Source organism: Streptomyces mirabilis, from assembly GCF_039503195.1.
GTDB lineage: Bacteria > Actinomycetota > Actinomycetes > Streptomycetales > Streptomycetaceae > Streptomyces > Streptomyces mirabilis_D.
This window is the reverse complement of record NZ_JBCJKP010000001.1, coordinates 3595527-3710222: the sequence shown is the minus strand read 5'-3', so window position 1 is coordinate 3710222 and position 114696 is coordinate 3595527. Positions and strand designations below refer to the sequence as shown.

Here is a 114696-nt window from a genome sequence, read left to right as displayed (position 1 = left end):
GACCTCCGCCTCCGACAGCGGCACCTGCGGCTCCGCCGTGGCCGGGCAGGCGATGACGCCCCGCAGGTGCAGTGCCGCCTTGAACGCCCCGAGCGCCGACGAACCCCCGCCCATCCGGGCCGGGTCCCCCACCCCGACCATCCCGAACAGCCCGCACAGCCGCTCCTGTTCGGCCCGCGCCCGCTCCCAGTCGCCCCTTCGGCAGAACCGGTCGAGCCGTACGTACCCGTGCGGGTCGACGTTGGCCAGACCCGGCACGGCCCCGTCCGCCCCGAGAGCGAGCGCGGAGTCGACGACGAGTTCGGACCCGGTGAGAGTGGTGAAGCCGGTGATGTCGGGGTGGGCGCGGGCGCCCGTGACGACGGCGCGGAAGGCGGCGAGGTCGCCGCTGGAGTCCTTGAGGCCGCTCAGCACCCCCTCCGCGGCGAGGGGCAGGACCAGCTCCGCACCCAGCTTGGTGTGGACGGACACCGGGATGTCGTAGGCGAAGACGGGCACGGACGAACGGGCGGCGACCAGGCGGAAGTGGCGCGCGATCTCCGCCGGATGGGTGCGGGCGTAGAAGGGTGCGGTCGCCACGATCGCGTCCGCGCCCGCCGCCGTCACATACGCCACATGATCCAGCACCCTGGGCGTGGTCATGTCGATCACCCCGGCCAGCACGGGGAGCCGGCCGGCCGCACGGGCGACCACCGTCTCCACCACCAGCCGTCGTTGGGCGTCCGTCAGGAACGCCGCCTCCGAGGACGAGCCAAGGACGAACAGGCCGTCGACGCCGCCGTCCACCAGGTGCTCCACGAGACTGATGAGTGAGGGGACGTCCACCTCACGGTCCGGTGTCAGGGGCGTGCAGACGGGCGGAACGACACCGGTCAGCGGGGTGGGGATCGACATGAAGGCTCCCTCGGGACGATCAAGGCTGCTGCTGGGCGGGGATGTCGGCCACGGCGGGCGCCGCGGACACGGCCTGGGCCACCAGGTCGCGCGTCGACTGGTCCTCCTGCACAGGATGGTGGCACCGGAAGCGGTGGTCCGGCGTCGACGCGGCCGTGAAGTCCGGCATCACGCTCACGCAGTCCTCGTCGGCCTTCCAGCAGCGGGTGCGGAACGGGCAGCCGGTCGGCGGGTGCGTGGCCGACGGCACCGGTCCCACCAGCGGGATCGGGTCGATCGGGTCCAGAAGGCCGGGCGTGGCGGAGAAGAGGGCCCGGGTGTACGGGTGCCGGGCGCGGTCGGTGACCCGGGCGGCCGGGGACTCCTCCACGATCCGGCCCAGGTACATCGTGATCACCCGGTCGCTCATCCTCCGTACCGTCTGGATGTCGTGCGAGACGAAGACCAGGGCCAGGTCCAGGCGCTCCTTCAGGTCCAGCAGGAGGTTGAGGATCTGGGCGCGGACCGAGACGTCCAGCGCGCTCGTCGGTTCGTCCGCCACCACCAGGTCCGGGTCGAGGGCCAGGGCGCGCGCGATGGCCACCCGCTGGCGCTGACCGCCGGACAACTGGCCGGGCAGGGCGTCCGCCAGGGCACGAGGGAGGCCCACCAGAGACATCAGCTCCCGCACCCGGTCGTCCCGTTCCCGTGCCGAGCCGCGCCGGTGCACGTCGAGGGGGTCCCGCAGGATCCGGCGTACGGGCAGGCGGCGGTTCAGGGCCGTCGACGGGTCCTGGAAGACCATGCCCGTGCCGGCGCCGACGGACGCCCGTCGCTCGGCGGGCCGCATCGACCACAGGTCACGGTCGCGGAAGCGCACGGTGCCGGACGTCGGCCGCTGGACGCCCACCAGCACCTTCGCCAGCGTCGACTTCCCGCACCCGGACTCACCGACGACGCCGACCGTCTCGCCGGGCGCGATGGTGAGGTCGGCGCCGGTCAGGGCGTACACCCGGTCGCGGGTGAACAGGCCGCCGGAGCGGGCCTTGTGGACGACATGGGCGTCGGAGAGGGTGATCAGCGCGTTCACTGGACGGCCTCGCTCTCCGTGGTGATCAGATCGACCGCGGGGTGATGGCACGCGGCCGTGTGTGTCCGGCTGCCCAGCAGGTCGGGCGCCGTCGTCCGGCACACCTGGCTCGCCAGCGGACAGCGGTCGGCGAACCGGCAGCCCGCCGGGAAGTCGGCGGGGGCGGGCACGACCCCCTTGATCTGCGTCATCCGTTCGGCCGCCGACTCCAAGGACAGGACGCTGCCGAGCAGGCCGCGTGTGTAGTGGTGGGCCGGTGCCTCCACCAGGTCCGCCGTCACGCCCGTCTCCACGATCTGCCCGCCGTACATCACCACCACCCGGTCCGTGACGTCCGCGACGAGGGCCAGGTCGTGCGAGACGAGGATCAGCGCGAAGCCCAGCTCTTCCCGCAGCTTCAGCAGCAGGGTGATGATCTGCGCCTGGACCGTCACGTCCAGGGCCGTGGTCGGCTCGTCCGCCACGATCAGTTTCGGGCCCCGGGACAGGGCCATCGCGATCAGGACACGCTGGCGCTGACCGCCGGAGAGCTCGTGGGGGTAGCTGCGCAGGGTGCGTTCGGGGTCGAGACCGACCAGAGCGAGCAGCTCCGCGGGGGTCTGCCTCCCGCCCCGGCGCACCAGCTGCTTCAGCTGCGCCCTGATCGTCATCGCCGGGTTCAGGGACGACAGCGCGTCCTGGTAGACCATCGCCATCTCGTGGCCCAGCAGACGGCGTCGTACGCGCATCGGCTCGCCCACCAACTGACGCTGGTCGAAACGGACATGGCCCCGGACCCGGGCCCCCTTCGGTTCCAGGCCCATCACCGCGAGCGCCGTCAGCGACTTGCCGCAGCCCGACTCGCCGACCAGGCCCAGGACCTCACCGGGGTGCACGTCGAAGCCGATGCCGTCGACGATGTCCACCCCGCCGTGCCGGGCCTCGAAGCCGATGGCGAGGTTCTCCACGGAGAGGACGGCCCGGCCGGTGGGCAGGGGGCGGGCCCGGGAGCGCAGACGGGCGGCGGCCTCCGTCAGACCGGGGAGCTCGAGGACCTCTCCGCTGCCGGGCTCGGGAGCCTCCAGTCGGTCACCGGCGATCGCCTTCGCCGCCACCTCCCGCGCCACGGGCGCCGCCCACGCGTCCGAGACACCCTCGGAGAGGATGTTCAACGACAGTACGGTGATCAGCATCAGCAGACCCGGGAAGACCGTCGCCCACCAACCGCCGGTCAGCACCATGTTCTTGCCGTCCGCGATGACACTGCCCCAGGACGGGTCGGGCGGCCGGACGCCCGCGCCGATGAAGGACAGCGAGGCCTCGAAGACGATGGCCTCGGCGACCTGGACCGTGCAGAACACCAGCACGGGGGCGGCGCAGTTGACGGCCACGTGGCGCAGCACGATGTGCGGGGTGCGGGCGCCGATCACCCGTTCCGCCGTCACATAGTCCTCGCCGTACTGGTCGAGGACGTTCGCGCGGACGACTCTGGCCACCGACGGGGTGAACAGGAACGCGATCGCGCAGATCAGCACCGTGATGCCGCCGCCGAAGACCGCGACCAGGACGGCGGCCAGCGCGATGCCGGGGAACGCCATCACGACGTCCAGGCAGCGCATCAACGTCTCGTCGACGGCCCCCCGCGAGGTCGCGGCGATCGCGCCGAGGAGCGCGCCGACGACGAGGGCGAGCGCGGTTGCGCCCAGGCCGATCGCGAGGGACCAGCGGGCGCCGTACATCAGCCGGCTCAGGATGTCCCGGCCGAGGCTGTCCTGCCCCATCCAGTGACCGCCGGAGGGGGCGCCGGTGCCGTCGACCTGCGGTTGCTGGTCGAGCGGGTCGTGCGGGGCGAGCAGGGGCGCGAACACGGCCGACAGGACCACGAGCGTGAGGACGCCGAGGGCGATCCGCGAGAGGACGGGCAGGCGTCGCAGCCGGATGCCGGGCCGGGCGAGGCCCTCGGTGAGACGTCGGCGGGAGAGCGGGGGGATCGTCACGTGGCATCCCTCAGTCGCGGATTGACCAGCAGATACAGGATGTCGATGGCGAGGTTCACGACCACGAACCCGGTGGCCGTGGTCAGGACGACGCCCTGGACGACCGCCGGGTCGCCGTTCTTCACGGCGTCGATCATCAGCTTGCCCATGCCGGGGAGCGAGAAGATCGTCTCGATGACGACCGCGCCGCCGAGCAGATAGCCGACCCGCAGGCCGAGCACGGTCAGCGGGTTGATCAGCGCGTTGCGGAGCACATTGCGGCCGACCACGACCACCGGCGGCAGTCCGCTGCCGATCGCCGTCCGGACGTAGTCCTTGTCCAGTTCCTCGACCACGGCCGTGCGCACGATCCGGGTGAGCTGGGCGGCGACCGGGAGGGAGAGCGCGAAGGCGGGGAGCGCCATCGTCTTCAGCCAGCCGCTGAGCGAGTCATCGGGGTTGATGTATCCGCCGGTCGGGAACCAGCCCCGGTCCACGGCCAGGTACTGGATCATCAGCAGCGCCAGCCAGAAGCCGGGTGCCGCGACCCCGGTCAGCGACACGACGCGGATGACCTGGTCGGGCAGTCGGTCGCGGTGGATCGCGGCGGTGACACCACCGAGCAGCGCGAGCACCACCGCGATGGCGAGGCCGAGAAAGGTGAGCTGGAGGGTGAGCGGCAGCGCGGTGGTGACCTGGTCGACGACCGGCGCCCGGGTCAGCGCGCTGGTGCCCAGGTCGCCGTGGAGCAGATCGCCGATGAAGTGGACGTAACGCACCGGGAGGGGGTCGAGCAGGCCGTTCTGCTGCCGGAAGTCGTGCAGTTGCCGCGGAGTGGGGTTGGCGCCCTGGAAGAACGCGGACGCCGGGTCGACGTCCGAGAACCGCATCACCAGGAACACGAACAGCACGATGCCGAGCATCAGCGGCACGAGCAGGGCGACACGGCGGGCCAGGACGCGGACGATGGCCGCCATCTGCGTCAGGCCCACTTGGCCTGGAGGAGGTTGACGCCCGGATAGGGCTGGGCCCTGACGCCCGTGAGTTTCCTGGGGTCCCAGGCCGTCATCAGCTCGTTGTGCACGACCGGGTAGAGCACGGCCTGTTCGGCGACGACGTCGATGTAGTCCTGGATCATCGTCTTCTTCTTGTCGGCGTCCGGCTCCCGCGTCGCCCGGTCCATGTCCTTGAAGAGCTGTTGCGCGACCGGGTCGCCCGCCCACCGGGAGTACTGCATCCACAGGTTCTCGGGGCCGTAGTTGTAGTGCATGATCAGGTCGGCGTCGAGGCCGAACTGGTTGGGGTTCGAGGCGGCGGCCACCACCTGGTAGTCCTGTTTCTGGTCCAACTTCGTGAAGACGGCCGTCGTCTCCTGCGGTGAGAGCGTGGTCTCGACCCCGATCGCGTCCCAGGACGCCTTGATGGTCGGCAGGCAGTCGACGATCCAACTGACGTTCACGGACAGGATCTCGATCTTCAGCCCGGAGACCCCGGCGGCCTTCAGAAGCTGCTTGGCCTTCTGCGGGTCGTAGCCGTACACGGTCTTCGCCGGCCGGTAGGCCGGGTTCCCCTCGTTGAGGAACGAGCTCGACGGCCTGCCGTGTCCGTGGAGGGCGACCTCGACCATCTTGCCGGTGTCGATGGCGTAGTGCAGGGCCTGGCGCACCCGTACGTCGTCGAAGGGCTTGTGCTTGGTGTTGAACATCAGGAAGAGGTTGTTCATCCCCGCGCCGCCCTCGACGGTCATGCCGCCCTTCCTCAGCTGCTCGATGTTGGCGTACGGGATGTTGTCGGCGATCTGGGCCCCGGCGCTCGCGCCCGAGATCTTCGCGACGCGCGGCGCCGCGTCCACGATCGTCAGCCAGTTCATCTTCTTGAAGGCCGGCCCGCGCGGGCCGTTGTAGGCGGTGAACGCCTCGAAGGTGGTGTTCGACTTGGGGTGGTGGGCGGTCTGCCGGTACGGCCCCGAGCCCACCGCCTTCCCCTTGATCGCGTCGTCCCAGGCACCGGGCTGCGAGAACACGTGCTTGGGCATGATCTTCGCGAGGGTGAGTCGCGCGATGCCTTCCGGGAAGGGGAACTTCAGCACCAGTTCGACGTTCGACGCGTCGATCTTCCGGACCTCCTTCAGCCAGCTCGCGAAGAAGCCCTTGCCGAGGGTCTGCGTCTTCGGGTCGAGGATCCGGTCGAAGACGAAGACCACGTCGTCGGCGGTGACGGGCTTCCCGTCGTGGAAGGTGGCGCCGGCCCGCAGCGTGAACTTCCAGGACGTGCCGCTGAGATCGCCCGGCACCTGGGTCGCGAGCGCCGCGTACGGCTCGCGCGAGATCGGGTCCGTGTCCAACAGACCTTCGTAGATGTGGTTGTTGGCCGCCATGGCGAAGGCGGACGCGGTCTGCGTCGGGTCCCAGCTGCCGTCGTTCCCGTAGCCGATGACGGCGGTGAGCGTCGCGTCCTTGCCTCCCTTCCCGCCGCCGGTGTCATTGGTGGACTGCGGCCCGGACGAGCAGGCCGCCAGCGAGGAGGAGAGGGCCCCGGCCGCGGCGAGGGCGCTCGAGTACTTCAGGAAACGTCGGCGGTGCAGCACCGAGTGGTCGGTCACGTCGCGCACGGTTCCTCCAGAGAGAGGCGGGAGATACGACGTCCTATGTCATGGTGGGCAGCGTGACCATAAGAGGGCCCGTGAGGGCGGTCAAGGGATCGCACACGAATGGCGTATCTTCCAGAGGTGCGACCAATGAAGCCCTGAAACACGGGTAGTTGGTGCTGAATCCGCCCGGAGGTGGGACGTCGGATGTCCAGTGAGCGTACGATGCGGCGCATGTCTGAGGAGACCGGGAACCGGCGCGGGCCCGAGCGCAGGTCCGAGCGCCGGGTGAGCAGTCAGATCCAGCGCGAGGTCATGCAGCTGATCCTCGACCGCAGGCTCCAGGCGGGCGCCCCGCTGCCCACCGAGACCGAGCTGATGCAGGACCTCGGCGTCAGCCGCAACTCCGTCCGCGAGGCCCTCAAGGCCCTGCAGGCCCTCGACATAGTCGACATCCGGCACGGCTACGGCACCTACGTGGGCGAGGCCTCGCTGACCCCCTTCGTGGACGGCCTGACCTTCCGCACGCTCGCCCAGCCCGACGACAGGAACGAGACCGGGGCGCTGGCGGAGATCCTCCAGGTGCGGGAGGTGCTGGAGGAGGGGCTGATACGCCGGGTCGCGGCCGTGCTCACCGAGCCGGAGCTCGACCGCCTCGAGGCGGTCGTGGCCGAGATGGACGAGGCGGGCCGCTCAGGGCGCCCCTTCCCGGAACTCGACCGCGAGTTCCACGAGTTGCTGTACGCCTCGCTCGGCAACGCGCTCGTGCCGCAGCTCCTGGGCGCCTTCTGGACCGTCTTCAGCCGGGTCGCCGGCATACGCGGCTGGACCGACGACCCGTCCCCCGAAATGACCGTCCGCCGCCACCGCGACATCGTCACCGCCCTGCGCGCCCGAGACGTGGAGGCCGCCCAACGCGCGATGGCCGACCACTTCCGCGGCATCGAGGCGAGGGCGGCCCAGGAGTCCAGGGGAGTGGGCTGAGTAGGGGTCGTAGGGGGTCGTACGGATCCTTTCCGGCCCTGGGTCCTGTCCGCCTCTAGACGTCGGCCAGGCGCCACACCTGGAGTTCCTTCGTGTCCTCGGCGATCGTGTACCAGCTGCCGTCGCCCAGGGTGTTCGGCACGCCGGATGTCGGGAAGGGGTAGGTGACCTCGCCGAGCAGCCGCATGTCCCGCACGTCGACCAGCCAGTGCCGTCCCGTCCCGTACTCCTCGTCGGCCTCGGTGGTGCCCGCGATGACGGTGTGTTCGTCGAGGAAGCCGCCGTAGTAGTCCCAGTGCACCTCGGGCTCGTCGTCGTCCGGGTCCAGGGCGGGGTGTTCGGGTATGACCTCCTCCGCGTCCAGCTCCGACACCACCGAGCCGTCCTCGACCCGGTGCAGGGACAGGAGCTCCTGATAGTGCGTCACGGTCAGGAAGTGCTCGCCCGACGGGCTCACGGCGAGCAGACACCGGTCGTCGTCGATCCGTTCGACGGAGAGCCGCTCACCGTCCCAGCGGCCCCACAGCAGCGGCGCCCCGTCCTGCCCCTCGCCGACGCTCAGCCCCATCTGTCCGGGGTCCGGGTGCGACACGTGCCCGGAACCGGCGGCCACGGTCTGGGTGTCCGCCTGCCCGAGGACCGTCCCGTCCGTGGCGTCCAGCACCAGCCACTCCTCGATCACCTCCGGATCTCCGCCTCCCGCCGCGAGCGGCCCGCGCACATGGGCCCACACGAGCTTGCCGTCCGCGGAGAAGACCACCGAGCCGCTGTCGGCGTACAAGTGCCCCCGGCTGTCCGTGTTTTCGCCGTATTCGTCGAACGAGGCGTGCATCTCGCGGCAGCTCCCCTCCCAGCAGCCGTGCCGCACCTCCCACAGGGTGGCGCCCCGCCGGTCCACCGCCCGCACCGCGTGCACGCCCGCGAAGACGGCGACGTCCAGCCCCGGCGACACGGTGCACGTCCCGAAGCGGCGCGGCCACGGCAACGGGAAGCGGGCCACCGACGCCTCCCCGGCGAGCGCCGCGGCCAGGTCGTACGCGGCCAGCTGGGTGTCGTCGCTCTGGAGGATCAGCGTCCGGCCGGGCAGGCACCGCTCTCCTGGGAAACCGGCCGTGGCCGACTCCAGCGGGCCTGCGAGCGTGGTGACGAGACGGGCGCTCGCGGACATGGTTCCTCCAGTGCGCGTGATGCCGTGCGGCGTTGTGTGCGTGGGGTGCACAGTACGGCCGCCCACTGACAATCCCGTACGCGGCCGTCCCGTACGGCCTCTCACACGTCCCGGCGGTCCACCGCCACCACGACGATCGCCGCCGACACCACCGCCCACGCCCCCAGCACCACCCAACTGCCGGTCACCGTCGCCCCGTAGCGCGGGAGCCGGGTGAAGGGGTCGTGGCCGTAGGCGATGTCGGTGAGCCGCGTCCAGGCGTTGACGGGCATGGCGTGCCGCACGGTGGCCGTCCAGCGGTAGCGGTCCGTGATGAAGCTGGGGACGAGGAGCAGGACGGCGGTGACGGCGACCATCGTGCTCGCGCTGTGCCGGATCAGGGCTCCCAGTGCCATGCCCGCCAGCGCGCAGACCGGGGCGAGCAGCGCCGAGGCGACGACCACGCGCAGGGCACCGACGTGGGTGATCGACACGGCGGCGTCACGGGTGGTGAGGATCGCCTGCGTCGAGGCGAAGGAGGCACTCGCGACGAACACGCCGTACAGCGTCATGACCGCCGTCACCACCACGATCTTCGCCGCCATCAGGGCACGCCGGTCAGGGACGGCCGCGAGGGTCGTACGGATCAGGCCCGTCGAGTACTCCCCGACGACCGTGATCGCGCCGATGCTCGCCGCCGCGAGGACCAGGATCAGCGCCGATCCGTCGGTGAAGGCGTCACGCAAGGCCAACTCCCAAGCAAGGGAGCGCATGTGGGGGTTGTAGCGCGGATAGTCGTGCGCGTGCACCCGTGCCGCGTTGGCGTTGAAGCCGATGACGGCGAGGGCGCCCGCGCCGAGCGCCCAGTAGGTCGACCGCAGCGAACGGAGTTTGATCCACTCGGCGGCGAGGAGATCGGTGAACCGCGCGGCGGGGTGTGCGGGAGTCGGGGTGAGGGCGAGAGTGGTCATCGGGCGTCTCCGGCGAGGAACTCGGTGCTTTCGGCGGTCAGTTCCATGAAGGCGGCCTCCAGGGACGCGGTCTGCGGGGTCAGTTCCTCGAGCAGGATCCGGCGGTGGAAGGCGAGTTCACCGATGCGGGCCGCGCTCAGGCCCGTCACCTTGAGGGTCCGGTCGTCGTACGGCGCCACCGCCGCGCCCTCCTCGGACAGCGCGGCCGTGAGCTGCGCGAGGTCGGGCGTCCGCACGGTCACCGTCGGCCGGGTGCCGCGCTCCGCGAACGCGGTCACGCTCTCCGCGGCGATCAGCTCACCCCGGCCGATGACGATCAGCTCGTCCGCGGTGTGCTCCATCTCGGACATGAGATGGCTGGAGACGAAGACGGTACGTCCCTCGGCCGCGAGCCTGCGAAAGAGCTCCCGCACCCACAACACACCCTCCGGATCGAGCCCGTTGAGGGGTTCGTCGAAGAGCAGCACCGGAGGTTCGCCGAGCAGCGCGGTGGCGATGCCCAGCCGCTGCCGCATGCCCAGCGAGAACCCGTCTACCCGGCGCCGCGCCGCCGCCCCCGCGAGCCCCACCTCCTCCAGCACCTCGTCCACCCGGCTCCGCGGGATGCGATTGCTCCGGGCCAGCGCCTCCAGATGGGCCCGCGCGCTGCGTCCGCCGTGCACGTCGCCCGCGTCGAGCAGCGCGCCCACGTGCCGCAGCCCGCGCGGATGACGCCGGAACGGCTGCCCGTCGATCGTCGCGCTCCCGCCGGTCGGGCCGATCAGCCCGAGCAGCATGCGCAGCGTCGTCGTCTTGCCCGCGCCGTTCGGGCCGAGGAACCCGGTGACGCGCCCCGGGCGCACCCGGAACGTCAGATTCCGTACGGCGGTGGTGTCGCCGTACCGTTTGGTCAGTTCGTTGACTTCGATCACACGGACCACCGTCTCGTCGGCGCCCCGCCGCGCGGTATCGCCCGGTGGCCGACACTCTCCCCGGCCGGTGTCGACCAGGGGTGTACGTCCCCGGACCGATGCCCGTCCACGGCCCCCGTGCCTACGATCGCCGCATGCATGCCATGCCACTCCCGCCCCGCCTCAAACTCGTGCCGCCCGGTGTCTGGGTGGCCCTGGCCTGGAGCGCGAGCACGGCGTTCACCTTCCTCGCCCGCGTACGGCTCCCCGGTGAGGAGACGGCCAACGAGATCACCGCCGTACAGTTCTACCGCTGGGACGGCCTGCTGATCCTGACCATCGCCTGTGCCCTGGCGCTGCTCGGCAGCATGCGGTTGCGCCGACGGCCGCTGAGGGCCCTCGCCCTGCTCCTGACGGCCGCCGCCTTCCTCACCACCAACCTGGCCGTGGGAGCGATCCAACTGGCCCAGTTCCTCGCCGTCGACCTCGCCCTCTACTTCATCGCGGCCGGCCGCCCCCGCCGCACCGGAGTCACCGCCCTCTGCATGGCGCTCGCCGTCCTGGTGTGCTGGGAGTCCCTACGGCTGCTGCGCGGATGGGGCATCGGCACGCTGGAAGAGCTGACCGTGGCGCTGACGGCCGTCGTCGCCTGGCTCCTCGGCGACGCCTCCCACCGCACCCGCGAGTACGGCGAGACGCTTCGCGCCCGGGCCGCCACCCAGGCGGTCACCGAGGAACGCCTGCGCATCGCCCGCGAGATGCACGACATGGTCGCCCACAGCATCGGCATCATCGCCCTGCAGGCCGGGGCGGCGGCCCGCGTGGTCCACACCCAGCCGGATGCCGCGCGTGAGGCGATGACGGCGGTGGAGACGACCGGGCGGGAGACCCTGTCGGGGCTGCGCCGGATGCTGGTCGCCCTGCGCCATGCGGACCAGGGCGGGGACCGGGACCGCGCCGCGGCCTCGGTCGAGGCCGACCGGTTGCACCCGGCCGAGGGCCTTGCCGACCTCGACCGCCTGGCCGCCGCGACAACGGCGGCGGGCGTCCAGGTCGACGTCCACTGGAAGGGCGCGCGCCGCCAACTCCCCCCGGACATCGACCTCTCCGTCTTCCGGATCGTCCAGGAGTCGATCACGAACGTCGTACGCCACGCGGCGACGACCGCCTGCCGGGTGACGGTCGACTACCTGGAGGAGCACGTGGCCGTCGAGGTCACCGACGACGGCCGGGGCCGGAGCAGCACCACCGACACCGGCTTCGGCCTGGTCGGGATGCGCGAGCGCGTGGCCCTGCTGCACGGCGAGTTCACGGCGGGCCCCCGCCCCGAGGGCGGCTTCCGGGTGACGGCCCGCCTCCCGGTCCCGGCGACCGCGGCGACGGTGGCCGCGTGACGCCGATCCGTGTCGTCCTCGCCGACGACCAGCAGCTGATCCGCACGGCCCTGCGGATGGTCATCGCCGACATCGAGGACGTGGAGGTGGTGGGGGAGGCCGCGGACGGCGAGGAGGCGGTGACCCGCACCGAGGAACTCCGGCCCGACGTCGTGGTGATGGACATCCGCATGCCCGGCGTGGACGGCATAGAGGCGACCCGCCGGATCACGACGGGTGCGGGCGAGTCGAAAATCGTCGTCCTGACCACCTTCGACGACGACGACTACGTGTACGGGGCGCTGCGCGCGGGCGCGTCGGGGTTTCTGGTCAAGGACATGGCCCTGGACGACATCATCGGGGCCATACGGGTCGTGGCGGCCGGCGACGCCCTCATCGCCCCCAGCGTCACCCGCCGCCTGATCCAGGACTTCACCTCCGCGCGCTCCTCGGAGCCGGCGCGTCCACGCCGCGACCTGACCGCGATCACGGACCGCGAGCGCGAGGTCCTCACCCTGGTCGGCACGGGCCTGTCCAACACCGAGATAGCCGAGCGGCTCTTCATCAGCGTCGCCACGGCGAAGACGTATCTGACCCGCCTGCTGTCCAAGCTGGACGCCCGGGACCGGGTCCAGCTGGTCATCATCGCGTACGAGGCGGGGTTGGTGTCCGTGACCCGGTGAGCGGGCCCCGCGCCGGGCGGCTTGTCGAGGTCAGTGGCGCAACGCCGGCAGAAGACGGTCGTTGCCCGGCCCGAAGTAGCCCTCTCGGGCGCCCTGTTCGGCGAATCCCAGGGACCGGTAGAGGGCGATCGTGGCGGTGCTGGTCGGCTCCACGGTGAGCCACACCTCGTGCACTCCGTCGATGGGCAGCCTCCGAAGCGTCTCCTGCATGAGCCGTCGGGCCATTCCCTGCCCCCGCAGCTGCTTGGCGACGCCCAGGCCCAGGACCCAGCTTCTGCATCCGTCCGCGGAGGGTGCGCTCAGCGCGTAGCCGTGGAGGCAGGCGCCGTCGTCGAGCACGAGGAGATGGTCCGTGTACATGTCGAGGAACTGGCGCAGCGCGAAGTACGGGTACGCGAAGTCCGGGAACAGCTCCGTGTCCAGACGGACGAGCGCGGACAGGTCGTCCTCTGATGCCGGTCGTATGCGAAAGGGCCCAACGTCGGAAGGCGGCGAGAACGGACCGAAGGATGAGCGGACATCCGGTCGGCATCGCGTGGCGCGACACGTTCCCACGACTGGCTGATGACCCTCACCAAGTGCACCACCAAGACCATGGACGCCACCAGCGGCTTCGTGGAGCGTGACTACCGGGACAGCGAGCCCGTACTCCGCTATCTCCCGGCACAGGCGGAGGCCATCGCACAACGGGGTGTGAAGGTGCGGCGTCTGTTCATCGTGCGGCAGCCGGAGGGCGTCGACCCGGCCCTGCTCCGACTCTGCGAAGACCAGAGGGACATGGGCATCGGCACGCGCGTCGCAGCGCTGTCCGAGCTCCCGCCGAACGTCCGGCGCGGCACGAGGAACGACTTCGTCATCTTCGACGAGACACTCCGCTGCGAAGTCGAGCCGGACCTGTTGCACGAGAACGCCAAGACCACGCGCAACGCCCGCGAGGACCATCTCACGCAGCGGGTCAAGCGGTTCCGGGAGCTCCGGGACGTGGGCCTCAGCACTACGTGACACGACACGACGTGACGTCGCGTCGTGCGTCGCGTCAGTGGGTGGCCGCGGCCGGCTTCGGAGTGGCCCTGGGGCGGTCCGGACGTACGGAGAAGGCCGTGTCGCCCGCCACGGCCACGATCGCGTCCTTCACCAGCAGCAGGCTCGGGACCGTGGTCTCCGGCGAGTTCCCCGGGTTGTCCAGCTTGTCCGTGTGCCACCGCGCGGCGCCGGTCGCGCGGTCGAGCGCGAGCAGCCGGCCGTAGCGGTTGGCGAAGAAGAGGTCGTCGTACGTCGTCGACAGCGCCGGCTTCGACAGATTCTCGATCTGCGTCTCACGCTGCCAGAGCCGGGCGCCGTCGGTCACCCTGACCGCGGTGACGGTCCCGTCGGGCCGCACGAAGTACACGACGCCGTCGAGAAGAGTGGCCGAGCCGCGCGGGGGGCCCGCCAGCGGGATCCGGACGAGGGCACCGCTGGTCGGATTCATCCTCAGCAGGCTCGCGTACGGTGTGTCCGCGTCGTCGACGGACTCGTCCTCCGCCGCGTTCCGTGGCACCGCGAACAGCGGCTGCGCGCCCGTGGTGCCGAGCGGCACCACCCCGTGGGGCAGCGTGGCGAGGTCGTGCGCCGTGCCGTCGGCCGGGTCGAGGCGCACCAGGCCGGTCGAGCCCGTGTCGGAGTTCTGCTGCGTGCACAGGCCGTAGGGGACGCCGTCCAGGGCCAGCGGGGAGCAGGAGTTGGTCACCGACGACTTCGCCGGTGTCCGCCACAGGTCCTTGCCCGTCCGGGCGTCGAAGGCGACGAACTCCGTCCCGTCCTCGCCGTCGTCCGACTTCGCCAGGACGCCGCCGTCGAACAGGACGGCGGGCCAGACCTCGTTGATCGGGCGGTACCAGAGCCGTTTTCCGGTGTCGGCGGAGAGGGCGACCAGCCGCCAGGTCTCGCGCACGTTCAGGCCCGGCTTCTCGTAGGTGTACACGACGCCGTCCCGGACGCCGAGCGGCCGGGTGGTCTGCGGGGTGTGGCCGGCCCGCCACTCGACGCGGCCGGAGGCGGCGTCGAGCTTGGCGACCGTGAAGCCGGACCCCGCGCAGTACAGGGAGGAGCCGTCGGCCACGCAGCCGGATTCCGCGCCGCTGATGGAGATGTCCGCGTACGCCTTGTCCGGGGCCTGGGTGAGGTTCGCGCGCCAGGGTTTCCAGCCGGCAAGGAGCGCCGCGGTGGGGGAAGCGGCGGCGTGGGACGCGGTTGTCCGCCCGCCGGGCGTGCCCTCGGTGCTCTTGGGGCGCGCCACCAGGTAGGAGTACACCGACGCGGACACCGCCGTGACGGCCAGGGCGGCGCCGAGTGCGACGAGGAGGCGCACCCGGCGACCGCGCCGGCCGGAGCCGGTCGAGGTCGTCGTGTCACCGTGCCTCCGGGCGGCCCCGCGGCCTCCCACGACGGTCGAGGGGCCCGACGCGGCCGGGGCGGCCGGGGCGGTCGCCACGTCCGGCAGGTCCCTGAACAGCCGGTGCAGCTCGGTGAGGTCGGGCCGGGCGGTCGCGTCCTTGTCCAGGCAGCGCTCGGCGATGCCCCTGAGGGGCTCCGGTACGCCGTCCAGGACCGGCTGCTCGTGCACCACCTGATAGCCCGTCATGTACGGGCTGCCGCCGTCGAAGGGACGGTTGCCGGTGGCCGCGTACACCAGCAGCGAGCCCAGCGAGAACACGTCCGAGGCGGCGGTGACGTCCCGGGGCGAGGCGAACTGCTCCGGGGACATGAAGGGCGGGGTGCCGATCAGCCGCCCCGTCACGGTGAGGGCCTGGTTGTCGGCGGCGCGCGAGATACCGAAGTCGATGACGCGCGGACCGTCCTCGGCCAGCAGGACGTTGCTCGGCTTCAGATCCCGGTGCACCACACCGGCCTGGTGGATGTCGCGCAGCGCCTCGACGAGCCCCAACGCCAGTGTGCGCAGCGCGTGCCCGCTCAACGGGCCTTCCTTCGCCACGATTTCGGACAGCGTCCGGCTCGGCACGTACAGCGTCGCCATCCACGGCACCTCGGCGTCCGGATCGGCGTCCACCACGGGAGCGGTGAACGCTCCGCTCACCCGGCGGGCCGCCGAGATCTCCTGCCGGAAGCGGACGCGGAACTCCTCGTCCTGTGCGTACTGCGCGTGTACGACCTTGACCGCGACCTGCCGTCCCGAGGCGGAACGTCCCAGGTAGACGACGCCCATACCGCCGCTGCCGAGCCGGTCGACGAGCGTGTAGCCGCCTATCGACCCGATGGACTCCGATTCCCCGGTGCTCAGCGGCATGGCCGGTCACCTTTCCCAAATCCCCTGTGTCGCACGCCTGTTCTGCGGCATCACACTAGTGCCTGCGTCACTCGAACACGGGCGAGGCCGGCTGACCTGGGGTCGGGGAGCGTGGGGGGGCACGAGTCGGCAGTCCGGCGGTTTGCAGGAGCTCCGCATGGCCAAAACGCCCACGCCGCGCCGAACTCGCAGAGGACAGACTCCTGCCGAGTGTAGATGCGGAGCGTCACTTCGAGGATGCGAAGAGTGAAACTCGGAAAGTCGGGGGAGCAGCGTGAAGGCACAGCACGCGGCGCTCTGCGTCGAAGAGGCGGAGGTAACGGTGGAGGAATTGCGGGCGGCACTGGAGAGGGCCGGAATTTCGTTGCCCTCGCTCCGGATCGACCCGGCGAGTTCGGCGCGCGAGGCACCTTGTCCGTGTGTCGAAGGGGGCGGCTGCTCCATCGAGGTCGCGCCCCGGCTCGCGGCGGCACGGGGGTGAGGCCGCCGACGAAGCCGCCGATCGGCTCGTACGTCGTCGACACGCACACAGGGACGGTGGGCATGGTGATGGGACACGAGGGACCGTACGTACAGCTGAGACCGCTGGGTGGGGGCAAGGAGTGGGACTGCTCGCCGGACGCCGTCCGGCGGGCCACCGCGGCGGAGCGGCTCAGCGCGGCCACGGCGTGTGCGAACGCACGCCGCCGCGGTGAGGTCCCGTGAGCGGTGGTTCGGCCGACGTCGGTGCAACGGAGCGACCTCGGCACGCTTGCCGGCAGGGCCGAGCCGGTCCAGGAGGTGCTGGATGCCTCCGGGGTCCGACGTGACGATCACGGCACCGAGGTCCCGCGACGGTGCCGTCGACCGGGTCCGGCGTGGCGGCCTGTCCCAAGAGCGCCCCCACCTCCTGGCGAGTGCGTGAGCGAGTACGGGGACCTCGCAGCCGTTGAGGATCCGGGCCGACTGGGCCTGGCGGACGCCATCCCGCCAGGCCTGCGCCACGACCGGTGCGGGTGCCGGGGGCAGGCCGCCCGCGGTGGGGTAGGAGCGGTGGGCTCGCCGGAAAGCGGCGTGGTTCCGTTCCGCGGCGATCAGTGCCCCGGCGTCAGACCACGGGCCTGAGCACATTCACGCGGCACCCCGCGACTGCTCGGCCGTGTGCGTGGGCTGAGTGACGCGGTTCATGAAGTCGTCGACCCATGCCTGCCCGTCCGGCGTGGGTGGATCGACGTATGCCATGGCCTCGTCCGCCGCGGCCGGCCCGGCTTCGATCTTCGCCGCGTGTTCGGCGGCACGCGAAAGCCAGGCGGAGACACTCAGGCCTTCGCGCTCGGCGGCCGACTTGACCGCGTCGAGCGTCTCGCTCGGGATGGTGATGGTGACTCGCTCCAGGCTCGTACCGAGAGTCTCCCTGACGTGAGCGGTCGGCCGCCGGGCGGGTCGGTCATATTCACCGGCAAGAAGTGTCGGCCATATTCACCGACCAGAAGTACGGCAGCCGCCGGCGCATGCCCTTGCGTACGCGAGAATGGCCCCATGAGTCTGTTCCGCGACGACGGCATCGTGCTGCGCACCCAGAAGCTGGGTGAGGCGGACCGGATCATCACGCTGCTCACCCGCGGTCACGGCCGCGTACGGGCCGTGGCCCGTGGCGTGCGGCGGACCAAGTCGAAGTTCGGGGCGCGGCTCGAACCCTTCTCGCACGTGGACGTGCAGTTTTTCGCGCGGGGGAGCGAGCTCATCGGGCGCGGCCTGCCGCTGTGCACGCAGAGCGAGACGATCGCTCCGTACGGCGGCGGGATCGTGACGGACTACGCGCGCTACACCGCCGGTACGGCCATGCTCGAAACCGCTGAGCGGTTCACCGATCACGAGGGGGAGCCCGCCGTGCAGCAGTATCTGCTGCTCGTCGGCGGGCTGCGCACCCTCGCCCGGGGTGAGCACGAGCCGCACCTCGTCCTCGACGCCTTCCTGCTGCGCTCCCTCGCCGTGAACGGCTACGCGCCCAGCTTCAGCGCCTGCGCGAAGTGCGGGATGCCGGGACCGAATCGGTTCTTCTCGGTCGCGGCGGGAGGTTCCGTCTGCGTGGACTGCCGGGTGCCCGGCAGCGTCGTACCCTCGGCGGGGGCCCTCGAACTGCTCGGCGCGCTGCTGACGGGAGACTGGGAGACCGCGGACGCGTGCGAGCCGCGGTATGTCCGGGAGGGCAGCGGGCTGGTGTCGGCCTATCTGCACTGGCATCTGGAGCGCGGGCTGCGCTCACTCCGGTACGTGGAAAAGTAAGACTGAGGGAGACGAGAAGCACATGGTCGTACGCGGGATCCTGGGACGCCAGCGCCGCGAGTACAAGACGCCGGAACCGCACCCGTCCGGCGCCGTCGCGCCCAAGCTCCCCGGTGAGCTGATCCCGAACCACGTGGCGATCGTGATGGACGGGAACGGGCGCTGGGCGAAGGAGCGCGGGCTGCCGCGTACCGAGGGGCACAAGGTCGGCGCCGAGCGTGTCCTCGACGTGCTGCAGGGCGCGATCGAGATGGGGGTCGGCGCCATCTCGCTGTACGCGTTCTCCACCGAGAACTGGAAGCGCTCGCCCGACGAGGTGCGCTTCCTGATGAACTTCAACCGCGACTTCATCCGTAAGACCCGCGACCAGCTCGACGAACTCGGCATCCGGGTCCGCTGGGTGGGCCGGATGCCCAAGCTGTGGAAGTCGGTGGCCAAGGAGCTCCAGATCGCCCAGGAGCAGACCAAGGACAACAACCGGCTGACGCTGTACTTCTGCATGAACTACGGCGGTCGCGCCGAAATCACCGACGCCGCGCAGGCTTTGGCCGAGGACATCAAGGCCGGCCGGCTCGACCCGTCGAAGGTCACCGAGAAGACCTTCGCGAAGTACCTCTACTACCCGGACATGCCCGACGTGGACCTGTTCCTGCGGCCGAGCGGCGAGCAGCGCACCTCCAACTACCTGCTCTGGCAGAGCGCGTACGCAGAGATGGTCTTCCAGAACGTGCTGTGGCCGGACTTCGACCGGCGCGACCTGTGGCGGGCGTGCGTCGAGTTCGCCCAGCGCGACCGCCGCTTCGGCGGGGCTGTCCCGAACGAGCAACTGCTCGCGATGGAGCAGGGCATGCGGGGCCGCGCGGAATAGGTCCTGATGCGTGAGGGGGCGCTCCGTCAGGAGGCGCCCCCTTCAGGGTGCGGGGAACTGCGCGCCCGGCCCCCACCGGCCCGCGGCCAAGAACCGGGCCCCCGCTACCCCTTGGCGGCAGCGCACTCCGCGCAGGTACCGAAGATCTCCACGGTGTGCGCGACGTTCACATAGCCGTGCTCGACGGCGATCGCCTCCGCCCACTTCTCGACGGCCGGGCCCTCGACCTCGACCGCCTTGCCGCAGACGCGGCAGACGAGGTGGTGGTGGTGCTCGCCGGTGGAGCAGCGGCGGTAGACGGACTCGCCGTCGGAGGTACGCAGTACGTCGACCTCGCCGGCGTCGGCGAGGGACTGCAGCGTGCGGTACACGGTGGTGAGTCCGACGGAGTCACCCTTGTGCTTGAGCATGTCGTGGAGCTCCTGCGCACTGCGGAACTCGTCCACCTCGTCGAGCGCCGCCGCCACGGCGGCACGCTGCCGGGTGGAACGGCCCCGAACGGGCGATCCAGCGGTTGTCACCGTTGCCTCCTCACGTCTGCCCTTGCCCGGCCATTGTGCCAGCCCGGACTGTGCGTGGTCAGACGCCGACCTTGCGTTCCGGGCCGCGGGTGGCCGGAATCGCGCACTCCGCGGGGTCTGTGGCCCCCTGCGCGGCGGCCAGGGCCCGGGCACGGCGCCGGGCCAGCGGGGTCGCCAGCGCGGTGAGCACGATGAACGCGCCGATGGTCAGCAACACGATCGTCGCACCGGGCGGCACGTCCTGGTAGTACGACGTCACGGTGCCGCCGATCGTCACGCTCACCCCGATGGCCACCGCGATCGCGAAGGTGGCGGCGAAGCTGCGGCTGAGCTGCTGGGCCGCGGCCACCGGGACCACCATCAGCGCGCTGACCAGGAGCAGGCCGACCACCCGCATCGCGACCGTCACGGTGACGGCGGCGGTGACGGCGGTGAGCAGGTTCAGGGCGCGCACCGGCAGACCGGTCACCCGCGCGAACTCCTCGTCCTGGCTGACCGCGAACAGCTGTCGGCGCAGACCGAGAGTGACCAGGACGACGAAGGCCGCGAGCACGCAGATCGCCGTCACGTCGGACTCGGAGACCGTGGAGAGCGAGCCGAAGAGATACGAGGTCAGGTTGGCGTTGGACCCGCCCGGCGCGAGGTTGATGAACATCACGCCGCCCGCCATACCGCCGTAGAAGAGCATGGCGAGCGCGATGTCGCCGCGCGTCTTGCCGTACCAGCGGATCAGCTCCATGATCACGGCGCCGAGGACCGAGACGGCCGTCGCCATCCACACCGGGTTGGTGGAGAGCAGGAAGCCGAGGCCGACACCGGTCATCGCGACATGGCCGATGCCGTCGCCCATCAGGGCCTGTCGGCGCTGGACGAGGTAGATGCCGACGGCGGGCGCGGTGATGCCCACCAGGACGGCGGCGAGCAGCGCCCGCTGCATGAAGTCGTAGTTCAGGATGTCCATCAGCTCTGCGGTCCCATCAGCTCAGCAGTCCCGTCCGGATCGGTTCGGCGTCGTGAGCCGCGTGCGGGTGTACGTGGTCGTGGCCGGGCAGCGCGTGCTGGCCGACCGCTCGCGGGGGCGGGCCGTCGTGCAGGACGCAGCCGTCGCGCAGGACGACCGCGCGGTCGATCAGGGGCTCCAGGGGGCCCAGCTCGTGCAGGACGAGCAGGACGGTGGTGCCCGCCGCGACCTGCTCGCGCAGGGTCCGGGCCAGCACCTCCTGGCTCGCCAGGTCGACGCCCGCCATCGGCTCGTCCATGATCAGCAGCTCGGGTTCGGAGGCGAGGGCGCGGGCGATCAGGACGCGCTGGTGCTGGCCGCCCGACAGGGCGTTCACCGAGTCCTTGGCGCGGTCCGCCATGCCGACGAGCTCCAGGGCGTGCCGTACGGCCTCGTGGTCGGCCTTGCGCAGCACGCCGAAGCGGGCGCGGGAGAGCCGGCCGGAGGCGACGATCTCGGTCACCGTGGCGGGCACGCCGCCCGCGGCGGTCGTGCGCTGCGGCACGTACCCCACCCGCTTCCAGTCGCGGAAGCGCCGGCGCGGGGTGCCGAAGATCTCTATCTCGCCGCCGCTGACCGGGACCTGGCCGATGACGCTGCGGATGGCCGTCGACTTGCCGGAGCCGTTGGCGCCGAGCAGCGCGACGACCTCACCGCGGTGCACGGCGAGGTCGATGCCGCGCAGGACGGGGCGCGAACCCAGCTCGGCGGTCACGCCGCGCAGGGATATGACGGGCTCGCTCACGCTGTCCTCCTGGAACTCGGACTGGGTGTCACTTGGCGCCCAACGCCGTTCGCAGCGCCTTCAGGTTCGACTCCATGACCTGGAAGTAGTCGCTGCCCCTGGACTTGCCGGTGATGCCCTCGATCGGGTCGAGGACGTCCGTCTTCAGGTTCGCGTCGCCGGCGATGGTCTTGGCGGTCTTGTCGCTGACGAGCGTCTCGTAGAACACCGTCGAGACGCCGTCGGCCTTCGCCATCTTCTCAAGGTCCTTCACGCGGTTCGCGCTGGGCTCCGACTCCGGGTCCAGACCGTTGATGGCCTCCTCGGTGAGGCCGTAGCGCTCGGCGAGGTAGCCGAAGGCGGCGTGCGTGGTGATGAAGACCTTGGTCCTGGTGTTCACCAGCCCGGTCTTGTACCGGGTGTCGAGATCGGCGAACTTCTTCCGCAGCGCCGCCATGTTCTTGTCGTAGTCCGCGGCGTGCTTCGGGTCGGCCTTCTTGAGGGCCTTGGCGACCCCTTCGGCGACCTGGCCGTACTTCACCGGGTCGAGCCAGATGTGCGGGTCGGCGGAGCCGCTCTCCTCGCTCTTGGAGGTGTCGTGCGAGGCCGCGTGCCCGCCGACCTCGTTGCCGTGCTTCTCCAGGGTCGTCAGCGACGCGGCGTCGATCTTGGTCTTGACCTCGGACTGCGCCACGGCGTCGTCGACGGCCGGCTGCAGGTTCTTGAGGTAGACGACGGCGTCCGCCGACTGGAGCCGCGCCGTCTGCCGGGCGCTGATCTCCAGGTCGTGCGGCTCCTGACCGGGCTGGGTCAGGCTCGTGACCTGCACGTGCGTCCCGCCGATCTGCTCGGCGAGGTACTGCATGGGGTAGAACGACGCCACGATGTCGAGCTTCCCGTCGCTCCTGCCGCCGGCCGCCGTGGAGACCGAGCAGCCGGTGAGGGCGCCGAGGCCGACAGCGGTGGCTGTCAGGGCCGCGGACCCGGCCGTGCTTATTCGAGAAGCGGCGAGGCGCCGTCGTACGTTCATGACAGTCATTTTCAACAAACCTGGAAACGATTGTCAACAAGCCTTCGGTAAGCCCTCGGTAAACGGGGCGGCGAATGAGCCGGTAAGGGGCACGATGAGGCGAGGTGTCCCCGAACCGATTTGATACGAGGGTGGGCGGCGCCGGTAACCTGAATCATTCGCTGCCGTCCGTTCGTAATGAAGAGAGCACCGTGGCCGCCGACAAGATCGACACCATCGTCAGCCTGAGCAAGCGCCGTGGCTTCGTTTTCCCCAGTAGTGAGATCTACGGCGGACAGCGTGCCGCCTGGGACTACGGCCCGCTCGGCGTCGAGCTCAAGGAGAACATCAAGCGCCAGTGGTGGCGCTACATGGTCACCTCCCGCGAGGACGTCGTCGGTATCGACTCGTCGGTGATCCTGGCGACCGAGGTCTGGGTCGCGTCGGGACACGTCGCCACCTTCACCGACCCGCTCACCGAGTGCACCTCCTGCCACAAGCGCTACCGCGCCGACCACCTGGAGGAGGCCTACGAGGCGAAGCACGGCCGCCTCCCGGAGAACGGCCTCGCCGACCTCAACTGCCCCAACTGCGGCAACAAGGGCACGTTCACCGAGCCCAAGCAGTTCTCGGGCCTGCTCACCACCCACCTCGGCCCCACGCAGGACAGCGGCTCCGTCGCCTACCTGCGCCCCGAGACGGCCCAGGGCATCTTCACCAACTTCGCCCAGGTCCAGCAGACCTCGCGCCGCAAGCCGCCCTTCGGCATCGCGCAGATGGGCAAGTCCTTCCGCAACGAGATCACGCCCGGCAACTTCATCTTCCGCACCCGCGAGTTCGAGCAGATGGAGATGGAGTTCTTCGTCAAGCCGGGCGAGGACGAGAAGTGGCAGGAGTACTGGATGCAGGAGCGCTGGAACTGGTACACCGGCCTCGGTCTGCGCGAAGAGAACATGCGCTGGTTCGAGCACCCCAAGGAGAAGCTCTCCCACTACTCCAAGCGCACCGCCGACATCGAGTACCGCTTCAGCTTCGGCGGCAACGAGTGGGGTGAGCTGGAGGGCGTCGCCAACCGCACCGACTACGACCTCGGCGCGCACTCCAAGGCCTCCGGCCAGGACCTCTCGTACTTCGACCAGGAGGCCGGCGAGCGCTGGACTCCGTACGTCATCGAGCCCGCCGCCGGTGTCGGCCGCGCCATGCTGGCGTTCCTGCTGGACGCCTATGTCGAGGACGAGGCCCCCAACGCCAAGGGCAAGATGGAGAAGCGCACGGTGCTGCGCCTCGACCCGCGCCTCGCGCCGGTCAAGGTCGCCGTCCTCCCGCTCTCCCGCAACCCCGAGCTGTCCCCGAAGGCCAAGGGTCTCGCCACCGCCCTGCGCCAGCACTGGAACATCGACTTCGACGACGCGGGCGCCATCGGCCGCCGCTACCGTCGCCAGGACGAGATCGGCACCCCGTTCTGCGTCACGGTCGACTTCGACACCCTCGACGACAACGCCGTCACGGTGCGCGAGCGCGACTCGATGAAGCAGGAGCGCGTCTCCCTCGACCAGATCGAGGGCTACCTGGCCGCGCGCCTGATCGGCTGCTGACCTGGCTTGTCCGTGAAAAGCCCCCGGTTCCCGCGCTGCGGGAACCGGGGGCTTTTCGGATCGCCGGACATTCCGCGCGACCCCGGCCCCGGACTGATCCGAGAGACAGGCCCTGGCGGCCCGACACGTGGCGGCGCGATGAGAACTGCGACGGCGCGTTGGAGGCGACCTGTCCGGTGGACTGCTCCCCGAGCCGTCCTGGTTCTCAACGGCCCTGCAGCGCCTTGACGTTGTCGCCGAAGGTCCAGTTCTTCGAGCCGTCCCAGTTGATCGACCAGGTCATCAGGCCCTTGAGGCCGGTGCCGTAGTGCCGCCACGCCTGGGAGACCAGGCTCGGTGACATGTAGCCGCCACCGGCGCCCGACTGGGCGGGCAGACCCGGGACCTGCTTGTCGTAGGGCACCTTGATGGTGGTGCCCTGCACGACCAGCCCCTTGTTCAGGCAGTCGGTCTGCGCGGTGAAGCCCTGGACGGTGCCCGCGGAGTAGGAGTCGCCGGAGCATCCGTACATGCTGCCGTTGTAGTACTGCATGTTCAGCCACCACAGGCGCCCGTTGTCCGCGTACTTCTTGACGATCGGCAGATACGCGCCCCAGATCGAGCCGTACGTGATGCTGCCGCCCGTGACGTACGCGGTCTCCGGCGCCATGGTCAGCCCGAAGTTGGCCGGCATCTGCGACAGCACGCCGTCGATGATCCGGATCAGGTTGGCCTGGGACGTGGAGAGCTGACCGATGCTGCCACTGCCGACCAGGCCCGTCTCGATGTCGATGTCGATACCGTCGAAGTTGTACTTCTTCAGGATCGGCACGATCGTCGCGACGAACCTGTCGGCGACGGCGGAGGAACTGAGGTCGATGCCCGCCGCAGCCCCGCCGATCGACAGCAGGATCGTCTGCCCGGACGCCTTGGCCGCGCACATCTCCGCCGACGTCGCGACCTTCACACCGGTGTCCATCCCGTCCTCCCACAGCGCCGTGCCGTCGGAGCGGATGACCGGGAACGCCGCGTTGATCACGTTGTAGCCGTGCGCGGCGATACGGGAGTCGGTGATCGGAGTCCACCCGAACGGCGGGTGCACTCCGTTGGAAGAGCCGTCCCAGTTCTCCCAGTAGCCCTGGAGAACCTTCCCGGACGGGCGGGACTTCACGGCGCAGGTGTCGGCGGCGGATGCGGTGGGGGCGGTGGCGACCGACAGCGGGGCGAGGACGGCTGCGGTGAGTGCGAGGGCGAACAGGCGCAGCTTCCGACGGATCATGCGAGGCCTCCCGGTGGGGGGTGCGGTGAGGTGTCGTAGGCATGACAGTGCCTGCGGTCCAGACCTGTCGTCAATAGGTCTGGACCAAAGTGGGGTGGGGGTGGCGGGTGGCGGGTGGAAAGCGCCGGATGACCGATAACAGATGACGGCTGACAGGTGACAGCTGACAGCTGACAGATGACAGATATTGAAATCTGTCATCTGTCATGCCATCGTGAGAGGGCACCGATCCTTCAAGGGACACCAGGGAGTCCTCATGCATACCCGCCCCCTCGGAACCACCGGCCCCCAGGTCTCCGCCCTCGGCCTCGGTTGCATGGGCATGTCCGCGCTGTACGGCGAGGCGGACCGGGCCGAGTCCATCGCGACCATCCACGCCGCCCTCGAGGCAGGCGTGACGCTCCTCGACACCGGCGACTTCTACGCCATGGGCCACAACGAGATGCTGATCGGCGAGGCCCTGCGCGCGGCTCCGGCGGCCCTGCGCGAGCAGGCGCTGACCAGCGTCAAGTTCGGCGCCCTGCGCGACCCGGACGGCGGCTGGTCCGGATACGACGGCCGCCCCGCCGCGGTGCGGAACTTCGCCGCGTACTCGCTGCAGCGCCTGGGCGTCGATCACATCGACGTGTACCGGATCGCGCGGCTCGACCCGAACGTCCCGATCGAGGAGACGGTCGGCGCGATCGCCGAGCTCGTGGAGAAGGGGCACGTCAGGCACATCGGCCTGAGCGAGGTCGGCGCCGAAACCATCCGCCGGGCCGCCGCCACCGCCCCCATCTCCGACCTCCAGATCGAGTACTCGCTGATCTCGCGCGGCATCGAGGACGAGGTCCTGCCGACCACCCGTGAGCTGGGCATCGGGATCACCGCGTACGGCGTGCTGTCCCGCGGGCTGATCTCCGGCCACTTCACGGCCGACCGGCAACTGGCCCCGACCGACTTCCGTTCCATGAGCCCCCGCTTCCAGGGAGAGAACCTCCAGCACAACCTCTCCCTCGTCGAGGCGTTGCGGAAGATCGCGGAGCAGAAGGGCGTCAGCGTGGCGCAGATCGCGATCGCGTGGGTGTTGTCGAGGGGCGAGGACATCGTGCCGCTGGTCGGTGCGCGGACCCGGGAGCGGCTGGCGGAGGCGCTCGGTGCGCTGGACGTCACGCTCGACGACGCCGACCTCGCGGCGATCGAGCAGGCCGTGCCGGCGGACGCCGCCGCGGGCGACCGCTACCCGGCGGCGCAGATGTCACATCTCGGCACCGAACGCTGACAGTGCCGCCAGGTACGGTTTTCGACATGGCACCGACCACCGAAGCACTGACCGCCGAGCGCATCCTCGAGGCGACCGAGGAGGCGCTGCGCCGCCACGGCCCCGCGAAGGCCACCGTGGTGGACGTGGCCCGCGCGCTCGGCGTCAGCCACGGCAGCGTCTACCGTCACTTCCGTACGAAGGCGGCGCTGCGGGAGGCGGTCACGAAGCGCTGGCTGGACCGTACGTCGCAGATACTCGCGGAGATCGCCAGGCCGTCGTCCGCGCCACCCCCGGAGGCGCTCGAGCACTGGCTGTCGACGCTGTTCACCGCCAAGCGGCACAAGGCGGGCGACGATCCCGAGCTGTTCGCCACGTACTCGGTGCTGCTCGACGAGGCGAGCGCGGTGGTCGAGGAGCACGTCGCCGAGCTGGTCGACCAGCTGTCGGACATCATTCATCGCGGTGTGATGGAGGGCGACTTCATGACCGTGGACGGCGACTCCGTCGCGACGGCCCGCGCCGTCTTCCACGCCACGAACCGTTTCCACGACCCCGCCTACGCCCACGAGTGGGAAAAGCCGGGCATCGAGGCCGAGTTCTCGACGGTCGTCACCCTCGTCCTGCGCGGACTGCGCCGCCGAATCGACTGATTCCACGGCCCCGACGGACCGGTGCTCCCGACGGACCGGTGCTCCCGGCGGACCGGTGGTCCCGGCGAACCGGTGGTCCCGGCGGAGGGCTACCCCTCCGTCGGGTCCACCGTCGCCTGATGCGCCTCGGCGAGGTGCTCCTCCGCCTTCAGCCACGGCAGGAACTGCGCGCCCTTGCGCCAGCCGCAGGTGTCGCATCTGATCGTGCGCTGTACACCGGCGCGCTGGACATGGACGACGTGCTCGCGGCCGTGCTGGTCCCAGCGGCTGACCTTGCTCGTGTTGATCTGCAGCATGACACCTCCAGGTGTTACCGCTCCGCTTGCCCGGCAGGGCGTTGGCGGCAAGCCTTTCGCAGCAAGGAGTGTGCAGCATCGGGAAGATCAACGGGGGTTCTCGGGCCGCGAGTTCACCGCGTGGTCGTACGCGATCACGATCCGTTTCCGCCCGTCCACCCTCCGCACTGCCGTACCGCCCCCGATCTAGACTCCGCTCATGACGACCGGAACTCCCGCCATCGCCAAGGACCTCGCGCCCCACGGCACCCTGCGGGCCTCGATCAACCTGGGCAATCCCGTGCTGGCCCAGGGCACACCGACGGCCCCGGCGGGCATCACCGTCGACCTCGCACGGGAGATCGCCGCCCGCCTGGACGTCCCCGTGGAACTCCTCTGCTTCGACGCGGCCCGCACGTCGTACGAGGCGATGGCGGAGGGCCGTGCCGACCTCTGCTTCCTGGCCGTCGAGCCCGCGCGGGAGGCCGAGATCGCGTTCACGGCGCCGTACGTCGTGATCGAGGGCGTGTACGCCGTCCCCCGCGACTCGGACCTGACGACCGTGGCCGGGGTCGACCGTCCCGGCGTACGGATCGGAGTGAAGCGCGGGTCCGCCTACGACCTCTTCCTCTCCCGCACGCTTCGGCACGCGAGCGTGGTGCGCGGGGAGGACGGGGTCGAGGCGTTCCGGGCCGAGGGGCTGGAGGTCGCGGCCGGGATCCGGCAGCCGATGACCGAGTTCGTCGCGGCACACCCCGAACTCCGCCTCATCGAGGACCGGTTCATGCAGATCCGCCAAGCGGTCGGCACGACGAGGACCCGCCACGCCGAGACCGTCCGCTTCCTCCACGACCTCGTCGAGGAACTGAAGGCGAACGGTTTCGTCGCGAACGCCCTACGCCGCGCCCACCAGCCGGAGACCCTGGCCGCCCCACTGACCCGCCCTGGGAGCTGACCTAGGATCGGCGCGTGATCGCCGAACTGCAGTGCGTGGTGCTGGACTGTCCCGATCCGCTCCGACTCGCCGAGTTCTACGAAGACTTGCTCGGCGGCACCGTCAACCGGCCGGACCGGCGCTGGGCGCTCGACGAGGCCTGGTCGACGCTGCACACGCCGTCCGGTCTCGTCCTCGCCTTCCAGCGCGTTCCGACCACGGAGTACCGGCCTCCGCAGTGGCCCGATCCCGCCCACCCCCAGCAGTTCCACCTGGACTTCGGCGTCCCCGACCTGGACCGAGCGCGGGAACAGGTCCTGGCTCTGGGCGCGACGCCGCTCGACGTGTCCGACGGGCGGGGCTGGCACATCTACGCCGATCCGGCAGGACATCCCTTCTGCCTGGTCCGTCACTTCCGTCACTGAGGAGTCGTCTTGATGACGCGTGGGACAGCCGAGCTCGGGGAGCTGTTGCGGCGGGCCGGGCTGGAAGTCGTCGGCGAACGGCGGGTTCAGGAGGTGCCGTCGCCCCGGTTCGCGTGGCGTGCGACTGTTCCGGGTGACGCGGAGCGGGTGGTGCGCGTGGCCGGTGACCGGGCGGACCCGATCGGCGAGTTCAACGCGCAGTGGCACCGGCTGGCGGTCGCGGGCGGGATCCTCGACGAGGACGGTGTCTTCCTCATCGACATCGCCGACCACTGCACGGGCAGCGCGCCCTGGGACTGGACGCCGGTCCGGCTCACCGACCGGTGGGACCTCGCCGGAGTGCTGGGCGAGCGGCCCGGCGAGCCGAAGTTCGTCGCGCTCTCCACGGATGGCGACAGCCTGCTGGGTACGACATCCGAGGACGACGGGATCCGGCTCGTCGTCGTGGACCGGATGCGGGAGCGGCGGGAGGCGGCCGCGCGGGCGACGGCACGGGAGACACCTGAGGAGCGGGCCGTCGCCTGGGAGTCGGCGGTCGCGGGGCTGGACCCTTCGGGGAGGCTCCTCACGTCGTGGGCGAACGGGCTGGCGCTCAACCCGGCCACCCCCGATGACCTGCGCGCCGGTCTACAGGGCCGGTCCACCTACCTCAAGTACAGCGCGATGCCGACGGCGGTCGTGGAGGCCGCCATGGTGCACCCGGACTGGCAGATACGGGCGCAGTTGGCCGAGGCCCAGCCGAACATCACGGCCGATCAATGGATCCGTCTGATCCTCGCCGAGCGGAACGAGCGGCACCGGTGGATCCTCACCATGCTCGCGGCGGACCGGCGCGTCGAGCTCACCGGACCCGCCTGCGAGCGGCTCGCCGTGGATCCGTCCGCCCGGGTCCGTGCGGAGACCGCCCGACTGTCCGGGCTGTCCGCGCACCTGCTGACCGTGCTGGCCGCCGACCCCGAGTGGACGGTACGGGCCGCGGCCTGCCGACGGGCCTGGCCCCACCTCCCGAGCGGGACCCGGCACAAGCTGCTCGGGGACCCCAGCGGCAAGGTCCGTGCGCAGGCCCTGCTCCGGCACCACCAGGACCATCCGATGCCCCGGTCCGTCTTCCTCGCCCTCGCCACCGACTTCGCCTCCGACACCGCCGACGGGGGGTTCCAGGACCGTGCCGTGAAGACCTGCCGTCTGGAGCGCGAACTCGCAGAACACCTGGCCCACCACGGCGATCCCGCCCTGCGTCGTTCCCTCGCGGGCAGCCCGGGCCTCGACCCGGACCTGGTGGCCCTCCTCGGCCGGGACCAGGACGAGTCCGTCCGTTTCGCGGTCTCCACGCGACCCGACCTCACCGAGGAACAACGAGTCGGCATCGACATCGACTTCGATCCGCGTCTGCACCACTGTCCGCTCGACTGGGTCACGGACCTGCACGGCGACCCCGCCGCCCTGCGCCGCCTGGCCGCATCCGCCCACCCCCTCGTACGCCGCAGCGTCGCCCGCGTCAAGCGTCTTCCGCCGGACGTCGTGGAACTCCTCGCCCGGGACGAGGACCGCGTCGTGCAGCTCTTCCTCGCCGAGTCCTGCGACGACGCGCCCCCCGACATGCTGCTGCGGGTGTGGCAGTGGTGGACCGGGAGCCTCAGCGCCCCCGACCGCCCGCACGGCCACCCGAACTTCCCCCGCCACGACCTCCTCCGCCACGCCGACGACCCGAACCCGCGGATGCGCCAACTGGCCCTGGACGACCCGGAGTCGACGCCCGAACTGGTGGAGCGGTTCAGCCGGGACCCGGACGAGGAGGTCAGATACCGGGCCGCGAAGGACCCGCGGCTGACAGCGGCGTCGGCGGTACGGCTGCTGGACGACCCGCACGGCCACATACGCCATGCGGCCTTCTGGCACGCGCGGTTTCCCGCTCGGGTCGTCGTCCGGCTGCTGCGCGACCCCGACACCGCGGAGCCCGCGGCCCGGCACCCGTCCCTGCCCGTCCCCGTCATGCAGCGGATGCTCCAACTGCTGCAACTGCACCCACCGCTCAGCTGATCGTGCGCGGCAGTCGCAGGCTCAGGGCCGTCGTCAGGGCCACGCCCGCCAGTTGGACCAGGAGGGTGGTGACGAGGGCGTCCCGCATGCCCTCGCTCGCGGCGAGGGACAGGAAGAGGGTGCCCAGGGTGGCGACGCCGACCGCGAGGGCCGACTGCTGGGTGGTGGCCATGACGCCACTGCCGACGCCGGCCCGCGCGGACGGCACCTCGGAGAGGATGATCCGGATCAGGACGGGGAGTTGGAGCGCCTGGCCCGCGCCCGCGACGGCCGCGCCCGGCAGCAGTTGCCACACGCCCAGGTCGGGCCAGGACCGCCAGGCGGCCAGCGCGATGAGGCCCACGCCCACCGCCTGGATCAGCCCGCCCGCGGTGACGATCCGGGTGCCGTAGCGGGCGATCAGCCGGGGGCCGCAGAGGGAGACGACGAAGAAGACCGCGGCCATCGGTGCCAGGGCCAGGCCCGCCGGGACCGGGCCGAGGCCCGCACCCCGCTGCAGCGCCACCGCGATCACGAACATGAAACCGCTGAAGCCGATCGAGAACGGCACGATCATGATCAGGCCCCGGCGGAGCGAGGTCAGCGCGAACAGGCTCGGCGGCACCAGAGGCGTACGGCCCTGGCGGTCCTCCCGGCGCTCGACGAAGTAGAACGCCGCCGCCGCGAGGGGGAACAGCGCCAGCGACAGCCAGGTCCACAGGGGCCAGCCCGCCGCCCTGCCCTCGGTGAGGGGGGCGAGGAGCGCGAGAAGGGACACGGCGAGCAGCACCGTACCGGGGGTGTCGATCGGCTCCGGGTGCTGCGAGCGCGTCTCGGGGACGGCGCGCGTGGCCAGGATCAGGCCGAGGATCACGACGGGCACGTTCACGAGGAACACCGCGCGCCAGCCGGTGCCCGCGATGTCCGCCGCGACGAGGAGGCCGCCGAGTATCTGCCCGGCCACCATGGACAGACCGGCCGTGGCCCCGTACAGGCCCATGGCCTTGGCGCGGCGCGGGCCGGCCGTCGCCGCCTGGATGGTGGCGAGCACCTGCGGCAGCATCGCCGCGGACGCCGCGCCCTGCGCGACGCGCGCCGCCACCAGCGTCCAGGCGCTGGGCGCGAGCCCGCACGCCAGGGAGGTCAGGCCGAAGGCCGCCATGCCGCCGAGGAAGAGCCGGCGTCGACCGAAGAGATCGCCGAGGCGGCCGCCCAGGACGAGCAGGACGGCGTACGCGACTCCGTACCCGGCGACGACGAGTTCGAGGACGGCTTCGCTCGCGTTCAGGTCCCGGCCGATGGTCGGGAGGGCTACGTTGACGATGAAGAAGTCGATGAGGGGCAGTGCCGCCCCGAGCAGCACGGTGAAGAGGCCGAGGCCGCTGAGCACGGGTGCTGCGGAGGGCGAGCGGACTGGAGTCCTGAGGGTTCCGGTTTCGGTCACGTCCTCCAGACTTCTCCTGACCTCAGACTGGTACCAGAGTGTCCTTATCCTGGTAGAAGCACTACCTGGCAACAGGTTCCGGCGAACGGCAGGCTGGAGGCATGACGACGATGACGCAGGAGAGCACCGCTCCCCGGCCGGTGGAGGCCATCGACCCCGCTCAGCGGGCGGTGTCCGTGACTTCTCCCCGGCCGGTGGACCCCGAGCCGCACGGCTCCGTCGCCCCCCGCGGCAGCGAGATCCGGCGGCATGAGCTCGCCACCTTCCTGCGCAACCGCCGTGAGCGCATCACGCCGGAGCAGGTCGGACTGCCCCGCGGCCGTCGCCGGCGCACGCCGGGCCTGCGCCGCGAGGAGGTCGCGCAGCTCTCCGCCGTCGGCGTCACCTGGTACACCTGGCTCGAACAGGCCCGTGACATCCAGGTCTCCGAACAGGTCCTCGACGCGCTGGCCCGCACCCTGATGCTCGACTCCAGCGAGCGCGCCCACCTCTTCCGGCTGGCCGGAGCCGTCGACCCCACGCCCGCCGCGCCGTGCCCGACCCTCACCCCGGCCCTGCTCGAGGTGCTGTCCCAGTTGGAGCCGGTTCCGGCCTGCATCCAGAACAGCCGCTACGACATCCTGGCCTACAACCGCACGTACGCCCGGCTGATGATGCGCGACCTCGACGCCGTACCGCCCGAGGACCGCAACTGCATGATCCTCGCCTACACCCACCCGGAGTGGCGCGAGTCGATCGTGCTCCTCGACGAGACCATGCGCGTGATGGCCGCCAAGCTGCGCGGCTCGATGGCCGGCCACCTCGGCGAGCCCGCCTGGAAGCTGCTGGTCAAGCGACTGCGGACGGAGTCGGCGGAGTTCCGTGAGATCTGGGAGCGGTACGAGGTGTACGGCGGCTCGCGCAGCAAGACCAAGCAGTTCCTGAACCCGTACGTCGGGCTGCTCACCGTCGACCACACCGACCTGTGGCTCGCCCCCGACATGGGCGCCCGCATGGTGACGTACGCCCCCGTGGACGAGCAGAGCCGCGAACGCCTGAGGAAGCTGCACGAGATCGCGCTGACGGCGGAGACGGAAGCCGCCTAGGACACGCCTAGACCCGGACGGTCACCGAGTCCCGGACTTCCGCCGACTCCAGCTGCCGTGCCGTCCGCTCGGCCGTCCCGCGTGCCCAGCGTCCGCTGGTCAGCGCGCCCAGGACGAGCACGGCGAGACCGCAGCCGGCGAGGATCCACCAGCCGGGGCGGGCGGCCGACACGAACGTCTCCCGGTACGCCGAGGCCTGGATGCCGGAGGCCAGGACCGCGCCGACCACGGCGACACCGAGGGTGCCGCCGATCTGGCGGCTGGTGGAGGCGACGGCGGCAGCGACCCCGGCCTGGGTGCGGGGCATGCCGGAGACGGCGGTGTTGGTGATGGGGGCGTTCACGAAGCCGAAGCCGAGGCCGAAGAGGACGTACCCGATGACGAGCGTGACGTTCGACGTCTCGCCCTCGAACGCGGCGAAGAGGATCCCGCTCGCGGTCATCGAGACCCCCGCGATCAGCAGGGGCAGTCGCGGCCCCCGGTTGCCGACCAGCCGCCCCGACAGCGGCGCGCACACGAAGCACATGACCGCCATGGGCAGCATCCACAGGCCCGCGTGCAGCGCGTCCAGACCGCGCACGTTCTGCAGATAGAGCGTCGAGAGGAACAGGAACCCGCTGAGCGCGGCGAACGCGCTGATGGCGACGACCGTGGCCCCGCTGAACGGCGCCGAACGGAAGAAGCCCAGGTCGATGAGGGGTTCGGCGCGCCGGGGCTCGTACCACAGCAGGCCGAGCAGCGCGGCGACGGCGATCGCGCCGAAGGCGAGGGTCTGGGGAGCGCCGGAGCTGGGCGCCTCGATGATCGCGTACGTCAGGGAGCCGAGCAGCGCGATGACGAGAAGCTGCCCGACCGGGTCGGGGCGGCGGGCCTTGGGGGCGCGGGACTCGGGGACGTAACGCCAGGTGAGCAGGAGCGCGGCGAGGCCGACCGGGAGGTTGATCCAGAAGATCGACCGCCAGCCGACCGAGTCCACGAGCAGGCCGCCCACGATCGGCCCCGCGGCCATCGATATGCCGACCACACCACCCCAGACGCCGATCGCGCGGGCACGCTCGCGCGGGTCCGTGAAGGTGTTGGTGATGATCGACATCGCGACCGGGTTCAGCATCGAGCCGCCGACCGCCTGCACCATGCGGAAGGCGACGAGCGAGTCCAGGTTCGGAGCGACGGAGCACAGGACCGAACCGAGGGTGAAGATCACCAGGCCCGCCTTGAAGACCCGGCGGCGGCCGATGCGGTCGGCGGTCGAGCCCGCGAGCATCAACAGCGACGCCAGGACCAGCGTGTACGCGTCGATGGTCCACTGGAGGCCCGCCACGCTCGCGTGCAGTTCCTTCTGCATCGAGGGCAGGGCGACGTTCAGGACCGTGTTGTCGAGGCTCACGATCAGCAGGCTCATACAGCAGATCGCGAGGACGAGAAGACGGTGGCGAGGACTGAGCTCGGGCATTCCACCAGCCTACGCCCGTGTCGATAGTGCGTCTAACTAATGACCCTCTTCTGACTCTCCTCTGTTGCGCACCGCACTCATTCATGACAGTCACCACAGTCATCGCACCCGTCCGCGTACGCGACAATGGGGGAATGTCCACGACCGCCCTCGCCCCCGCCACCCCGCTGTCGATCGGCCCCCACACCGTCCAGCCGCCCGTCGTCCTCGCCCCCATGGCCGGGATCACGAACGCGCCGTTCCGCACGCTCTGCCGCGAGTTCAGCGGCGGAAAGGGCCTGTTCGTCAGCGAGATGATCACCACGCGGGCGCTGGTCGAGCGCAACGAGAAGACCATGCAGTTGATCCACTTCGACGCGACCGAGAAGCCGCGCTCGATCCAGCTGTACGGCGTGGACCCGGCGACCGTCGGCAAGGCCGTCCGCATGATCGCGGAGGAGGACCTCGCCGACCACATCGACCTGAACTTCGGCTGCCCGGTCCCGAAGGTCACCCGCAAGGGCGGCGGCTCCGCCCTCCCGTACAAGCGCAACCTCCTGCGGGCGATCCTGCGCGAGGCCGTCAGCGGGGCGGGCGACCTCCCGGTGACGATGAAGATGCGCAAGGGCATCGACGACGACCACATGACGTTCCTCGACGCCGGACGGATCGCCGTCGAGGAGGGCGTCACCGCCATCGCCCTGCACGGCCGCACCGCCGCCCAGCACTACGGCGGCACGGCCGACTGGGACGCCATCGCGCGGCTCAAGGAGCACGTGCCGGAGATCCCCGTCCTCGGCAACGGCGACATCTGGTCGGCGGAGGACGCGCTGCGAATGGTGCGCGAGACCGGCTGCGACGGGGTCGTGGTCGGGCGCGGCTGCCTCGGCAGGCCGTGGCTGTTCGGCGACCTGGTGGCCGCCTTCGAGGGGCGCCAGGACGCCTACGCCCGCCCGACCCTGCGCGAGGTCGCGGCCGTCATGGTCCGCCACGCCACCCTGCTCGGCGAGTGGATCGGCGACGAGGCGCGCGGTGTCATCGACTTCCGCAAGCACGTGGCCTGGTACCTGAAGGGCTTCGCGGTCGGCTCCGAAATGCGCAAGCGGCTCGCGATCACGTCGTCCCTCGCCGAACTCTCGGACGGCCTCGCCGAGTTGGACCTCGACCAGCCCTGGCCGGCGGGCGCGGACGGCCCGCGCGGCCGCACGTCCGGCAACAACCGCGTGGTCCTGCCGGACGGCTGGCTCAAGGACCCGTACGACTGCGCGGGCATCAGCGAGGACGCGGAGCTGGACACGTCCGGGGGCTGACTCTCCTGCCGGGGGGCCGGGGGCTCCCTCAAGCGCCCCCGACCGCCGTGAGCAACGCCAACGGCGCCGCCGCCGAACGGGACTCCCGTACGCACGCATGCGGATAGGGCACCGGCTCCCCGTGTGTCTCGCGGCCGTACCCGGCGAGGACCTCCGGCAGACGGTGGCCGGCGACCGTGGCGGCGTCGACGAGCGCGTGGGCGACCGAACGGGCCTCGTCGTGCAGGCCGTAGCGGGCCAGTCCCAGCGTGATCAGGGCGTTGTCGTGCGGCCAGACCGAACCGCGGTGGTACGACAACGGGTGGTACGCCGGCTGCCCGGCGGCCAGGGTGCGCACACCCCAGCCGGAGAAGAAGTCCGGCTCCAGCAGGCGGTGGCCGACCAGTTCGCCGTACTCCTTGTCGAGCAGCCCCGACCACAGCAGGTGCCCGGCGTCCGAGGCGAGGGCGTCGACCTGACGGCCGTCACCGTCCAACGCCAGCGCCGGGAAGGCGTGTTCACTCATCCAGAAGTCCCGCTGGAAACGGTCACGGAGGTCCGCAGCCGCCTGTTCGAGCAGGGCGGCGTAGACCTCGTCGCCCCAGACCGTACGGGACAGGTGGGCGGTGCGGCGCAGCGCGTCGTACGCGTATCCCTGCGCGCCCGCGGCCATCACCGGCCCACTGGGGCGGCTCCCGTCGGCGGAGCAGATCGCGCCGGGGGAGTCCTTCCAGTTCTGGTTGGCGAGGCCGCCGCCGTCCGCGCGGTAGACGAGATAGCCGACGGAGGTCAGACCGCCGTGGTCCAGCATCCAGCCGATCGCCGCCCGGGCGTTGGCCTCCAGCCGCCGGGCCAGGGCCGGGTCACCCGTCTGCTCTGTGTACGCGCCGAGCAGCACCAGGAACAGTGGCGTCGCGTCCACCGATCCGTAGTACCGCCCGTACGGCACCTGCCCGAAGTGCGCCAGCTCACCGTGGCGCACCTCGTGCACGATCTTGCCGGGCTGGGCCACCGCACCCGATCCCACCTCGACCGCCTGCGTCGCGGCGAGCGCGGGCAGCGTGGCGGCGGCGAGCTCGGGGCGGTAGGGGAGCGCGAACAGGGAGGTCAGCAGGGCGTCGCGGCCCAGGAGCGTGAGGAACCACGGCACTCCGGCCGCCGGCACCCGCAGCTCCTCGCCGTCCGGGCCCGTCGCCGGGACCTGGAGCACCGCGAGGTCGGACAGCCCGCGCGCACAGGCCGCGGCCAGCTCCGGCCAGCCGGTCGGGAAGGGCACGCCGTCCGCGAACTCGCCTTCCAGCGCCAGGAGTCGTTCATTCGCCGCGGAGGGTGAGGCGGGCACCTCCGGATCCTTCAGCGCCCCGTGCGGGCGGGCCGCCACGCGCAGCGCAAGCTCCGCCGAGGCGTGGGGTTCGAGGTCCAGGGTCCATACGAGGCGACGGGCGCCGGTGCCGGTCTCCTCGACCCCGTCCGGCGGGGGCTCGGAAGTGATCGTCGTGCAGGACCGCCACTCCCCGCGCTGGTAGCTGAACTCCACCCCGTCATCGAGGACCTGACGCCCTCGTACGGCGCCGATCTTGGCGTACGTACGGTAGTCGGAGCGCAGCTCGAACTGGTCCGTGAAGTCGGCGTCCACGGTGAGCGCGATGCGCACGGTCGTGGGCGACGGGCGGTTGCTGGTGACGCGCAGCGCCTCCACGAACGCGCCGTCGGTGACGGCCTGCTCACGGAAGAGCGTGTACGCGGGCGGTTCGTTGCGCCCGCCGCGCGGGACGAGTACACAGCGTGCCGTGTCGCCGTCCGCGACCGGCGTCAGCGCCTCGGGCACCGCGCCGTCGACGGTCAGCTGCCAGCGGCTGAGGTGCCGGGCGTCCCGTACGAATAACCCGTCCGGGGAGCTGCCGCTGCGCACCCCGCTGATGTCCCCGCCGTCGCCCACGGCGGCGAACGTCCCACCGTGCACGAGCAGATGATGCCGGTCCGTCATCCCCGGTCCCCTCCCTTGGCGCCCGTCTCGAATGAACTGTGTGGTGTGTGTGGCGTGTGTGATGCGCGCGATGCGTGTGGCGGCGTGCCCTGTGCCTTGTCGAACGCGCGGTGCCCCGGATGGGACACGACGTGCGTCGACTGATCCGCCCGATCCGCCCGATCCGCCCGATCGGCTTGGTCGGCTCGCGCGGGCTCGTGCAGCAGGTCCAGGGTCAGTGCGGCCGTCCAGCTGAAGCCGAGCGCGCCGCAGGCCTCGCCGGTGTACGGATCCACGTACTCCGCGAACCCGGACGTGTCCGCCGTCTCCAGCAGCGCCGCCCGCAACTCCTCCGCGCGCCCGTGCTCCCCGTGCAGTCGCAGCCCGCGCTCCAGCAGCCAGTTCGTGTTGAACCACGCGGGGCCGCGCCAGTAGCGGTGCGGGTCGAAGGCGTGCCCGGTCAGGTCGTAGCTCGGCGCCAGCCGGGCGACCCCGCCGACCCCGAAGTGCGGGCCGCCGACCGTGCGGACCAGGGTGGCGGCGATGTCGCGGGGGAGCGCGGGGAGGATGAGCGGGAGCAGCCCGGCCACGCTGCGCTCGGGGATGAGCGCCCCGGCGCGAGAGCGCTGCTCCGAAGCGAGAGCGCCGCTCTGGCGGGAGCGCCGCTCCGAAGCGTGAGCACTGCTCTCGGCGGAGTGCTGCTCCGGTGTGAGAGCCCGAGAGTCCCGCTCCGACCCGTGAGCACCGCTCTCGGAAGAGCGCCGCTCCGAGGCGTGAGCACCGCTCTCAGGAGAGCGCCGCCCCGAACTGAGAGCACCGCTCTCGCCCTCGTCGCACGCATCCCCGCCGTACGACTCCCCACCGCGCCCCTCCCCGCCATACACATCCCGGCAGAAGAACATCCCCTCCGCCGGGTCCCACAGGCGTTCCACCAGCGCCGCCGTCAACCGTTCCGCGCGGGCGTGCCGCGCCGTCCCCGCCGCGCCCAGCTCCCGCGCGATCGCGGCGAGCGCGTGCTCGGAGGCGATCAGCAGCGCGTTGAACGCCGGGTCCTCGACGGCGAACTCGCCGGCGCCGTCGGCGTACCCGCCGTCCCGGTAGTCCGTCGCGAGTCGCACGTACCGGCCGTAGTCGAGGTCCGTCGGCCGGTCCTCCGCGGACCCGTGGTCGAGGTCGGCGCGGCGGAAGGAGCGCGGCGCGGCCGGGGTGACACGGCTGAGCGGGGCGTCCCAGCACGGGCTGTTGTCCATGCCCTGCTCCCACGGGTGCACCACGGAGGCGAGCCCGCCGCCGCCCAGGTCCCGCCGGTGCAGCAGATAGCGGTGCCAGGCGGCCAGCCGGGGATACATCCGGGAGAGGAAGGAACGCGACCGGGACAGGCCCGGGTCGGCCTGGTGCACCAGCCAGGCGGCGAGCGCGTGCACCGGTGGCTGCACGATGCCCGACGTCTGTACGGTGCGCGGGGCGCCCGCAGCGCGCCCCGCGGTCGAGGAGCGCCAGAAGTCGGGGCTCGGGAAGTAGGCGTCGAGCGGGACGGAGGGGTTGAACACGATGTGCGGGATCCGGCCGTCACCCCACTGGGCGCCGAGCAGCGTCTCCAGTTCCGTCTGTGCCCTCAAGGGGGACAGGTGGCGCAGGCCGATCGCGATGAAAGCGGAGTCCCAGGACCACTGGTGCGGATACAGCCCGTGCGAGGGAACCGTGGACGTTCCCGTCCAGTTGCCTTCGAGTACCCGGGCGGCCCTGAGGTGCAGCGACCCGGCGAGCCGGTCGGGATCGTATACGTACGCGCCGGAGTGGGTGATCTCGTGCGAACCGGGCGGAGCGGGGGAACCCGAGGTGCGCGCGGGGGTGGTGGTCCCCGTGCGGTGGATGGTGAGTTGGGTTGTGCTGTCCACTCAGGTCTCCCCGAAGACGTCCGGCCGATCGGTTCGGCACTAGCTACCGTAGGGTTACGTCTATTTAACACGCAAAACTCAATATGTAATGCAGAGTTGGTGAACGCAAGGGGTTGGGCATGACAGGTATGGCGGGGACGGCGGGAAGGGCGGCGAAGGCCATGAGGGCCGGGCATCAGGCAAGCGCCGGGGAACTGCTCGAACTGGTGCGCAGCGGGCGTGCCACGACGCGCGGCGCGCTGCAGCAGGCCACCGGTCTGTCGCGGGCCACGGTCGGCCAGCGCCTCGACCGGCTCTTCCGCGCGGGCTGGCTGCGCGAGGGCGCGGGCGGCCCGGTGGACTCCCCCAGGGCGGCCGGCCCTCGATCACCCTCGAGTTCGACGACGAACACGCCGTCGTCCTGGCCGCCGACCTCGACACCCGGCACGGCCGGGCCGCCGTCGTCTCGCTGAGCGGCGAGATCCAGGCCGAGCACCACGGAAGCCTGCGCATCGAGGACGGCCCGGACGCCGTACTGGGCGAACTCGGCCGCTGGTTCGCCGAGCTGCTGGAGAAGGCCGGGCAGCGCGCGGACGCGGTGTGCGGGATCGGGATCGCGGTGCCGGGCCCGGTCGACACCGACACCGGCAAGGTGGTGCAACCGCCGATCATGCCCGGCTGGGACGGCTACGACATACGCGGGCGTCTGGGACGTGCCTTCGCCGAGCACGCCGGCATCGAGAGCGCCGGTGGTGCCGGCGGCACCACGGGCGCCGGGGTCATCAGGAGCGGCGCCCGCATCCCCGTACTCGTCGACAACGACGCCAACCTCATGGCGTACGGGGAACAGCGCACCGGATATCCGGACTGCTCGGCGTTCGCCCTGGTCAAGGTCTCCACCGGTATCGGCGCGGGGATGGTCGTCGGCGGCTCCATCTACCGGGGCGTCGACGGGGGTGCCGGGGACATCGGGCACATCCGGGTGGGCGCGGACGCGCTGTGCCGGTGCGGTTCGTACGGCTGTCTGGCCGCTGTCGCGAGTGGTGGCGCGGTGGCGCGCAGACTCGCCGAGTCCGGCGTCCCTGCCGCCTCCGGATCGGATGTGCGCGACCTGCTGACGGCCGGGCACCCGGAGGCGATGGCGCTCGCGCGGGAGGCGGGGCGTCAGGTCGGGGACGTACTCGCGACCGTGGTGACCCTGCTGAATCCCGGCGTGCTGATGATCGCCGGGGATCTGGCCGGAACCCCGTTCCTCACGGGTGTGCGCGAGTTGCTGTACCAGCGGGCACTGCCGCGTTCGACCGCTCATCTGGACGTGGTGACCTCGCGGCTCGGGGAGCGGGCGGGGCTGGTGGGGGCCGGTGCGCTGGTCGTGGAGTACCTGTACGCGCCGGAGCGGGTGGAGGAACGGCTGACGGCGCTGGGTGTGTGAGGCCCGTGTGACGCACATGGGTGGCGGGACGTTCGGCGGGGCATGTGACGTCCGTGTGTCGCGTCCGCGACGCGTCCACATCGTGGTCCGCATGATGACATTCGGGCCGTCTTTACTGCGTGATTCTCGCCACCCTTGATAGGGGTACCGCTCAGATGAGCGGATCTTGGGCGACTGCACTTCCCTAAGGGGTGGCACTCAGTGCCACCCCTTGATCGTTCATCGATTAAACTCAGACGTGTCAGTGACCGCTCATCTGAGCGTATACTTCGCCCTGGGAGCGTCGATTCGTTCAAGAAGTGAAAACATCCGACGGTGACCGCTTGCCAAGGCTTGACTTTCAATCGAGTGGCGGACGGGTGGTTACAGGCGCATGACGTGCAAGTAGACGTACCCAGGCGCCTTCGATCTGGGTATGTTCCTCGCCGTCAGGGCAGCCACCGCGACGTCGAGGAGTCGAGACTCGTGTCGGAAAACAAAGATCCCCATGGAGCCGAGAGCGGCGACAGCGGCGTTGAGGGTACGAAGTTCGTTTACGACTTCACCGAAGGCAACAGGGACCTCAAGGACCTCCTCGGCGGCAAGGGTGCGAACCTCGCCGAGATGACCAACCTGGGCCTTCCCGTCCCTCCGGGCTTCACCATCACCACCGAGGCGTGCAAGACCTACCTGGGCAGTGGCGAGGAGCCGGCGGCACTGCGTGACGAGGTGAGCGCGCACCTCGAGGCCCTCGAGGCGACGATGGGCAAGAAGCTCGGCCAGGCCGACGACCCCCTCCTCGTATCCGTCCGTTCCGGGGCGAAGTTCTCCATGCCGGGCATGATGGACACCGTGCTGAACATCGGCCTCTCCGACAAGTCGGTCCAGGGCCTCGCCAAGCAGGCCGGCGACGACCGCTTCGCGTGGGACTCGTACCGCCGTCTCATCCAGATGTTCGGCAAGACGGTCCTCGGCATCGACGGCGAGCTCTTCGAGGACGCGCTGGACGCGGCGAAGACGGCCAAGAAGGTCACGGTCGACACGGAGCTGGAGGCCGCGGACCTCAAGAAGCTGGTCACCAAGTTCAAGAGGATCGTCAAGACCGAGGCCGGCCGGGACTTCCCGCAGGACCCGCGCGAGCAGATGGACCTCGCGATCCACGCGGTCTTCGACTCCTGGAACACCGACCGCGCCAAGCTCTACCGCCGCCAGGAGCGCATCCCGCACGACCTCGGCACCGCGGTCAACGTCTGTTCGATGGTCTTCGGCAACCTCGGCCCCGACTCGGGCACGGGTGTGGCGTTCACGCGCGACCCCGCGTCCGGCCACCAGGGCGTGTACGGCGACTACCTGCAGAACGCCCAGGGCGAGGACGTGGTCGCGGGCATCCGCAACACGGTCCCGCTCGCGGAGCTGGAGTCGATCGACAAGAAGTCGTACGACCAGCTGATGCAGATCATGGAGACCCTGGAGAACCACTACAAGGATCTCTGCGACATCGAGTTCACCATCGAGCGCGGCCAGCTGTGGATGCTCCAGACCCGCGTCGGCAAGCGCACGGCGGGTGCGGCCTTCCGCATCGCCACGCAGCTGGTGGACCAGGGCCTGATCGACGAGGCGGAGGCCCTCCAGCGAGTGACGGGCGCCCAGCTCGCGCAGCTGATGTTCCCGCGCTTCGACGACCAGGCGAAGGTCGACCAGATCGGCCGGGGCATCGCGGCGTCGCCGGGCGCGGCGGTCGGCAAGGCGGTCTTCGACTCGTACACCGCGATCAAGTGGTCGCGTTCGGGCGAGAAGGTCATCCTGATCCGCCGGGAGACCAACCCCGACGACCTGGACGGCATGATCGCGGCCGAGGGCATCCTGACCTCGCGTGGCGGCAAGACCTCGCACGCCGCCGTCGTGGCGCGCGGCATGGGCAAGACGTGCGTGTGCGGCGCCGAGGAGCTCGAGGTCGACACCAAGCGGCGGCGTATGACGGCCCCGGGCGGAGTGGTCGTCGAGGAGGGTGACGTCGTCTCGATCGACGGCTCGACGGGCAAGGTCTACCTGGGCGAGGTCCCGGTCGTGCCCTCCCCGGTCGTCGAGTACTTCGAGGGCCGGATGCACGCGGGCGCCGACGACGCGGACGAGCTCGTCGCGGCCGTCCACCGGATCATGGCGTACGCGGACCGGGTCCGCCGCCTGCGTGTGCGCGCCAACGCGGACAACGCGGAGGACGCCCTCCGTGCCCGCCGCTTCGGCGCGCAGGGCATCGGTCTGTGCCGCACCGAGCACATGTTCCTCGGCGACCGGCGTGAACTGGTCGAGCGCCTGATCCTGGCCGACACGGAGGAGGAGCGCGAGGACTCCCTCAAGGAGCTCCTGCCCCTCCAGAAGCGGGACTTCGTCGAACTCTTCGAGGCGATGGACGGCCTCCCGGTGACGATCCGTCTCCTGGACCCGCCGCTGCACGAGTTCCTGCCGGACGTGACCGAACTGTCCGTACGGGTGGCACTGGCCGAGTCGCGCGGCGACGCCAACGAGAACGACCTGCGCCTGCTCCAGGCCGTGCACCGCCTGCACGAGCAGAACCCGATGCTGGGCCTGCGCGGCGTACGTCTCGGCCTGGTCATCCCCGGCCTGTTCACCATGCAGGTACGGGCGATCGCGGAGGCGGCGGCCGAGCGCAAGAACGCCAAGGGCGACCCGCGGGCCGAGATCATGATCCCCCTCGTCGGTACGGTCCAGGAGCTGGAGATCGTCCGCGAGGAGGCCGACCAGGTCATCGCGGAGGTGCAGGCGGCCGCCGGCACGAACCTCAGGCTCGCCATCGGCACGATGATCGAACTCCCGCGGGCCGCCCTGACCGCCGGTCAGATCGCCGAGGCCGCCGAGTTCTTCTCCTTCGGTACGAACGACCTCACGCAGACCGTCTGGGGCTTCTCCCGGGACGACGTGGAGGCGAGCTTCTTCACCGCGTACCTGGAGAAGGGGATCTTCGGTGTCTCCCCCTTCGAGACCATCGACAAGGACGGTGTGGGTTCCCTGGTGAAGTCGGCCGTGCAGGCCGGCCGTGCCACCCGCCCCGACCTGAAGCTCGGCGTCTGCGGCGAACACGGCGGCGACCCCGAGTCCGTCCACTTCTTCCACGAGGTGGGACTGGACTACGTGTCCTGCTCCCCCTTCCGGATCCCGGTGGCGCGCCTGGAGGCGGGCCGCGCGGCGTCGACGGCGAAGGGCAGCGACCACCGCTAGCCTGCCGGAGACTCCGGAGCCGCCGACGGTCGACCCCGACCCTCACCGACGGCCGACGGCTCCGGCGTACGAAAGAAGCGGGGCGGCACCTTGTGCGGAGGTGCCGCCCCGTCGTACATCATCTGCGGAGACTGCCAAGCCACGCCGCTGACCAGGTAAGTTGGCGTTCGCCGGCGTTGGTTGCCGTTGAACCCGCGCGAAGCTGTTGTGGCCTCGTCGTGCCCTGCGGGTGGGGTTGGGTTCCGTCACGGGCCGTCACCACACAGGCCCCGCTCTGATTCGGCACATTCCAGGGCGGGCCCTTCGTTTTGCTCGTTCCCCGGACGCCCGCCCCGGCCCTCCAGCCAGACCGGCACCGGCATCGAGGCACGGACCTGGGCCCACTCCGCGTCGGCCATGTCGGTGGGATGGCACGCAGGACAGACACTCCCGTCGATCGCCCCGAACCGGGTGGACGTAGCAGTCACACGCCAGGGTGGCTGAAATGGCGCCGACGGGATCGAAAATGGTGCACCGGAACAGCAACGGGCCTCCTCGGGCGCAGAGTTGGTCGTGAACCTCGTCTCTGCCAAGAGGTCCGTTCACCACCGAACACGCTCCCGTTCACCAGGTCGGGGCCACGGCATCCAGGAAGCGCATCCGCGAGCGGCACGCCCGATCCGCGGCCCCGGATGGCGACGGGTCAGGGCCGGTGGCAGCCTGGATGACAGCACCGTTCGTGTTCGCAGGAGGTGGAGTATCCGTGCAAAGCAACATGTCGCGCACCGGAAAACTGCTGAGCACTGCCGCGGCTGCCGCCCTGTCGGCCACGCTCCTCCCTGTCGTGGCGGCCCCGCCCGCGGCGGCCGTGACCTGCGACCAGGCCGCCGCCAACCGGGCCCCGACTGCCGGGACGGTCACTCAGGCGAGGGCTGCCGTGATGTGCCTGATCAACGCGCAGCGCACACAGCGCGGGCTGCCTTCCCTCACCATTAGCCAGGCCCTGACGAACGCGGTCCAGCAGCATGCTGTCGCGGCCGTCCAGCTGAAGTGGTGGGGACCGGGCAAGGACCCGCACCGCAACCCCCGAACCGGCTCGACACCGCAGAGCCGCATCCAGGCGGCCGGATACTGTCCCAACCCCCGCTCGTGGGAGTTCAACGAGATCACGTACACCGGGTGGGGCGGATCGGGAACTCCGCAGGCCGCCGTCAACTGGTGGATGAACAGCCCCGCCCACCGCGCCGTCATCCTCAAGCCTTCGCTGCGCGAGATAGGCCCGTGGGCCCAGCCCGGCTCGGCGGACCGGGCCGGGGCGTCGTCGCCCGGCGCCGGCACCTACGTCGTGACGTTCGGACGCTGCCGGCGGTGAATCCGGTCTCTCGCATGTGCAGGACCGCGCCAGATCTTCCTGTGCACCCACCACAACGAGGTCCCCTCGTTCGAACTCGCTTGCATGGATGCAGGTGTGGCCGCCGCGTTGGGGGCGTTGGCGGGGCAGTCGCGACAACCGGGGCGGCATTCGCCACGGAGGTGCCGCCCCGTCGTGCGACGGGGGACGCCGTACGAAGGCGTCGAGCCCTCCGCACGGGACCGCACTCAACTCGGCCCGGCCGCAACCGGCGTGGGCCGGGCGCCGCACCAGGGCGAGACCGAGGCCCGTACCGCCCTGGGTGCGTCGGGGCACGCCAGAACCAGTCGAAGACCGTCGGCCGACGCCGCTCCCCACCCGGACCGGGGCCCTCGTCCACGACATGAAGTTCGGCCCAGACCGGCCCGGCCCTTCGACCACCTTCGCCGGCCGGTCGGTCAGCAGGCCCTGGATCCGCCTCGACCTCACCGGCATGACCGCGGAGGACTGGGCCCACGCCGAGGCGTCGTCGACTCCGATGCCGGGCCCCACCGCCGCATGCCCCTACCTCGACACCCAGCCCTTCTCGAACGACTGCGCAACGCCTTGACGCCGCCGACGAGCGCAGCGCCCGCTCGTGCCTCTCGTGCTTCCGGATCACCTGATGGGATGGCGATTCGTAGGCCAAAGGATTCAGCGCGTTACTGATCCATTACCTTCTGTAACTCCTGGGGGCCGGTGGGGTCCTCGGGAGACAGAGGAGCGGTGGATGAAGACGGCGATGGTTGGCGTGGTGGCGGCCGGGGTGTTTCTCGTTGGGGCTGGGACACCGATGGCGGGGTCTTGGCACAAGCTGCCCCGGTTGACGCCGACTGGTGTGCAATTCGCCCAGGGGCAGTACAGGTTCAACGAGGCAGCCCACAACCATGGCTCCTTCGAATGGAGCGGGCAGCTCAAGGATGCCTTGCCCGGTGACAACAACAACGTCTACATGCTCGTTCGCGTTGAAGGGCACGACTGGGTTCGCTACGACGGGAAGCAGCGGCAGACGGTGTTCTTGCACCACTCCAACTGGGATGGAGCTCAGCGGTACACGGACGACGCGGATCTACGTGCCTGTCGCGATCGAGGCACCCTCCGGCCGGACAACTGCTCCCCGACGCGCCACTTCAGGCCGTAGGCGGCCCGTCCGACGCCCAGGACCCGGGCGCAGGCCCGGGTCCTTCCATTCCGCCCTCCTGGAGGCTCGCATTACTACGTCAGAAGTCCTGTCGGCCAGAGGAATCGACCTCTTTTATGGGCAGTCGCACGCCGTCAGGGGCGCGTCCATTGCAATCAGCCAGGGCGAGGTCGTGGCCATCATGGGACAGAGCGGTTCGGGCAAGTCGTCCCTCCTGTATTGCCTGGCCGGAGTATTGCCCGTCGCAGGCGGCGAAGTCCGCTTCGAAGGGCTTCTGCTGGGCGCACTCGATGACGACAAACTCAGTGCCCTGCGCCGTGACCGCTTCGGGTTCGTCTTCCAGCACGGAGAGTTGCTCCCCGAACTGACCGTGGAGGAGAACGCCGCTCTGCCACTGAGGCTGGCCGGGCAGCGCAAGGCCACGGCGCTCGCTGCCGCTGGGGAGGTGCTGGGACGACTTGGGCTCGCCGAACTTCGGGAGCGGCGCCCCTCACAGGTTTCGGGCGGTCAGAACCAGCGGGTCGCCGTAGCGCGCGCCCTCGTGCATCGACCGACTGTGGTCTTTGCCGATGAGCCGACCGGATCGCTCGACAGCGCCAACGCCGCCACTGTGCTGGAGGAATTCCTCGCCCTGGCAAGAGCGCAAGGCACTGCGGTCGTCCTCGTTACCCACGACCACAACGTCGCGGCCCGCGCGGACAGCCGGTACACGATGTCCGACGGTGTGCTCGCCCGAGAACAGGACGTGGCGTGAAGGAACTCCTTTTGGGGCTACGGCTGTTGCTCGGCAGCGGGCGTGGCAACCGTGCGCGATTCGTACTCATGGCAGTGGGTGGCTCGCTCGGTGTGTGCTGTCTGGCCATCGTGCTCGCCATTCCCGGCATCCTCGCGGCGCAGGACGGGCGCATCGCGGCCCGGCAGCCAGTCGTCCCGCGGGATCAGTCCGGCCAGAGGATCAACAGCGGCTTTCCGCTGAGTCTCAGTCGCACGGACCCGTATGGCTCGGCTCCTCTCACCCGGGTCTTCGTCGCACGAGGCGCGAGGCCAATCGAACCGCCGCCCGGCCTGATGTCGCTCCCACGGGACGGCCAGGTGTTCGTTTCTCCGCGTCTGCATCGCCTACTGCGAGACCAACCGGCGTTGGCTCAGCGCTTTCCGGGTGATGAAGCAGGACTGATCGGAGCCCAAGGCCTGGCTCGTCCGGATGAACTCGTTGCGTACGTAGGCATGAGCCGCGCCGAACTGTCCGACGGGTATCCCGTGAAGCAATGGGGCAAGGACTACGCGCCGGATCCCACAGTGGAGCCCTCCACACTCAACATCGTCCGCTTCACGATGGCCGGGGTCGTGTTGCTCCCCCTCGCAGTCTTCCTCTCCGTGTGCGCGCGGCTCTCCGCCGCTGAACGGACACGCCGACTGGCTGCCCTCCGGCTGTTGGGGCTGAGCAGGAAGGGCACTCAACGGGTGAACGCCGCAGAGACTGTCGCGGCGGCCGGCGTGGGTGCTGTTCTGGGTATTGCCGAGTACGAGATCGTGAATCAACTTGTCTCGCGAATCGGCCTGCCGGGGTTCAAGTGGTACCCGGGCGACGGGGCCTTGTCTGTTACCACGCTTCTGGTGTGCCTCGTGGGCTGCCCAGCGCTCGCTTGGTTTGTAGGCCGTGCCAGCGCACGCAAGGCAGCAGCAAACCCGCTGGCTGTCCGGCGCAGCGCGGTGGAGAAGCCGCCGTCAAGGTGGGGATTCCTTCCGTTGACCGCAGGCATGGGCATTCTGACGGGCTACTGCATCGCCGGAGCCACCGGGCATGCTCCCACGAGCACAGCCCTGTCCTCGGTACTTGTGCCAGCAGCGGTCGTTCTGGTCGGTGTGGGGCTTGCGCTGTCGCTGCCCTCGCTGTCCAGGTTCCTGGCTCGACGGACGGCTCGCTCCACGCAGTCGCTTTCCTTTGGCCTTGCGATGCGACGGAACGAAGCCGAGCCGGGCGGCGCACTTCGGGTGGCGACGGGTCTCGTTCTGCTGGTCTTCGTGGCTTCTCTCGCACAAGGAGTGCTCATCGAGTTGGACCAGGTCACCAAGAGCAACTCTCCGGTCCAGCTCTACGACATCATGCTTGAGGAGATCAACGCGACTCAGCAACACACTCTCGAAGAGATGACAGGTCTGCGGGCGCACATCGTTGCCTTGCAGCCGAAGGTCGATAGCAGTGAGCCGACGAAACCGGGCGTCGACGCGGTGGTGGCCACATGCGACCAGTTGCGCAAGGCAGTGTCATCGGTTGAGGGGTGTGTGGACGGGCAGCCTCTGTGGCTGTGGGATTCCGCGCAGGTCCAGGCCAACATCCAGGCAGGCGATACTGTCCATTTCGCCGTTCGAGGGGGGCGGCGCACTCGCGATCTGAAGCTCACAGTGCCGTATCAGAAGGTCCGGTTCCACAACCCTGTGGACGCCCAGGTGGTCGATAGCGGGGCGATCCTCCTGCCGCCCTCCATGGTGCCCCGGCACACCCGCCCGGAGGACGCCACTCTCAGCCTGATCAGCGGCTCCGGCCCAGAAACCGTACGCCGTGTTCTCGACGCCATCGGTGGCGCGGCCCCCACCGCGCAGGTCGAGCCTCAGGGCCTCGCGGTCGAGGCCCTCCAACAGATCACCGTCGTAAAAACCCTCCTGGCCGTAGGCATGATCCTCGGTCTGATCATCGGCGTGGCCGCCTACCTCGTCGCTGCCACCGACCGGGCCGTCGAGCGGCGGCCGCAGGTTACTGCGTTGGCGCTGCTGGGGGCGCGGGCGCGGACGTTGCGGGCCGTGCAGGTGGTGCAGGTGGTGTTGCCGTTGGCTGTGGGGTTGGTGTTGGCCGTGGTGGTGGGGAAGATGGCCGAGTCGAGTTATCTGGTTACCGGGGGCGGGGCTGTCTTCTGGGACGGGGCGGGGTTCCGTTGCTGCTCGCGTGTGCTCTCGGGGTGCTGGTCGTCGCCGCCGTGGGCGCGTTGCCGCTTGTGGGGCGGAGGATTGATCCCGAGTTGATCCGGCGAGACTGAGCGTACGGTGAGTGACGAGCAGTGGTGGAGAGAGGTCTGGGCATGGCCGGGTGGAATGTGAGTGACATCCCTGATCAGCGTGGCCGTACGGCCGTCGTCACCGGGGCCAACAGCGGGATCGGGTTCGTCACGGCACGTGAGCTGGCGCGGCGCGGGGCGCGGGTCGTGCTCGCCTGTCGGAGCGAGGCGCGGGGGAGTGAGGCGGGGGACCGGATCACCTCCGAAGTGCCCGGCGCGGACGTGGAGTTCGTGCGGCTGGACCTCGGCGACCTCGACTCCGTGGCGGAGTTCGCGGCGATGTTCGACCTCGTGTACGGCGAGCGGCTCGACGTGCTGGTCAACAACGCAGGGGTCATGGCCCTGCCGTTCGCGCGTACCTCCGACGGGTTCGAGACTCAGTTCGGGGTCAATCACCTGGGGCACTTCGCGCTCACCGGGCTGCTGCTTCCCGCGCTGCTCGCCACCCCGGGCGCCCGCGTCGTGACCGTGTCGAGCATGTTCCACGTGCTCGCCAATGTCGACATCCGTGACCTCGACAGCAAGCGCGGCGGGTATCGGCGCTGGGTCGCCTACGGGCGGTCCAAGAGCGCCAATCTGCTGTTCACCCACGAGCTGGCGCGGCGGCTGGCCGGTGTCGGGTCCGACGTCGTCGCTGCCGCCGCGCACCCCGGGTACGCCTCCACCAACCTCCAGACCGCCGGGCCGAAGCTCGCGGGGCGCAAGGGCGCCGAGCGGGTCATGGAGATCGGGAACCGGCTCCTCGCGCAGAGCCCGGACGCCGGGGCCCTGCCCACGCTGTACGCCGCCACCGCGCCCGGTGTACGGCCCGACTCCTTCACCGGACCCTCGTTCGCGATGTGGCGCGGCGCGCCCGCGAGCTCCTGGCGGGCCGGGTGGACGCGCAACGACGCGGTCGGCGAGCGCCTCTGGAGCGCCTCCGAGCAGCTCACCGGCGTGACCTACGACGCTCTGAAGTGACCTGACGTCCCGGTCCGCATCAGAGGACGCCTCCGCTGTCCACCACCAGGTCCGTGCCCACGACCGACGCCGCGTCGTCCGACGCCAGGTAGAGGACGGCCGCCGCCACCTCCTCGGTCTTCGACACGCGGCCCAGCGGCAGTTCGTGACGTGCCCGTTCCACCCGCTCGTCCTCCGACTCGCCCGGCCGCAGTGACATCGTGGTGGCGGAGGCGCCGGGGCTGACGACGTTGATCCTGACTCCGTCGGCGATGTGGTCGAGCGCCGCGGCGCGGGACAGCGCGGTGACGGCGGCCTTGGCGGCGGCGTAGGCGGCGACGCCCGGGCGGCGGGTGTGCAGGCCGATGGTGGAGGCGAGGTTGACGATCGCGCCGCCGGACGGCTGCGTCCGCATCTGCCGGATCTCCGCCTGAAGGGCGAGGAACACGCCGGTGACGTTGATGTCCAGTTCGGCGTGCCAGTCGGCCTCCGGGAGGTCGGCCAGCGGTGTTCCGCCGTGGAAGACGGCCGCGTTGTTCACCGCCACGTCCAGGGAGCCGAAACGGTCGACGGCCGCCGCGACGAGGGCGTGCACCTCGTCCGAGCGTGACACGTCCGTGGTCACTGCCAGTGCCTTTCCGCCCCGGGCCTCGATCAGCGCGACCGTCTCGTCGAGCGATGCGGCGGTGCGGCCGGCGACGACCACCTGGGCGCCCTCCGCGGCGAACGCCAGGGCGGTGGTCCGGCCTATACCGGAACCGGCGCCCGTGACGAGGGCCGTCCTTCCCGAGAAGCGTGTGGTCATTCCGGATCCCCTTATTTGACCGATCGGTTCAGTATGAAGGCGCGCGCGGGCCTTGGGACGTGGTCTTCAGTCGAGCAGCGTCAGCGCCTGTTCCGCCGCGTCCTGGACCCGGGCCGGGTCCGCGGACGCCTTGCCCACCACCCGTAGGCCCTGCATCAGGACCAGCAGCATGCGGGCGAGGGCGAGCGGGTTGCGGTCGGCGGGCAGTTCGCCCTGGGCCTGCGCGCGGACCAGGGCCGAGTGCAACAGGGTCTCGAGGTGGTCCCAGTTGTGCTCGACGCGGCGGGCCGCGGCCGTGTCGTGGGGTGCCAGTTCGGCGGCCGTGTTGGTGACGAAGCAGCCGCTCAGGCGCCTTCTCTCGGTGGTCGCCTCGGTCGCGAAGCGGCGTACCACCGCTCGTACGGCGGGCAGTGCGGGACCCGGCTGGGAGAGCTCCCGCAGGAGCTGCGGATTGCGTGCCTGCTGGTAGCGGTCCAGTGCCTTCAGGTACAGCTCGTGCTTGTTGCCGAAGGTCGCGTAGATGCTGGCGCGGCCGACGCCGAGGTGCTCGACGAGGTCCGTCATGGATGTCGCCTCGTAGCCGCGCCGCCAGAACAGCTCCAGGGCCGACCGCAGTGCGGCGTCCGGGTCGAATTCCTTGGTCCTGGCCATGGGGGCGACCGTAGAACAATCGAGAATGATCGGTCAAGTAAGCCCGGGGTGACCGGCGGGCGTGAGGAGGTCCCGGTCACCCCGGCCGTCAGGAGATCCGGACCTCGTACGTCGTCACCCGTACGGTCTCGTCGTCCAGGCACCGGCCCGACTCCAGGTCGAACCGCTGCTTCAGCAGGGGCGAGGCCACGAACGGGCGGCCCTGGTGGGAGCCGATCAGGCCGCGGGAGAGGACCGCCGCGCCGCTGAACGGATCACGGTTGTCGATGGCGTACATCCGGCCCGCGCGGTCGAGGAAGACGGCCGCCTGGCCGCCGTCCGGGAGCAGGGCGGCGACTCCGCGGCCCGGCGTCAGCGCGGACAGCTCGCAGAGAGCCAACCAGGAGTCCGTCAGGCGGAGTTGGACCGTGAGGGCGGTCGTTTCGGGTGCCAGGGTCATCGCTGGGCGCTTCCTTCCAGGGCTTGCGAGGGGCGGCGGCCGATGCTCAGCAGCGGCAGGTCCGGCTTGATCTGGTCGCGCTCGGGGACGAAGCCGACGACCGGGTCGGGGGTGTCCGGGGCGTTCACGAAGGACACGAACCGGGCCAGCTTCTCGGGGTCGTTGATGGTCTCGGCCCACTCGTCGCGGTAGGCGGCGACATGCGCGGCCATCAGCGACTCCAGTTCCTCGCAGATACCGAGCGAGTCCTCCACGACCACCTCGCGTACGTGGTCCAGGCCGCCGGGAATCCGCTCCAGCCAGGTCGACGTGCGCTCCAGGCGGTCCGCCGTGCGGATGTAGAACATCAGGAACCGGTCGATCAGGCGGACGAGTTCGGCGTCGGAGAGGTCCTGTGCGAGCAGGTCCGCGTGGCGCGGGGTGGCGCCGCCGTTGCCGCCGACGTACAGGTTCCAGCCGTTGGCGGTGGCGATCACGCCGAAGTCCTTGGACTGGGCCTCGGCACACTCGCGGGCGCATCCGGAGACCGCCGACTTGAGCTTGTGCGGGGAGCGCAGCCCCCGGTAGCGCAGCTCCAGGTCGATCGCCATGCGGACGGAGTCCTGGACGCCGTAGCGGCACCAGGTCCGGCCGACGCAGGATTTGACCGTGCGCAGGGACTTTCCGTAGGCGTGGCCCGACTCGAAGCCCGCGTCCACCAGCCTCGCCCAGATGAGGGGGAGTTGCTCGACCCGCGCGCCGAACAGGTCGATGCGCTGACCGCCCGTGATCTTCGTGTAGAGGCCGAAGTCCCGGGCCACCTCGCCGATCACGATCAGCTTCTCCGGGGTGATCTCGCCGCCGGGGATGCGCGGCACGATCGAATACGAGCCGTTCTTCTGGAGGTTGGCGAGGAAGTGGTCGTTGGTGTCCTGGAGGGCCGCCTGCTCGCCGTCCAGGACATAGCCGCTGGCGCCGATGGTGGGGGCGAGGGAGGCGATGATCGAGGCGACGGCCGGCTTGCAGACCTCGCAGCCCTCGCCACCCCGGGCGCCCTCACGGCCGTAGCGGTCCAGCAGGACCTGGAAGGAGGGGATGCGCAGCGCGAGGGCGACCTCGTACAGCTCCTCGCGGGTCCGGGAGAAGCAGCCGCACAGGCCGTGGTCGACCTCTACACCGCTCGCCGCCAGCTCCTCGTTGACGAGCTGGCTGAGAACCTTGACGCAACTGCCGCACCCCGTACCGGCCTTGGTGCACTTCTTGACCTCGGGCACGGTGGTGCAGGAGTGCTCGGTGACCGCGCCGCGGATGGTGCCCTTGGTGACGTTGTGACAGGAGCAGATGACCGCGGAGTCGGGGAGCGCGGAGGGGCCGAGTGCGACCGGGGCGCCCGCGCCCGCCGGGAGCACCAGTTGCTCGGGGGCGATCGGCGGCACGGAGCCGGTGAAGGCCCGCAGGGTGCCGTACGCCTCCGCGTCGCCGACCAGGATGCCACCGAGCAGTTCGCCGCCGCGGCCGATGACCAGCTTCTTGTACGTGCCCGAGCGTGAGTCGGAGTAGACGACGTCGAGGCAGTCGGAGGTCGCGCCGTGCGCGTCACCGAAGGACGCCACGTCGACGCCGAGCAGCTTCAGCTTCGTGGACAGGTCGGCACCCGTGAAGCTGGCCTCGTCCGCGGCGATCGTCGCGGCGGCCGTCTCGGCCATCTCGTAGCCGGGCGCGACCAGGCCGTACACCCGGCCGTCCGAGGCGAGGGCGCACTCGCCGATCGCGAACACGTGCGGGTCCGAGGTGCGGCACTGGTCGTCGACCGTGATGCCGCCGCGCTCGCCGACCGTCAGCCCGGTGGCGCGGGCGAGCTGGTCGCGTGGGCGGACGCCGGCCGAGAACACCACGAGATCCGTGGCGAGTTCGGAGCCGTCGGAGAGCTTCATCCCGGTCACGGCGCCGTCGTCGCCGGTGACGATCTCCTGGGTGCCCGTGCCCGTGTGCACGGTCAGGCCCATGTCCTGGATGGTGCGCAGCAGCGCCGCGCCGCCGCCCTCGTCGACCTGCACGGGCATCAGGCGCGGCGCGAACTCCACGATGTGCGTGGTCAGTCCGAGCCCCTTCAGGGCGCCCGCGGCTTCGAGCCCGAGCAGGCCGCCGCCGACCACCGCGCCGGTCGTCGCCCGCGCCTTCGCGTACTCCTCGATGGCGAGCAGGTCCTCGATGGTGCGGTACACGAAGCAGCCCTCGGCGTCCTTGCCGGGCACCGGCGGGACGAAGGGGTACGAGCCGGTGGCGAGGACCAGGGTGTCGTACGTGATGACCAGACCCGAGCGCGCCGTGACCTGCCTGGCCTCCCGGTCGATCGTCTCGGCCGGGTCGCCGAGGTGCAGTTCGATGCCGTGCGTGGTGATGAACTCGGCGTCGGTGAGGGAGAGTTCCTCCGGAGTGCGGCCCGAGAAGTACGAGGTGAGCTGGACGCGGTCGTACGCCGGGCGCGGCTCCTCGCACAGCACGACCACACGGTGCGTGGCGGTCAGGCCGCGTTCGGCGAGCGCTTCCAGGAAGCGCTGGCCGACCATGCCATGGCCGACGAGCACGATGGTGTGCGCGTTGCCGTCGGTGGCGTTCGCCGCCGTCGTCATCGTCGTGTCCGTGGACATTCAGGAGCCTCCGTCGTTGGTGAGCAGGTGGAGCAGCGGGGCGCTGTCCGCGGGGGAGCGGTGCGGTTCCCTCCCGGGCCGAGGGCGAGGGCGAGCCGGGTCAGGGAGCGGGCGCATTCGAGGTCATGCACCGCAGCCTGCGACGCCGGTGTTACCCGGTCGCATCACGGCTGTTTCCCGGGAGGAACGCTGCCCTCAGCGGGAGCGGCACCCGGTTGTGAGGGTTCGGTGGGGTCAACCGAACCCCCGGTCCTCGTGCGGGCACGATCGATCGCGGCGCCCCGGCACGGAAACCTTGAGGCATCGGGATCCAGCCGCTGAGGAACGGCGGGCTCCACCGGCTCACGAACAGGGGGACAGAAACATGGCCATCTCCGAGAAGCCGGAGCGGAAGCCGGGCCAGAAGCCCCAGCAGAAGCAGAAGCCGCCGCTCCCGCCGACCCGCGACGACTCCGCCGTACGGACCTGGCTGTTCGTCCGCGAAGCGTTCACCGCGGGCACCTGGCGCCGGGTCGCGTACGCGCTGCTGGCGTTCCCCGTGGGAGTGCTCTGCGTCCCGCCGGCGCTGCTGGGCGCTCCGACGGGGCGGTGGCAGCGGGGGCTCGTCCGGCGTTTCCTGGGCCGGGAGCTGTCCGGGTCCTCGCGGGGACTGGCCCACGCCACGGCCGCCGTACCCCTCAATCTCCTGGTGCTGGCCGTCACCGTCTACGGTTGGTCCCTGGTGCCGATGAACCTGGGCTGGCCGCTGCGCGCCGCCGGTTCCGACTACTCCGACGCGTGGGGAGGGCCGACCTTCGCGGGGGCCTGGGCGTTCCACGCGATCGTCGGCGGGTTCGGCTTCCTGTTGGTCATGCCGTGGCTCGGCCGGGCCCTGGCGGCCGTCCAGCTCCGCCTCGCCGCGGCGCTCCTCTCCTAGGTTGACGCCATGCGTTCCCTCCGCAACCGCCTCCGCGCACGCGCGGCCTTCCCCTTCGGGCGGAAGGCTCTCGCGGCGCTTCTCTACGGGGTGATCGCCTTCCCGCTCGCCCTGGTCGGGTTCGTCCTCACCTTCGCGGGGCTGTTGGTCGGTGGCGTGCTGTCCGTGACCACGCTGGGACTGTGGCTGGTCGCTGTCACCGTGCGCGCGGCGCTGGCGCTCGGCGGGCTCCAACGCGCTCTCGCACGAGGCCTGTTGGGGCTGGAGATCGAGGAGCCGGAGCGCCGCGAAGGTGCCGGGATCCTGGGCTGGCGGCGGGCGCTGCTCGGTGAACGAAGCGGGTGGCGCGCCGTCGCCTGCGCGCTGGCCACCCCCTTCACCGCCGTCTTCGGGTCCACCGCCGTCGTCATCGGCTACGTCTACGGCGTCCTGCTCACCCTCCACCCCCTCCTCAAGCGGTGGAACTACGACACCCGGCGGGCGAGCGACGGCACGACGCACCGGGTGTCGCTGGAGTTCCTCGGATTCCAGGTCGACTCCTGGCCGCGGTGGCTGATCCCGACGGCCCTCGGGCTGCTGTTCCTCGCCACCGCGTCCTGGCTGCTGCGCCAGGCCCTCGCCCCGCACCGGGCGCTGCTCAGCGCGCTGCTCGGCCCCGACCCCGCCGAGCGCCGCATCCGCACCCTGGAGGAGACCCGCGCCCAGGCCGTGGACGACGCGGCGGCGACCCTGCGCCGTATCGAACGCGACCTGCACGACGGGACGCAGGCCCGGCTCGTCGGCCTCGCGATGCACCTCACGGTGATCAGGGAGCTGATCGGCCCGGAGGCTCCCCCGACCGGCTCCTCGCCGTCGTCGACGCCGCGCGGGGCAACGCGACCCAGGCGATCGCCGATCTGCGCCATCTGGTGAAGGGCATCCACCCTCCCGTACTGGACCAGGGCCTGGACACCGCCCTGGCCACCCTCGCCGCCGACAGCGCCCTGCCCGTCGAGGTCGCCGCCGACATCACGGACCGCCCGAGCCCGGCCGTCGAGTCGATCGCGTACTTCTGCGCCGCCGAACTCCTCGCCAACGCCACCAAACACAGCGGGGCGAGTGGCGCCGCGGTGAGCGTGACCGCCCGGGACGGACTGCTGCGGCTGAGCGTGCGCGACGACGGACGCGGGGGAGCGGTGATCGGCGCGGGCTCGGGCCTGACCGGGTTGCTGGCCCGCGCCCGGACCGTCGACGGCACACTCACCTGCGAGAGCCCGCCGGGAGGCCCTACGGTGGTCACGGTCGAACTTCCCTGCTGACCGAGCCTTCCTGCCTACCGAGCCTCCCTCGTTACCGAACCAGCCTCCTTACCGAACTGCGCTCCCGTCCGAGCCTCCCTACTGACGATCACGGGGATCACATGCGCGTCGTCATCGCCGAGGACTCCGCCCTCCTGCGTGACGGGCTGGTCCAGTTGTTGCGGCTGCGGGACGTGGAGGTCGCGGCGGCCGTCGGGGACGCCGAGACGCTGCTCGCCGCCGTGGCCGAGCACCGTCCGGACGTGGCCGTCGTCGACATCAGGCTGCCGCCCACGCAGACCGACGAGGGTGTGCGGGCGGCCGTACGGCTGCGCGAGGACCACCCCGGCACCGGGGTGCTGATCCTCTCGCAGTACGTGGAGACGACGTACGCCCGGCAACTGCTCGCCGACCCGGCCGGGATCGGCTACCTGCTGAAGGAACGGGTCGTCGACATCGGCGAGTTCGTGGACGCCATGGAACGGGTCGCCGGAGGCGGCACCGCGCTCGACCCCGAGGTCGTCGCGCAGCTCTTCGGCGCGAGCCGGCGTGCCACCGCCCTCGACAGGCTCACACCGCGCGAGCGCGAGGTGCTCGCGCTGATGGCCGAGGGCCGGACGAACCAGTCGGTCGCCGGCGCCTTCACCGTCTCGGAACGCGCCGTCGAGAAACACATCGCCAACATCTTCGCCAAGCTCGACCTGCCGCCGTCGGGCACCGGGCACCGACGGGTGCTGGCGGTCCTGCGCTACCTGGGCTCGGTGACCGTCACATAGGGTCGCGATCATGCCCGACATATCGCTGACCATCGTCGTTGTGCTCTGCCTCGCCTCCCTCGCGGCGGGCTGGATCGACGCCGTGGTGGGCGGTGGCGGGCTGCTGCTGCTCCCCGCGATGCTGCTCGGACTGCCGGGCGGTACACCGGCGGCGTACGCGCTCGGGACGAACAAGGCGGTCGCGATCGTCGGGACGACCGGCGCGGCGGTGACGTACGCGCGCAAGGCGCCGGTGGACGTGCGGCTGGCCGTGCGGATCGGGCTCGCGGCGCTGGCGGGCTCCACCGCCGGTGCCTTCGTGGCCGCCGGGCTGAGTACGGACGTGCTGAAGCCGGTGGTCATGGTGGTGCTGCTCGGGGTCGGGACCTTCGTCATGCTGCGGCCGGCCTTCGGTACGGCGCCCTCGGCCGAGCCCGTCTCCGCGCGGCGCGTGCTGGCCGCGATCGGGCTCGCGGGGCTCGGGATCGGCTTCTACGACGGGCTCATCGGACCCGGCACGGGTACGTTCCTCGTCCTGGCGCTGACCGCGCTGCTCCACTTCGACCTGGTGACCGCCTCCGCCACCGCGAAGATCGTCAACTGCTGCACCAACGCGGGCGCCCTCGCGACCTTCGCCTGGAAGGGCACGGTGTACTGGCAACTGGCCGCGGTGATGGCCGTGTTCAACCTGGTGGGCGGCACGGTGGGGGCGCACACCGCGCTCAAGAAGGGCAGCGGGTTCGTCCGGGTGGTGCTGCTGACGGTGGTGTTCGCGCTGGTGGCGAATCTGGCGTACCAGCAGTGGATCGCGTAGGCGCCGAAGACGGCGGTCAGCGGCTGCCGGTGAGGTGGGCGAAGACGACCACGTTCCCCTGGTACCCGGTGGCCTTCGAGTAGTCGCCGCCGCAGGTGATGACGCGCAGTTCGGGGCGGGTCGCGGCGCCGTACACCTTCTCGTCCGGGAAGTCGCGGGCCGCGTACACCTCGACGGCGTCGACGGTGAACAGCGCGGTGCCGCCGTCGCGGCGCGCCACCTCGATGGCGCTGCCCTTCTTGAGGGCGCCGAGGTTGTAGAAGACGGCGGGGCCGTTGGCGTTGTCGACGTGGCCCGCGACGATCGCGGTGCCTCGCTCGCCGGGGGTGGTACCGGCCTGGTACCAGCCCGCGAGGTTCTTCTCCCCGGCGGGCGGGACGTCGAGGCTGCCCTGCGGGGTGAGGCCGAGGGCCATCAGCGGGGCGTTCACGCCGATGGAGGGGATGCGGATGCGCTCGGGCGGGGAATGGCGGAGCGCGGGGGCGCCCTGCCGGAGGGCGTCGCCGGTGCCGGCCTGGGCGGCGGAGGGCTGGGGTGGCGGGTGGGCCTGGGTGCCGTTGTGGAGCAGCCAGGTCCCTGAGCAGAGGGCGACCACGGTGACGGAAGCTATGGCGGTGTTGCTGACCCGGCGCATGTGAGCCTCCTCTCGGGGTCAGGGGTTGTGCGGTTGTGGTCGTGACGGTCGTGGTCGCAACCGTGGTCGGGGGCGGGCGGGGCCGTGGTCGGGGTCGGGGTCGTGGTGGGTCCCCTTCCCCCTCCGGGCCGCGAGGGGCGTCGGGCCACGGAGGGGGAGGGGACGGCGGTACCGGCGGACGGACAGCGGAGGGTGTCCGTCAGATCCCGTCGCCTCTCGCCCGGCGATGCAGGAGCCAGGTACCGCCCGCGGCGGCGACGGCCAGGGCCGCCACTCCCGCCGCGGTCTGCACGGGGTCGGGGCCGAGTGCGCCGCCGACCCCCGTGTTCACATGCCCACGCGGCAGATGGATCTGCTCGCGTGTGGCGGTCAGGTTCACGATCAGGTCGCCGGTGACCTGTCGGCCGTGGGAGCACTTCGCGACGATCTCGTACGTCCCCGGCTGGGCGCTCGGCGGCACCTTGAACTGGCCGATCGCGTCCTGTTCGTGGGCGCTGGCGGCGAGTATGAAGATGCCCGCGCCGACCGCGCTGGCGTCACCCGTGGCGGTGCCGTCCGCCCCGCACGCCGCCGTGTTGACGGTGACGTCGGCCCCCGGGACGACGGTGGAGGGGAACACCTCCAGACTCTCCGTGGACCCGCCGTACGCGGGCGCGGTGGCGAGGCCCACCGCGGCGACGGCGATCGCGGTACCGGTCAGCAGACGGGCTGTGCGTCGCATGGCTGTGCTCCTCCGAGGGGGCGCGGCCGGCGGCACCCCCAAGTGCCGCTGTGTCGGTCGTGCCCCTGCCCTTTCGAGGTAAGTGGCAGTCGGCCGGGTTCGCTTCCTGACAGCGCGTCACAAATGCGGGGAAAGGGTGCCGGAGGGGGTGTCCGCGGGGCCGGAACGATGGTGTTCCAGCAGGTCACCGGCGTACGACTGAGGTGTCGCGGCAAAGAGCCCGAAGAGCGCGGGGAGGGGGTGCGAACGGGTGACGGGGGCGGCTGGGAGGCACCTTGACCTCAAGGACGGTTGAGGTGACGGCCTGTGCGCTCACGAAGGCAGCCGCGAGGGCCGTTTCGGTCCCGTCGTCGCCGATCGGCCGCTGCGGGCACCGCACCCGACGTCCCGGACCGCACAGCCACGCCGACCCGGATGGCCCAGGCACCGCGAGCCGACCGCCCCGGCGCGGGCGCCTGCCGCACGTCCCGGCCGCTGCGGCGCGAGCGCGTGTCGCACGTGCCGACCGCCCCGGCGCATGCGCGTGTCGCACGTGCCGGGGCGGCCGGTCGAGGCCCTGTCGGGCGCCCGACGTTCAGCTCACGGACACCGCGGACCAGGCCGCGGCCACCGCGTTGTACTCCGTGCTTCCGGCCCCGTACAGGTCCTTCGCCGCGTTCAGCGTCGCCGTCCGCGCGCCCGCGTAGTTCGTCGAGGACGTCATGTAGACCGTGAGCGCGCGGTACCAGATCGCGCCGAGCTTGTCCCTGCCGATGCCGGTGACCGTAGAGTTGTTGCAGGTGGGGGAGTTGTAGCTGACCCCGTTGATGGTCTTCGCGCCGCTGCCCTCGGCGAGCAGGTACGCGAAGTGGTTCGCGACGCCGGACGAGTAGTGGACGTCGAGATTGCCGACCGAGGAGCTCCAGCAGTTCGCCGAGTTGCCGTCCTTGGAGGGCTGGTCCATGAACCGCAGGGCCGCCTTGCCGAAACCGGAGCGGACGATCTTCTCGCCGATCAGATAGTCCCCGGGGTCGGTGGAGTTGTTCGCGTAGAACTCCACCAGCGTGCCGAAGATGTCGGAGGTCGCCTCGTTCAGGCCGCCGGACTCGCCCGAGTACGTCAGCGCCGCCGTCTTCGACGTGACACCGTGGGACATCTCGTGACCGGCCACGTCGAGCGCGACCAGCGGCCCGAGCGTCGTCCCGTCACCGTCCCCGTACGTCATGCAGAAGCAACTGTCGTCCCAGAACGCGTTGTTGTAGTTGCTGCCGTAGTGCACACGGTTGTACGAGCCCTTGCCGTCGCCCGCGATGCCGGTGCGGCCGTGGACGTTCTTGTAGTAGTCCCAGGTCTCGTTCGTGCCGTACTGGGCGTCGACCGCGGCCGAGGAACGGTCCGAAGCCGCCCCGGTTCCCCAGTGGTTGTCGGCGTCCGTGAAGAGGGTCGCAGGAGCGCGGCTGACGCAGACCCCGAAGATGCACAGGTCCGTCTTGTTGGCCGCGTCGCCCGTGTACGTGTTCCCGCGCGTGGGGTCCTTGAGCTGGTACGTCGATCCGGAGAGCGTGGTCTCCAGCGGGACCGTGCCGCTGTAGAGGGACTTGCCGTCACCCGTGGCCGTCTCGATGCTGTCCCACGCGTCGATCTGCCGGCCGCTGCGGGCGTCGGTCAGCACCGTGCGGGCGACCGGGTTGCCCAGCGAGTCCTGGCCCACCACATTGGTGCGCCAGGCCAGCCGGGGCGCGCCGTGCAGGGCGTCCACGATGAGCTGGGGCTTGGCCGTCACCTTCTTCAGCGTCTCGCCGAGGTGCGCGGCGCGCAGCGCGGCGGTGGCCAGGTCGGCGGCCTCGGGGGCGGCGAGCGCGGGCCTGGTGGTGGGGACGGAGAGGTCGCGGGAGGTGGCCCGGTTCGCGCCGCGATAGGAGCCGCCGGGGGCGAGGTGGATCACGAAGTCGCCGCCCAGGACCGGCAGTCCCCGGTACGTGCGGTCGTAGCGCACATGCTGGCCGCCGTCCGCGTCGACGACCACGTCACGGACGCTGGTGCCCTCGGCGGAGGTCAGGCCCAGCCGGGCGGCCTCCTTCACCAGGGCCGCGGCGGCGTTGTCGATCGCGGTGGCGCGGCTGGGCCGGTCGGCGGCCCCCGCGGTGGGGGTCAGTGCGGCCGCCAGCAGGGCGGTGGCTGCCGCGGCCACACCGGCCGCGGCGAGGCGGGAGCCTCGGGTGTGAGGTCGGGTGCCTCGGGTCTGCCGTATCCGGATCCGACTCATCGGTCTCCTCGGGGAGGGGCGCTCAGACGCGTGGGGGCGCTGATGTCGACTCAGAGTTAAAGGTCCGTGACATGTCATGTCCATAGCGCGTGCGTGATGTGCGCGAGGTGCGGCGAGAATCGTTTCTGCACCCTCACGAAAGGAGACGATCATGGAGATGGCCGCCGGGGCGGGCACCGGAACGGCCGCTGGGACGAGGGCCTGGCTGACCGTGCTGACCACGACCGACGACGCCGGGAAGGCGCAGGCGCTCGCACGCGGCGCGGTCGAGGTGCGGGCGGCGGCCTGCGCGCAGATCGCCGGGCCGGTGACGTCCGTCTACCGGTGGAAGGGGGCGGTGGAGACCGCGAGCGAGTGGCAGGTGCTGTTCAAGACGACGGGTGCGCGGTACGACGCGCTGGAGGCGTATCTCCTCGCGGCGCACGACTACGACACCCCCGAGATCATCGCGACGCCCGTCGTCCGGGGGAGCGCGGGCTATCTGCGCTGGGTCGAGGAGGAGACCGTGGAGGGGGAGAGCATGGAGGGGGAGACCGCCGAGTGACCGTCCCCTTCTTCGTCTACGGCACGCTGCGCCCCGGCGGGCACAACCACGACCTGTTCCTGCGCGGCCGTACGGAGTCGGAGGAGCCCGGCCGGATGCGGGGGGCCGTGCTGTACGAAGGGCCCGGATATCCGTACGCCGTCGAGGAGCCCGGAGGTGTCGTGCGCGGGGAGTTGGTCACCGCGCTCCCGGAGGCGTACGTGCAGTTGCTCGGCGCGCTGGACCGGCTGGAGGAGTACGTGCCGGGCGACCCCCGCAACCTGTACGAGCGGGTGGCGCGCGAGGTGACCCGCGCGGACGGCACGGCCGTACGGGCCTGGGTGTACGTGGCGGCCCCCGCCGTCGCCGCGCGGCTGCGGGCCGGCGGCACGCTCGTCGAGGGCGGGGACTGGCACGTCCGTCGTCGTTGAGGGCGCGGGCGCACCTGTCGTCCTCGTCCGCTCGGCACGCGTCCACGGAGACAGGAGGAGCGCCCTCGCCCAGGTGACCGCTACACGGTGAGCCGGGTCAGCAGCACCGACGGAACCTCCGGCAACGTCACCCGCAGCGCCGACCCGTCCCACACCACCGGCCCCGCCGACCCGTGCAGTACGTCGACCCGCACCTCCCGCCCCGCCAAGTGCGTCACGGGCAGGGCGACGTCGGGATCATCGCCCGCCCTGCGCCACACCAGCGCATACGTGGTGTCGAGGAACGGCACCCGCATCCCCAGCGCCACCCACGCGTCCCGCCACCCGGGCAGCCCCAGCGGCCAGAACGGCACCGACCGGCACAGATCGCCCCGAATGGCCTTGTACGTCACCAACGCCTCCTGAACGAGGCCGAGTTGGTGCGGCGTCACGCGGTCGAGATGCCCGGAGAGATGAACCCGCCCCAGCAGCGCCGAGCCGAGGGTGAAGGCGATCTCCTCGTCCGTGAACCCCGGTTGCGGGTACGCCCACACGGCCCCCTGCTCGGGCGGCACCGCGGTCGGGGCGGCGGCCGCGATGGGCGGGTAGCGCAGGGGGTCCTGCTGGTCGGAGGTGGACTGGAGCTGGGCCACGGCCAGCGACGCGCCGTCCATGCGCAGCCCGCCCGAACCGCAGTTCTCGACGACCAGATCAGGGTGGCGGTCCAGGACGGCCGACAGCCAGGACAGCCAGGCCCGCGTGTGGTCGAGGAGCCCGGGAGCGGAGGTGGTGATGTTGTAGTCGAGCTTGAGATAGCCCACGCCCCACTCGCCGACGAGCCGGTCGACCGTCCGGTCGAGGTGCGCGCGGGCGGCCGGATGCGTCAGGTCCAGCTGGTGGCGGCCCTGTTCGGTGACGCGCACACCGCCTTCGTGGCACAGGAAGGCCTCGTCCGGCAGCTCGGTGGCGAGCGGACTGCGGACGCCGACCACCTCCGGCTCCAGCCACAGCCCCGGCACCATCCCGCGCTCCCGGATCCGGCCGAGCACGGCGCGGAGGCCACCCGGGCCGGGGAAGCGCCGCGCCGACGGCAGCCAGGCGCCGACACTGTCCCACCAGCCTCCGCCGCCGTCCCCGCCCGTGCCCGTGTCTCCCTCCCCGGCCTCGTCCCCGCCCTCGTCGTCGTACCACCCGGCGTCGACGCAGAAGTACTCCGCGCCCGCCTCGGCCGCCGCGTCGATCAGCGGCAGCAGCTTCTCGGTGGTCGGGTCGCCCATGAGGGTGTTCATGTAGTCGTTGAAGACGACGGGGAGCCGGTCGTGGTCGGGGTGCGGGCGGCGGATCCGGCGGCGGTAGTCGGTCAGCGCGGTGAGCGCCCCTTCGAAGCCGTCGCCGAGCGCGAGGGCCGCGTACTCGGAGACGAACTCGGCGCCCGGGGACAGGACCTGACGCCATTGGTGGTCGTCCGCGGTCGGACCGCCCAGGGAGAGGTACGTGTGGTGGTCCGCCTCGCCCGCCTCCCACAGCCAGCTCGCGGCGGACTCGATCTGCCAGAGCCAGCAGCGCCCGTCGGTGCGGTCGGTGAGCGCGCCCATCGCCAGATGCCCGTCGGTGGGCCAGCTCCCGCGCCCGGCGAGCCGCACCCCGGCCCGCCCGTCGTGCCCGTGGAACGCCCGGCCGACGTCGGGCACGGACTCCCGCAACTCCTCGGCATGCCAACGGCATTCGGCGAGCCAGTCGTTGCGCGCCCGGTGCACGTCGAGCACGTCGGGTGAGGGCAGCGCGCCCAGCAGCAGACTGCTCACCGAGCGCAGGGTGACGGGTGTGTCGCCGTCGTTGCGGATCCGGACGCGGGCGCGCAGCACCGGTACCGCGTCCGGTGAGGAGTACTCGACGAAGACGGTCAGACCGCCCCGCCTGTCCTGGAGTTGGACGGTGAAGTGGTGCCAGCCGTCACCGTACGCCGCGTGGTGGGCGCGGTGGGTCAGGCGCTGCCCGAGCGCCGTACCGGTGAAGCGCGGCCCGGACCAGCCGGTGCCCTGCCCGAGGAGGGTCACGTCGACGAGCGGCAGCGCGGCCCCGGCGGTCTCGGCGGCGTTCTTGGGCTCCGGTTCACCGGGCACGGTCAGCCGGACCAGGCGGGGGGTGCGGCCGTCCAGATCGAAGTCGGCGGTGAGTGCGGAATGGCCCCAGCGATAGCTGAACTCCTGCGTCACGCGGCCATGCTAGTGCCGGGGGCACCTGCCAACAGGCCTCTTCCCGGGAGCCGTTCACCGTTTCGAGTTGTGGCACGCCCACTGGCTACTGGCGGTTCAGGGAGCGGGTGACGCCCGCCGCGATCGTCGTGGCCAGGATCCAGCCGACGGCGATCAGCAGATACGAGAGCCACTGGTACCAGCCGCGCGGCGCGAAGGCCGTCTCCTGACCGAAGTCGACGAGGGGCAGCAGAAGGTCGAGGGTGTAGAAGACCGGGTTGAAGCCGGGCGCCTCGGCGGCCTTCAGAGCGGGCGGATGGTGCAGCGTGAAGGCGGTGGCGCCGGTGCACAGCAGCAACAGCAGCCAGCCCGCCGCGCGCATCGGCCGGTAGCCGTAGCCGACGGCCACGTCCTGGAGCCGGCCCCAGAACCTGGCGTAGCGGGGGAGGGTGCGGCGGTGCCGGCGGAGTTTGGCCAGCTGGACGGTGCGCGCGGCGGCGTCGTCGCCCGCCGTGCGGTACGCGGCGGCCAACTGCTCGTAGGCGTAGGGAAGATAGCCGCCCTCCTCGCGTTCCAGCAGCGGCAGCCGCTGCCCGGCGGGCAGATGCGGGGCGAGGGTGCGGTAGCCGAGTCCGTCGATCCGGACGCGGTCGGGCCACACCCCCGGAGGCACGTGCAGAAGGTCCAGCTGGGAGCGGCGCAGGTTCACGGTGCCCACGATCGGCGCGGCCTCGCGCAGCCACAGCTCGCCGATGACACAGCTGCTGGCGCGCAGGGCCGGACCTCCGGGGTTGGACAGCCGGGCGTAGGCCAGATTCAGCTGGTGGGGAATTCTCGACCCGCTCAGGTTGACCCGGCCCCGCGCGCGCAGCCGCACGGCCCGCAGGTCGGTACCGACCGACAGGGTCTCGGCGTGCAGGGCGGTCTCGCCCGCCGGTACGTGCAGATCGGCGTCGTCGAGGTTGACCTGACCGCCGACCGTGGCCCCGTTCAGCCGTACCTGGCCGTGCGCGACGAGTCCGACGGCCCACAGGTCGGTGCCGATGGCCGCGTGGTTGAGCTGGAGAACCGGTTCCGCGGCCCCGTCCCCCGCGTCGGCGTCCGGTGCCGCCGGGGAGCCCAGCCGCGCCCCGTTGACGAACACGGCGCCGGAGACCTTCGCGCCCTGGAGCCGTATCGGCCCGGTGACCCGGCAGCAGCTGAGCCGCAGCACCCCGTCGACCCGCAGGTTGCCCGCCTTGAGCCCGGGGAGCACGGAGTCGCTCAGCACCAGCGCGCGCAGCTGCGCCCCGTACAGCTTCAGAGGCTGCTCGAAGTGGCAGAACCGCAGCTGCACGGCCTGGTCGACCGTCCCGTACACGAGATCCAGCTGTCCGGTGATGCGCGCGCCGGTGAGCTTCAGGCCGGCTATCTCGCCGTCCTGGGCCGGTCCGTCGATCAGGAGCGCCCGCAGCACCTCGGCGCGCACGGTCCGCTCGGGGCCCCAGGAGGCGCCGGCCGCGGGGTCGTCGGCGGGGTTCCCGCCGGAGTCGGCGGCGGAGGAGGCGGGTTCCTCGCGGAAGTCGACGCCCTCGCCGAGCGGAAAGGCCTCCCAGACCCGGCGTTCCGCGGGCGTCAGACCGGCGGGATCGATGACCGTCCTCACTTCCGCGCCGCCGCGAGGGCCCGCGCCACCCCCGGCTCCTTCGGCCCCAGGAACTGCGGATCGGGCTTGAACACGGCGTCCAGCAGGGCCTTCCCCGCCGCGAACACCTCTCGGGTGCCCCCGTAGTACCAGGTGACGTCGTGGGTGGCGTCGACCCCGATGCCGTACGACCGCACGCCCGCCGCCCGGCACAGCGCCACGGCCCGCCGGATGTGGAAGTTCTGGCTGATCAGCACGGCCTCGTGGACGCCGAAGATCTTCCGGGCCCGCACGCAGGAGTCCCAGGTGTCGAACCCGGCGTAGTCGCCGACGATCCGCCGGTCCGGCACGCCACGCTTCGTCAGATAGGCCCGCATCGCGTCCGGTTCGTCGTAGTCCTTGCGGCTGTTGTCCCCGGTGACGAGCACGGCCTCGATCCGCCCGGCCCGGTACAGCTTCGCCGCCGCGTCCAGCCGGTGCGCGAGGTACGGGGACGGCTCGCCGTTCCAGAGCCCGGCCCCGAACACCACCGCGACCTCGGTGCGCGGCGCGTCGGCCGTCGTCCGCAGTCCGTCGGCCGTGCTCACGTACAGCCAGGTCACCGGAAGCAGCGCCAGCACGCACAGCAGCATGACCGTCTGCACGGCCCGCCGCTGCCCGGCGCGGGTGCGCGGCAGGCGGGGCAGCCGCGGTCTGGGGATCCTCGGGTGCGGCAGGCGCGGCATGGTCGTTCGTCCCCCCGGTGGCGTCCGATCGCGTCGGTATTCGACAGATGGGGACGCAGCGTAAGCCCGTTCGGTTCGCCCGGGTACCGTGACCGGGCTCACTCGGCGCCGCGGAAGCGCAGGTGGGAGGTGCTCACACCGCCACCGCACCGGGCCGTGAACCCTCGGAAAACACCTGACACGCCCGTGCAACCGCGCGGCAACCTCGTACCGTCACCATCGGTCCATGACGGCGTCGAACCCCTCCCACGACGAGTCCAGGACCCTCTCCCCCTCTCGGTTTCGCCCGAGTACGGGGACCCCCATCGGCGGGCAGCCGCCCGGTGGCGCCCACCTCGACAGTACGGCGCAACTCATGAACGCGATCACCAGCCAGCTCGGCAGTCAGCTCAGCCTCGTGTCGCTGAACGGGGCCCGCCGCCCCGCGCCGCCGCCGCTCGTCCTCGTCGCGCACGGCAGCCGCGACCCGCGCGCGCTGAGCACCGTACGCACCCTGATCGAGCGCGTCCGCGAGCTTCGCCCGCACCTGTCCGTGCGCCTCGGCCACATCGAGCTCAACGAACCGCTGCTGGCCGACACGCTCGCCTCCCTCGACGCCGAGGGCGCCGCCGACGGTGCCGTTCTCGTGCCGCTGCTGCTCAGCCGCGGCTACCACGTCAAGCGGGACATCCCCGAGGCCGCGGCCGCCGTACCGGGACTGCGGGCCCGTGTCGCCGCCCCGCTCGGCCCGCACCCCCTGCTCGTCGAGACGCTGTACGAGCGGCTCGTCGAGGCCGGCTGGCGGACCGGGACGAGCGACGCGGCCCGGCGCGCCGACGGGGTCGTGCTCGCCGCCGCGGGCTCGCGCGACCCGGAGTCGATCATCGACACCCGCCGCACCGCCCAGCTGCTGGCCGAACGCCTCGGCGTGCCCGTCGTCCCCGCGTACGCCTCCGCCGCCGCGCCCACCGTCGCCGCCGCCGTGCGGGCCCTGGCCGCGCGGGGCCGCCACCGCATCGCCGTCGCCTCCTACTTCACCGCGCCCGGCCGCTTCGCCACCGAGTGCGCCGCGGCCGCCCCCTGGATCGCCACCGCCCCGCTGGGCACCCACGCCGCGATGGCCCGCCTGATCCTGCACCGCTACGACCAGGCCGTGGCGACCCCCGAACCGGCCCCGGAACGCGAGCTGGCCTCGGCCTGATCCACGCCTCCCGGCGGTAGGCCGCGCCCCGTTTGTCACTGCCTGCGTTTACTGTCGGGTACATGGACGGCACCGCACCCCTCTCCGACGAGTACGACCCGACGTCAGTCGAGCGCTGGGCCGTAGAACCCGACAAACGTCCCGGCCGCACCGCCTTCCAGCGCGACCGCGCACGCGTGCTGCACTCCTCCGCGCTGCGCCGCCTCGCGGGCAAGACCCAGGTCGTCACCCCGGGGACCCCCATCCAGGCCTGGGACGCCAGCGCCCGCACCCGACTCACGCACTCCCTGGAGTGCGCCCAGGTCGGCCGCGAGCTCGGCGCCGCCCTCGGCTGCGACCCCGACCTCGTCGAGGCGGCCTGCCTCTCCCACGACCTCGGCCACCCGCCCTTCGGACACAACGGCGAACAGGCGCTGAACGAGTTCGCGGAGGACTGCGGCGGCTTCGAGGGCAACGCGCAGTCGCTGCGCCTGCTGACCAGGATCGAGCCCAAGCGTTTCGTCCACTCGGAAGAGACGGGCGAACTGGTCAGCGTGGGACTGAACCTCACCCGCGCCGCCCTCGACGCCGCCACCAAGTACCCCTGGCCGCGCGGCGCCCACCCCACCGACCCCGCCTCCCCGAAGTTCGGGGCCTACGAGGACGACCGGCCGGTCTTCGACTGGGTCCGCAAGGGCGCCCCCGGCACCCGTACGTGCTTCGAGGCCCAGGTCATGGACTGGTCCGACGACGTGGCGTACTCGGTGCACGACGTCGAGGACGGTCTGCACGCCGGTCACATCGACCCCAACTGCCTGCACGCCGAGCCGGAACGCGAGGAGATCTTCAAGGTCGCCATCGGCCGGTACGTGCCCGCCGACACCGACCCGGCCGAGCTCTCCGAGGCCCTCGACCGGCTCCTGGAACAGGAGTGGTGGCCGCACGGGTACGACGGATCGGCCGTCGCGCAGGCCCGGTTGAAGGACGCCACCAGTCAGCTCATCGGCCGCTTCTGCCTGGCCGCCGAGGGCGCCACCCGCGCGCGGCACGGCGCCGGCCGGCTCACCCGGTACGCGGCGGAGCTGGTCGTCCCGCGCGCCGCCCGCCACGAGTGCGCCGTCCTCAAGGCCGTCGCCGACCGGTACGTCATGCAGCGCGCCGAGCAGGAGCGGCTGCGCGCCGATCAGCGGATCGTCGTCGCCGAGCTGGCCGAGGCGCTCACCGCCCGCGCCCCGGACGGTCTTGACCCGCAGTTCCGGGCGCTGTTCGACGAGGCCGGGGACGATCGTGCGCGCAAGCGGGTGATCGTCGACCAGATTGCCTCGCTCACCGACGCCTCGGCACGTTCACTGCACCTCAGGCTCACCACTCGCCCCACAGGCGGCGGCGAAGTGTGACCCTGCGTGGCCTGATCGGGCCACACCCTCTTCCCGCATCACGCTGCGTGCGGGACGCTCGCCTGGCGACAACGTTACGAGGAGGCATCAAGTGGTCGACGCGGATCAGACATTCGTCATCGTCGGAGGAGGCCTGGCCGGCGCCAAGGCGGCCGAGACGCTCCGAGCGGAGGGTTTCACCGGCCGCGTGATACTGATCTGCGACGAACGTGACCACCCCTATGAGCGCCCGCCGCTCTCCAAGGGCTATCTGCTCGGCAAGGAGGAGCGGGACAGCGTCTTCGTGCACGAACCCGCCTGGTACGCGCAGAACGACGTGGAGCTGCACCTCGGCCAGACCGTCGACGCCATCGACCGCACGGCGAAGACCGTCCGCTTCGGCGACGACGGCACCCTCGTCCACTACGACAAGCTGCTCCTCGCGACCGGCGCCGAGCCGCGCCGCCTCGACGTCCCCGGGACGGATCTCGCGGGCGTCCACCACCTGCGCCGCCTCGCACACGCCGAACGCCTCAAGGGCGTCCTGGCCGCGCTCGGCCGTGACAACGGCCACATCGTGATCGCGGGCGCGGGCTGGATCGGCCTGGAGGTCGCGGCGGCGGCCCGCGAGTACGGCGCCGAGGTCACCGTCGTCGAGCACGGGCCGACCCCGCTGCACGCGGTCTTCGGCCCCGAGCTGGGCCAGCTCTTCGCCGAGCTGCACCGCGAGCACGGCGTCCGCTTCCGGTTCGGCGTCCGGCTCACCGAGATCGTCGGCCAGGACGGCATGGTGCTCGCCGCCCGCACCGACGACGGTGAGGAGCACCCGGCCCACGACGTACTCGCGGCCATCGGGGCGGCGCCGCGCATCGGCCTCGCCGAGGCCGCGGGCCTGGAGATCGCGGACCGCGCGCACGGCGGCGGTATCGCGGTCGACGACCGCCTGCGCACCTCCGACCCCGACATCTACGCCGCCGGTGACGTCGCCTCCTTCCCGCACGCCCTCTTCGACACCCGGCTGCGCGTCGAACACTGGGCCAACGCCCTCAACGGCGGACCGGCGGCGGCCCGCGCGATGCTGGGCCGCGAGACGACGTACGACCGTGTGCCCTATTTCTTCTCCGACCAGTACGACGTCGGGCTCGAGTACTCGGGCTGGGCGCCCTCGGGGACGTACGACGAAGTGGTGATCCGGGGCGACGCGGGCAAGCGCCAGTTCATCGCCTTCTGGATGAAGGACGGGCGGGTGCTGGCCGGGATGAACGTGAATGTGTGGGACGTCACGGAACCCATCCAGCGGCTGATCCGCTCCCGGGCCCAGGTGGACACCGAGGCACTGGCGAACCCGCACGTACCGCTGGAGAGCCTGGCCCCCTGACACCGGGGCGTTCGCCTCGCCCCAGGAGTGTCAGTCCGGCCCCGTAGAATCACCTCGTGGCTGGAAGGATCAACGACGAGGACGTGAAGGCGGTTCGGGACGCGGTCCCGATCGACGCCGTCGTGTCCGAGTACCTCCAGCTGCGCAACGCGGGCGGCGGAAACCTCAAGGGCCTGTGCCCCTTCCACGACGAGAAGTCCCCGTCCTTCCAGGTCAGCCCGAGCAAGGGTCTCTTCCACTGCTTCGGCTGCCAGGAGGGCGGCGACACCATCACGTTCGTGATGAAGGTCGACCACCTCACCTTCTCCGAGGCCGTCGAGCGCCTCGCCGGGCAGGCCGGCATCACCCTGCGCTACGAGGAGGGCGGGTACAACCCGTCCCACCAGCGCGGCGAGCGGATCCGCCTGGTCGAGGCGCACAAGATCGCCGCGCAGTACTACGTGGAGCAGCTCGACATCAGCCCCGAGGCCGACGCGGGCCGCAAGTTCCTCGCCGAGCGCGGTTTCGACCAGGCCGCCGCCGCGCACTTCGGCGTCGGCTACAGCCCCCAGGGCTGGGACCACCTCACCCGCCACCTGCGCGGCAAGGGCTTCACCGACAAGGAGCTGCTCCTCTCCGGCCTCTCCCAGGAGGGCCGCCGGGGCCCCATCGACCGCTTCCGCGGGCGGCTGATGTGGCCGATCCGCGACATCGGCGGCGAGGTCGTCGGCTTCGGCGCGCGCAAGCTGTACGAGGCGGACAACGGACCGAAGTACCTGAACACGCCCGACACCGCGATCTACCGGAAGTCCCAGGTCCTCTACGGCATCGACCTCGCCAAGAAGGACATCGCCAAGGCCAGCCGCGCGGTCGTCGTCGAGGGCTACACCGACGTCATGGCCTGCCACCTGGCCGGCATCACCACCGCGATCGCGACCTGCGGCACCGCGTTCGGCAGCGACCACATCAAGATCCTCAGGCGCCTCCTGATGGACAACGGCTCGGCCCGGGTGATCTTCACCTTCGACGGCGACTCGGCGGGCCAGAAGGCCGCCCTGCGCGCCTTCGAGGACGACCAGAAGTTCGCAGCCGAGACGTACATCGCCATCGCGCCGGACGGCATGGACCCTTGCGACCTGCGCCTCGCCAAGGGCGACGAGGCGGTCGCCGACCTCGTCGAACCCCGCACGCCCCTCTTCGAGTTCGCCCTGCGCCAGATCATCCTGCGCTACGACCTGGAGACCCCGGCCGGGCGCGCGGCGGCCCTGGACGAGGCCGCGCCCATCGTCGCCCGCATCAAGAACAGCGGCGCCCAGCACGAGGTCGCCGTGCAGCTCGCCGGCATGCTCGGCATCCTCGACACCCAGTTCGTGGTCAAGCGGGTGGCCCAGCTGGCCCGTTGGGCCCGCGACCGCGGCGGCAAGGGCCCGGCCCCCGCGGGCGGCCAGCGCCCCCAGCAGGGGTACGCCGCCGTCCGGACACCCGCGGGCGGTCCGGCGCTCAACCTCCGCAATCCCGTCTACGCCACCGAGCGCGAGCTGCTCAAGCTCGCGCTCCAGCGGCCCGAGCTGGTCTCCCCGGCCTTCGACGCCTACGGGATCGACGAGTTCACCGCCGCGCCCTACGCCGCCGTCCGCCTGGCGATCATGGAGTCGGGCGGCGCCGAGTTCGGCACGCAGGACCCCCAGGAGTATCTGGTCCGGGTCCGTGAGGCCGCCCCGGACGACGTGGTCCGTTCCATGGTCACCGAGCTGGCCGTCGAGGCGATCATGCGCAAGACCGTCGACGAGACCTACGCGGGCGACCAGCTCGTCATGGTCCGCCGCCGCGCCGTCGAGCGCCGCATCGTGGACGTCCAGGGCGCCCTGTCCCGCGCGAGCGCCCACGGCGACCCGGCCCAGCTGGCTGCCGTGCAGAACGAGTTGTGGGTGCTCCAGCAGTACGGACAGGCGCTGCGCGAGCGGGGCGCGGAGGCGCTCTGAGGCCGCCCGGCCCGGTCCGGGGCCGGGGCCTGCCCGGATGGGCCCGGCGCACATGCCAATCCCGTACGCCGTTCAATCGGTTTCGCGCGCGCTGAGCTGCGCACTCGGAGGGCGTGGTAACCACCGGGTCACGGACCGGACGCAAAAAGTCACCGCACGCCCCTCGTGGCGGCGATGTGTCGTACTCCACACTGGGTTCCGGTGCCTGAGTCCTCGGAGCGCGGCCGACCCGCACGCGACGGGTTTCCGATTCCCGCGGTTCCGCCAAACGACTACGGGATGGACAGCGGCGAGGCCGTCGACCCCATCCCCGACGTACCGCTGCCGCACGCCTCAGCAGCGACATTCCTGGAGGTCGCCCCCGTGCAGACCCAGACCCTCACACAGACCGACAACCTCACGGACGCGGATACGGACGCCGAGCCCGACGTCGTCACGGCGGTGCCCCCGCAGCGCGGCGCCGCGCACCACCCCGAGACGGAGCCGGACGGACCGGCGGCGGACGCCGTCGAGGCCGAGGCCGAGCCCGTGGAGGTCGAAACCGAGGCCGAGGTCCCGGAGCCCGTCGAACTGCCCCGGGGACGCGGTACGGACACCGGAGGCCCCTCCTCGGACCTGTTCCGCCAGTACCTGCGCGAGATCGGCCGCATTCCGCTGCTCACCGCGGCGGAGGAGGTCGAACTCGCCCGTCGCGTGGAGGCCGGACTCTTCGCCGAGGAGAAGCTCCGCCTCGCCTCCGACCTGGACAGTCAGCTCGCCCTCGACCTCGACAAACTCGTCGTCATGGGCCGCATGGCCAAGCGCCGCCTCATCGAGGCGAACCTGCGCCTCGTCGTCTCGGTCGCGAAACGTTATGTGGGCCGCGGGCTCACCATGCTCGACCTGGTCCAGGAGGGGAACCTCGGTCTGATCAGGGCGGTGGAGAAGTTCGACTACGCCCGTGGGTACAAGTTCTCGACGTACGCGACCTGGTGGATCCGGCAGGCCATGTCGCGGGCGCTGGCCGATCAGGCCCGTACGATCCGGGTCCCCGTCCACGTGGTCGAGTTGATCAACCGGGTCGTGCGGGTCCAGCGGCGGATGCTGCAGGAGCGCGGCTACGAACCGACGCCGGACGAGGTCGCCGCGCAGCTCGACCTTCCCGGTGAGCGGGTGAGTGAGGTGCTGCGTCTTGCCCAGGAGCCGGTGTCGTTGCACGCGCCGGTGGGGGAGGAGGACGACGTGGCGCTCGGCGACCTGATCGAGGACGGTGACGCGACGTCGCCGGTGGAGTCCGCCGCGTTTCTGCTCCTGCGGGAACACCTGGAAGCGGTGCTCTCCACGCTCGGCGAGCGTGAACGCAAGGTCGTCCAGCTCCGGTACGGGCTCGCCGACGGCCGCCCCCGCACGCTCGAGGAAATAGGCCGTATCTTCGGCGTCACCCGCGAACGCATCCGCCAGATCGAGTCCAAAACCCTCAACAAACTGAGGGACCACGCCTTCGCGGACCAACTCCGCGGCTACCTGGACTGACCCGAGCCGTGGGGTGGAGTTTCGGCTGCGGGTGAGTGGGGGCTGGTCGCGCAGTTCCCCGCGCCCCTGAAAACCTTCAGCCCGTCCGGCGTTTGAGGGCGAGGCCGTTCAGGCCGAACGGAGGTCTGGGGCGGAGCCCCCAGGTTGAGGAGGGGACGGGTAGGGGCGGCGGGGGCGAGGAAGCACCTCCCCGCACCCGCCTGCCCACCCACACCCGCTAGTCGACCTCGGCCACCGCCTGGGCGAACTGGGCCTTGTAGAGGCGCGCGTACGCCCCGTTCGCCGCCAACAGCTCCGCATGCGCGCCCTGCTCGACGATCGACCCGTTCTCCATCACGAGGATGGTGTCCGCGTCCCGGATCGTGGAGAGCCGGTGGGCGATCACGAACGACGTCCGCCCGTGCGCGAGCTTCGCCATCGCCTTCTGGATCAGCACCTCCGTGCGGGTGTCGACGGAACTGGTCGCCTCGTCGAGGACGAGGATCACCGGGTCGGACAGGAACGCCCGCGCGATGGTGATCAGCTGCTTCTCGCCCGCGCTGACCCCCGTCCCCTCGTCGTCGATGACGGTGTCGTAGCCCTCGGGGAGCGTGCGGATGAATCGGTCCGCGTGCGCGGCCCGCGCCGCCTCCTCGATCTCCCCGCGGGTGACCTCACGCGAGGCCCCGTACGCGATGTTCTCCGCGATCGTGCCGCCGAACAGCCAGGTGTCCTGGAGCACCATCCCGATCCCGGCCCGGAGTTCGTCCCGGGACATGGACGCGATGTCGACCCCGTCGAGGGTGATCCGGCCGCCGGTGACGTCGTAGAACCGCATCAGGAGGTTCACCAGCGTGGTCTTGCCGGCGCCGGTCGGGCCGACGATCGCCACCGTGTGGCCCGGCTCCACCTTCAGCGACAGGTCCTCGATGAGCGGCTTCTCGGGGTCGTAGCGGAAGGACACGTTCTCCAGCGCCACCCGCCCGCGCAGCTCGTCGGGCCGCGCCGCCGGCACCGGGTCGGCCTCCTGCTCCTCCGCGTCGAGGAGTTCGAAGATGCGCTCCGCCGACGCGACACCGGACTGCACGAGGTTCGCCATCGAGGCGACCTGTGTCAGCGGCATCGAGAACTGGCGGGAGTACTGGATGAAGGCCTGGACGTCGCCGATCGACAGCGAGCCGGACGCGACACGCAGACCGCCGACCACCGCCACCAGCACATAGTTCAGGTTCGACACGAACATCATCAGCGGCTGCATGACCCCGCTGTTGAACTGCGCCTTGAACCCGGCCTCGTACAACTTCTCGTTCTGCTCGGCGAACTGAGCCGCCGATTCCTCCTGCCGTCCGAACACCTTCACCAGCGTGTGCCCGGTGTACATCTCCTCGATGTGGGCGTTGAGCTTGCCGGTGGTGCGCCACTGCTGCACGAAGTGCGGCTGCGAGCGCTTGCCGATGCGCGTGGCGACGAAGAAGGAGAGCGGGACAGTGACGAGCGCGACCAGCGCGAGCAGCCACGACACCCAGAACATCATCGCGAGCACGCCGATGATGGTCAGCAGGGAGTTCACCAGCTGGCCCATCGACTGCTGCAGGGTCTGCTGGATGTTGTCGATGTCGTTCGTGGCGCGGCTGAGCACCTCACCGCGCTGGCGCTTGTCGAAGTACGACAGCGGCAGCCGCGAGAGCTTCGCCTGCAGGTCCTCGCGCATGTGGTAGACGGTCTTGTTGACGGCCCGGTTCACCAGGCGCGTCGCCACCGCCATCAGCAGGCCGGCCAGCAGGAAGGTACAGAGCGCGAGCAGCAGTACGTTTCCGACGGCACCGAAGTCGATGCCCTTGCCGGGGGTGAAGTCCGTCCCGGCGAGCATGTCGGCCATGCCGCCCTCACCGCGCCTGCGCATGGAGGCGAGGACCTCGGCCTTGGTGGCACCGGCCGGCATCTGCCGCCCGATGATGCCCGCGAAGACCAGGTCGGTGGCCTTGCCGAGGATCTTCGGTCCGACCACCGAGAGCCCCACGCTCAGGACGACGGCGACCAGCATCCCGTACATCGTGACGCGCTCGGGTTTGAACTGGGCCAGGAGCCTCTTCCCGGACACCTTGAAATCCATCGAGCGCTGATCGGGGCCGCCCCCGGCCATCATGCGTCCCATGGGCCCGGCCATCAGGCGGCCTCCGCTTCCGTCAGCTGGGAGAGAACGATCTCCCGATAGGTCTCGTTGTCGGCCATGAGCTCGTGGTGACGGCCCGTGCCCACCACCCGGCCCTCGTCGAGGACCACGATCCGGTCGGCGTCCCGAATGGTCGACACCCGCTGGGCGACGATCACCACGGTCGCCTCGGCGGTCTCCTGGGAGAGCGCCGCGCGCAGTGCCGCGTCGGTCGCGTAGTCGAGCGCGGAGAAGGAGTCGTCGAAGAGGTAGATCTCGGGGCGCTGGACGAGGGTGCGGGCGATGGCGAGGCGCTGGCGCTGACCACCGGAGACGTTGGTGCCGCCCTGCGCGATCGGCGAGTCCAGGCCGTTCTCCAGCCGCTCCACGAAGCCCTTGGCCTGCGCCACCTCCAGCGCGTGCCACAGCTCCTCGTCGGTCGCGTCCGGATTGCCGTAGCGGAGGTTGGTGGCGACCGTCCCCGCGAAGAGGTAGGGCTTCTGGGGGACGAGCCCGACTGTTCTTGCGAGCAGCTTCGGCTCGACGGTCGACACGTCCACGCCGTCGACGAGGACTTCTCCGTCGGTGGCGTCGAAGAGCCGGGGCACGAGCCCGAGCAGCGTCGACTTGCCGCTGCCCGTCGACCCGATCACGGCGGTCGTCTCACCCGGCCGCGCCACCAGTTCGATGGACTTCAGGACGGGCTCCTCGGCACCCGGGTAGCGGAACCCGGCGCCGCGGATCTCCAGGTGGCCGTGGCGCCGCAGCTCCACGACGGGCGCGCTCGGCGGCACGACGCTCGACGAGGTGTCCAGGACCTCTTCGATGCGCTCGGCACAGACCTCCGCGCGCGGCACCATCATGAACATGAAGGTGGCCATCATCACGGACATCACGATCTGCATGAGGTAGGCGAGGAACGCGGTCAGGTCGCCGATCTGCATGCCGCCGCTGGCGATGCGGTGGGCGCCGAACCAGACCACGGCGATCGACGAGAGGTTCACGACGGTCATGACCATCGGGAACATCAGGGCGAGCATCCGGCCGGTGCCGAGGGACACCTCGGTCAGCTGGGCGTTGGCGGACTCGAAGCGGTCCTTCTCGTAGTCGTCGCGGACGAAGGCGCGGATGACGCGGTTGCCGGTGATCTGCTCGCGCAGCACCCGGTTCACCGTGTCCAGGCGCACCTGCATGGTCCTGAACAGCGGGCGCAGCCTGCGCACGATCAGGGTCACTCCGATGCCGAGCACCGGCACCACGGCGATCAGGACCGCGGAGAGCGGCACGTCCAGGCCGAGGGCCAGCACGATGCCGCCGACACACATGATCGGCGCCGACACCAGCAGGGTGAACGTCATCAGCGTGAGCATCTGCACCTGCTGGACGTCATTGGTGGTGCGGGTGATCAGGGAGGGGGCCCCGAAGTGGCCCACCTCGCGTGCGGAGAAGGACTGCACCCGGTCGAAGACGGCGGCCCGGATGTCCCGGCCGACGGAGGACGCCGTACGGGCGCCGTAGTAGACGGCACCGATGTTGCAGACGACCTGGATCAGCGAGATCCCGATCATCAGGGCACCGAAGGACAGGATGTAACCCGTGTCTCCCTTGACGACACCGTTGTCAATGATGTGTGCGTTCAGGGTCGGCAGGTACAGGGTTGCGCAGGTCTGCAGGAACTGCAGCAGCACGAGGAGAGCGATGGGTTTCTTGTACGGACTGAGGTAGGTCCGAAGCAGTCGTATGAGCACGCGGCTTCTCTCGGAGTCGTCGACGGCAGTGCGGTCGGTGGTGCACCACCCCCTATCGTCGAGCACTCCACCCGTGTTACCTCAACCGATTAATCCAAGAGCGGACCAAGGGTGGATCGGAACCGGACCTTGAGACGTACGTCATAGGGTCGATGTCGGCCGCTACGCCCACCGGGACACCCGTCCGCACCCCTCTCGCCCCCTATGACCGGAACGCCCCCGGATGCGTCTGTTCCCGTACGGACACGTACTGCTGCCGTACGGCCTGACCCACGGCCAGTTCCTCACCGGGCTCCAGAATCTGGGCGACCGCACCCTGCCAGACGGGGGGCAGTTGGGGGTCGAGCGTGCCCTGTGAGACGCCGAGGGCCCAGGCCGCCTGACGGGCCGCGCCCAGCGCCGCGTAGTCCGCCGGCTGGGGCACGACGACCTGCGCGCCGAACAGCGCGGGCGCCGCGGCCTGCACGGCAGGCAGCTCGGCGGCCGCCCCGAGCAGGAACACCCGCCGTACGTCCACGCCGCGTCCGCGCAGCACGTCCAGCGCGTCCGCGAGCCCGCACAGCATGCCCTCGAAGGCGGCCCGCGCCAGGTGTTCGGGCCGCATCGACTCGCGCCGCAGCCCCGCGAGCGTCCCGGCGGTGTGCGGCAGGTTCGGGGTCCGCTCGCCCTCCAGGTACGGCAGCAGGACCAGCCCGTGGGAGCCCGGCGTGGACTTCATCGCCAGCTCGGACAAGCTCTCCAGGTCGGGCAGGCCGAGCAGTTCGACCGCGCCGCGCAGGGTGCGTACGGCGTTGAGGGTGGTCACCACCGGCAGGTGCATGCCGGTCGCGTCCGCCAGCGAGGTGATCATGCCGGAGGCGTCGACCAGCGCCTCGGGGTGGACGGCCATCACGGACCCGGAGGCGCCGAGGGACACGACCGCGTCCCCGAGCCCGATACCGAGCCCGAAGGCCGCGGCCATGGTCTCTCCGGTGCCCGCGGAGATCAGCAGTCCCTCGGGTGTCGTCCCCGCCGCCTCGGACGGGCCCAGCACGTCGGGCAGCGTGGCCTGGTGGCCGAGCGCGAGCTCGACGAGATCCGGCCGGTAGCCGCCGGTCGCAGCCGACCAGTAGCCGGTTCCGGAGGCTCCGCCCCGGTCGGTGGTCCGCCGCATCGGCCGCCCGAGCAACTGCCACACCAGCCAGTCGTGCGCCTGCAGCAGCACGGCGGTGCGCAGCGCGGCGTCGGGCTCGGTCTTGTTCAGCCAGCGCAGCTTGGTCACCGGCTGGGCGGCCTGCGGTACGTGGCCCACGGCCTGGGCCCATGCCTCGCGCCCGCCGAGCGCGTCGACGAGATCGGCGGCGGCGACCTGTGCGCGCTTGTCACCGCCCACCATGGCCGGCCGCACCGTGTTGCCCTGCGTGTCCATCGGAACGAGCGCGTTCTGCTGCGCGGAGACGCCGATGGCCTGCACGCCTTCGAGGAGCCCACCGCCTGCCGCCTCGCCCAGGGACAGCAGCCAGGCCTGTGGATCGACATCGGAAGGACGGCCGCCGCCCTCGGTGGTTTCCACCGGATGCGGGGCATATCCCTGCCTGAGCACGGCTCCCGTGTCCGTGTCGCAGACGACGATACGAGTGAAATCGGGCGAACTGTCCAACCCGGCGACTATCCCCATGGCGGAAATTCTGCCGTACGGCGGGGGATGAGTGCGCCGGGCCGGGTGGTACCGGCCCGGCGACGGGACGCCCGCCGGGCCGGGGCGCAGGTCGGACAGGGTGGCGCGGTCACCGGCCCCGCCAGGGATCCCCTCGTCCTGCCTGCCGGGAGTCGTTCGGCTTTCGGCCGCTGGGGGCTGATCGGGTGGTTCCCCGCGCCTCTCGTGGTGTCCTACGTGTTGCTGGTGCCCCAGTCGTCCTCGCGGGTGCCGTTGGTGTTGCGTTCGCGCAGCGAGCGGACGCGGGCGGTGACCGAGTCGGGGACGTGGTCGCCCACCTTCTCGCCGACCGTGTGGAACGCCTTGCCCGCGATCTCGCGCCCCTGCTGGGCGGCGGTCTCGGCGGTGTTGCGCACCGCGGGGTTCTGCGCGACCTGGCGCGCGGACTTCTTCAGCTGTTCGTAGCGCTCGCGCCCGGCGCGCGTGCCGAGCACGTAACCCAGAGCCAGTCCGGCGGCGAATGTGAGCCGGTAGCGCATGGTGGCCACCCTTCCCTTGCGTCGGCATCGGTGCGGGGGGAACCGATTGGCGGAGCACCCCCCTGCTTGCGCTAATGTATGTGTCGCAGCGAGCGCACGCCCCCTGGCGAATACCCGGGTAGGTGCGTTCGACGCAACGAGGCAATCCTCCGTAGCTCAATTGGCAGAGCAGCCGGCTGTTAACCGGCAGGTTACTGGTTCGAGTCCAGTCGGGGGAGCTCGGTCTCCTGTAGCTCAATTGGCAGAGCAGCCGGCTGTTAACCGGCAGGTTACTGGTTCGAGTCCAGTCGGGAGAGCAACGGAAGAGGACCCCTCAGGGGTCCTTTTTCATGTCCGGCGGAACCGCGCAGACCACGCCGAAGTCCTCATGGTCGTGCGTTGCCGACCATCCGAAGCAGGAGATCGTATGAGCGGCTATGCTGCGGCAGACGGCGCGCACAAATGTGCGCGACGCGCCGTAAGGGGCGGTAGCTCAGCCGGTTAGAGCAGCGGACTCATAATCCGTCGGCCGTGGGTTCGAGTCCCACCCGCCCCACTCCGCGCTACGCGTGAAGAAACGATGCCGCCCGCGCACTCGTGGTTTGCCAGCAACAAGGTTGCGGCCCCCGGAGCTGATCCGGGGGCCGCAGTCGTGCGTTTCGCGTTCTTTGCACTCGTCCGGGGGAACGACCGGGGAATCGCCGTTCCCTGGTGTGACGTCAGTTCGAGCCGGGGCCGAGTTTCCGGCGACGGGTGCCCGGTAGGCGGCGACAGGGCGGGTCCGAGTCGCCGTGGTTCTTGACGGTGTACTCCCGGACCGCGGTCGGTGACGGCGGCGAGGCGTCGGGGTCGGGTCGCTTGGTCGGCTTGGCGGCGGGGCGCGTGGCCGCGGCCGAGTCCGTGCCCGGCGACGCGGGGGCCGAGGGCGTCGTCGCCCGTGGCGGTGGCTTCACCGGGTGAGCCGGGCCGCGGCCGCGTGCCAGCGACTGCTCACCACTGCCAGAGCGTGAGCAGTGGCAGGCCCGGTCAGGCGGGGCAGCCGGAGTCGGCGATCACGTAGTAGCCGGTGGCGGTCTCCTCGAGGGTGTGGGTGGTGAAGGTGTTGTACAGGCCCATCTTCTGTTGGGAGCCGTTCGCGTAGGTGTAGCCGCCGCTCTGGTGGGCGCGGCCCGCGGCGACCTGGTTGTAGTTGTTCGCGGTGAAGCACTGGGGCGGAAAACCGGTGGTGGTCGCCGTCACGGCCGTGTCGGCGGCGCCGGCCCTGCCCGATGAGTCGACGGCGGCGACGGTGTAGCTGTATCCGGTGCCGGAGGCCAGTCCGGTGTCCGTGTACGAAGTGGAGGTCGTCGAGCCCGTCCTCGTACCGCCGCGGTAGATGTTGTACGAAGCGGCGCCGCTGACGGCGTTCCAGGAAAGTGAGGCGCTGGTGTCCGTGGTGCCGGTCACCGTCAGCCCGGTGGGCGCGGGCAGGGCACCGGTGCCGCCGCCGGAGGTGCCGTCCAGGCCCCAGAACTTCGCCGTGTAGTAGCTGGAGCAGATGTAGTCGAGGTAGTACGTGCCGGTCGTGCCGCACTGGTCGGTCCCGGAGCCGGGGTTCACGGCGAGGCCATGTGTCATGCCGGAGACGGTGAAGGTCTCGACGGCAGGATCGCCGTTGGCATCGTTGTAGACGTCCTGGGTGGTGCCGCCGGTGAGCGTGGTGGTCGATGACGGGGTCTGGCCGATGCCCCGGACGTTCGTCCACTGGTCGCGGGACTCGGTGGCGTTGGCGGGGTTGACGGTCGAGTCACCGGAACCCTGCCAGACGGCCACCCGCGGCCAGGGTCCGCTCCAGCCGCCCGATGCGCTGCGTACCAGGTCGCCCCACTGCTGCGGGGTCTTGCTCACCGGGTTGTACTCGCAGGTGAGGCCGCTGCTGAGATCGGTGGCGCAGCCCGCCGGGATGCCGGAGTCGATGGAGCCGCCCGCGAAGACATCGGGGTAGTCGGCGAGCATCACGGAGGTCATGGCGCCGCCGGCGGACAGCCCCGTCACGTACACGCGGCTGGGGTCGCTGCCGTACTGCGTCTTGGCGTAGTCGACCATCTGTTTGATGGACAGGGCTTCGCCCTGGCCCCGGGTGTAGTCCCCGGACTGGTACCAGTTGAAGCACGAGTTGGCGTTGTTGGCGCTGGAGGTCTGCGGGAAGACCAGCGCGAAGCCGTACAGGTCGGCGTACTTGGGCCAGCCGGAGTGGTTGTAGTAGTCGCTCGCGCTCTGGGTGCAGCCGTGCAGGGCCACGACCACCGGGGCGCCGGAGGGCAGGTTGTCGGGGACGTACGTGTACATCGACAGGCTGCCGGGGTTGGAACCGAAGCCGGTCACCTGGGTGAGCGAGGCAGCCGACGCGCTCTGCGGCACGGTGAACAGGGCGAGCGGCAGGGCCAGCAGCGCGGCCCAGCAGGTTCTACGGATGCGGTCACGAACCGACATGCAGTCCTCCCGTGGTGAGGGGGGTGAGTGGGCGAACCGCCGCGCCGGTGTCCCTCCGGAGCGGGCGGTCCGCTGCACCGTAGAACCGCAGCGGACGCCCGACAGCGGAAGCGGACCACACTTCTCGATCGCCTTGGGTGTCGGCGGACTCCACTGCCTACGAGGTCAACCTCCCTGCAGGGCACACGAGTTGACCGGATCTCCTGAGGTGGGCCTGGGCACCGTGCCGCTCGCCGGTGGGGCGGCCCGGTGCTCGACCCAGTCGGTCAGAGCGTGGAACGCCGAGCGATAGCAGGGCAGGATCGGCCGGAGCCGGTCCGGATAGGTGTCGTACAGGCCGTCGACGTGGGTGCCGCCCGCGATCGTGTAGTAGCGGTGCGAACCGCCGCGGTGGCTTTCGGAGATCATGCGTGCGTACACGTCCGAGTCGGTGGCGATCGGCAGCAGTGCGTCGAGCGAGCCGTGCAGTGTGATCATGGGTTTGCCGATCCTGCCGGTGAGCGAGATCCGGTCGACCGCCCGGTGCACGGAGCCCGGCCGCGCCGCATAGTCGTACGAAGCATCCGACGCGCAGGGCGCGAGGATCTCCGGAAGCGTCGAACCGGCGGACTCACCCGGACACTTGGGGTCGTAGGAGGGGTCGACCTCCGCGCGGTACACCTTCTGCGTCAGGCCCCAGTAGGCAGCCTCGTGGTACGGCCACAGGAACTCGGTGCCGGGAGCGAATCCGGCGGTGAGCATGTCGGCGTGGGTGGCCCGGCCCGCCTGGTACGCGACCGCGGTCGGCAGATAGGTGAACAGGTTCGGCCCGTCCTCGGTCCACAGCGCGCCCTCCCAGTCCACTCCGCCGTCGTACAGCTCGGGGTGGTTCTCGAGCTGCCAACGGGTCAGGTAGCCGCCGTTGGAGATGCCGGTCATGTAGGTGCGGCGTGGGCCGTGCCCGTACGCCTGCCGGACGACGGTCTTCGTGGCGAGGGTCAGCTCGGTGGTGCGCCGGTTCCATTCGGCGATCGCGTCGCCGGGCCGCTTGCCGTCGGTGTAGAAGTCGGGGCCGCTGTTGCCCTTGTCGATGGAGGCGAAGGCGTAGCCCTGGGCGATGACCCAGTCGGAGATCAGGGGGTCCAGCGAGTACTGCTTGCGCGTCCCGGGCGCACCGGTCACCACGAGGCCGCCGTTCCAGCGCTCGGGCAGCCGGATGACGAACTGGGAGTCGTGGTTCCAGCCGTGGGTCTTGTTGAGGTGCGAGGAGTCGGGGAAGTAGCCGTCGATCTGGATGCCGGGGACGCCGGTGGGGTTCCTGGTCCCCTTGGCGGTGAGTGAGGCCCAGTCCGCGGAGTCGGTGTAGGCGGTACCGGCGGTCGCGGCCGTGGTCATGTCGGGCAGACAGGCCATGGTCTGGAATGCCGCGCCGGGTACGGTGATCCGGCTCTGGCCGGCGCAGTGGGGTGCCGATCGAGCCGTGGCGCTCGCCGACACTCCCGCCGTCGACAGGAGTACGGCGGACAACAACGTGACCGTGCGTCTCAGATGCATGGTTCGCCCTCCGGGCGGTGAAGGTGAAAGGGAGCGGTGAATCAGGAGTCGAAGCGGGCACGCAACGCCTTCTTGTCGAACTTGCCGACTCCGGTGCGCGGGATGGCCTCCACGACCTCGATACGGTCCGGGAGCTGCCAACGCGCGAAGCCTCCGGCCTCGAGGTGCGCCCGTACGCGTTCGAGGGTCACGGTGGAGCCCGGGCGCGGGGCGACGCAGATCAGCGGACGCTCCTGCCACTTGTCGTCGGGAACGGCGATGACCGCGGCCTCGGCGACCTCCGGCAGCGCCATGACGGCCGACTCCATGTCCACCGAGGAGATCCATTCGCCGCCGGACTTGATGAGATCCTTCGCACGGTCGGCGATGACGACATAGCCGTCCGGGGAGCCGATGGCGATGTCCCCGGTACGGAACCAGCCGTCCTCCGTGAACTGGGCGGCGCCCTCACCGCCGAGGTAGGAATCGGCGATCCATGGCCCGCGCACGAGCAGATCGCCCATCGACGTTCCGTCCCACGCAAGGGAATGGCCCGCCTCATCGCGAATGTCCATCTGCACCCCGGGCAGTGGAAGACCGGCCCGGGTGCGCACCGCGTCGGTGATCCGGTCCTCCTCCCAGTCGCGCATCCGCTCCTTCGGCCACGCCACACTGGCCAGCGGCGAGGTCTCGGTCATGCCCCACACCTGCACCAGAGGGATGCCGAAGTCGCGCCGGTAGCGTTCGATCAGGGCGCGTGGCGGGCGGGCGCCGCCGCACAGCAGATGCCGTAGCGACGGCAACCCGCCGCGGGCGGTGATCTCGTCGGCGACCGCCATCCAGATGGTGGGCACGCCCGCGGCGACCGTGACCCGCTCGGCGGCCATCAGCTCGACCAGGGCCACGAGATCCAGCGAGCCACTGAGGAACACCTGCTTGGCGCCGTACGGAGTGGCGGTGTAGGGGACGCCCCAGGCGTTGGCGTGGAACATGGGCACGACCGGCAGTACGCAGTCGCCTGGGCCGATGGCCATGGCGGACTGCGAGGACGCGGCGATGGCGTGCAGCACGGTCGAACGGTGTGTGTAGAGCACGCCCTTGGGGCGGCCGGTGGTGCCGGAGGTGTAACACAGGCCGAGCGGCGACCGTTCGTCGATGTCGCGGGGGGCGTACGCATCCGGCAGACCGGCGATCAGCTGTTCGTACGCCACGACCCCCGGCAGCGCGGTGTCGGGCACCTCGTCGCCGAGCACGATGACATGCCGCACGCCGGCGAGGCCGCCCCGCGCGTGCACCTTCTCCAGAAGTGGTAGCAGATCGGGATCGGCCAGGATGGCGCGGTCGTCCGCGTGGCCGATGATGTACGCCAGGTCCTCGGGGGAGAGCCTCAGGTTCAGGGTGTGCAGGACGCGCCCGGTGCAGGGCACGGCCCAGTAGGCCTCCAGGTGCCGGTATCCGTTCCAGGCGAGGGTGGCCACCCGGTCGTCCGGCGCCAGGCCGAGAGCGTCCAGGGCGTGCATCAACTGCTGGGCACGGCGGGCGAACGCGGCGTACGTGTAACGGTGCACACGGCCGTCGGGCAGTCGCGTGACCACCTCGGTGTCGGGAAAATAGCGCGGGGCGTGTCCGAACAGCAGCCACGTGTTGAGCGGGGTCTCCATCATCGCCATGGCGCACATCGTCACCGCGGTGCGGGACCCGGGCGACGGAGGAAGACTCCGGAACGTCCCCCGCCCCAGTGGAGCAAGTACCCACACCGGCGACGGGCGGAGCGGCGCGGGGAGGGAGAAGACCCACACCCGTGCGGGGGCGTCTTGTGGAGATTCTCTCCGTAGCCGCTGCTCATGGCCGAACTTAACGTCTGCCCCACATCGGCATCCGCCGCTGCATCCCCTGCGCATCCGAGGCGTCATGAGACAACCGCGCGCCATCCTGGTCACGCAAGGCCTGTCCAAGGAGTTCCAGGGATTCCGCGCCGTCAGCGCGGTGGACCTGAGGGTCCCCGAGGGCACGGTCCACGCGCTCGTAGGCCCCAACGGGGCGGGAAAGACAACGCTGTTCAACCTGCTGACCGGATTTCTCAGGCCGTCCGGCGGCCGTATCAGCTTCGCCGGACACGACATCACCGGGCAGCCTCCGGAGCGCATCGCCGGCCTCGGCGTCGCCCGCTCCTTCCAGGTCACCAGCCTCTTTCCGCAGATGACGGCCCGGGAGCACGTCGAGCTCGCCCTCCAGTCGGGCACCGGTCTCGGCCGCCGGTTCTGGCGCACGGACAAACTGATGCGCCGCTTCTCCGGCCGGGCCCTCGAACTCCTCGGTGACGTCGGACTCGAGCATCTCGCCGACCGGCCCGCCGGAAACCTTCCGTACGGGCAGAAGCGCGCGCTGGAACTGGCCCTCGCCCTCGCCCTGGACCCGGCGTTGCTGCTCCTCGACGAGCCGACAGCCGGCATGGGTCTGGAGGACGTCGACCGCACCGTGGCGCTCATCGACAGGATCCGCGAGGGACGCACCGTGGTGATGGTCGAGCACAACATGAGCGTCGTCGGCTCGCTCGCCGACACCGTCACGGTCCTGCAGCGCGGCGAAGTGCTCGTGGAGGGCCCCTACGACCGGGTCAGGACCGATCCACGGGTCGTCGAGGCGTACCTGGGGGCCGACGTTGCTTGAGATCAAGGGCGTCAGCGCCCGGTACGGCGAGGCCACGGCCCTGGACGAGGTGTCCCTGCGGGTCGGCGAGGGCGAGGTCGTCACCCTCGTCGGCCGCAACGGCGCGGGAAAGTCCACCCTGCTGCGCTGCGCCATGGGGCTGCACCGTGAGATGACCGGCCGGGTCGCGCTGGCGGGCAAGGACATCACCGCGGTACCGCCGCATCGCAGGGCCCGGCTCGGCCTCGGGTACGTTCCCGACGACCGAGGCATCTACGCGGGCCTGTCCGTCGAGGAGAACCTGACCCTGCCGCCGGCCTCGCCGGGCTCCGCGTGGCCGCTGCCCCGCATCTACGACGCCTTCCCGGTGCTCGCCGCGCGCCGCCGCTTCCCCGGCGGCAAGCTCTCCGGCGGTGAACAGCAGATGCTCGCGCTCGCCCGGGTCCTGCGCGCCGGCGCGCGCGTGCTGCTGTGCGACGAGCCGACCGAGGGCCTTGCCCCGGTCATCGTGCAGCAGATCGGCGAGATTCTGCGCGGGGCCAAGGAGCACGGGGTGTCGGTACTGCTGGTGGAGCAGAATCTGCGCTTCGCCGCGACCATCGCCGACCGCCACTACCTCCTCGCGCAGGGCCGGATCGTGGAGGCGCTCGACAACGCCGACGTACGGCAGCGCGAGGGCGAACTCCTCGCCTATCTCGGACTGTGACACTCCGTCACCTCCGCTCATTCGGGACGTACGCATCAGGAGGAAGCAATGAAACACAGGCTGTCGACGGTCGTGGCCACGGCCGCGGTGGGGGCACTGCTTGCGGGCTGCGGGGGCGGCGGACCGAGCTCGGGCGGCGGGAAGGTCAGCGACGACAAGATCGTGCTCGGTGTGCTCACCGACCTGTCCGGCGTCTACGCGGACATCGCGGGACCGAACTCGGTGCAGGCCGTGCAGATGGCCGTCGACGACTTCAAGAAGAAGTACGGCGACAAGGCGATCACCCGGAACATCGAGGTCATCAAGGCCGACCACCAGAACAAGCCGGAGATCGCCAACACCCAGGCTCGGGAGATGTACGACCGCAAGAAGGCCGACGCGCTCTTCGACGTGCCGACCTCGTCGGCGGCCCTCGCGGTGCAGACCGTCGCCGGCCAGGCCAAGAAGCTGTACTTCAACACCGGCGCCGCCACCACGGAACTCGCGGGCAAGACCTGCAATCCGTACACCTATGAATGGGCCTACGACACGTACATGCTGGCGCACGGCACCGGCGCCGCGGTCACCCGAGCGGGGGGCAAGAACTGGTACACGATGTACCCGGACTACGCCTTCGGGCAGGACATGCAGAAGAAGTTCGAGACGGCCATCGAGGGCGCGGGTGGCAAGGTCGTCGCCAAGGACCCCACGCCGTTCCCCAGCGACAACTACTCCACCTTCCTGCTCAAGGCAGCGGGCCTGAAGCCGAAGCCGCAGGTGCTCGGGGCCCTGCAGGCGGGGGGTGACCTGGCCAACGTCGTCAAGCAGTACCAGCAGTTCAAACTGAAGGACAAGGGCATCGAGCTGGCCATCGGCCTGCTCTTCGACACCGATATCAAGGCCATCGGCGCGGACAAGCTGGCCGGAACCATGTTCACCACGGCCTGGTTCTGGAACGTCGACGCCAAGGCCCAGGCCTGGGCCGACCGGTTCAAGGAGCGCACAGGACAGCGGCCCACCTTCGACCAGGCGGCCGACTACTCGGCGGCTACGCACTATCTGGAGGCCGCGCAGAAGGCGGGCAGCGACCGGGCGGCCGACGTCTCGAAGGAGCTGGACGGCACCAAGTTCAGCGACTTCTTCGCCCACAACGCCACCATCCGCGCCGAGGACCACCGGGTCGTCCACGACGCGTACCTGGCCAAGGTCAAGGACCCGGCCAAGGCGAGCGAGGCCGGTGACTACACCGAGCCGGTCAAGACCATCCCCGCCGCCGAGGCATTCGACCAGCCTTCGCCCGACTGCCATCTCAGCTGACCACCGGGGTCCGGCGGCCCGCACGACGGGCAGGCCGCCGGCCGACGACGGGACCCACTCATGACCTCGTTTCTCCAACAGGCCTTCAACGGGCTGGTCAGCGGCAGCTTCTACGCCCTGCTCGCCCTCGGCCTCGCCGTCATCTTCGGCATGCTGCGCGTGGTGAACTTCGCCCACGGCGCGCTGTACATGCTCGGCGCGTTCGGCGCGGTCGCCCTCGGCGACAGCGCGGGGCTCGGCTTCTGGTGGGCCCTGCTGCTCGTGCCCCTCGCACTCGCCGTCGTCGGCACCCTCCTCGAACGGTTGCTGATCCGCCGCCTGACGGCCCTCGACCCGCTCTACAACTTCCTCCTCACCTTCGGCATCGCGCTGGTCTGCCAGGACCTGCTGCGCATGAAGTACGGTGCGCAGTCGCAGCCCTACGAGCGCGGTCCCTTCCCCGGCTCCATGGATCTGGGCCTGTTCGACTTCCCGCGCTACCAGGTGTTCGTCCTCGCCGTCTCGGTCGCTCTCTGCCTGGCCGTGTGGCTGCTGCTCACCCGCACCCGGATCGGGACCATCGTGCGCGCGGCCACCGAACGCCCGGAACTCACCAGGGCGTTCGGCATCGACACGGGGCGCTGGGTCACGCCGGTGTTCGGCTTCGGCGTCGGGCTCGCGGCCCTGGCCGGCGTGCTCGCCGCACCCATGCGGGCGGTCAACTCCGGTATGGGCAGCGACCTGATCATCACGGTGTTCGCGGTCGTCGTCATCGGCGGCCTCGGCTCCGTCTTCGGCTCCGTGCTCGCCGGGTTCACCATCGGCATGATCCAGGCCCTCGGCAACCTCTACGTCCCCGTCCTGTCCCAGACCTCGGTCTACCTGCTGATGGCCGTCGTGCTGCTCGTCCGGCCCGCCGGACTGTTCGGCAAGGAGGAACACGCATGATCCTCGGCCTCCTCGAGAAGCTGCACAGCCGCCCCGCCCGGATCCGGTGGGGCCTGCTCACCGCCGGGCTGCTCGTGGCCCTCGGTCTGCCCTGGAGCCTGTATCCGCCGGTCGCCACGGACATCCTCTGCTGGGGCCTGTTCGCCGTCGCCTTCGATCTGCTGCTCGGTCACGCCGGGCTGCTGTCCTTCGGACACGCGGCGTTCTGGGGCAGCTCGGCGTACGTCACCGGGCTGATCGCCATCCACAGCGGACTGCCGTTCTACGTCGCCGTGCTGGGCGGGGCGGCGGCCGCCGCGCTGCTCGCCCTGCCCATCGGGTTCTTCGCGGTCCGGCGCAGCGGCATCTACTTCGCCATGGTCACCCTGGCCTTCGCGCAGATGGTGTACTTCATCGCCAACCAGTGGGGCGATGTCACGGGCGGCGAGAACGGTCTGCAGGGAATTCCCCGCGACCTGCCGGGCGTCGACCTGTCGGACTCGTTCGTCTTCTACTACGCGGCCCTGCCGGTGGTGCTGCTCGGCCTCGCCGCGGCCTGGCGGATCGTGCACTCCCCGTTCGGCCGGGTGATCGCCGCCGTGCGCGACAACTCCGCCCGTGCCCGTGCCCTGGGATATGCCGCCGACCGCTACAAGCTCGTCGTCTTCACCGTGTCCGCGTTCCTGTCCGGCCTCGCGGGCGGACTGTACGCGGTCAACCACGGTTTCGCCTCTCTGCAGGAGGTGTACTGGACGACGTCGGGCAAGGTCGTCGTCATGACGGTCCTCGGCGGCATCGGCACCCTGTGGGGCAGCCTGCTGGGTGCCGGCGCCATCGTCCGCCTGGAGGACTGGCTGTCCACGTCCGGTTTCGAGGAGACCGGCCTGGTCACCGGCGGCGTCTTCATCGTCGTCGTCCTGCTCTTCCGCCGAGGAGTGTGGGGCACCCTCACGCACACCCTGCGCTCCCGTACGCGGTCCTCGGCGCCCGACCCGGAACCACACCTGGAGCACGACCACGACGACTCCTCGCAACCGGTCTCGTCGTAGATCTGTGCAGACGGAGCCGGGGCGGTGAACATCGCAGGCGGGAACGCGTACCGGAACACTCAGGAGGCATCCGTGGACTCGACGACCACACACAGTCGGGCCGATGTGGAGCCTGCGGCGCGGCTGCTGCGCCTGCTGCGCGAAGACGCCGCGCAGAGTGAGTACGACGCCCTCCTCGACCGATGCCCTTCCGAGGACCGGCCCCGGCTCGCCCTGCTCGTCGACGACGCCCTGCAGGTACGGGCGCGCCTGGAGGAGCGTCGCCGTCGGGAGGCCGAGCTCGCCGCGCTCTACGAGACAGCGGGGGACCTGTCCTCACTGCGTGATCTGGAGGCCGTGCTCCAGGCCATCGTCCGCCGGGCTCGCAGCCTGCTCGGCACCGACGTGGCCTACCTGATGCTCAACGACGCTCGACGCGGCGACACCTATATGCGGGTGACCGACGGGATACGTACCGACGCGTTCAAGCAGGCACGGCTTGCCATGGGCGCGGGCCTCGGCGGTCTCGTGGCCAAGACGGCGGTTCCGTACAACACCTCCGACTACTTCGCCGACCTGCGCTTCGAGCACTGCATCGACGACGTCGTGGGCGGCGAGGGGCTGATCTCCATCGAGGGAGTGCCTCTCAAACTCGGCGAGAACGTCATCGGCGTCCTGTTCGCAGCCAACCGCCGGGTCCGCCCCTTCTCCGAGCACGAAGTGGCCCTGCTCGTCTCGCTCGCCAACCACGCCGCCATCGCCATCGAGAACGCGACCCTCTTCCAGGACGTACGCAGAGCAGTCGACGAACTCACCGAAGCCAACGGCGTCATCCGTGCCCACAGCGAATCCATCGAACGCGCCGCCGCCCTGCACGAGCGCCTCACCACCATCGTTCTCGACGGCGGCGGCATGGCCGACGTTGCGCAGACCCTCGCCGACGTCCTCGGCGGGAGCATCCTCGTCCTGGACCCCCGCGGCCGCACCATGGCCGCCGCCGGTGACGACCCTCTCGTCGAACAGGCCCGCACCGAAGGAGCGCTCCCGGATCCGTGCCCCGCCGCCCATGCGGTCCGCGACGCCCGGGTGCTGAGCACGGACGCCCGCCGCACCCGCCGTATCCCGGCCGGCGCCGACGGATCCGCCGCCTGTGCCACTCCCATCGTGGCCGGCAGTGAAGTCCTGGGCGTCCTGCTGCTCGTCCGCGACCACCTGGACGCCTCAGGAGTACGTTCCCTCGAGCGTGCCGCGCTCGTCACCGCGCTGATGCTGCTCAGCGAGCGCACCGTCGCCGAGGCCGAGCACCGGCTGCGCGGCGAGATCCTCGAGGACCTGCTCGGCTCCCCGCACCGGGATCCGGAGGGCCTGCGGCGCCGGGCCACCCTGGTGGGCCTCGACCTCCACCGCCCGCACACGGTGTTCGCCGCCCGCTGCCGTGACAGCGCCCATCGGCGACGCATCGCCGATGCAGCGGCTTCCTACGCCGCCCATGCCCGGGGTCTGGCGGGAGAATACCGGGGCGATACCGTCGTCCTCCTGCCGCAGGATCCGGACCCGGACGAGGCCGCCCGCACCCTGGCCGACCACTTGTCGCGGGTCGTGGACAACCTGGTCACCGTCGGCGCCGCGACGGCCGCGCCCGGCATCGACGCCATCGTCGAGGCACACCACGACGCGGTCCGCTGCCTGGACGTCCTGCTCGCGCTCGACCGCGACGGAGAAGGGGCGTCTCCCGGCGAACTGGGCGTCTACGGGCTGCTGTTCCATCAGGCGGGCCGCGAGGAGCTGCACCGCTTCGTGCGCCGCACCATCGGCCCCGTCCTCGACTACGACACCCAGCGCGGCGGCGAGCTCACCCGCACCCTGCTCGCCTTCTTCGCCTGCGACACCGGCCTGGGCCGCACCGCCGCCGAGCTCTACATCCACGTCAACACGCTCTACCAGCGCATCGACCGCATCACCTCGCTGCTCGGCCCGCAGTGGCGCCATGGCGACCAGGTGCTGCAGGTGCATCTCGCCCTCAAGGTCCACCTGGTCCTGTCCGCCGCGTGATCACCGGGCGACGCGCAGGCCGTCGAGCACAGGGCGGACATGCCGCGCAGGCTCGCTCGAAGCGAGCGGTACATGGCCCACCAGGAGCCGGCCCAGAAAGGCCCGGAAGAGCAGGCCGATCGGGCGGACCATCGTCCTCGGCTGCGGAGCCCGTCTCTTCGGCCCCGTCCTGCTCCTCCGGCCGGGACCGCGCTCGTCGGCGTCTGCTGATCGGCCGGCGACCATGAAGTCCTGGCGCCGGCGGCCCAGCCCGTCGATCTCGAGCTCGACCGCGACCACCTGACGCGCGTGGCCGCCCGGCTCAACGCCCGCGTGTGTCGCTGACGGGCCGCCCTCGGCTCTGCCCGCGGCACTTGGCGCGGTCCGCGCCGGCCGGAGCGGTCGCCTCCATGGGGGCAGGCGGGTCGAGACCAGCTGCACGACGCGTTGCCGGCCGGGAAACTCAGCGACGACAGGCGCGCTGGAGGCTTGGTGTCTGCATGGACGCGCCCGCTGAAGTGCCGGTGAAGGTGACCCGTCCGCGACCGTTCGGCTGCCGGAAAAGCGGCTCACCCAGGCTCATCAAGAAGCGATGCCGCCCGCGCGTTCGTGGTTCGCCCGCAGCGAGGTCGCGGCCCCTGGAGCTGATCCAGGGGCCGCGGTTGTGCGATTCGCGCTCGTCCGGGGTGATCGCCGGGGAACGGCGGTTCCTCGGCGAAGTCGGTTCGAACGAGGAGCGGATCCAGCGGCCCCGCGCGCGGGGGCCGGGCCGGGGGGCCGGGTCAGGGCTGGACGGGCTTTCCGCGGCCCCAGGCCCAGGCGAGGCGGTCGGCGCCGGACTGGTTGGTGGTGGCGAGCCACGGGCGGGCCGGGTCGCCGGTCAGGGTCTGCAGGGAGTACGTGTCGTCGGTGCGCAGGCCGGGCCAGTAGACGGAGCCCATCTTCAACTGGCGGAAGGTGTCGGTGACGGCCTGGACGTAGTTGACGTAGTTGTTGGAGGCGTCCGGCTTGTTGTAGTCGAGGCCGGTGGTCATCGGGGCGCCGAACTCGTCGGCGACGGTACGGCTCGCGCAGTCACCGATGCGCTCCTTGAGGTCGGACACCCACTGGTCGTAGGTGGCGTAGTCCTTCCAGAAGCCGTAGTGGTGCAGGGAGAGGTAGGTGCCCTTCAGACGTGGGTCGGCGCAGACGGAGGTGACGTGGTCGTTGTAGCCGGCGCCGCTGACGAACACCCGGTCGCGCGGGACGGAGGGGTAGGTGGCCAGCCACTTCGCCGCGATGTCGGCCCACTCGGTGTCGGTGTAGCCGTGGGGCTCGTTCATCGGCTCGAAGTAGACCTGCTTGTCGTTCTTGTAGGTCTTGACCACCGTGTTCCACATGGGCCAGTAGGTGGCGGGGTCGTCGATGAAGCCGTCCTTGCGGGCGCCCGTGCCCTCCCAGTAGGAGACGATGACCTTGAAGCCCTTGTCCGAGGCGGCGTCGATGACCCCGCGGTAGGACTTCCAGTACGAGCCGTTGACCGTGTACGGGTTGATCGGCAGCCGGACGGTGTTGGCGCCGAGGTTCGCGCGGAACGCCGAGATGATCCGGCTCGCCTTGGCGTAGGTCCGGGCGTAGCCGTCGGAGGTCGACAGGCCGGACAGGACGACCGGGTCGTCGGCGAAGTTGTCACGCGGGTCGGCCCAGTTCACGCCCTTGAACTGGGTCGTGTCCTTGCTCGGCGCGGCGTGCGCGGGGCCGCCGGCGACGGCCGTGCCGCTGGTCGCGGCGACGGCGGTGCCGCTGGTACCGGCGATCAGGAGCGCCACGAAGGCGGCGCGCAGACGAGGCGAGAGGCGGGTTCTGGCGGGGGTGGTGCGCATCGACTTGCCCTTTCTGGTGACTGCGGCTCAGCGCCCGGCGGAGCCTGCGCGGGGGCCGGGCGGCCGTCGGAAGGTTCGCCGGACCGGACGGGACGCGGGGTGCGTCGGCTCGCCGTCATGGGCCCGGTGACGATCGGTGCTGTATCGGTGGTGCGGTGGCGCTTGACCGGTGGTGCTTGGCCGGGAGTGCTTGACCGGTGGTGCTTCACCGGTGTGGGGGGAGGGTGTGGGGGTGTGCGGGGCGGTCCTGTCGCCCGCGCGGGTGGGCCTCGGCGTACTCAAGGCAGGTGCGAGGCACGGTCCTTGTGCCGTCTCGACCTCGACGGTCTCCAAGCGCCGTGAATCCACGCCCGGGGCGTTGAGCCCATCCGTCCGCTCCTCCCTGATCCACCGACCGGAACGCTGTGTTTACGTAAACATCGGCCGGCGCGGCGAGGCCTGAACTCATGGCCGGAGCTGGGTCGGTGGGGATGTTTACGTAAACATGGCGGCGCCGGAATCGTGGCACCCGGGACAGTGATCGTCAAGGTTTCCCGCACGTAACGTCGTTGGGCACCCGTGGTGGATTCCCGGCACCGGGGCGAGGGGGTGAGAGGTGGCGACGTGACGGAACCGGACGTCAGTCCTGGTCGTCGGGGGGTGTGGGGTGGGCGAGGGCCTTCTCCAGGGGGAGGTCGAAGCGGTCCTTGTCGGCGGCCCAGCGGCGCAGAACCGTGGCACCGGCCCCGGCGTCGAGCGGTCGGGCGAGTGCGGCGGTGCCCTCGAACACCGCGGCCGCCCGGCCGACAGCCTCGCGGTCGCCGCTCGGAGGGAGCCGCGGGGCGCTGTCCGCTCCGGGGGGCGATGATCGAGCCGTCGACCATGGTGCCGCCGCGTTCGCGGCAGGCTGCGTCGATACGGAGGGTCCGATCGGGGCTGATGGGGTTCGCCTCCACGTAGACACCGGTGACGGCGTGCTCGAGAACCTCGCGCGCGACGTCCTCCGCGGCGTGCGGTGAGCTGGATGAGACGGCGGCGGAACGACGGGGGAGGGCTCCACGGTACGAGGACGATCCACCGACGCGGGGTGTCGCGGCCCGGCCCCGCTCCGTGACCCCCGCTCCCTCCTGACCCGTCATTCAGCTGCCGGCACGCCACGTGTCGACGCACGTAACCCTCCCGTGGCCCAAGCATCATTCACACGTTCCTTCCTGGGGGGCCGGTGTTCGCTGTGATTTATCTGTGGGACGTTTACGCTTCACCGTCCTTTGGGCGTTGGATCCCCACTGCGCAGCCGGTCGTCATCAGGGTGTGCGCACCTTCTGTCCCCCCGCGTACGCAGCACTTCTCCTATACCTGCGAGGGTCAAAGAGCCATGCGAGCGTTACTCACCACCAAGACCGCCAGGCGCGCCCTGCGTCCGATCGCCGACCTCATCGATCAGCGCATCGAACGCCAGATCCGGCGCGCCATCGGGAACGGATCCGAAGGCGGGCTCCAGCGCGAACTGGCGACACTGCGCAATCGTCAGCGTCCCCTCGAACTGCTGATCGACGGGACGGGGCGCGGCGTGTCGCGCATGCCGGCCCAGATCCATCTCGATCGCGCCATCGAGGAGTTGGCGCAGGTGAGCGGAGACAAGGGCGGGGCGGAGCGGAACATCTCCCAGGCGTTTCGGCTGCTCATCGCTCTGGAGGCGCTCGGGGTCGGCCGGATCGCCGGCGGCACCATGAACATCTGCGGCAAGCTCTCCGCCGTCCCGCTGCTCGACCCGCCGAACGACGAGATCCTGGAGATCGGCACCCTGTACGGGATGTTCGGCGCGGCCCTGATCCGGATGATGGAGCGCGCGGGACGCGACCCGCGTCTGACGATCGTCGACCCGCTCGCGGGCCTCCAGTTGCAGCCCGGCACCACCGAGGGGGCCGACCCGACGGGCACTCCCGTGCGCGGCGCCGCGGTGCGCGCCAATCTGGCGCTGGTCGGCGCGGCCGGTGCCGCGGCCCGTGTCCAGCAGGGCTTCTCCGAGGACCCCGAGGTGCGCGCCCTGGTCTCCGACCGTTCCTACGGGGTGATCATCGTCGACGGTGACCACTCCGCCTCCGGTGTCGCCGCGGACCTGGAGTGGGCCGAGCGGATCGTCGCGCCCGGCGGGATCGTCGTACTCGACGACTTCGGGCACCCCAAGTGGCCCGGTATCAAGGAGGCCTTCGACAAACACATGGCGACCGACACCCGGCTGACGTTCCTCGGGCAGGTGGCGAACTCGGGGTATCTGCGCGCGAGTGCGTAGAGAGGCGTTGCGGGGGTCTGCCCATCGGCCCCGACTCGTGATAGAAGCGGCGGAAGGGGATTGTCGGAAGCTGAGAATGAGGTTCTGGCACGAAGACTGTCGTGGTCGGGGCGTCGAGCGGACTGGGCCGGTGCATCGGGGGCGACCTGGGGCGCCGCGGCGACCGGGTCGCCCTGCTGGCACGCCGACGCGACCGGCTGGTCGACGCGGCGCAGGAGGCGGGCCCGGACGCGCTCGCCGTCGCCTGTGACGTGACCGACGAGTCCTCCTGCCGGGCGGCGGTCGAGGAGGCCGCCGCCGGGCTGGGCGGCATCGACGCCCTCGTCTACGCCACCGGCATCGGTCCCCTCGCCCCGGTCGAGAAACTCGACGCCGGCGCCTGGCGCCGCGCCATGGACACTCATGTGATCGGCGCGGCGCTGGCCACGAGCGCCGCGCTCCCGCATCTGACGAAGTCGGGCGGGGTCGCCCGTACCTGTCCTCCATCGGCGGGTCGCTCACGCCGTCCTGGCCGGGGTTCGCGGCCTACCACGTGAGCAAGGCGGCCCTGGAGAAGCTCGTCGAGGCCTTCCGTGTCGAGCACCCGAGCGTGGGCTTCACCCGGTTCGTGGTCGGGGACTGCGCGGGCGGGGAAGGGGACTCCAGGACCGGGTTCAACGACGGCTGGGACCGGGAGTACGCGGCCCAGGTCCGCCCCACCCGGTCTGGCGGCAGCGCGGCCATCTGACGGGTTCCCTGCTCGACGTGGAGGAGTTCCTCCGTGTCCTCGACGTCGTACTGCGCTGCGGCGGCACCGTCCCGGAGGTGACCGTGACGCCGCGCCCGCCGTTCCAGGCCTGATCCGCCGGACAGGTCCTAACGGCCCAGCGCCGCGCCTCCGTTGATGTGCAGCAGCTGCCCCGTCAGGTACGCCGCCTCCGGTGACGCCACGTACCGGACGGCGGCGGCGATCTCGGAGGGGTGACCCGGCTTGCCGGTCAGGGTCTGGCCGACCCGGGAGGCGATGAACTCCGGTGTCGCGCGGGCGCCGAAGAACTCCGTGTCGCCGACGAAACCGGGGGCGACCGCGTTCACGGTGATGCCCTCGGGGCCGACGCGCTGCGCGAGGGCGTAGGTGTACGTGTTGACCCAGGCCTTGGAGCCGCCGTACGAGCCGGGCCCGCGCAGCGAGGCGATGGAGGAGAGCTGCACGATACGGCCGCCGGGGCGGCGCATGTGGGGGAGCAGGGCCTCGGTGAGCAGGACCGCGGTCAGCACATTGGCGTCGAAGTTGTCGCGGTAGCTGTCCGCGATGGAGGCGAGCGTTCCGTCGGGCTCACGGGCCACGTTGCCGCCCGCGTTGGCCACCAGCACGTCCACCGGGGTCTCGTCCGCCGTGATGAAATCCCTTGCCCGACCCACCTGTTCGGGGTCGGCGAGGTCCGCCGCGCACCAACTCGCCGTCGACTCGCCGTACTGGCCGTTCAAGGTGTCGGCCGCCTTGCGCAACACGTCCTCGCGGCGGCCGAGGAGCACCACCCGATCCCCGTCCGCGGCGAACGCCTCCGCCGTCGCCAGGCCGATCCCGGTACCGCCGCCGGACACCACCACACGTCGCTGAGTCATGGCCATCCCGTCCTCGGGTGTGAATATCGGTCATGTGGGCGTACGGACCGCGACGCTACGGAGGCCCTGAGGGGACGTCAAGTGAGGTGCGGACGCGCCTCACAGGGGCGACTGCCAGGTGACCGTCGTACCCGCGCCGCCCTCCGCGCCGCCGCCCTCTGAGCCGCCGCCCTCCGCGCGGCCGTTCCCCGCGTCGCCGTCGTCGAAGACCGTCAGGCGGACGCCGGGGCGTCCGTCGGGGAGGGGCGCCGTCACGTCGACCGTGATCTCGACGCGGGAGACACCGGCGCGGCGGGAGGCGGCGGTCAGGGCGCGGCGCAGTGCGGTGAGCAGCCGACCGGCGACGGGCTCCGCGAGACGGTTCTCCACCGCGCCGATGAACCGGGTGGACGGCTGGAAACCCAGCACCGCGCCCGCGCCCGCCGCCTCGCGCAGAACCTTGCCGCGGTAGGTGGTGGGGGCGTCGGCCGGCGGCTGCTGGAGCGCGAAGATCGCCGAGCGGACCTCCTGGACGGTGGACTGGAGTTCGTCGACGGCGCGGCCGAGCATCGCGTGCACATCCTTGTTCGTATCGCCCTTTCCGGCGCTTGTGCGCTGCGTGGACTCCAGCATCATGCCGGTCGCGAACAGCCGTTGGACGACGAGGTCGTGCAGGTCGCGGGCGATCCGGTCGCGGTCCTCGTAGACCGCGAGCCGCTCCCTGCTGTGCTGGGCCTCGGCGTGGACCAGCGCCAGCGCGGCCTGTGAGGCGAACTGGGTGGCGAGCAGCCGTTCCACCGCGGTGTACGGACGGCCGCCGCGCCGGCGGGGGAGGGCGAGCGTGCCGAGGAGACGGCCGCCCGCCTGGAGCGGCAGCATCATGCTCGGCCCGAACCGGTGCCGTACGCGCGTGGTCATCCGGGGGTCGGTCGCCGAGTCGTCGATGAACACCGCTTCACCGCCGAGGAGTTGTTCGAGAAGGGGGCTGCCCGGCTCGATCACGACGCCGACGATGTCACCGGGGTCGTCGAGCGTGGAGGCGGTCACGATCTCCATGCCGCCGTCCTCGGTGGGCTGGAGGATGACACCGGCCGAGGCCTCGGCCAGGCGCCGGGCCCGTTCGGCGACCGTCATCAGCGCGTCGGCGGCGTTCTCGCCGCTGAGCAGCGCGGTGGTGACGGCCGCCGCGCCCTCGATCCAGCGCTCGCGCTGCCGCGCCGTCTCGTAGAGCCGGGCGTTGCCGATCGCGATGCCGGCCTGGGTCGCCAGGACCCGTACGAGTTGTTCGTCCTCGTCCGTGAACGGGCCGTCGCGCTTCCCGGCGAGGCGCAGGTCGCCGAAGAACTCGTCGTCGACGTGGATCGGCACGACCAGTTCCGGCGGCTTCGGCGACTCCGGCGGCTTCGGCGACTCCGTCGATTCCGGCGGCTCGGGCGGCTCCGGCTGTTCGGGCCGTTCCGCCGTACGGATCCCCGTGAGACCGTCCCGTCCCGGATCGGTCATGTCCAGCGCCGCGTACCGAGCCTCCGTGAGCTCGGCGGCGGCGTCCACGATGTGCTGGAGCGTGGCCCGCAGTTCGAGGTCGGTGCCGACGCTGAGGACGGCTTCCAGGAGCGACGGCAGGCGGGGGACCGGATCGTGCATACCGGGGCCTTGTTCCGGGGCCCGGCCGTCAGAGCGCCAGCGGGTCCAGCGTCAGCGGCGCGATCTTGCCCTCCAGCATGTAGCCCAGGCCCTGCACCGCGCACACGTCGGGACGCTCGGCGATGTGCACCGGCATGCCCGTCGCCTGCCGCAGCATCTGGTCGAGGCCCGGCAGCAGCGCGCTGCCGCCGACCATCATGATGCCGCGGTCGGCGAGGTCGGCCACCAGGTCGGGCGGGCAGGCCCGCAGCACCTTCCCGATCCCGTCGAGTACGGCGGTCAGCGGGGTCTGGATGGCGTCGCGTACGGCGGCGGTGTCGACCTGTACGGACCGGGCGAGGCCGGTCGCCACGTCCCGCCCGTGGATCTCCGTGGACTCCGGGCCGTGCGGGGTGAGCCCGTTGCCGGAGAGGGCGAGCTGCAGGGGCCGCACCGACTGCGAAGGAAGCATCAGCTCGTGCTGGTGGCGCAGGTGCTGCACGATCGCACGGTCGACGGCCTCGCCGCCCACCGGAATGCGCTCTGCGGTCACGATGGACCCCAGGCACAGCACGGCGACCTGGGTGGCGGCCGCCCCGCACACCATGATCATGGTGGCTTCCGGCTGTTCGACGGGCAGCCCGCACCCGACGGCGGCGGCGATCAGCGTGTCGACCAGCTCGACCCGCCGCGCCCCCAGCCCGACCAGCGTCTCGATCGCGGCGCGCTGCGCCAGCGGGTCCGCGTCGTGCGGGGTGCAGGCCGCGGCGCGCAGCCGGGGCTTGCGGCGCAGGGCGCGGCGGACCTTGTCGCCGAGCAGCTGGCGCAGCATGCGCTGGGCCATCTCGATGTCGACGACCGTACCGCCGGACACCGGCCGCATGACCCGGATGTAGTCGGGGGTACGGCCCGTCATTTTCTCCGCGAATTCTCCGACCGCGATCAGCGCGCCGTTCCGGGTGTTGATCGCGGCGACACTAGGCTGATCGACGACCAGCCCCGCGCCCTTCACGTACACCCGGGTCCGGGCCGCGCCCAGGTCGACGGCGAAGTGACAGCGGCGCAACCGCTCGAGGCTGGCGGTCATGGCAGGTCCTCCCGAGAGCAGACCGTGGGGGCTCCGCCAGGTGGCGGTCCTTCCTCACATCGTGGACGGGCGCCGGACCAGGTGCCTTTTGTGGGGGGCCGGGCGGGGTGCCGCTGGATGGGTGGTCTTGTCCGGATGCTGGTTGGGCGGTCTTGTCCGGATGGATGATCCCCGCGCGCTGGCGGAAACCCGCCAGGGCAGTTTCTCGCCAGGTTCCGTCAACTCCCGCGCACCACCGGCCCCCCGAAACTCTTCGCAGCACCGGAGCCACCACGTGCCGACGAGGAGAGGTCGTCCATGACCAGAGGACCAGTCAGACGGGGGGCGGCTCTGCTGTCCGCCGGGCTCGTGCTCGCCGTACTGCCCACGGGGCCGGCGGGCGCGGCCGAGGCAGCCGAGCCGGCCCCGACACGAACCGCCTCCACCACCCACACCGTCACTCTCGTCACCGGCGACAAGGTGACCGTCACCGACCTCGACGCCGGCAAGAAGACGGTCACGGTCGAGCGGCCCCGAGGGGCCACGGGGGCGGTCCGTACCCAGGTGACGAACGGCGCCGTGACCGTCGTACCGGACGAGGCACTGCCCTATCTGCGGGCGGGCACCCTCGACCGGCGGCTGTTCGACGTGAGCGAGCTGATACGTCAGGGGCTCACCGACCGGAAGACGGCCGAGCTGCCGCTGATCGTGACGTACGGGAAGGGAGCGCGCGCGGCCACCCTGCGCGGGGCCGAGCAGAGGCGCGCGCTGCCCAGCATCCGGGGCGCCGCCGTCGCCGCCGACAAGGGGCGCACGTTCTGGCAGTCCCTCACCCGGCAGGGCGGGACGGTCGACAAGGTCTGGCTCGACGGACGCGTGCACGCCGACCTGGCCGAGAGCAACGCCCAGATCGGGACGCCGCAGGCCTGGGAGGCCGGTCTCACCGGTAAGGGTGTCACGGTCGCGGTGCTCGACACGGGGGTGGACGCCGACCATCCCGACCTCGCCGGACGGGTCTCCGTCAGCAAGAGCTTCATCGACGGGCAGGAGGTCGCCGACCGCAACGGGCACGGTACGCACACGACGTCCACGGTCGGCGGCAGCGGTGCCGCCTCCGACGGCAAGGAGCGGGGTGTCGCGCCCGACGCGACGCTCGCTGTCGGCAAGGTACTCAGCGACGAGGGCTCGGGCAGCGACTCGGAGATCATCGCGGGCATGGAGTGGGCCGCGCGGGACGTGCACGCCAAGGTGATCTCCATGAGCCTCGGCTCGACCGAGGCGAGTGACGGCACGGATCCCATGGCGCAGGCGGTGAACACGCTGTCCAAGGAGACCGGCGCCCTCTTCGTCGTCGCCGCGGGCAACACCGGCGCCCCCTCCTCCATCGGCTCGCCCGGCGCTGCCGACGCCGCGCTGACCGTCGGCGCGGTGGACTCCGCCGACCAGGCCGCCTACTTCACCAGCGCAGGACCGCGCTACGGCGACAACGCCCTCAAGCCCGACCTGTCCGCACCCGGCGTCGACATCCTGGCGGCCCGCTCCCAGCTCGTCGCCGGCAGTGGTTACTACACCTCCATGAGCGGTACGTCGATGGCGACGCCGCATGTCGCCGGTGTGGCCGCCCTGCTCGCCGAGAAGCACCCCGACTGGACCGGCGCCCAGCTCAAGGACGCCCTGATGTCGACGTCGAAGCAACTCGACGCGTCCGCCTATGTGCTGGGCTCGGGCCGGGTGAGCGTGCCGGACGCGATCGCCGCGAAGGTCACCGCCACCGGAAGCGCCGATCTCGGGTTCCACAGCTGGCCGTACGAGGCGGACCGGCCCGTCACGAAGACCGTGACGTACACCAACTCCTCGGACTCCTCCGTCGAGTTGAGCCTCGCCGTGCGGGGCGCCGCCGACGGGGTGGCCACCCTCGCCGACTCCACGCTCACCGTCCCCGCGCACGGCAGCGCGTCGACGACCGTGACGGGCGACGGCTCGAAGGCGCCCGTGGGCGACACCTCCGGGCAGATCGTCGCGTCCGTCGGCGGCACGCCCGTCGCGCACACCGTGTTCGGTCTGGTGAAGGAGGAGGAGCGGTACACGCTCACCGTCCACGTCAAGGACCGCGCGGGCGAGCCGACCGCCGCCTACCTCGCGGTGCAGCGACTCGCGGCGGGCGTGGACCCGTTCCCGGCCTCGGTCGACGACTCCGGCACCCTGAAACTCCGGCTCAGGCCGGGGGCGTACAGCCTCACCTCCTTCCTCGACGTGCACGGCAGTCACGGCGCCGACTCGCTCGGGCTCGGCTTCCTCGCCGCGCCCGAGGTCACCCTCGACCGGGACCGCGAGCTCACCCTCGACGGACGGCAGCTCCGGGAGATCCGGGCCGAGGTGAAGCGGCGGACCGAGACCCGGCAGCTGCTCATGGAGTACGACCGCAACGCGGGCGGCTCCGACCAGTTCGGCGCCGTCCAGGTGCCCGTGAAGTACGACAGCGTCTTCGCCGCGCCGACCGCGAAGGTCACCCAGGGCACCTTCGAGTACCGGACCGTGTGGCGGCTGGGGAAGCCGTTGCTGGAGGTGAAGGGCGTCGGCGAGGCCGTCGCCCAGCCGGGCGGGACCCTGATCGAGGGCCGGAGCAAGCTGCCGCTGGTGGACGTCGGGACCGGACCGTTCACCGGGGTGAGCGGCAAGGCCGTGCTCGCGACACTCGCCGACGGTGTCGAGCCCGCCGCCCTCGCCCAGGCGGCCCAGGACGCGGGCGCCGAGGCGCTGTTCGTCACCGACGGCGCGGCCGGACGGCTCAACGCCTGGTTCGGCACGGACGACGGCGCTGACCGGCAGCTGCAGATCGCCACGCTGAATGCGGCGGACGCGGCACGGCTGCGGGCCGTTGGGCAGGTCGAGATGACCGGGACGCGCAACACGCCGTACGTCTACGACCTCTCGGAAGGGCACGAGGGGGCCATTCCGCGCGGCGACCTGACGTATGAACCGGGCGCGCGTGAACTCGCCGTGCTGGGCTCCAGGTTCCACGCGGCCGAACCCGTCTCCGGCAGTGAGTTCCGCTACTCGGTCACCGACGCCTTCCCCATCGGGATCGGCTTCCAGGAGCGGATCGACTACCCCGCCGAGCGGACCGACTACGTCTCCACGGGCACCGGACAGACGTGGATGGAGTCCGTGAACCTCGGGGCGGGCGCGCTGGAGGAGCGCAGTGGGCTCGTCCACTACCGCGGGGGCTCGCACGCGACGCTGAACTGGTTCAAGCCGGTCTGGCACGCGTGGCTCGGCACCGGGCTCGGCTGGGGACAGGAGCGCGCGGGCAACCAGATCCAGTTCAACACGCCCGGCTGGGGCGACTCCGGGCCCGACCACACGGGCTTCGGCGACGTGTGGAGCGACGACACCGGGATGACCCAGTTCACGTCCGTGTACCAGGACGGCACCCTGGTCGACCGGCGCAAGAGCTCCGGCGCGTACGTGTGGGACGCGCCCGCCGACGAGCACACCTACAAGGTCGTCACGGACACCACCCTCGACCCGGACCGCTGGACGCTGTCCACCAAGGGGCACTCCGAGTGGACCCTCCGCTCGGCGGCGACGCCCGCGGACCGCTGGACGTTCCTGCCGCTCATCAACCTCGGCTACGACATCGACACCGACCTCGCGGGCGCGGTGCGCGGCGGCCGGGTGCCGGTGGGGATCCACGCCGAGTACGTGAAGGGCGCGCCCGGCACCGGAACCATCGGGGGCGGGAAGCTGGAGGTGTCCTACGACGACGGGAAGTCGTGGCGGACGGTCCCGCTGTCGGGCGGTGGCGGCGCGGCGTCCTGGAAGGGGACGTTGAGCGTGCCGCGCGGCGCGGAGTTCATCTCCCTGCGGGCCTCCGCACGGGACGACCGGGGCGGCTCGGTGAGCCAGGAGGTCATCCGGGCGGTGGGGGTGCGATAGCCCGCCCCGTTCCCTCTGGCGGAGGCGCGGTGGCCCGTCCCCGTCCCCTCTGAACGGGCGGCGCCGGTACCCCTTGGGAGGGGGGAGCCGGCGCCGCCGCAGCGTCACTGCCCGGGTGGCAGGCTCAGCGCCCCGCGTGCTCCACGATGCCCCGGATCACACCCAGCCCCACCAAGTCCTGCGGCCGGATGCGGAGTTGGTCCGCCGTGTCGCGCACCTCGCTCGCCGTCCGCTTGAGGATCGCGGCCGCGAGCTCCGGCGCGATGACGGAGAAGTAACTGTCCGGCGTGGCCCAGGTGTTGCCGGGCGCCGCCAGCGCGAGCGCGCCGCCCGAGCCGCCCTCGCCGATCACCAGGGTGGTGACGGGCGTGCGGGCGGTGGCCACCGCGGCGAACAGGTCCGCGATCGCCGAGCCCGCGCCCTGCCGCTCGGCCTGCGCGTCGTTGGCGGCGCCCGGGGTGTCCACCAGCGTCAGTACGGGGAAGCCGAGCCGGCCGGCGAGCCGGATCAGCCGGGCGGCGGTGCGGTATCCGGCGGGGCGGGTCGCGGTCCCGCACTGGGCGGCGTACGCCACGGTCCGCCCCGCGGGTCCGGAACCGAACCCGCACAGCATGCCGTCGTCGCTGCCGCCGCAACGGTCGCCGCTGATCGCGGCGCGGCGCGAGAAGTAGGCGTCCAGGTAGGCGGCGGCCCGGGGGCGTTCGGGGGAGCGGGCGTGCCGGACGGCGTCCCAGCCGGTGGCGGGGAGGCCGGCGGCGCCGAGGGCGGCCGGGGGAGGGACGGGCTCGACGTCGCCTCCGGACTCGGCCTCGGACTCAACCCCGCCCTCGCCTTCGGCCGCGGGAGCGGTCAGCAGGGTCAGCCACAGCGCCAGCGTCTCCCGCAGCTCCTCCTCCCGTACGACGGCGTCCACCGCGCCCGCCGCCACCTGGGCCTCGGCCGTGTACGCCGCCGGGTCCGCATCGGACGGGCGGACCCGGGAGCCTGCGAAACCGACCTGCGCGCCGGGCAACGCCAGGGTCACGTCGGCGCCCGCACCCAGCGTCGCCCAGCCGCCGCCCGTCGTCGGATCCCGCAGCACGGCGATCTGCGGCAACCCCGCCTCCCGGGCGAGCGCCGACTGCCGTGCCACGCGCTGGAGCTGGGTGAGCGCGAGCATGCCCTCCTGCATCCGGCTGCCGCCCGTCGCGACGAGTGAGACGACGGGCAGGCGGTGCGCGCGGGCGTGGGTGTAGGCCGCCTCGACGCGGTCTCCGGTGCGTTCGCCGAGCGAGCCGCCGAGGAAGCCGAACTCGAAGGCGATCAGTACGGCGCGGGTGGAGCCGATGACCGCGGTGCCGCAGACGACGGACTCGTCCTCGCCGGTACGGGTGAGGGCGCGGCGGCGCGCGTCGTCGTACCCCTGCCAGGACAAGGGGCCGTCCGGCTTGAACTCCCTCATGGGGACGGGTAGTTCACGGAAGTCATCGCCGGCCAGGGCGATGGCCTCGCGGGCGGAGAAACGCTCAGTCATGCTCAGGGGCCTTTGCGACGGCGTCGGGGAGGGCTCGCTTGAGAATCTTGCCCATGTCGTTGCGCGGGAGCGAGGTGAGGAAGCGCACGGTCCGCGGGCGTTTGTGCGGGGCGAGGCGGCGGGCCACGTGGTCGGCCAACGCCTCGGCGGTCGGCGGGTCCTCGGGGTCGGCGGGGACGATCCAGGCCACGATCCGCTCGCCCAGGTCCTCGTCGGGCTCACCGGTGACGGCGGCCTCGCGCACCGACGGATGCTCGAGCAGCGCGTTCTCGATCTCCCCGGCGCCGATCTTGTAGCCGCCGCTCTTGATCAGGTCGGTGGCCTTGCGGCCGACGATGCGTACCGAGCCGTCGGGGTCGACGACCGCCATGTCGCCGGTGCGGAACCAGCCGTCGTCGGTGAACGCGGCGGCGGTGGCGTCGGGCCGGTTCAGGTACTCGGTGAAGAGGTTCGGCCCCCGGACCTGGATCTCGCCGACGGTCTCGCCGTCGGGCGTACCGGTGGGAGTGCCGTCGGCGTCGTACGACGCGATCGTCGTCCCGTCCTCCTCGACGAGCCGTACGTCGACGCCGGGCAGCGGCACTCCGACGGTGCCGGGCCGGGGTTCCCCGTCCACGCGCACGCTGGTGTTCATGAGGGTCTCGGTCATGCCGTACCGCTCGACGACCCGGCGTCCGGTCGCGGCCGTGATCCGCTCGTGGTCGTGCACCGGCAGCGCGGCGGAACCGGACACGAGCAGCCGCGCCCCGCCGAGCGCCTTGGCCAGGTCGGTGTCCTCGACCAGCGCCTCGGCGAGCCGGTGGTACATCGTCGGCACCCCGAACAGCATCGTCGCGCCCGCGCCCAGCTCGCGCGCCACGCCCTGTGCGCTGAACCTGCCCAGATGCCGCACCGCCGCGCCGCGCCGCAGCGGGCCGAGGATGCCCAGGATCAGCCCGTGCACATGGAAGAGCGGCAGCCCGTGCACGAGCACGTCGTCGCCGGTCCACTGCCAGGCGTCGGCCAGCGCGTCCAGGGTCGAGGCGATGGCGCGCCGCGGAATGACGGCACCCTTGGGCGGACCGGTGGTGCCGGAGGTGTACACGATGAGGGCGGGGGCGGCGGGGTCGTCCGGTTCGGTGTCGGGGCGTGCGGGGGCGCCGGGGCTTGGGCGGGTGTCCTGACCGGCGACTCCCACCTGGACGTCGACGCGCTCCAAGTCGCTCACGGGTGACGGAAGTTCGACGCCGGGCTCGACCAGTACCAGGGACGGCGCGCTGTCGCCCAGAATGTGCCCCAGTTCGCCCTCCCCCGACTTGGGGTTGAGCGGCACGGCGGGCACCCCGGCGAGCAGCGCGGCGACGACCCCGACGGCGGTCTCCAGGGACGGCGTCGCCCACACGGCGACCCTCTCCCGGCCGTCGAGCCGCGCGGCCAGCTCGCCCGCCGAGGCGGCGAGCTCCGCGTACGTCAGTGACCGCTCGCCGAAACGCAGGGCGGGCCGCCGTGCGGTCGAACCGCTGACCAGGGCGGGAAAGAGGGAGGACACGCGGGGTACTCCTTGCCGTAGGGACCTGCTGGCGGACGTGCTGCCGATGACAGTCACCACCGTTCCTACACCAGCACGGGGCGAACCCGCCGCCGCGCTCACTCCGATGACCAGCTCGGCCCCGTCGGGGCGAGCCGTCGCCGCGTGCCCACCAGCGTGGCGAGGTCCTCGGCGAGGCGGAGCTCGACCGTGTGCAGGGCCACATGCTGCAGCCAGTGCAGCCGGGCGCGGTCGGGGGCGCCTTCGTGCAGGGGCGGCCGTCCGGTGGCCGGGGTGAAGTCGTCGACCACCACCGTGCCGCCCGGAGCCGGCAGCCGGGCCGGGTCGGCCGGGTCGTCGCCCGGCGTCTTGCCGGTGCCACCGCCGTCCAGGACCAGCAGGTCGTAGGGGCCGTGCTCCTCGATCCGCCGCCAGTCGCCGTGGATCACCTCGACCTCGGGCCGGTCGGCGAAGACCTGGGCCGCGACCCGGGCCCGCTCGGCGTCACGCTCCACACTGACCAGCCGTACGCCCTCCCGCGCCCCGGACGCCAGCCACGCGAGCCCCACCCCGCACCCCGTACCCGTCTCACCGATCCGCTCCCCCGTACCGCCCGCCAAGGCGTGCAGCAGACGGCCCTGCTCCGGACGGCACGCGTGCGCGAAGCCGTGACGACGCGCGGCGGCGAGGGCCCGTCGGACGAGACGGGGGAGGGTGGCGGGGTCTGCGGCGGCGTGGGCGTCCGTTCCTGAGAGCGACATGGAGGAGATCCTTGTCGCCGCGACGGGTCGGCCGGGGCTGGTTACGCTGGTCCGTCGCCATGGAACGAGGGGGCGGCATGAGCCAGGACTACGACATGGGTGACGAGACCCTGGGGAATTGGGTCGCTTCATGCCCCGTTAGTCGGGGCGATTCCGGCTGTCCCGCTCCGTGGGAGCGATCGTTCTTGAACGGGGAACCATCGTTCGGAAAGCATGGCGCGGGCCCCGTCGAGGACCGTAGTCTCGGCCCACAGCGTGAGAATTTGACGGGTCAACTGCCGGGAGTGCATGGGTGAGTGCGTCGCCGACTCCTCTTCGCGAGACACTCGCGCGTCTCGACGCGCACCTCGCCGAGAAGGGCCTCGATCGCGGGGAGGTCCTCGACGTGGGGGAGTTGTCGAGAAGAACGGCCCTGGCCGAGGGGGAGGTCCGGGCGCTCCTCGAGGGCGCGGAGGTGCTCGACGACAAGGTCGACGACCGTATCCGCGGACGCGTCCGCGCGCTGTACGAGGCGTATCTCGACGAGAGCGGGAAGCGGCCCGCCGATGTGTGCCGGGACGTCGCCGGGCGGCTCGGGATCAGTGACAGGTGGGCCCGCAGTCTGCTCAACGGCGACAAGATGCCGAACGTGCCCGACCTCACCCGCCTCGCGGAGTTCTTCCGGATCGACGAGGGCACGAAGTTCTTCACCGATCCGGCCCCCGTCGTCCTGAACGGCGCACTGCAGCGCGTCGCCGGTGAGCTGGACGGCGGAGCCGAGGACGGGCCGCTGCTCAGGTTCACGCTCAAGCACGGAGTCGTCACGCTCGCCCTGCGGGGCCGGCGGCTGACGCCCCGCAGGCAGGAGGCGCTCGCGCTCATGCTCGAGGGTCTGCTGAGCACCGAGAGCGAGGAGGCGGAACGGTGAAGCCCTTCCTCAAGATGCGGCCGGGCCGTCGCGCGTGGAAGCGCGCCACCGCACTCCTCTCCCGCCGGGCCGACTCCGAGATGCGCGGCCTCGCCGTCGAGCTCACCCGCGCGCTGAAGAAACGACTCGACGCGCCCGTGGACGTACGGGAGTTGGCCGAGGCCCTCTGCCAGGAGATGAGCCGGCGCCGCGACGACCGCCCCATCCAGCTCCGCTTCGAGCGCTTCCCGGACGAGATCGAAGTCACCGGGCTGTGGATGGAGTTCCACGACTTCGACCTCGTCATCGTCGAGGAACGCGCCGAGACCGTGCAGCAACTCGTCATACTCGGCCACGAGTTGTGGCACATGATGGCGGGACACTCCCACTCCCACCACCACTACGCGGGTGCGGCGGCCGCCGCCGGCGCGCTGTCGGACGACCCCGGCTGGCAGGAGATCGCGCTCACCGTCGCCGCCCGCAACGGCTCGCACGAGGCCGACGAGGCCGAGGCGGAGGACTTCGGCCTGCACCTCGCCAGCGTCTTTCGCTCCTGGGTGACCGGCCCGCGTACGAAGGGCCCCGTCGACCCGGTGGGACAGGCCATCCAGGCCTCCCTCGGCTACCGCGGACCCCAGGACTGACCGGCGATGAATCCTTCCCGCTTCTTCGCCGGGCTCTACATCTCCTTCTGGATCCCGACGGCGGTGCTCACCGCCGCGCTGGCGATCAAACTGCCCAGCATCGTCAAGCTGTGGAAGGACCCGCTGCTGCGTGCCGTCGGCGGCCTGCTCGTGCTCGCCTGCGGCGTCTTCGTCTTCGCGGCACCGGCGACCATCGCCTGGACCAATCGCGTCACCGGGGTACCGAACATCGCGGCCCCCCTGGTCTACAGCCTCATCACCGCGTTCTGCGGCGCCTGCCTGGTCCTGATCACCGCATGGCGCGACGGCATCTCCGACCGCTCAGAGACCACCCGTAGTGCCACCCGCTGGGTGGTCGCCGTGTATTCCGGCGTGATCGTCGCGTTGTGGGTGCTGTTCGCACTCGCCGACGCCCACGTCGAGCGGATACGGGACCTCGACACGTACTACGCCAACACCCCTTTCATGCGCGAAGAGATCGTGCTCTATCTGCTCGCGCACACCGTCGCCTGCCTGATCACGTCCAAGCTGATCTGGAACTGGATCCGCACCGATGGACTCGACGTCTGGCTGCGCGGCGGTCTGATGTTCCTCGGCGCCGGCTACGCGATGAACCTGCTCTACGACGGCGCCAAACTCTGCGCCGTCCTCGCCCGCTGGACCGGCCACGACCTCGACTGGCTCAGCACCGGGCTGGCCCCACCGGTCGCCTGCCTCGCCGCCATCCTCATCGCGGTCGGCTTCATCCTTCCGCATGCCGGCCAGTACCTGCACCGCCGTGCCCACACCTGGCTCGGCCACTGGCACCTGCACCCCCTGTACCGCCTGATGGGGACCGTCACGGGCGGCGGACGCGTCCCCTTCAGACTCCGTGCCACCCCCGAACTGCGCCTGACACGCCGCGAGACGTTCATCCGGGACGCGCTGCTGAACCTGGCCAGGTTCATCGACGAGGACCTCCGGCGAAAGGCGTACGACGCCGCCGTCGGCCTCGGTTTCGAGGCCGGCAGGGCGGGGGCCCTCGCCCACGCCGTCACCGTCCAGGACGCGATCGAGACGAGGAAGCGAACCCGCCAGGACGACGCCACCGCGCCTCTCAACAACCCGGACACGGAGAATCTGCTGGAGGAGATCGAGGCCGTGTCCCGAGCCCTGCGCCACCCCGACGACATCAGGGCGGTACGCGAGGCCGCGGCCGCCGCGGCAGAGAGCGTGTCAGCCCCATGAGTGACCACAGACGTGTGAGTGACAAGTCCATGAGCGACAGGACCGTGAGCGACAGAGTCGAACTCGCGAGTGTCCCCAGCCGGCCCCTGAAGTCCGCCGTCGTCCTCGGCGGCAGCCTCGCCGGCATGCTCGCGGCCCGCGCCCTGGTCGAGTTCGCGGACGTCGTCACGATCGTCGAGCGCGACGTACTGCCCGACGGCCCCGAGCGGCGCAAGAACCTTCCCCAGGCCCAGCACGTGCACCTGCTGTGGTCCGGCGGTGTCCGGGCGATCGAGGAACTGGTACCGGGCACCGTCGACCTGCTCGGGAAGGCCGGGGCGCACCGGCTCTCGCTGACGACCGACATGGTCGCCCTGTCGTCGCAGGGCTGGTTCCGCCGCTGGAACGAGTCCCACTACATGATCCTCAGCAGCCGCGACCTGCTGGACGCGACCGTTCGCGCGCGGGTCCTCGACGACGACCGGATCAAGCTCGTCGAGCGCGCCGAGGCGCTCGGCCTCGCCGGTACCGCCACGGCCGTCACCGGCGTCCGTGTACGCGGTCACGACGCCGCCGAGCGCACCCTCCCGGCCGACCTGGTCGTCGACACCACCGGCCGCGCCTCCCGCTCCCCGCAGTGGCTGCGCGAGCTCGGCCTCCCGAGCCCCGAGGAGCGTCGGGTCGACTCCGGTCTCGCGTACGCCAGTCGGCTCTACCGCGCGCCCGAGAAGGCCCGGGACGGTTTCCCGGTCATCAACGTCCAGGCCGCCCCGCGGGACGGGAGGCCCGGCCGGGCGGGCGTCCTGCTGCCCGTCGAGGACGGCCGCTGGCTGGTCACCCTGTCGGGCACCCGTGGGGGCGAACCCAGCGCCGACGAGACCGACTTCCAGCGCTTCGCCCTTGAAGAACTGCGGCACCCCGTCATCGGTGAGTTCATCGCACATGCCGAGCCGCTGACCGGGGTGGCCTTCACCCGCTCCACCGCCAACCGCCGGTACTACTACGAGCGCGCCCGGCACTGGCCCGACGGCTTCGCCGTCCTCGGCGACGCGCTCGCGGCGTACAACCCGACCTACGGGCACGGCATGTCGGTCGCGGCCCAGAGCGCGGTGGCGCTGCGCGACGCCATCCGGGCTCGAGGCTGGGGCACGCCCGGACTGGCCCGCGCCGCCCAGAAGGCGGCGGCCCGCCCGGTCAACGCCGCGTGGGACCTCGCCACCGGCCAGGACGTCTTCTACCCCGGCGCGACGGCGTCCGGCCCCACCCTCCGTGACCGGGCCCTGGCCGCGTACGTCGACCGCCTCCTCTACACGGCCACCGGAAACGGTCGCATAGCCCGCCGTTTCACCGACGTCTCCTCCCTCCAGCGCGGCGCCCACGTCCTCCTCGGTCCCAGCGTCCTGCTGGCCGCCGTACGCGGCCCTCTGAAGCCGCAGCTCACCGAGCCCCCGCTCAGCCACGAGGAGTGGAAGGTGGCCGACCCCACCTGAGTCAGCCGAGCCGTCGACCCCCGTCGGCCTCCACCACGTCCGCCACCACACAGCTCACGTTGTCGGGGCCGCCGGCGTCGATCGCGGCTTCG

The 114696-nt window shown here is 71.1% G+C and carries 96 protein-coding genes, 3 tRNA genes and 1 pseudogene (2 of these 100 running past the window's edge); 53 read left to right on the top strand and 47 right to left on the bottom strand.

Going from position 1 to position 114696, the window contains the following annotated elements:
- The 5 genes in view from AAFF41_RS17440 to AAFF41_RS17420 are tightly spaced (at most 19 nt apart) and all read right to left on the bottom strand, a layout consistent with a single transcriptional unit that may run on beyond the window.
- Window positions 1-894, bottom strand: the 5' portion of a protein-coding gene (locus tag AAFF41_RS17440; RefSeq protein ID WP_343324197.1) for a dihydrodipicolinate synthase family protein. It extends 42 nt beyond the left edge of the window; the window shows 894 of its 936 coding nt (coding positions 1-894); its start codon is at window positions 892-894; its stop codon lies beyond the left edge, outside the window.
- Between the two features lie 19 nt (window positions 895-913).
- A complete protein-coding gene (locus AAFF41_RS17435; protein WP_343324196.1) occupies window positions 914-1963 on the bottom strand; it encodes an oligopeptide/dipeptide ABC transporter ATP-binding protein in 1050 nt (349 codons plus the stop codon).
- Window positions 1960-3939, bottom strand: coding sequence for a dipeptide/oligopeptide/nickel ABC transporter permease/ATP-binding protein (locus tag AAFF41_RS17430; RefSeq protein ID WP_343324195.1), 1980 nt, complete (start codon window positions 3937-3939; stop codon window positions 1960-1962). Before AAFF41_RS17430 ends, AAFF41_RS17435 begins: the two co-directional genes overlap by 4 nt.
- The gene (locus tag AAFF41_RS17425) at window positions 3936-4895 is read right to left on the bottom strand and encodes an ABC transporter permease (protein WP_343324194.1); all 960 of its coding nucleotides are present in this window, start codon (window positions 4893-4895) and stop codon (window positions 3936-3938) included. The genes AAFF41_RS17430 and AAFF41_RS17425 overlap by 4 nt, the downstream gene beginning before the upstream one ends.
- A gap of 5 nt (window positions 4896-4900) precedes the next feature.
- Entirely contained in the window at window positions 4901-6529 is a 1629-nt protein-coding gene (locus AAFF41_RS17420; protein WP_343324193.1) for an ABC transporter substrate-binding protein, read from the bottom strand.
- Window positions 6530-6739: 210 nt separating this feature from the next.
- On the opposite strand from AAFF41_RS17420, the gene AAFF41_RS17415 reads away from it, so the two are divergent.
- Entirely contained in the window at window positions 6740-7489 is a 750-nt protein-coding gene (locus AAFF41_RS17415; protein WP_319744147.1) for a FadR/GntR family transcriptional regulator, read from the top strand.
- A 55-nt stretch (window positions 7490-7544) separates the two neighbouring features.
- Here the strand turns inward: AAFF41_RS17415 and AAFF41_RS17410 are convergent, their stop codons facing one another.
- The 3 genes from AAFF41_RS17410 to AAFF41_RS17400 all read right to left on the bottom strand — a co-directional run bounded on the left by AAFF41_RS17410 (window position 7545) and on the right by AAFF41_RS17400 (window position 10518).
- Complete coding sequence (locus AAFF41_RS17410; protein ID WP_319744145.1) at window positions 7545-8657, bottom strand: hypothetical protein; 1113 nt, start codon at window positions 8655-8657, stop codon at window positions 7545-7547.
- A 101-nt stretch (window positions 8658-8758) separates the two neighbouring features.
- Window positions 8759-9607 carry an ABC transporter permease gene (locus AAFF41_RS17405; protein WP_343324192.1) on the bottom strand — a complete coding sequence of 283 codons (849 nt, stop codon included), beginning with the start codon at window positions 9605-9607 and terminating at the stop codon, window positions 8759-8761.
- The gene (locus tag AAFF41_RS17400) at window positions 9604-10518 is read right to left on the bottom strand and encodes an ATP-binding cassette domain-containing protein (protein WP_319744141.1); all 915 of its coding nucleotides are present in this window, start codon (window positions 10516-10518) and stop codon (window positions 9604-9606) included. Before AAFF41_RS17400 ends, AAFF41_RS17405 begins: the two co-directional genes overlap by 4 nt.
- Window positions 10519-10652: 134 nt before the next feature.
- On the opposite strand from AAFF41_RS17400, the gene AAFF41_RS17395 reads away from it, so the two are divergent.
- Both AAFF41_RS17395 and AAFF41_RS17390 read left to right on the top strand, forming a co-directional pair.
- Window positions 10653-11891, top strand: a complete 1239-nt coding sequence (locus AAFF41_RS17395) for a sensor histidine kinase (RefSeq protein ID WP_343324191.1) — start codon at window positions 10653-10655, stop codon at window positions 11889-11891.
- A 56-nt stretch (window positions 11892-11947) separates the two neighbouring features.
- Window positions 11948-12553: a response regulator transcription factor gene (locus tag AAFF41_RS17390; protein WP_319744538.1), complete on the top strand. Its 606-nt coding sequence runs from the start codon at window positions 11948-11950 to the stop codon at window positions 12551-12553.
- A gap of 30 nt (window positions 12554-12583) precedes the next feature.
- Here the strand turns inward: AAFF41_RS17390 and AAFF41_RS17385 are convergent, their stop codons facing one another.
- The gene (locus AAFF41_RS17385; protein WP_487007380.1) at window positions 12584-12913 is read right to left on the bottom strand and encodes a GNAT family N-acetyltransferase; all 330 of its coding nucleotides are present in this window, start codon (window positions 12911-12913) and stop codon (window positions 12584-12586) included.
- Between the two features lie 204 nt (window positions 12914-13117).
- Here AAFF41_RS17385 and AAFF41_RS17380 point away from each other — a divergent pair, with 204 nt between their 5' ends.
- Window positions 13118-13555: a hypothetical protein gene (locus tag AAFF41_RS17380; RefSeq protein ID WP_343324189.1), complete on the top strand. Its 438-nt coding sequence runs from the start codon at window positions 13118-13120 to the stop codon at window positions 13553-13555.
- 34 nt (window positions 13556-13589) lie between these two features.
- Here the strand turns inward: AAFF41_RS17380 and AAFF41_RS17375 are convergent, their stop codons facing one another.
- Window positions 13590-15839 (bottom strand): protein kinase domain-containing protein, encoded by a 2250-nt coding sequence (locus AAFF41_RS17375; protein ID WP_343324188.1) that lies wholly within the window; start codon window positions 15837-15839, stop codon window positions 13590-13592.
- A gap of 477 nt (window positions 15840-16316) precedes the next feature.
- Between AAFF41_RS17375 and AAFF41_RS17370 the strand changes: the two genes are divergently transcribed.
- From AAFF41_RS17370 to AAFF41_RS17360, 3 genes are all read left to right on the top strand, one after another.
- Window positions 16317-16544: a hypothetical protein gene (locus AAFF41_RS17370; RefSeq protein WP_343326496.1), complete on the top strand. Its 228-nt coding sequence runs from the start codon at window positions 16317-16319 to the stop codon at window positions 16542-16544.
- Window positions 16545-17357: 813 nt separating this feature from the next.
- Window positions 17358-18104 carry a DNA repair protein RecO gene (recO, locus tag AAFF41_RS17365; protein ID WP_054235479.1) on the top strand — a complete coding sequence of 249 codons (747 nt, stop codon included), beginning with the start codon at window positions 17358-17360 and terminating at the stop codon, window positions 18102-18104.
- Between the two features lie 22 nt (window positions 18105-18126).
- Window positions 18127-18972, top strand: coding sequence for an isoprenyl transferase (locus tag AAFF41_RS17360; RefSeq protein ID WP_054235480.1), 846 nt, complete (start codon window positions 18127-18129; stop codon window positions 18970-18972).
- A 104-nt stretch (window positions 18973-19076) separates the two neighbouring features.
- On the opposite strand, the gene AAFF41_RS17355 is transcribed toward AAFF41_RS17360, so the two are convergent.
- The 4 genes from AAFF41_RS17355 to AAFF41_RS17340 are packed head-to-tail and all read right to left on the bottom strand — an operon-like array spanning window position 19077 to window position 22247.
- Window positions 19077-19493: a Fur family transcriptional regulator gene (locus tag AAFF41_RS17355; RefSeq protein ID WP_054235481.1), complete on the bottom strand. Its 417-nt coding sequence runs from the start codon at window positions 19491-19493 to the stop codon at window positions 19077-19079.
- 58 nt (window positions 19494-19551) lie between these two features.
- Window positions 19552-20454 carry a metal ABC transporter permease gene (locus tag AAFF41_RS17350; protein WP_343324187.1) on the bottom strand — a complete coding sequence of 301 codons (903 nt, stop codon included), beginning with the start codon at window positions 20452-20454 and terminating at the stop codon, window positions 19552-19554.
- Between the two features lie 16 nt (window positions 20455-20470).
- Window positions 20471-21238: a metal ABC transporter ATP-binding protein gene (locus AAFF41_RS17345; RefSeq protein WP_319744128.1), complete on the bottom strand. Its 768-nt coding sequence runs from the start codon at window positions 21236-21238 to the stop codon at window positions 20471-20473.
- A gap of 28 nt (window positions 21239-21266) precedes the next feature.
- Window positions 21267-22247 carry a metal ABC transporter substrate-binding protein gene (locus AAFF41_RS17340; RefSeq protein WP_319744126.1) on the bottom strand — a complete coding sequence of 327 codons (981 nt, stop codon included), beginning with the start codon at window positions 22245-22247 and terminating at the stop codon, window positions 21267-21269.
- A 191-nt stretch (window positions 22248-22438) separates the two neighbouring features.
- On the opposite strand from AAFF41_RS17340, the gene AAFF41_RS17335 reads away from it, so the two are divergent.
- A complete protein-coding gene (locus AAFF41_RS17335) occupies window positions 22439-23821 on the top strand; it encodes a glycine--tRNA ligase (RefSeq protein ID WP_060901977.1) in 1383 nt (460 codons plus the stop codon).
- Between the two features lie 205 nt (window positions 23822-24026).
- Here the strand turns inward: AAFF41_RS17335 and AAFF41_RS17330 are convergent, their stop codons facing one another.
- The gene (locus AAFF41_RS17330) at window positions 24027-25079 is read right to left on the bottom strand and encodes a chitinase (protein WP_343324186.1); all 1053 of its coding nucleotides are present in this window, start codon (window positions 25077-25079) and stop codon (window positions 24027-24029) included.
- Between the two features lie 256 nt (window positions 25080-25335).
- On the opposite strand from AAFF41_RS17330, the gene AAFF41_RS17325 reads away from it, so the two are divergent.
- Both AAFF41_RS17325 and AAFF41_RS17320 read left to right on the top strand, forming a co-directional pair.
- Entirely contained in the window at window positions 25336-26340 is a 1005-nt protein-coding gene (locus tag AAFF41_RS17325) for an aldo/keto reductase (protein WP_319744122.1), read from the top strand.
- A gap of 26 nt (window positions 26341-26366) precedes the next feature.
- Window positions 26367-26972: a TetR/AcrR family transcriptional regulator gene (locus AAFF41_RS17320; RefSeq protein WP_319744120.1), complete on the top strand. Its 606-nt coding sequence runs from the start codon at window positions 26367-26369 to the stop codon at window positions 26970-26972.
- An 89-nt stretch (window positions 26973-27061) separates the two neighbouring features.
- Here the strand turns inward: AAFF41_RS17320 and AAFF41_RS17315 are convergent, their stop codons facing one another.
- Window positions 27062-27268, bottom strand: a complete 207-nt coding sequence (locus tag AAFF41_RS17315) for a hypothetical protein (protein ID WP_054235491.1) — start codon at window positions 27266-27268, stop codon at window positions 27062-27064.
- Window positions 27269-27467: 199 nt separating this feature from the next.
- On the opposite strand from AAFF41_RS17315, the gene AAFF41_RS17310 reads away from it, so the two are divergent.
- From AAFF41_RS17310 to AAFF41_RS17300, 3 genes are read left to right on the top strand one after another with little or no spacing between them, the layout of a single operon-like run.
- Window positions 27468-28202 carry a transporter substrate-binding domain-containing protein gene (locus AAFF41_RS17310; RefSeq protein ID WP_319744118.1) on the top strand — a complete coding sequence of 245 codons (735 nt, stop codon included), beginning with the start codon at window positions 27468-27470 and terminating at the stop codon, window positions 28200-28202.
- A gap of 14 nt (window positions 28203-28216) precedes the next feature.
- Window positions 28217-28606 carry a VOC family protein gene (locus AAFF41_RS17305; RefSeq protein ID WP_319744116.1) on the top strand — a complete coding sequence of 130 codons (390 nt, stop codon included), beginning with the start codon at window positions 28217-28219 and terminating at the stop codon, window positions 28604-28606.
- A 12-nt stretch (window positions 28607-28618) separates the two neighbouring features.
- Window positions 28619-30646 carry a PE-PGRS family protein gene (locus tag AAFF41_RS17300; protein WP_319744114.1) on the top strand — a complete coding sequence of 676 codons (2028 nt, stop codon included), beginning with the start codon at window positions 28619-28621 and terminating at the stop codon, window positions 30644-30646.
- Here AAFF41_RS17300 and AAFF41_RS17295 read toward each other — a convergent pair.
- Window positions 30639-32069: an MFS transporter gene (locus tag AAFF41_RS17295; protein WP_343324185.1), complete on the bottom strand. Its 1431-nt coding sequence runs from the start codon at window positions 32067-32069 to the stop codon at window positions 30639-30641. The two genes, AAFF41_RS17300 and AAFF41_RS17295, sit on opposite strands and share 8 nt — an antisense overlap.
- A gap of 101 nt (window positions 32070-32170) precedes the next feature.
- Between AAFF41_RS17295 and AAFF41_RS17290 the strand changes: the two genes are divergently transcribed.
- Window positions 32171-33154 (top strand): helix-turn-helix transcriptional regulator, encoded by a 984-nt coding sequence (locus AAFF41_RS17290; RefSeq protein WP_319744110.1) that lies wholly within the window; start codon window positions 32171-32173, stop codon window positions 33152-33154.
- Between the two features lie 7 nt (window positions 33155-33161).
- On the opposite strand, the gene AAFF41_RS17285 is transcribed toward AAFF41_RS17290, so the two are convergent.
- Window positions 33162-34607, bottom strand: coding sequence for an MFS transporter (locus tag AAFF41_RS17285; protein ID WP_319744108.1), 1446 nt, complete (start codon window positions 34605-34607; stop codon window positions 33162-33164).
- A 134-nt stretch (window positions 34608-34741) separates the two neighbouring features.
- On the opposite strand from AAFF41_RS17285, the gene dusB reads away from it, so the two are divergent.
- A complete protein-coding gene (gene dusB / locus AAFF41_RS17280) occupies window positions 34742-35896 on the top strand; it encodes a tRNA dihydrouridine synthase DusB (RefSeq protein WP_097284641.1) in 1155 nt (384 codons plus the stop codon).
- A 28-nt stretch (window positions 35897-35924) separates the two neighbouring features.
- On the opposite strand, the gene AAFF41_RS17275 is transcribed toward dusB, so the two are convergent.
- Entirely contained in the window at window positions 35925-37862 is a 1938-nt protein-coding gene (locus tag AAFF41_RS17275) for an amylo-alpha-1,6-glucosidase (protein ID WP_319744106.1), read from the bottom strand.
- On the bottom strand, window positions 37859-39739 hold the full coding sequence (locus AAFF41_RS17270; protein ID WP_425526132.1) for an MGH1-like glycoside hydrolase domain-containing protein: 1881 nt from the start codon (window positions 39737-39739) through the stop codon (window positions 37859-37861). The genes AAFF41_RS17275 and AAFF41_RS17270 overlap by 4 nt, the downstream gene beginning before the upstream one ends.
- 128 nt (window positions 39740-39867) lie before the next feature.
- Between AAFF41_RS17270 and AAFF41_RS17265 the strand changes: the two are divergent.
- The 8 genes and pseudogenes from AAFF41_RS17265 to AAFF41_RS17230 all read left to right on the top strand — a co-directional run bounded on the left by AAFF41_RS17265 (window position 39868) and on the right by AAFF41_RS17230 (window position 50889).
- Window positions 39868-41150: pseudogene (locus tag AAFF41_RS17265) on the top strand (ROK family transcriptional regulator).
- A 465-nt stretch (window positions 41151-41615) separates the two neighbouring features.
- A complete protein-coding gene (ppdK, locus tag AAFF41_RS17260) occupies window positions 41616-44366 on the top strand; it encodes a pyruvate, phosphate dikinase (protein WP_343324184.1) in 2751 nt (916 codons plus the stop codon).
- A 742-nt stretch (window positions 44367-45108) separates the two neighbouring features.
- Window positions 45109-45717, top strand: coding sequence for a CAP domain-containing protein (locus AAFF41_RS17255; protein WP_343324183.1), 609 nt, complete (start codon window positions 45109-45111; stop codon window positions 45715-45717).
- Between the two features lie 382 nt (window positions 45718-46099).
- Window positions 46100-46306: a hypothetical protein gene (locus tag AAFF41_RS17250; protein WP_319744100.1), complete on the top strand. Its 207-nt coding sequence runs from the start codon at window positions 46100-46102 to the stop codon at window positions 46304-46306.
- 159 nt (window positions 46307-46465) lie between these two features.
- Window positions 46466-46876 carry a hypothetical protein gene (locus AAFF41_RS17245; RefSeq protein WP_319744098.1) on the top strand — a complete coding sequence of 137 codons (411 nt, stop codon included), beginning with the start codon at window positions 46466-46468 and terminating at the stop codon, window positions 46874-46876.
- Between the two features lie 103 nt (window positions 46877-46979).
- Window positions 46980-47630: an ABC transporter ATP-binding protein gene (locus AAFF41_RS17240; RefSeq protein WP_319744531.1), complete on the top strand. Its 651-nt coding sequence runs from the start codon at window positions 46980-46982 to the stop codon at window positions 47628-47630.
- Window positions 47627-49897: an FtsX-like permease family protein gene (locus tag AAFF41_RS17235; protein ID WP_343324182.1), complete on the top strand. Its 2271-nt coding sequence runs from the start codon at window positions 47627-47629 to the stop codon at window positions 49895-49897. Before AAFF41_RS17240 ends, AAFF41_RS17235 begins: the two co-directional genes overlap by 4 nt.
- 56 nt (window positions 49898-49953) lie before the next feature.
- Window positions 49954-50889 (top strand): oxidoreductase, encoded by a 936-nt coding sequence (locus AAFF41_RS17230; protein ID WP_097284636.1) that lies wholly within the window; start codon window positions 49954-49956, stop codon window positions 50887-50889.
- Between the two features lie 19 nt (window positions 50890-50908).
- Here AAFF41_RS17230 and AAFF41_RS17225 read toward each other — a convergent pair whose 3' ends face one another.
- From AAFF41_RS17225 to nirB, 4 genes are all read right to left on the bottom strand, one after another.
- Complete coding sequence (locus AAFF41_RS17225; protein WP_343324181.1) at window positions 50909-51673, bottom strand: SDR family NAD(P)-dependent oxidoreductase; 765 nt, start codon at window positions 51671-51673, stop codon at window positions 50909-50911.
- A 66-nt stretch (window positions 51674-51739) separates the two neighbouring features.
- Window positions 51740-52324: a TetR/AcrR family transcriptional regulator gene (locus AAFF41_RS17220; RefSeq protein ID WP_319744089.1), complete on the bottom strand. Its 585-nt coding sequence runs from the start codon at window positions 52322-52324 to the stop codon at window positions 51740-51742.
- An 88-nt stretch (window positions 52325-52412) separates the two neighbouring features.
- A complete protein-coding gene (gene nirD, locus AAFF41_RS17215) occupies window positions 52413-52763 on the bottom strand; it encodes a nitrite reductase small subunit NirD (protein ID WP_319744087.1) in 351 nt (116 codons plus the stop codon).
- The gene (gene nirB / locus AAFF41_RS17210) at window positions 52760-55393 is read right to left on the bottom strand and encodes a nitrite reductase large subunit NirB (protein ID WP_319744085.1); all 2634 of its coding nucleotides are present in this window, start codon (window positions 55391-55393) and stop codon (window positions 52760-52762) included. The genes nirD and nirB overlap by 4 nt, the downstream gene beginning before the upstream one ends.
- A 364-nt stretch (window positions 55394-55757) precedes the next feature.
- Between nirB and AAFF41_RS17205 the strand changes: the two genes are divergently transcribed.
- The 5 genes from AAFF41_RS17205 to AAFF41_RS17185 all read left to right on the top strand — a co-directional run bounded on the left by AAFF41_RS17205 (window position 55758) and on the right by AAFF41_RS17185 (window position 59155).
- The gene (locus AAFF41_RS17205) at window positions 55758-56309 is read left to right on the top strand and encodes a hypothetical protein (protein ID WP_343324180.1); all 552 of its coding nucleotides are present in this window, start codon (window positions 55758-55760) and stop codon (window positions 56307-56309) included.
- Between the two features lie 9 nt (window positions 56310-56318).
- The gene (locus tag AAFF41_RS17200; RefSeq protein WP_343324179.1) at window positions 56319-57221 is read left to right on the top strand and encodes a sensor histidine kinase; all 903 of its coding nucleotides are present in this window, start codon (window positions 56319-56321) and stop codon (window positions 57219-57221) included.
- Window positions 57218-57607, top strand: coding sequence for a sensor histidine kinase (locus tag AAFF41_RS17195; protein ID WP_343324178.1), 390 nt, complete (start codon window positions 57218-57220; stop codon window positions 57605-57607). The genes AAFF41_RS17200 and AAFF41_RS17195 overlap by 4 nt, the downstream gene beginning before the upstream one ends.
- Window positions 57608-57708: 101 nt before the next feature.
- A complete protein-coding gene (locus tag AAFF41_RS17190) occupies window positions 57709-58362 on the top strand; it encodes a response regulator transcription factor (RefSeq protein ID WP_343324177.1) in 654 nt (217 codons plus the stop codon).
- Window positions 58363-58372: 10 nt separating this feature from the next.
- Window positions 58373-59155, top strand: a complete 783-nt coding sequence (locus tag AAFF41_RS17185; protein ID WP_319744077.1) for a sulfite exporter TauE/SafE family protein — start codon at window positions 58373-58375, stop codon at window positions 59153-59155.
- A gap of 16 nt (window positions 59156-59171) precedes the next feature.
- Here AAFF41_RS17185 and AAFF41_RS17180 read toward each other — a convergent pair whose 3' ends face one another.
- From AAFF41_RS17180 to AAFF41_RS17170, 3 genes are all read right to left on the bottom strand, one after another.
- Window positions 59172-59789 (bottom strand): class F sortase, encoded by a 618-nt coding sequence (locus AAFF41_RS17180; protein ID WP_319744075.1) that lies wholly within the window; start codon window positions 59787-59789, stop codon window positions 59172-59174.
- Between the two features lie 199 nt (window positions 59790-59988).
- Window positions 59989-60510 carry a hypothetical protein gene (locus AAFF41_RS17175; RefSeq protein WP_319744073.1) on the bottom strand — a complete coding sequence of 174 codons (522 nt, stop codon included), beginning with the start codon at window positions 60508-60510 and terminating at the stop codon, window positions 59989-59991.
- Between the two features lie 574 nt (window positions 60511-61084).
- Window positions 61085-62755, bottom strand: a complete 1671-nt coding sequence (locus AAFF41_RS17170; protein ID WP_319744071.1) for a M4 family metallopeptidase — start codon at window positions 62753-62755, stop codon at window positions 61085-61087.
- 151 nt (window positions 62756-62906) lie between these two features.
- Here AAFF41_RS17170 and cutA point away from each other — a divergent pair, with 151 nt between their 5' ends.
- Both cutA and AAFF41_RS17160 read left to right on the top strand, forming a co-directional pair.
- Window positions 62907-63299 carry a divalent-cation tolerance protein CutA gene (gene cutA, locus AAFF41_RS17165; RefSeq protein WP_319744069.1) on the top strand — a complete coding sequence of 131 codons (393 nt, stop codon included), beginning with the start codon at window positions 62907-62909 and terminating at the stop codon, window positions 63297-63299.
- Window positions 63296-63709, top strand: coding sequence for a gamma-glutamylcyclotransferase family protein (locus tag AAFF41_RS17160; protein ID WP_319744067.1), 414 nt, complete (start codon window positions 63296-63298; stop codon window positions 63707-63709). The genes cutA and AAFF41_RS17160 overlap by 4 nt, the downstream gene beginning before the upstream one ends.
- Before the next feature lie 80 nt (window positions 63710-63789).
- Here the strand turns inward: AAFF41_RS17160 and AAFF41_RS17155 are convergent, their stop codons facing one another.
- From AAFF41_RS17155 to AAFF41_RS17145, 3 genes are all read right to left on the bottom strand, one after another.
- Window positions 63790-65904 carry an alpha-galactosidase gene (locus tag AAFF41_RS17155; RefSeq protein ID WP_343324176.1) on the bottom strand — a complete coding sequence of 705 codons (2115 nt, stop codon included), beginning with the start codon at window positions 65902-65904 and terminating at the stop codon, window positions 63790-63792.
- Between the two features lie 85 nt (window positions 65905-65989).
- Window positions 65990-67516, bottom strand: a complete 1527-nt coding sequence (locus tag AAFF41_RS17150) for a membrane-associated oxidoreductase (RefSeq protein ID WP_319744529.1) — start codon at window positions 67514-67516, stop codon at window positions 65990-65992.
- Window positions 67517-67524: 8 nt separating this feature from the next.
- Entirely contained in the window at window positions 67525-68232 is a 708-nt protein-coding gene (locus AAFF41_RS17145; RefSeq protein ID WP_343324175.1) for a SanA/YdcF family protein, read from the bottom strand.
- A 226-nt stretch (window positions 68233-68458) separates the two neighbouring features.
- Here AAFF41_RS17145 and AAFF41_RS17140 point away from each other — a divergent pair, with 226 nt between their 5' ends.
- The 5 genes from AAFF41_RS17140 (at window position 68459) to AAFF41_RS17120 (ending at window position 75618) form a co-directional block, all read left to right on the top strand.
- The gene (locus AAFF41_RS17140; RefSeq protein ID WP_388405334.1) at window positions 68459-69412 is read left to right on the top strand and encodes a sirohydrochlorin chelatase; all 954 of its coding nucleotides are present in this window, start codon (window positions 68459-68461) and stop codon (window positions 69410-69412) included.
- A gap of 62 nt (window positions 69413-69474) precedes the next feature.
- The gene (locus AAFF41_RS17135) at window positions 69475-70788 is read left to right on the top strand and encodes a deoxyguanosinetriphosphate triphosphohydrolase (protein ID WP_343324174.1); all 1314 of its coding nucleotides are present in this window, start codon (window positions 69475-69477) and stop codon (window positions 70786-70788) included.
- Window positions 70789-70879: 91 nt separating this feature from the next.
- Window positions 70880-72145 (top strand): NAD(P)/FAD-dependent oxidoreductase, encoded by a 1266-nt coding sequence (locus AAFF41_RS17130; RefSeq protein ID WP_319744059.1) that lies wholly within the window; start codon window positions 70880-70882, stop codon window positions 72143-72145.
- 56 nt (window positions 72146-72201) lie between these two features.
- Window positions 72202-74106: a DNA primase gene (gene dnaG, locus AAFF41_RS17125; RefSeq protein ID WP_343324173.1), complete on the top strand. Its 1905-nt coding sequence runs from the start codon at window positions 72202-72204 to the stop codon at window positions 74104-74106.
- A 201-nt stretch (window positions 74107-74307) separates the two neighbouring features.
- The gene (locus AAFF41_RS17120) at window positions 74308-75618 is read left to right on the top strand and encodes an RNA polymerase sigma factor (protein ID WP_319744055.1); all 1311 of its coding nucleotides are present in this window, start codon (window positions 74308-74310) and stop codon (window positions 75616-75618) included.
- Between the two features lie 217 nt (window positions 75619-75835).
- Here AAFF41_RS17120 and AAFF41_RS17115 read toward each other — a convergent pair whose 3' ends face one another.
- The 4 genes from AAFF41_RS17115 to AAFF41_RS17100 all read right to left on the bottom strand — a co-directional run bounded on the left by AAFF41_RS17115 (window position 75836) and on the right by AAFF41_RS17100 (window position 81672).
- A complete protein-coding gene (locus AAFF41_RS17115; protein WP_343324172.1) occupies window positions 75836-77764 on the bottom strand; it encodes an ABC transporter ATP-binding protein in 1929 nt (642 codons plus the stop codon).
- Complete coding sequence (locus AAFF41_RS17110) at window positions 77764-79497, bottom strand: ABC transporter ATP-binding protein (RefSeq protein ID WP_319744051.1); 1734 nt, start codon at window positions 79495-79497, stop codon at window positions 77764-77766. The genes AAFF41_RS17115 and AAFF41_RS17110 overlap by 1 nt, the downstream gene beginning before the upstream one ends.
- Before the next feature lie 202 nt (window positions 79498-79699).
- Window positions 79700-81154, bottom strand: a complete 1455-nt coding sequence (locus AAFF41_RS17105; RefSeq protein WP_343324171.1) for an FGGY family carbohydrate kinase — start codon at window positions 81152-81154, stop codon at window positions 79700-79702.
- Between the two features lie 212 nt (window positions 81155-81366).
- On the bottom strand, window positions 81367-81672 hold the full coding sequence (locus AAFF41_RS17100; RefSeq protein ID WP_319744049.1) for a YtxH domain-containing protein: 306 nt from the start codon (window positions 81670-81672) through the stop codon (window positions 81367-81369).
- Between the two features lie 145 nt (window positions 81673-81817).
- Between AAFF41_RS17100 and AAFF41_RS17095 the strand changes: the two genes are divergently transcribed.
- The 4 genes from AAFF41_RS17095 to AAFF41_RS17080 all read left to right on the top strand — a co-directional run bounded on the left by AAFF41_RS17095 (window position 81818) and on the right by AAFF41_RS17080 (window position 82611).
- A tRNA-Asn gene (locus AAFF41_RS17095) sits at window positions 81818-81890 on the top strand.
- Between the two features lie 5 nt (window positions 81891-81895).
- Window positions 81896-81968 (top strand) — tRNA-Asn (locus AAFF41_RS17090).
- A 165-nt stretch (window positions 81969-82133) separates the two neighbouring features.
- Window positions 82134-82207, top strand: a tRNA-Ile gene (locus tag AAFF41_RS17085).
- Window positions 82208-82455: 248 nt separating this feature from the next.
- Window positions 82456-82611 carry a hypothetical protein gene (locus AAFF41_RS17080; RefSeq protein WP_343324170.1) on the top strand — a complete coding sequence of 52 codons (156 nt, stop codon included), beginning with the start codon at window positions 82456-82458 and terminating at the stop codon, window positions 82609-82611.
- Between the two features lie 66 nt (window positions 82612-82677).
- Here AAFF41_RS17080 and AAFF41_RS17075 read toward each other — a convergent pair whose 3' ends face one another.
- The 3 genes from AAFF41_RS17075 to AAFF41_RS17065 all read right to left on the bottom strand — a co-directional run bounded on the left by AAFF41_RS17075 (window position 82678) and on the right by AAFF41_RS17065 (window position 87305).
- On the bottom strand, window positions 82678-84123 hold the full coding sequence (locus AAFF41_RS17075; RefSeq protein ID WP_319744046.1) for an extracellular catalytic domain type 1 short-chain-length polyhydroxyalkanoate depolymerase: 1446 nt from the start codon (window positions 84121-84123) through the stop codon (window positions 82678-82680).
- 165 nt (window positions 84124-84288) lie between these two features.
- Window positions 84289-85656 (bottom strand): tannase/feruloyl esterase family alpha/beta hydrolase, encoded by a 1368-nt coding sequence (locus AAFF41_RS17070; protein ID WP_343324169.1) that lies wholly within the window; start codon window positions 85654-85656, stop codon window positions 84289-84291.
- A gap of 41 nt (window positions 85657-85697) precedes the next feature.
- On the bottom strand, window positions 85698-87305 hold the full coding sequence (locus tag AAFF41_RS17065) for a long-chain fatty acid--CoA ligase (protein WP_343324168.1): 1608 nt from the start codon (window positions 87303-87305) through the stop codon (window positions 85698-85700).
- Between the two features lie 241 nt (window positions 87306-87546).
- Here AAFF41_RS17065 and AAFF41_RS17060 point away from each other — a divergent pair, with 241 nt between their 5' ends.
- The 6 genes from AAFF41_RS17060 to AAFF41_RS17035 all read left to right on the top strand — a co-directional run bounded on the left by AAFF41_RS17060 (window position 87547) and on the right by AAFF41_RS17035 (window position 94272).
- A complete protein-coding gene (locus AAFF41_RS17060) occupies window positions 87547-88305 on the top strand; it encodes an ABC transporter ATP-binding protein (RefSeq protein ID WP_319744040.1) in 759 nt (252 codons plus the stop codon).
- Window positions 88298-88990 carry an ABC transporter ATP-binding protein gene (locus tag AAFF41_RS17055; protein ID WP_319744038.1) on the top strand — a complete coding sequence of 231 codons (693 nt, stop codon included), beginning with the start codon at window positions 88298-88300 and terminating at the stop codon, window positions 88988-88990. The genes AAFF41_RS17060 and AAFF41_RS17055 overlap by 8 nt, the downstream gene beginning before the upstream one ends.
- Before the next feature lie 48 nt (window positions 88991-89038).
- The gene (locus AAFF41_RS17050; RefSeq protein WP_319744036.1) at window positions 89039-90286 is read left to right on the top strand and encodes an ABC transporter substrate-binding protein; all 1248 of its coding nucleotides are present in this window, start codon (window positions 89039-89041) and stop codon (window positions 90284-90286) included.
- A gap of 60 nt (window positions 90287-90346) precedes the next feature.
- Window positions 90347-91213, top strand: coding sequence for a branched-chain amino acid ABC transporter permease (locus tag AAFF41_RS17045; RefSeq protein WP_319744034.1), 867 nt, complete (start codon window positions 90347-90349; stop codon window positions 91211-91213).
- A complete protein-coding gene (locus AAFF41_RS17040; RefSeq protein WP_319744032.1) occupies window positions 91210-92241 on the top strand; it encodes a branched-chain amino acid ABC transporter permease in 1032 nt (343 codons plus the stop codon). The genes AAFF41_RS17045 and AAFF41_RS17040 overlap by 4 nt, the downstream gene beginning before the upstream one ends.
- A gap of 72 nt (window positions 92242-92313) precedes the next feature.
- Window positions 92314-94272, top strand: coding sequence for a GAF domain-containing protein (locus tag AAFF41_RS17035; RefSeq protein ID WP_319744029.1), 1959 nt, complete (start codon window positions 92314-92316; stop codon window positions 94270-94272).
- Here AAFF41_RS17035 and AAFF41_RS17030 read toward each other — a convergent pair whose 3' ends face one another.
- The 3 genes from AAFF41_RS17030 to AAFF41_RS17020 all read right to left on the bottom strand — a co-directional run bounded on the left by AAFF41_RS17030 (window position 94273) and on the right by AAFF41_RS17020 (window position 96882).
- Complete coding sequence (locus AAFF41_RS17030) at window positions 94273-94551, bottom strand: hypothetical protein (RefSeq protein WP_343324167.1); 279 nt, start codon at window positions 94549-94551, stop codon at window positions 94273-94275. It lies immediately after the preceding gene.
- 482 nt (window positions 94552-95033) lie between these two features.
- Entirely contained in the window at window positions 95034-96113 is a 1080-nt protein-coding gene (locus AAFF41_RS17025; protein WP_343324166.1) for a glycoside hydrolase family 5 protein, read from the bottom strand.
- Between the two features lie 619 nt (window positions 96114-96732).
- A complete protein-coding gene (locus tag AAFF41_RS17020; RefSeq protein WP_319744025.1) occupies window positions 96733-96882 on the bottom strand; it encodes a hypothetical protein in 150 nt (49 codons plus the stop codon).
- 585 nt (window positions 96883-97467) lie between these two features.
- Here AAFF41_RS17020 and AAFF41_RS17015 point away from each other — a divergent pair.
- From AAFF41_RS17015 to AAFF41_RS17005, 3 genes are all read left to right on the top strand, one after another.
- Entirely contained in the window at window positions 97468-98385 is a 918-nt protein-coding gene (locus AAFF41_RS17015; protein WP_343324165.1) for a class I SAM-dependent methyltransferase, read from the top strand.
- Window positions 98386-98486: 101 nt separating this feature from the next.
- A complete protein-coding gene (locus tag AAFF41_RS17010; RefSeq protein WP_319744020.1) occupies window positions 98487-98921 on the top strand; it encodes an SDR family oxidoreductase in 435 nt (144 codons plus the stop codon).
- Complete coding sequence (locus tag AAFF41_RS17005; protein WP_319744018.1) at window positions 98918-99112, top strand: hypothetical protein; 195 nt, start codon at window positions 98918-98920, stop codon at window positions 99110-99112. The genes AAFF41_RS17010 and AAFF41_RS17005 overlap by 4 nt, the downstream gene beginning before the upstream one ends.
- Window positions 99113-99240: 128 nt before the next feature.
- On the opposite strand, the gene AAFF41_RS17000 is transcribed toward AAFF41_RS17005, so the two are convergent.
- The 3 genes from AAFF41_RS17000 to AAFF41_RS16990 form a co-directional block, all read right to left on the bottom strand.
- Entirely contained in the window at window positions 99241-99990 is a 750-nt protein-coding gene (locus AAFF41_RS17000) for an SDR family NAD(P)-dependent oxidoreductase (protein ID WP_319744016.1), read from the bottom strand.
- Between the two features lie 99 nt (window positions 99991-100089).
- Entirely contained in the window at window positions 100090-101613 is a 1524-nt protein-coding gene (locus AAFF41_RS16995) for a GAF domain-containing protein (protein WP_343324164.1), read from the bottom strand.
- 28 nt (window positions 101614-101641) lie between these two features.
- Window positions 101642-102679 carry a rod shape-determining protein gene (locus AAFF41_RS16990; RefSeq protein ID WP_319744011.1) on the bottom strand — a complete coding sequence of 346 codons (1038 nt, stop codon included), beginning with the start codon at window positions 102677-102679 and terminating at the stop codon, window positions 101642-101644.
- A 297-nt stretch (window positions 102680-102976) separates the two neighbouring features.
- Here AAFF41_RS16990 and AAFF41_RS16985 point away from each other — a divergent pair, with 297 nt between their 5' ends.
- Window positions 102977-106597, top strand: coding sequence for a S8 family serine peptidase (locus AAFF41_RS16985; protein WP_343324163.1), 3621 nt, complete (start codon window positions 102977-102979; stop codon window positions 106595-106597).
- Between the two features lie 124 nt (window positions 106598-106721).
- On the opposite strand, the gene AAFF41_RS16980 is transcribed toward AAFF41_RS16985, so the two are convergent.
- The 3 genes from AAFF41_RS16980 to AAFF41_RS16970 form a co-directional block, all read right to left on the bottom strand.
- Entirely contained in the window at window positions 106722-108110 is a 1389-nt protein-coding gene (locus AAFF41_RS16980) for a carboxyl transferase domain-containing protein (RefSeq protein ID WP_343324162.1), read from the bottom strand.
- Window positions 108103-109638: an acyl-CoA synthetase gene (locus AAFF41_RS16975; protein ID WP_319744004.1), complete on the bottom strand. Its 1536-nt coding sequence runs from the start codon at window positions 109636-109638 to the stop codon at window positions 108103-108105. Before AAFF41_RS16975 ends, AAFF41_RS16980 begins: the two co-directional genes overlap by 8 nt.
- A gap of 98 nt (window positions 109639-109736) precedes the next feature.
- The gene (locus AAFF41_RS16970; protein ID WP_343324161.1) at window positions 109737-110378 is read right to left on the bottom strand and encodes an O-methyltransferase; all 642 of its coding nucleotides are present in this window, start codon (window positions 110376-110378) and stop codon (window positions 109737-109739) included.
- A 292-nt stretch (window positions 110379-110670) separates the two neighbouring features.
- Between AAFF41_RS16970 and AAFF41_RS16965 the strand changes: the two genes are divergently transcribed.
- The 4 genes from AAFF41_RS16965 (at window position 110671) to AAFF41_RS16950 (ending at window position 114604) form a co-directional block, all read left to right on the top strand.
- A complete protein-coding gene (locus AAFF41_RS16965; protein ID WP_343324160.1) occupies window positions 110671-111285 on the top strand; it encodes a transcriptional regulator in 615 nt (204 codons plus the stop codon).
- A 14-nt stretch (window positions 111286-111299) separates the two neighbouring features.
- The gene (locus AAFF41_RS16960) at window positions 111300-111908 is read left to right on the top strand and encodes a toxin-antitoxin system, toxin component family protein (protein ID WP_319744525.1); all 609 of its coding nucleotides are present in this window, start codon (window positions 111300-111302) and stop codon (window positions 111906-111908) included.
- Window positions 111909-111914: 6 nt separating this feature from the next.
- On the top strand, window positions 111915-113135 hold the full coding sequence (locus AAFF41_RS16955) for an MAB_1171c family putative transporter (protein WP_319744000.1): 1221 nt from the start codon (window positions 111915-111917) through the stop codon (window positions 113133-113135).
- 125 nt (window positions 113136-113260) lie between these two features.
- Window positions 113261-114604: an NAD(P)/FAD-dependent oxidoreductase gene (locus AAFF41_RS16950; protein ID WP_343326304.1), complete on the top strand. Its 1344-nt coding sequence runs from the start codon at window positions 113261-113263 to the stop codon at window positions 114602-114604.
- Between the two features lies 1 nt (window position 114605).
- Here AAFF41_RS16950 and AAFF41_RS16945 read toward each other — a convergent pair whose 3' ends face one another.
- Window positions 114606-114696, bottom strand: the final stretch of a protein-coding gene (locus AAFF41_RS16945; protein ID WP_343326303.1) for a MerR family transcriptional regulator. Its footprint extends 986 nt past the window's final position; 91 of the gene's 1077 nt are visible here — the last part of the coding sequence; its start codon lies beyond the right edge, outside the window; the stop codon is at window positions 114606-114608.

Excerpts from the sequence above, each read along its gene's own strand:
- AAFF41_RS16985 (WP_343324163.1), top strand. The coding sequence starts at position 102,977 with ATGACCAGAGGACCAGTCAGACGGGGGGCGGCTCTGCTGTCCGCCGGG.
- AAFF41_RS16970 (WP_343324161.1), bottom strand. The coding sequence starts at position 110,378 with ATGTCGCTCTCAGGAACGGACGCCCACGCCGCCGCAGACCCCGCCACC.
- AAFF41_RS16980 (WP_343324162.1), bottom strand. The coding sequence starts at position 108,110 with ATGACTGAGCGTTTCTCCGCCCGCGAGGCCATCGCCCTGGCCGGCGAT.
- AAFF41_RS17395 (WP_343324191.1), top strand. The coding sequence starts at position 10,653 with ATGCATGCCATGCCACTCCCGCCCCGCCTCAAACTCGTGCCGCCCGGT.
- AAFF41_RS17300 (WP_319744114.1), top strand. The coding sequence starts at position 28,619 with ATGACGCGTGGGACAGCCGAGCTCGGGGAGCTGTTGCGGCGGGCCGGG.
- AAFF41_RS17415 (WP_319744147.1), top strand. The coding sequence starts at position 6,740 with ATGTCTGAGGAGACCGGGAACCGGCGCGGGCCCGAGCGCAGGTCCGAG.
- AAFF41_RS17000 (WP_319744016.1), bottom strand. The coding sequence starts at position 99,990 with ATGACTCAGCGACGTGTGGTGGTGTCCGGCGGCGGTACCGGGATCGGC.
- AAFF41_RS17135 (WP_343324174.1), top strand. The coding sequence starts at position 69,475 with ATGGACGGCACCGCACCCCTCTCCGACGAGTACGACCCGACGTCAGTC.
- AAFF41_RS17025 (WP_343324166.1), bottom strand. The coding sequence starts at position 96,113 with ATGCGCACCACCCCCGCCAGAACCCGCCTCTCGCCTCGTCTGCGCGCC.
- AAFF41_RS17290 (WP_319744110.1), top strand. The coding sequence starts at position 32,171 with ATGACGACGATGACGCAGGAGAGCACCGCTCCCCGGCCGGTGGAGGCC.
- AAFF41_RS17185 (WP_319744077.1), top strand. The coding sequence starts at position 58,373 with ATGCCCGACATATCGCTGACCATCGTCGTTGTGCTCTGCCTCGCCTCC.
- AAFF41_RS17225 (WP_343324181.1), bottom strand. The coding sequence starts at position 51,673 with ATGACCACACGCTTCTCGGGAAGGACGGCCCTCGTCACGGGCGCCGGT.
- AAFF41_RS17180 (WP_319744075.1), bottom strand. The coding sequence starts at position 59,789 with ATGCGCCGGGTCAGCAACACCGCCATAGCTTCCGTCACCGTGGTCGCC.
- AAFF41_RS17380 (WP_343324189.1), top strand. The coding sequence starts at position 13,118 with ATGACCCTCACCAAGTGCACCACCAAGACCATGGACGCCACCAGCGGC.
- AAFF41_RS17040 (WP_319744032.1), top strand. The coding sequence starts at position 91,210 with ATGATCCTCGGCCTCCTCGAGAAGCTGCACAGCCGCCCCGCCCGGATC.
- AAFF41_RS17175 (WP_319744073.1), bottom strand. The coding sequence starts at position 60,510 with ATGCGACGCACAGCCCGTCTGCTGACCGGTACCGCGATCGCCGTCGCC.
- AAFF41_RS17145 (WP_343324175.1), bottom strand. The coding sequence starts at position 68,232 with ATGCCGCGCCTGCCGCACCCGAGGATCCCCAGACCGCGGCTGCCCCGC.
- AAFF41_RS17105 (WP_343324171.1), bottom strand. The coding sequence starts at position 81,154 with ATGGGGATAGTCGCCGGGTTGGACAGTTCGCCCGATTTCACTCGTATC.
- AAFF41_RS17065 (WP_343324168.1), bottom strand. The coding sequence starts at position 87,305 with ATGGCGATGATGGAGACCCCGCTCAACACGTGGCTGCTGTTCGGACAC.
- AAFF41_RS17100 (WP_319744049.1), bottom strand. The coding sequence starts at position 81,672 with ATGCGCTACCGGCTCACATTCGCCGCCGGACTGGCTCTGGGTTACGTG.
- AAFF41_RS17275 (WP_319744106.1), bottom strand. The coding sequence starts at position 37,862 with ATGACGGACCGGCATCATCTGCTCGTGCACGGTGGGACGTTCGCCGCC.
- AAFF41_RS17325 (WP_319744122.1), top strand. The coding sequence starts at position 25,336 with ATGCATACCCGCCCCCTCGGAACCACCGGCCCCCAGGTCTCCGCCCTC.
- AAFF41_RS17285 (WP_319744108.1), bottom strand. The coding sequence starts at position 34,607 with ATGCCCGAGCTCAGTCCTCGCCACCGTCTTCTCGTCCTCGCGATCTGC.
- AAFF41_RS17350 (WP_343324187.1), bottom strand. The coding sequence starts at position 20,454 with ATGGACATCCTGAACTACGACTTCATGCAGCGGGCGCTGCTCGCCGCC.
- AAFF41_RS17220 (WP_319744089.1), bottom strand. The coding sequence starts at position 52,324 with ATGGCCAGGACCAAGGAATTCGACCCGGACGCCGCACTGCGGTCGGCC.
- AAFF41_RS16995 (WP_343324164.1), bottom strand. The coding sequence starts at position 101,613 with ATGCACGATCCGGTCCCCCGCCTGCCGTCGCTCCTGGAAGCCGTCCTC.
- nirD (WP_319744087.1), bottom strand. The coding sequence starts at position 52,763 with ATGACCCTGGCACCCGAAACGACCGCCCTCACGGTCCAACTCCGCCTG.
- AAFF41_RS17385 (WP_487007380.1), bottom strand. The coding sequence starts at position 12,913 with ATGTACACGGACCATCTCCTCGTGCTCGACGACGGCGCCTGCCTCCAC.
- AAFF41_RS17390 (WP_319744538.1), top strand. The coding sequence starts at position 11,948 with ATGGTCATCGCCGACATCGAGGACGTGGAGGTGGTGGGGGAGGCCGCG.
- AAFF41_RS16990 (WP_319744011.1), bottom strand. The coding sequence starts at position 102,679 with ATGACCGCCAGCCTCGAGCGGTTGCGCCGCTGTCACTTCGCCGTCGAC.
- AAFF41_RS16950 (WP_343326304.1), top strand. The coding sequence starts at position 113,261 with ATGCTCGCGGCCCGCGCCCTGGTCGAGTTCGCGGACGTCGTCACGATC.
- AAFF41_RS17310 (WP_319744118.1), top strand. The coding sequence starts at position 27,468 with ATGACGACCGGAACTCCCGCCATCGCCAAGGACCTCGCGCCCCACGGC.
- AAFF41_RS17050 (WP_319744036.1), top strand. The coding sequence starts at position 89,039 with ATGAAACACAGGCTGTCGACGGTCGTGGCCACGGCCGCGGTGGGGGCA.
- AAFF41_RS17405 (WP_343324192.1), bottom strand. The coding sequence starts at position 9,607 with ATGACCACTCTCGCCCTCACCCCGACTCCCGCACACCCCGCCGCGCGG.
- AAFF41_RS17200 (WP_343324179.1), top strand. The coding sequence starts at position 56,319 with ATGCGTTCCCTCCGCAACCGCCTCCGCGCACGCGCGGCCTTCCCCTTC.
- dusB (WP_097284641.1), top strand. The coding sequence starts at position 34,742 with ATGTCCACGACCGCCCTCGCCCCCGCCACCCCGCTGTCGATCGGCCCC.
- AAFF41_RS17245 (WP_319744098.1), top strand. The coding sequence starts at position 46,466 with ATGAAGACGGCGATGGTTGGCGTGGTGGCGGCCGGGGTGTTTCTCGTT.
- AAFF41_RS17190 (WP_343324177.1), top strand. The coding sequence starts at position 57,709 with ATGCGCGTCGTCATCGCCGAGGACTCCGCCCTCCTGCGTGACGGGCTG.
- AAFF41_RS17205 (WP_343324180.1), top strand. The coding sequence starts at position 55,758 with ATGGCCATCTCCGAGAAGCCGGAGCGGAAGCCGGGCCAGAAGCCCCAG.
- AAFF41_RS17320 (WP_319744120.1), top strand. The coding sequence starts at position 26,367 with ATGGCACCGACCACCGAAGCACTGACCGCCGAGCGCATCCTCGAGGCG.
- AAFF41_RS17410 (WP_319744145.1), bottom strand. The coding sequence starts at position 8,657 with ATGTCCGCGAGCGCCCGTCTCGTCACCACGCTCGCAGGCCCGCTGGAG.
- AAFF41_RS17170 (WP_319744071.1), bottom strand. The coding sequence starts at position 62,755 with ATGAGTCGGATCCGGATACGGCAGACCCGAGGCACCCGACCTCACACC.
- AAFF41_RS17045 (WP_319744034.1), top strand. The coding sequence starts at position 90,347 with ATGACCTCGTTTCTCCAACAGGCCTTCAACGGGCTGGTCAGCGGCAGC.
- AAFF41_RS17060 (WP_319744040.1), top strand. The coding sequence starts at position 87,547 with ATGAGACAACCGCGCGCCATCCTGGTCACGCAAGGCCTGTCCAAGGAG.
- nirB (WP_319744085.1), bottom strand. The coding sequence starts at position 55,393 with ATGTCCACGGACACGACGATGACGACGGCGGCGAACGCCACCGACGGC.
- AAFF41_RS17115 (WP_343324172.1), bottom strand. The coding sequence starts at position 77,764 with ATGGCCGGGCCCATGGGACGCATGATGGCCGGGGGCGGCCCCGATCAG.
- AAFF41_RS17340 (WP_319744126.1), bottom strand. The coding sequence starts at position 22,247 with ATGAACGTACGACGGCGCCTCGCCGCTTCTCGAATAAGCACGGCCGGG.
- AAFF41_RS17375 (WP_343324188.1), bottom strand. The coding sequence starts at position 15,839 with ATGCCGCTGAGCACCGGGGAATCGGAGTCCATCGGGTCGATAGGCGGC.
- AAFF41_RS17140 (WP_388405334.1), top strand. The coding sequence starts at position 68,459 with ATGACGGCGTCGAACCCCTCCCACGACGAGTCCAGGACCCTCTCCCCC.
- AAFF41_RS17315 (WP_054235491.1), bottom strand. The coding sequence starts at position 27,268 with ATGCTGCAGATCAACACGAGCAAGGTCAGCCGCTGGGACCAGCACGGC.
- AAFF41_RS16955 (WP_319744000.1), top strand. The coding sequence starts at position 111,915 with ATGAATCCTTCCCGCTTCTTCGCCGGGCTCTACATCTCCTTCTGGATC.
- AAFF41_RS17360 (WP_054235480.1), top strand. The coding sequence starts at position 18,127 with ATGGTCGTACGCGGGATCCTGGGACGCCAGCGCCGCGAGTACAAGACG.
- AAFF41_RS17070 (WP_343324169.1), bottom strand. The coding sequence starts at position 85,656 with ATGCATCTGAGACGCACGGTCACGTTGTTGTCCGCCGTACTCCTGTCG.
- AAFF41_RS17425 (WP_343324194.1), bottom strand. The coding sequence starts at position 4,895 with ATGGCGGCCATCGTCCGCGTCCTGGCCCGCCGTGTCGCCCTGCTCGTG.
- AAFF41_RS17230 (WP_097284636.1), top strand. The coding sequence starts at position 49,954 with ATGGCCGGGTGGAATGTGAGTGACATCCCTGATCAGCGTGGCCGTACG.
- AAFF41_RS17250 (WP_319744100.1), top strand. The coding sequence starts at position 46,100 with ATGAAGTTCGGCCCAGACCGGCCCGGCCCTTCGACCACCTTCGCCGGC.
- AAFF41_RS17075 (WP_319744046.1), bottom strand. The coding sequence starts at position 84,123 with ATGTCGGTTCGTGACCGCATCCGTAGAACCTGCTGGGCCGCGCTGCTG.
- AAFF41_RS17015 (WP_343324165.1), top strand. The coding sequence starts at position 97,468 with ATGCGAGCGTTACTCACCACCAAGACCGCCAGGCGCGCCCTGCGTCCG.
- cutA (WP_319744069.1), top strand. The coding sequence starts at position 62,907 with ATGGAGATGGCCGCCGGGGCGGGCACCGGAACGGCCGCTGGGACGAGG.
- recO (WP_054235479.1), top strand. The coding sequence starts at position 17,358 with ATGAGTCTGTTCCGCGACGACGGCATCGTGCTGCGCACCCAGAAGCTG.
- AAFF41_RS17330 (WP_343324186.1), bottom strand. The coding sequence starts at position 25,079 with ATGATCCGTCGGAAGCTGCGCCTGTTCGCCCTCGCACTCACCGCAGCC.
- AAFF41_RS16960 (WP_319744525.1), top strand. The coding sequence starts at position 111,300 with ATGCGGCCGGGCCGTCGCGCGTGGAAGCGCGCCACCGCACTCCTCTCC.